This is a genomic window from Geomicrobium halophilum, assembly GCF_014207655.1.
In the GTDB taxonomy this organism is placed as follows: domain Bacteria; phylum Bacillota; class Bacilli; order Bacillales; family Marinococcaceae; genus Geomicrobium; species Geomicrobium halophilum.
Genome location: NZ_JACHHJ010000003.1, coordinates 1 through 115,343, shown reverse-complemented (window position 1 = coordinate 115,343; position 115,343 = coordinate 1). Strand labels below are relative to the sequence as shown.

122 protein-coding genes, 4 pseudogenes and 1 riboswitch (1 of these 127 running past the window's edge) are annotated in these 115,343 nt (G+C 43.1%); of the genes and pseudogenes, 97 read left to right on the top strand and 29 right to left on the bottom strand.

From position 1 onward, the window contains the following. The 4 genes in view from thiO to HNR44_RS11010 are tightly spaced (at most 2 nt apart) and all read left to right on the top strand, a layout consistent with a single transcriptional unit that may run on beyond the window. Positions 1-951: the 3' portion of a glycine oxidase ThiO gene (gene thiO / locus HNR44_RS11025; protein ID WP_184404326.1), read on the top strand. The gene continues 183 nt to the left of window position 1, outside the view; only the last 951 of its 1,134 coding nucleotides appear in the window; its start codon lies beyond the left edge, outside the window; it ends in the stop codon at positions 949-951. Next, the gene (gene thiS / locus HNR44_RS11020; RefSeq protein WP_184404325.1) at positions 932-1,135 is read left to right on the top strand and encodes a sulfur carrier protein ThiS; all 204 of its coding nucleotides are present in this window, start codon (positions 932-934) and stop codon (positions 1,133-1,135) included. The genes thiO and thiS overlap by 20 nt, the downstream gene beginning before the upstream one ends. Positions 1,136-1,137: 2 nt before the next feature. Continuing rightward, entirely contained in the window at positions 1,138-1,905 is a 768-nt protein-coding gene (locus HNR44_RS11015; RefSeq protein ID WP_184404324.1) for a thiazole synthase, read from the top strand. Beyond that, positions 1,898-2,932: a ThiF family adenylyltransferase gene (locus HNR44_RS11010; protein ID WP_184404323.1), complete on the top strand. Its 1,035-nt coding sequence runs from the start codon at positions 1,898-1,900 to the stop codon at positions 2,930-2,932. Before HNR44_RS11015 ends, HNR44_RS11010 begins: the two co-directional genes overlap by 8 nt. A gap of 130 nt (positions 2,933-3,062) precedes the next feature. Here the strand turns inward: HNR44_RS11010 and HNR44_RS11005 are convergent, their stop codons facing one another. Together HNR44_RS11005 and HNR44_RS11000 are read right to left on the bottom strand one after the other, a co-directional pair. Beyond that, positions 3,063-3,221: a glycine zipper domain-containing protein gene (locus tag HNR44_RS11005; RefSeq protein WP_184404322.1), complete on the bottom strand. Its 159-nt coding sequence runs from the start codon at positions 3,219-3,221 to the stop codon at positions 3,063-3,065. 11 nt (positions 3,222-3,232) lie between these two features. Continuing rightward, the gene (locus HNR44_RS11000) at positions 3,233-3,532 is read right to left on the bottom strand and encodes a hypothetical protein (RefSeq protein ID WP_184404321.1); all 300 of its coding nucleotides are present in this window, start codon (positions 3,530-3,532) and stop codon (positions 3,233-3,235) included. A 279-nt stretch (positions 3,533-3,811) separates the two neighbouring features. On the opposite strand from HNR44_RS11000, the gene HNR44_RS10995 reads away from it, so the two are divergent. Then, a complete protein-coding gene (locus HNR44_RS10995; protein WP_343069470.1) occupies positions 3,812-4,729 on the top strand; it encodes an NAD(P)/FAD-dependent oxidoreductase in 918 nt (305 codons plus the stop codon). 35 nt (positions 4,730-4,764) lie between these two features. Here the strand turns inward: HNR44_RS10995 and HNR44_RS10990 are convergent, their stop codons facing one another. Next, positions 4,765-5,019 carry a helix-turn-helix domain-containing protein gene (locus tag HNR44_RS10990; RefSeq protein WP_184404320.1) on the bottom strand — a complete coding sequence of 85 codons (255 nt, stop codon included), beginning with the start codon at positions 5,017-5,019 and terminating at the stop codon, positions 4,765-4,767. Further along, entirely contained in the window at positions 5,020-5,634 is a 615-nt protein-coding gene (locus tag HNR44_RS10985; protein WP_184404319.1) for an RNA polymerase sigma factor, read from the bottom strand. A gap of 100 nt (positions 5,635-5,734) precedes the next feature. Between HNR44_RS10985 and HNR44_RS10980 the strand changes: the two genes are divergently transcribed. After that, positions 5,735-6,184 carry a hypothetical protein gene (locus HNR44_RS10980; RefSeq protein ID WP_184404318.1) on the top strand — a complete coding sequence of 150 codons (450 nt, stop codon included), beginning with the start codon at positions 5,735-5,737 and terminating at the stop codon, positions 6,182-6,184. A gap of 43 nt (positions 6,185-6,227) precedes the next feature. Here the strand turns inward: HNR44_RS10980 and HNR44_RS10975 are convergent, their stop codons facing one another. Both HNR44_RS10975 and HNR44_RS10970 read right to left on the bottom strand, forming a co-directional pair. Then, positions 6,228-6,569: a spore coat protein gene (locus HNR44_RS10975; RefSeq protein WP_184404317.1), complete on the bottom strand. Its 342-nt coding sequence runs from the start codon at positions 6,567-6,569 to the stop codon at positions 6,228-6,230. 11 nt (positions 6,570-6,580) lie between these two features. Further along, the gene (locus tag HNR44_RS10970; protein WP_184404682.1) at positions 6,581-6,826 is read right to left on the bottom strand and encodes a ferritin family protein; all 246 of its coding nucleotides are present in this window, start codon (positions 6,824-6,826) and stop codon (positions 6,581-6,583) included. A 244-nt stretch (positions 6,827-7,070) separates the two neighbouring features. Here HNR44_RS10970 and HNR44_RS10965 point away from each other — a divergent pair, with 244 nt between their 5' ends. The 3 genes from HNR44_RS10965 to HNR44_RS10955 are packed head-to-tail and all read left to right on the top strand — an operon-like array spanning position 7,071 to position 12,498. Continuing rightward, complete coding sequence (locus tag HNR44_RS10965; RefSeq protein WP_184404316.1) at positions 7,071-9,458, top strand: 3-hydroxyacyl-CoA dehydrogenase/enoyl-CoA hydratase family protein; 2,388 nt, start codon at positions 7,071-7,073, stop codon at positions 9,456-9,458. Between the two features lie 60 nt (positions 9,459-9,518). Next, positions 9,519-10,697, top strand: a complete 1,179-nt coding sequence (locus HNR44_RS10960) for an acetyl-CoA C-acetyltransferase (RefSeq protein WP_184404315.1) — start codon at positions 9,519-9,521, stop codon at positions 10,695-10,697. 16 nt (positions 10,698-10,713) lie between these two features. Further along, positions 10,714-12,498, top strand: coding sequence for an acyl-CoA dehydrogenase family protein (locus tag HNR44_RS10955; RefSeq protein WP_184404314.1), 1,785 nt, complete (start codon positions 10,714-10,716; stop codon positions 12,496-12,498). A 49-nt stretch (positions 12,499-12,547) separates the two neighbouring features. On the opposite strand, the gene HNR44_RS10950 is transcribed toward HNR44_RS10955, so the two are convergent. Both HNR44_RS10950 and HNR44_RS17675 read right to left on the bottom strand, forming a co-directional pair. After that, positions 12,548-13,246, bottom strand: coding sequence for a prenyltransferase (locus HNR44_RS10950; RefSeq protein WP_246407347.1), 699 nt, complete (start codon positions 13,244-13,246; stop codon positions 12,548-12,550). Continuing rightward, positions 13,221-13,463 (bottom strand): hypothetical protein, encoded by a 243-nt coding sequence (locus tag HNR44_RS17675; RefSeq protein ID WP_246407345.1) that lies wholly within the window; start codon positions 13,461-13,463, stop codon positions 13,221-13,223. Before HNR44_RS17675 ends, HNR44_RS10950 begins: the two co-directional genes overlap by 26 nt. 287 nt (positions 13,464-13,750) lie before the next feature. On the opposite strand from HNR44_RS17675, the gene HNR44_RS10945 reads away from it, so the two are divergent. From HNR44_RS10945 to sufB, 12 genes are all read left to right on the top strand, one after another. After that, the gene (locus tag HNR44_RS10945; RefSeq protein ID WP_184404313.1) at positions 13,751-14,107 is read left to right on the top strand and encodes a Spx/MgsR family RNA polymerase-binding regulatory protein; all 357 of its coding nucleotides are present in this window, start codon (positions 13,751-13,753) and stop codon (positions 14,105-14,107) included. A gap of 30 nt (positions 14,108-14,137) precedes the next feature. Beyond that, positions 14,138-14,521, top strand: coding sequence for a glycine cleavage system protein GcvH (gcvH, locus tag HNR44_RS10940; RefSeq protein ID WP_184404312.1), 384 nt, complete (start codon positions 14,138-14,140; stop codon positions 14,519-14,521). 447 nt (positions 14,522-14,968) lie between these two features. After that, a riboswitch (SAM riboswitch) is annotated at positions 14,969-15,077 on the top strand. Positions 15,078-15,190: 113 nt separating this feature from the next. After that, a complete protein-coding gene (locus HNR44_RS10935) occupies positions 15,191-16,213 on the top strand; it encodes a methionine ABC transporter ATP-binding protein (protein ID WP_184404311.1) in 1,023 nt (340 codons plus the stop codon). A gap of 19 nt (positions 16,214-16,232) precedes the next feature. Next, positions 16,233-16,862, top strand: a complete 630-nt coding sequence (locus HNR44_RS10930) for a methionine ABC transporter permease (protein ID WP_184404681.1) — start codon at positions 16,233-16,235, stop codon at positions 16,860-16,862. 12 nt (positions 16,863-16,874) lie between these two features. Beyond that, a complete protein-coding gene (locus tag HNR44_RS10925) occupies positions 16,875-17,771 on the top strand; it encodes a MetQ/NlpA family ABC transporter substrate-binding protein (protein WP_184404310.1) in 897 nt (298 codons plus the stop codon). Between the two features lie 454 nt (positions 17,772-18,225). Continuing rightward, the gene (locus HNR44_RS10920; RefSeq protein WP_184404309.1) at positions 18,226-19,758 is read left to right on the top strand and encodes a BCCT family transporter; all 1,533 of its coding nucleotides are present in this window, start codon (positions 18,226-18,228) and stop codon (positions 19,756-19,758) included. Between the two features lie 180 nt (positions 19,759-19,938). Beyond that, positions 19,939-20,304 carry a carboxymuconolactone decarboxylase family protein gene (locus tag HNR44_RS10915; protein WP_184404308.1) on the top strand — a complete coding sequence of 122 codons (366 nt, stop codon included), beginning with the start codon at positions 19,939-19,941 and terminating at the stop codon, positions 20,302-20,304. Between the two features lie 330 nt (positions 20,305-20,634). Next, positions 20,635-21,426 (top strand): Fe-S cluster assembly ATPase SufC, encoded by a 792-nt coding sequence (gene sufC, locus HNR44_RS10910; protein ID WP_184404307.1) that lies wholly within the window; start codon positions 20,635-20,637, stop codon positions 21,424-21,426. A gap of 20 nt (positions 21,427-21,446) precedes the next feature. Next, positions 21,447-22,754 (top strand): Fe-S cluster assembly protein SufD, encoded by a 1,308-nt coding sequence (sufD, locus tag HNR44_RS10905; RefSeq protein ID WP_184404306.1) that lies wholly within the window; start codon positions 21,447-21,449, stop codon positions 22,752-22,754. Then, a complete protein-coding gene (locus HNR44_RS10900) occupies positions 22,754-23,989 on the top strand; it encodes a cysteine desulfurase (protein WP_184404305.1) in 1,236 nt (411 codons plus the stop codon). The genes sufD and HNR44_RS10900 overlap by 1 nt, the downstream gene beginning before the upstream one ends. Then, positions 23,973-24,419 (top strand): Fe-S cluster assembly sulfur transfer protein SufU, encoded by a 447-nt coding sequence (gene sufU, locus HNR44_RS10895; RefSeq protein ID WP_184404304.1) that lies wholly within the window; start codon positions 23,973-23,975, stop codon positions 24,417-24,419. Before HNR44_RS10900 ends, sufU begins: the two co-directional genes overlap by 17 nt. 58 nt (positions 24,420-24,477) lie before the next feature. After that, complete coding sequence (gene sufB / locus HNR44_RS10890; RefSeq protein ID WP_184404303.1) at positions 24,478-25,875, top strand: Fe-S cluster assembly protein SufB; 1,398 nt, start codon at positions 24,478-24,480, stop codon at positions 25,873-25,875. Between the two features lie 47 nt (positions 25,876-25,922). On the opposite strand, the gene HNR44_RS17670 is transcribed toward sufB, so the two are convergent. Together HNR44_RS17670 and HNR44_RS17665 are read right to left on the bottom strand one after the other, a co-directional pair. After that, the gene (locus tag HNR44_RS17670; RefSeq protein ID WP_246407343.1) at positions 25,923-26,465 is read right to left on the bottom strand and encodes a site-specific integrase; all 543 of its coding nucleotides are present in this window, start codon (positions 26,463-26,465) and stop codon (positions 25,923-25,925) included. Further along, positions 26,458-27,093, bottom strand: coding sequence for a tyrosine-type recombinase/integrase (locus HNR44_RS17665; protein WP_246407340.1), 636 nt, complete (start codon positions 27,091-27,093; stop codon positions 26,458-26,460). The genes HNR44_RS17670 and HNR44_RS17665 overlap by 8 nt, the downstream gene beginning before the upstream one ends. A 27-nt stretch (positions 27,094-27,120) precedes the next feature. On the opposite strand from HNR44_RS17665, the gene HNR44_RS10880 reads away from it, so the two are divergent. After that, positions 27,121-27,357, top strand: coding sequence for a M23 family metallopeptidase (locus tag HNR44_RS10880; protein ID WP_184404302.1), 237 nt, complete (start codon positions 27,121-27,123; stop codon positions 27,355-27,357). A gap of 268 nt (positions 27,358-27,625) precedes the next feature. On the opposite strand, the gene HNR44_RS10875 is transcribed toward HNR44_RS10880, so the two are convergent. After that, a complete protein-coding gene (locus HNR44_RS10875; RefSeq protein WP_184404301.1) occupies positions 27,626-27,967 on the bottom strand; it encodes a YolD-like family protein in 342 nt (113 codons plus the stop codon). A gap of 613 nt (positions 27,968-28,580) precedes the next feature. Here HNR44_RS10875 and HNR44_RS10870 point away from each other — a divergent pair. The 29 genes and pseudogenes from HNR44_RS10870 (at position 28,581) to HNR44_RS10740 (ending at position 54,757) form a co-directional block, all read left to right on the top strand. Further along, positions 28,581-29,594, top strand: a complete 1,014-nt coding sequence (locus tag HNR44_RS10870; RefSeq protein ID WP_184404300.1) for a DUF3231 family protein — start codon at positions 28,581-28,583, stop codon at positions 29,592-29,594. Between the two features lie 5 nt (positions 29,595-29,599). Then, the gene (locus HNR44_RS17955) at positions 29,600-29,839 is read left to right on the top strand and encodes a hypothetical protein (RefSeq protein ID WP_343069469.1); all 240 of its coding nucleotides are present in this window, start codon (positions 29,600-29,602) and stop codon (positions 29,837-29,839) included. 504 nt (positions 29,840-30,343) lie between these two features. Next, positions 30,344-30,566: pseudogene (locus HNR44_RS10860) on the top strand (transposase); the annotation flags it as partial. A 250-nt stretch (positions 30,567-30,816) separates the two neighbouring features. Further along, positions 30,817-32,148 carry a DUF2254 domain-containing protein gene (locus HNR44_RS10855; protein ID WP_184404299.1) on the top strand — a complete coding sequence of 444 codons (1,332 nt, stop codon included), beginning with the start codon at positions 30,817-30,819 and terminating at the stop codon, positions 32,146-32,148. Positions 32,149-32,855: 707 nt separating this feature from the next. Beyond that, entirely contained in the window at positions 32,856-33,533 is a 678-nt protein-coding gene (locus tag HNR44_RS10850) for an NAD-binding protein (RefSeq protein ID WP_184404298.1), read from the top strand. 11 nt (positions 33,534-33,544) lie between these two features. Continuing rightward, entirely contained in the window at positions 33,545-34,885 is a 1,341-nt protein-coding gene (locus HNR44_RS10845) for a TrkH family potassium uptake protein (protein ID WP_184404297.1), read from the top strand. A 283-nt stretch (positions 34,886-35,168) separates the two neighbouring features. Continuing rightward, entirely contained in the window at positions 35,169-35,408 is a 240-nt protein-coding gene (locus HNR44_RS10840) for a hypothetical protein (RefSeq protein WP_184404296.1), read from the top strand. 1,728 nt (positions 35,409-37,136) lie between these two features. Continuing rightward, on the top strand, positions 37,137-37,358 hold the full coding sequence (locus tag HNR44_RS10835) for a hypothetical protein (protein ID WP_184404295.1): 222 nt from the start codon (positions 37,137-37,139) through the stop codon (positions 37,356-37,358). 98 nt (positions 37,359-37,456) lie between these two features. Continuing rightward, positions 37,457-38,905 (top strand): alanine/glycine:cation symporter family protein, encoded by a 1,449-nt coding sequence (locus HNR44_RS10830; protein WP_184404294.1) that lies wholly within the window; start codon positions 37,457-37,459, stop codon positions 38,903-38,905. An 8-nt stretch (positions 38,906-38,913) separates the two neighbouring features. Then, positions 38,914-39,087, top strand: a pseudogene (locus HNR44_RS18160) (group II intron reverse transcriptase/maturase); the annotation flags it as partial. A 137-nt stretch (positions 39,088-39,224) separates the two neighbouring features. Next, the gene (locus tag HNR44_RS10825) at positions 39,225-39,584 is read left to right on the top strand and encodes a transposase (RefSeq protein ID WP_184404293.1); all 360 of its coding nucleotides are present in this window, start codon (positions 39,225-39,227) and stop codon (positions 39,582-39,584) included. Positions 39,585-39,812: 228 nt separating this feature from the next. Further along, entirely contained in the window at positions 39,813-39,968 is a 156-nt protein-coding gene (locus HNR44_RS18095) for a hypothetical protein (protein ID WP_425489454.1), read from the top strand. A gap of 269 nt (positions 39,969-40,237) precedes the next feature. Then, a complete protein-coding gene (locus tag HNR44_RS10820; RefSeq protein WP_184404292.1) occupies positions 40,238-40,774 on the top strand; it encodes a GNAT family N-acetyltransferase in 537 nt (178 codons plus the stop codon). A gap of 56 nt (positions 40,775-40,830) precedes the next feature. After that, a pseudogene (locus tag HNR44_RS10815) lies at positions 40,831-41,333 on the top strand (tyrosine-type recombinase/integrase); the annotation flags it as partial. Positions 41,334-41,354: 21 nt separating this feature from the next. Further along, the gene (locus tag HNR44_RS10810) at positions 41,355-42,374 is read left to right on the top strand and encodes a hypothetical protein (RefSeq protein ID WP_184404291.1); all 1,020 of its coding nucleotides are present in this window, start codon (positions 41,355-41,357) and stop codon (positions 42,372-42,374) included. Positions 42,375-42,435: 61 nt separating this feature from the next. Beyond that, positions 42,436-42,576: a hypothetical protein gene (locus HNR44_RS10805; protein WP_184404290.1), complete on the top strand. Its 141-nt coding sequence runs from the start codon at positions 42,436-42,438 to the stop codon at positions 42,574-42,576. Positions 42,577-42,633: 57 nt separating this feature from the next. Continuing rightward, entirely contained in the window at positions 42,634-43,233 is a 600-nt protein-coding gene (locus HNR44_RS10800) for a DJ-1/PfpI family protein (RefSeq protein ID WP_184404289.1), read from the top strand. A 1,481-nt stretch (positions 43,234-44,714) separates the two neighbouring features. Further along, entirely contained in the window at positions 44,715-45,410 is a 696-nt protein-coding gene (locus HNR44_RS10795; RefSeq protein WP_184404288.1) for a Type 1 glutamine amidotransferase-like domain-containing protein, read from the top strand. 670 nt (positions 45,411-46,080) lie between these two features. Next, positions 46,081-46,380: a DNA-binding protein gene (locus HNR44_RS10790; protein WP_184404287.1), complete on the top strand. Its 300-nt coding sequence runs from the start codon at positions 46,081-46,083 to the stop codon at positions 46,378-46,380. Positions 46,381-46,573: 193 nt separating this feature from the next. After that, entirely contained in the window at positions 46,574-46,765 is a 192-nt protein-coding gene (locus HNR44_RS10785; protein ID WP_184404286.1) for a hypothetical protein, read from the top strand. A gap of 120 nt (positions 46,766-46,885) precedes the next feature. After that, complete coding sequence (locus tag HNR44_RS10780; protein WP_184404285.1) at positions 46,886-47,053, top strand: hypothetical protein; 168 nt, start codon at positions 46,886-46,888, stop codon at positions 47,051-47,053. A gap of 153 nt (positions 47,054-47,206) precedes the next feature. After that, entirely contained in the window at positions 47,207-47,428 is a 222-nt protein-coding gene (locus HNR44_RS10775; RefSeq protein WP_246407337.1) for a GrpB family protein, read from the top strand. Positions 47,429-47,722: 294 nt separating this feature from the next. After that, on the top strand, positions 47,723-48,586 hold the full coding sequence (locus tag HNR44_RS10770) for a DUF72 domain-containing protein (RefSeq protein ID WP_184404284.1): 864 nt from the start codon (positions 47,723-47,725) through the stop codon (positions 48,584-48,586). Between the two features lie 9 nt (positions 48,587-48,595). Further along, on the top strand, positions 48,596-50,005 hold the full coding sequence (locus HNR44_RS10765; protein ID WP_184404283.1) for a bifunctional metallophosphatase/5'-nucleotidase: 1,410 nt from the start codon (positions 48,596-48,598) through the stop codon (positions 50,003-50,005). A 114-nt stretch (positions 50,006-50,119) separates the two neighbouring features. Further along, complete coding sequence (locus HNR44_RS10760; protein ID WP_184404282.1) at positions 50,120-50,425, top strand: YunC family protein; 306 nt, start codon at positions 50,120-50,122, stop codon at positions 50,423-50,425. A 62-nt stretch (positions 50,426-50,487) separates the two neighbouring features. After that, complete coding sequence (locus HNR44_RS10755) at positions 50,488-51,444, top strand: thymidylate synthase (protein ID WP_184404281.1); 957 nt, start codon at positions 50,488-50,490, stop codon at positions 51,442-51,444. Positions 51,445-51,457: 13 nt separating this feature from the next. Continuing rightward, positions 51,458-51,946 carry a dihydrofolate reductase gene (locus tag HNR44_RS10750; protein ID WP_221434285.1) on the top strand — a complete coding sequence of 163 codons (489 nt, stop codon included), beginning with the start codon at positions 51,458-51,460 and terminating at the stop codon, positions 51,944-51,946. A 169-nt stretch (positions 51,947-52,115) separates the two neighbouring features. Beyond that, positions 52,116-52,973: a sporulation protein YunB gene (gene yunB, locus HNR44_RS10745; RefSeq protein ID WP_246407334.1), complete on the top strand. Its 858-nt coding sequence runs from the start codon at positions 52,116-52,118 to the stop codon at positions 52,971-52,973. 428 nt (positions 52,974-53,401) lie between these two features. Continuing rightward, positions 53,402-54,757 carry a sodium-dependent transporter gene (locus HNR44_RS10740; protein ID WP_184404280.1) on the top strand — a complete coding sequence of 452 codons (1,356 nt, stop codon included), beginning with the start codon at positions 53,402-53,404 and terminating at the stop codon, positions 54,755-54,757. Between the two features lie 50 nt (positions 54,758-54,807). On the opposite strand, the gene HNR44_RS10735 is transcribed toward HNR44_RS10740, so the two are convergent. Further along, the gene (locus HNR44_RS10735) at positions 54,808-55,800 is read right to left on the bottom strand and encodes a M23 family metallopeptidase (RefSeq protein ID WP_184404279.1); all 993 of its coding nucleotides are present in this window, start codon (positions 55,798-55,800) and stop codon (positions 54,808-54,810) included. Between the two features lie 156 nt (positions 55,801-55,956). On the opposite strand from HNR44_RS10735, the gene lipA reads away from it, so the two are divergent. The 5 genes from lipA (at position 55,957) to HNR44_RS10710 (ending at position 59,921) form a co-directional block, all read left to right on the top strand. Next, a complete protein-coding gene (lipA, locus tag HNR44_RS10730; protein ID WP_184404278.1) occupies positions 55,957-56,868 on the top strand; it encodes a lipoyl synthase in 912 nt (303 codons plus the stop codon). 87 nt (positions 56,869-56,955) lie between these two features. Continuing rightward, on the top strand, positions 56,956-57,228 hold the full coding sequence (locus HNR44_RS10725) for a YutD family protein (RefSeq protein WP_184404277.1): 273 nt from the start codon (positions 56,956-56,958) through the stop codon (positions 57,226-57,228). A 263-nt stretch (positions 57,229-57,491) separates the two neighbouring features. Beyond that, positions 57,492-58,547: a tetraprenyl-beta-curcumene synthase family protein gene (locus HNR44_RS10720; protein WP_184404276.1), complete on the top strand. Its 1,056-nt coding sequence runs from the start codon at positions 57,492-57,494 to the stop codon at positions 58,545-58,547. Positions 58,548-58,687: 140 nt separating this feature from the next. Continuing rightward, positions 58,688-59,137 carry a DUF86 domain-containing protein gene (locus tag HNR44_RS10715; RefSeq protein ID WP_184404275.1) on the top strand — a complete coding sequence of 150 codons (450 nt, stop codon included), beginning with the start codon at positions 58,688-58,690 and terminating at the stop codon, positions 59,135-59,137. A 4-nt stretch (positions 59,138-59,141) separates the two neighbouring features. After that, positions 59,142-59,921 (top strand): TIGR01457 family HAD-type hydrolase, encoded by a 780-nt coding sequence (locus tag HNR44_RS10710; RefSeq protein ID WP_184404274.1) that lies wholly within the window; start codon positions 59,142-59,144, stop codon positions 59,919-59,921. A 2-nt stretch (positions 59,922-59,923) separates the two neighbouring features. Here HNR44_RS10710 and HNR44_RS10705 read toward each other — a convergent pair whose 3' ends face one another. Next, positions 59,924-60,412, bottom strand: coding sequence for a phosphatidylglycerophosphatase A family protein (locus tag HNR44_RS10705; protein WP_184404273.1), 489 nt, complete (start codon positions 60,410-60,412; stop codon positions 59,924-59,926). A 176-nt stretch (positions 60,413-60,588) separates the two neighbouring features. Between HNR44_RS10705 and yutH the strand changes: the two genes are divergently transcribed. The 4 genes from yutH to thrB all read left to right on the top strand — a co-directional run bounded on the left by yutH (position 60,589) and on the right by thrB (position 65,010). After that, the gene (gene yutH, locus HNR44_RS10700; RefSeq protein WP_184404272.1) at positions 60,589-61,599 is read left to right on the top strand and encodes a spore coat putative kinase YutH; all 1,011 of its coding nucleotides are present in this window, start codon (positions 60,589-60,591) and stop codon (positions 61,597-61,599) included. A gap of 127 nt (positions 61,600-61,726) precedes the next feature. Beyond that, entirely contained in the window at positions 61,727-63,064 is a 1,338-nt protein-coding gene (locus HNR44_RS10695; RefSeq protein WP_184404271.1) for a homoserine dehydrogenase, read from the top strand. Then, the gene (thrC, locus tag HNR44_RS10690; protein ID WP_184404270.1) at positions 63,030-64,100 is read left to right on the top strand and encodes a threonine synthase; all 1,071 of its coding nucleotides are present in this window, start codon (positions 63,030-63,032) and stop codon (positions 64,098-64,100) included. Before HNR44_RS10695 ends, thrC begins: the two co-directional genes overlap by 35 nt. Beyond that, entirely contained in the window at positions 64,093-65,010 is a 918-nt protein-coding gene (thrB, locus tag HNR44_RS10685; protein WP_184404269.1) for a homoserine kinase, read from the top strand. Before thrC ends, thrB begins: the two co-directional genes overlap by 8 nt. Before the next feature lie 62 nt (positions 65,011-65,072). On the opposite strand, the gene putP is transcribed toward thrB, so the two are convergent. Both putP and HNR44_RS10675 read right to left on the bottom strand, forming a co-directional pair. Beyond that, on the bottom strand, positions 65,073-66,584 hold the full coding sequence (gene putP / locus HNR44_RS10680; RefSeq protein ID WP_184404678.1) for a sodium/proline symporter PutP: 1,512 nt from the start codon (positions 66,582-66,584) through the stop codon (positions 65,073-65,075). A 398-nt stretch (positions 66,585-66,982) separates the two neighbouring features. Next, positions 66,983-67,222, bottom strand: a complete 240-nt coding sequence (locus tag HNR44_RS10675; protein WP_184404268.1) for a NifU family protein — start codon at positions 67,220-67,222, stop codon at positions 66,983-66,985. A 137-nt stretch (positions 67,223-67,359) separates the two neighbouring features. On the opposite strand from HNR44_RS10675, the gene HNR44_RS10670 reads away from it, so the two are divergent. Further along, positions 67,360-67,668: a DUF1462 family protein gene (locus HNR44_RS10670; protein WP_184404267.1), complete on the top strand. Its 309-nt coding sequence runs from the start codon at positions 67,360-67,362 to the stop codon at positions 67,666-67,668. A gap of 101 nt (positions 67,669-67,769) precedes the next feature. Here HNR44_RS10670 and HNR44_RS10665 read toward each other — a convergent pair whose 3' ends face one another. Continuing rightward, positions 67,770-68,846, bottom strand: coding sequence for an NAD(P)/FAD-dependent oxidoreductase (locus HNR44_RS10665; protein ID WP_184404265.1), 1,077 nt, complete (start codon positions 68,844-68,846; stop codon positions 67,770-67,772). A 410-nt stretch (positions 68,847-69,256) separates the two neighbouring features. Here HNR44_RS10665 and HNR44_RS10660 point away from each other — a divergent pair, with 410 nt between their 5' ends. The 9 genes from HNR44_RS10660 (at position 69,257) to HNR44_RS10620 (ending at position 78,239) form a co-directional block, all read left to right on the top strand. Further along, positions 69,257-69,493, top strand: coding sequence for a YuzB family protein (locus HNR44_RS10660; protein ID WP_184404264.1), 237 nt, complete (start codon positions 69,257-69,259; stop codon positions 69,491-69,493). A 205-nt stretch (positions 69,494-69,698) separates the two neighbouring features. Next, entirely contained in the window at positions 69,699-69,938 is a 240-nt protein-coding gene (locus HNR44_RS10655) for a hypothetical protein (protein ID WP_184404263.1), read from the top strand. 12 nt (positions 69,939-69,950) lie between these two features. Then, the gene (dapF, locus tag HNR44_RS10650; protein WP_184404261.1) at positions 69,951-70,805 is read left to right on the top strand and encodes a diaminopimelate epimerase; all 855 of its coding nucleotides are present in this window, start codon (positions 69,951-69,953) and stop codon (positions 70,803-70,805) included. 226 nt (positions 70,806-71,031) lie between these two features. Beyond that, positions 71,032-72,231 carry an acyl-CoA dehydrogenase family protein gene (locus HNR44_RS10645; RefSeq protein WP_184404260.1) on the top strand — a complete coding sequence of 400 codons (1,200 nt, stop codon included), beginning with the start codon at positions 71,032-71,034 and terminating at the stop codon, positions 72,229-72,231. A gap of 24 nt (positions 72,232-72,255) precedes the next feature. Then, on the top strand, positions 72,256-73,443 hold the full coding sequence (locus HNR44_RS10640) for a CaiB/BaiF CoA transferase family protein (RefSeq protein WP_184404258.1): 1,188 nt from the start codon (positions 72,256-72,258) through the stop codon (positions 73,441-73,443). An 84-nt stretch (positions 73,444-73,527) separates the two neighbouring features. Further along, a complete protein-coding gene (locus tag HNR44_RS10635) occupies positions 73,528-75,018 on the top strand; it encodes a leucyl aminopeptidase (RefSeq protein WP_184404256.1) in 1,491 nt (496 codons plus the stop codon). A 22-nt stretch (positions 75,019-75,040) separates the two neighbouring features. Further along, a complete protein-coding gene (locus HNR44_RS10630; RefSeq protein WP_184404254.1) occupies positions 75,041-75,367 on the top strand; it encodes a DUF3870 domain-containing protein in 327 nt (108 codons plus the stop codon). A 20-nt stretch (positions 75,368-75,387) separates the two neighbouring features. Next, positions 75,388-77,046, top strand: a complete 1,659-nt coding sequence (locus HNR44_RS10625; protein ID WP_184404253.1) for a thiamine pyrophosphate-dependent enzyme — start codon at positions 75,388-75,390, stop codon at positions 77,044-77,046. A gap of 41 nt (positions 77,047-77,087) precedes the next feature. After that, a complete protein-coding gene (locus tag HNR44_RS10620; RefSeq protein ID WP_184404251.1) occupies positions 77,088-78,239 on the top strand; it encodes a saccharopine dehydrogenase family protein in 1,152 nt (383 codons plus the stop codon). Positions 78,240-78,304: 65 nt separating this feature from the next. Here the strand turns inward: HNR44_RS10620 and HNR44_RS10615 are convergent, their stop codons facing one another. Continuing rightward, complete coding sequence (locus HNR44_RS10615) at positions 78,305-78,859, bottom strand: hypothetical protein (protein ID WP_184404249.1); 555 nt, start codon at positions 78,857-78,859, stop codon at positions 78,305-78,307. Between the two features lie 178 nt (positions 78,860-79,037). Between HNR44_RS10615 and HNR44_RS10610 the strand changes: the two genes are divergently transcribed. After that, positions 79,038-80,093 (top strand): tartrate dehydrogenase, encoded by a 1,056-nt coding sequence (locus tag HNR44_RS10610; RefSeq protein WP_184404247.1) that lies wholly within the window; start codon positions 79,038-79,040, stop codon positions 80,091-80,093. Positions 80,094-80,121: 28 nt separating this feature from the next. Here the strand turns inward: HNR44_RS10610 and HNR44_RS10605 are convergent, their stop codons facing one another. Both HNR44_RS10605 and mqnE read right to left on the bottom strand, forming a co-directional pair. Beyond that, positions 80,122-81,720, bottom strand: coding sequence for an ABC-F family ATP-binding cassette domain-containing protein (locus tag HNR44_RS10605; protein ID WP_184404245.1), 1,599 nt, complete (start codon positions 81,718-81,720; stop codon positions 80,122-80,124). A gap of 158 nt (positions 81,721-81,878) precedes the next feature. Next, positions 81,879-82,973 (bottom strand): aminofutalosine synthase MqnE, encoded by a 1,095-nt coding sequence (gene mqnE / locus HNR44_RS10600; protein ID WP_184404244.1) that lies wholly within the window; start codon positions 82,971-82,973, stop codon positions 81,879-81,881. A 266-nt stretch (positions 82,974-83,239) separates the two neighbouring features. On the opposite strand from mqnE, the gene HNR44_RS10595 reads away from it, so the two are divergent. Together HNR44_RS10595 and HNR44_RS10590 are read left to right on the top strand one after the other, a co-directional pair. After that, the gene (locus tag HNR44_RS10595; protein WP_184404242.1) at positions 83,240-83,404 is read left to right on the top strand and encodes a Spo0E family sporulation regulatory protein-aspartic acid phosphatase; all 165 of its coding nucleotides are present in this window, start codon (positions 83,240-83,242) and stop codon (positions 83,402-83,404) included. Positions 83,405-83,491: 87 nt separating this feature from the next. After that, positions 83,492-83,845: a HesB/IscA family protein gene (locus HNR44_RS10590; protein ID WP_184404240.1), complete on the top strand. Its 354-nt coding sequence runs from the start codon at positions 83,492-83,494 to the stop codon at positions 83,843-83,845. Between the two features lie 70 nt (positions 83,846-83,915). Here HNR44_RS10590 and HNR44_RS10585 read toward each other — a convergent pair whose 3' ends face one another. Then, positions 83,916-84,908 (bottom strand): FAD-dependent oxidoreductase, encoded by a 993-nt coding sequence (locus HNR44_RS10585; RefSeq protein ID WP_184404238.1) that lies wholly within the window; start codon positions 84,906-84,908, stop codon positions 83,916-83,918. Positions 84,909-85,330: 422 nt separating this feature from the next. Between HNR44_RS10585 and HNR44_RS10580 the strand changes: the two genes are divergently transcribed. Continuing rightward, positions 85,331-86,545: an NAD(P)/FAD-dependent oxidoreductase gene (locus HNR44_RS10580; protein WP_184404236.1), complete on the top strand. Its 1,215-nt coding sequence runs from the start codon at positions 85,331-85,333 to the stop codon at positions 86,543-86,545. A 182-nt stretch (positions 86,546-86,727) separates the two neighbouring features. Continuing rightward, complete coding sequence (locus HNR44_RS10575) at positions 86,728-87,054, top strand: YuiB family protein (RefSeq protein ID WP_184404235.1); 327 nt, start codon at positions 86,728-86,730, stop codon at positions 87,052-87,054. A gap of 504 nt (positions 87,055-87,558) precedes the next feature. Here HNR44_RS10575 and HNR44_RS10570 read toward each other — a convergent pair. The 3 genes from HNR44_RS10570 to HNR44_RS10560 all read right to left on the bottom strand — a co-directional run bounded on the left by HNR44_RS10570 (position 87,559) and on the right by HNR44_RS10560 (position 90,543). Then, positions 87,559-88,047, bottom strand: a complete 489-nt coding sequence (locus tag HNR44_RS10570; protein ID WP_184404234.1) for a divergent PAP2 family protein — start codon at positions 88,045-88,047, stop codon at positions 87,559-87,561. A 116-nt stretch (positions 88,048-88,163) separates the two neighbouring features. Continuing rightward, entirely contained in the window at positions 88,164-88,751 is a 588-nt protein-coding gene (locus HNR44_RS10565) for a biotin transporter BioY (protein WP_184404233.1), read from the bottom strand. Between the two features lie 523 nt (positions 88,752-89,274). Next, a complete protein-coding gene (locus HNR44_RS10560; RefSeq protein WP_221434284.1) occupies positions 89,275-90,543 on the bottom strand; it encodes an MFS transporter in 1,269 nt (422 codons plus the stop codon). Positions 90,544-90,735: 192 nt separating this feature from the next. Between HNR44_RS10560 and HNR44_RS10555 the strand changes: the two genes are divergently transcribed. The 3 genes from HNR44_RS10555 (at position 90,736) to HNR44_RS10545 (ending at position 92,967) form a co-directional block, all read left to right on the top strand. After that, positions 90,736-91,473, top strand: coding sequence for a glycerophosphodiester phosphodiesterase (locus HNR44_RS10555; protein WP_184404232.1), 738 nt, complete (start codon positions 90,736-90,738; stop codon positions 91,471-91,473). Between the two features lie 72 nt (positions 91,474-91,545). Beyond that, positions 91,546-92,019, top strand: a complete 474-nt coding sequence (locus HNR44_RS10550) for an S-ribosylhomocysteine lyase (protein ID WP_184404231.1) — start codon at positions 91,546-91,548, stop codon at positions 92,017-92,019. A 552-nt stretch (positions 92,020-92,571) separates the two neighbouring features. Continuing rightward, positions 92,572-92,967 carry an acyl-CoA thioesterase gene (locus tag HNR44_RS10545; RefSeq protein ID WP_184404229.1) on the top strand — a complete coding sequence of 132 codons (396 nt, stop codon included), beginning with the start codon at positions 92,572-92,574 and terminating at the stop codon, positions 92,965-92,967. Here HNR44_RS10545 and HNR44_RS10540 read toward each other — a convergent pair. Next, the gene (locus HNR44_RS10540) at positions 92,949-93,566 is read right to left on the bottom strand and encodes a cysteine hydrolase family protein (protein WP_184404227.1); all 618 of its coding nucleotides are present in this window, start codon (positions 93,564-93,566) and stop codon (positions 92,949-92,951) included. The genes HNR44_RS10545 and HNR44_RS10540 overlap by 19 nt on opposite strands. A 158-nt stretch (positions 93,567-93,724) precedes the next feature. On the opposite strand from HNR44_RS10540, the gene HNR44_RS10535 reads away from it, so the two are divergent. Both HNR44_RS10535 and HNR44_RS10530 read left to right on the top strand, forming a co-directional pair. After that, positions 93,725-94,222, top strand: a complete 498-nt coding sequence (locus HNR44_RS10535; protein WP_343069465.1) for an Lrp/AsnC family transcriptional regulator — start codon at positions 93,725-93,727, stop codon at positions 94,220-94,222. Then, the gene (locus HNR44_RS10530; protein ID WP_184404225.1) at positions 94,219-95,409 is read left to right on the top strand and encodes an aminotransferase; all 1,191 of its coding nucleotides are present in this window, start codon (positions 94,219-94,221) and stop codon (positions 95,407-95,409) included. Before HNR44_RS10535 ends, HNR44_RS10530 begins: the two co-directional genes overlap by 4 nt. A 133-nt stretch (positions 95,410-95,542) precedes the next feature. Here the strand turns inward: HNR44_RS10530 and HNR44_RS10525 are convergent, their stop codons facing one another. Next, positions 95,543-96,883, bottom strand: coding sequence for a sodium-dependent transporter (locus HNR44_RS10525; protein ID WP_184404223.1), 1,341 nt, complete (start codon positions 96,881-96,883; stop codon positions 95,543-95,545). A 410-nt stretch (positions 96,884-97,293) separates the two neighbouring features. On the opposite strand from HNR44_RS10525, the gene yugI reads away from it, so the two are divergent. Beyond that, positions 97,294-97,722 carry a S1 domain-containing post-transcriptional regulator GSP13 gene (yugI, locus tag HNR44_RS10520; protein ID WP_184404221.1) on the top strand — a complete coding sequence of 143 codons (429 nt, stop codon included), beginning with the start codon at positions 97,294-97,296 and terminating at the stop codon, positions 97,720-97,722. A 211-nt stretch (positions 97,723-97,933) separates the two neighbouring features. Here yugI and HNR44_RS10515 read toward each other — a convergent pair whose 3' ends face one another. Further along, positions 97,934-98,140: a DUF378 domain-containing protein gene (locus tag HNR44_RS10515; protein WP_184404219.1), complete on the bottom strand. Its 207-nt coding sequence runs from the start codon at positions 98,138-98,140 to the stop codon at positions 97,934-97,936. Between the two features lie 93 nt (positions 98,141-98,233). Between HNR44_RS10515 and HNR44_RS10510 the strand changes: the two genes are divergently transcribed. From HNR44_RS10510 to HNR44_RS10500, 3 genes are all read left to right on the top strand, one after another. Then, a complete protein-coding gene (locus HNR44_RS10510; RefSeq protein WP_184404217.1) occupies positions 98,234-99,586 on the top strand; it encodes a glucose-6-phosphate isomerase in 1,353 nt (450 codons plus the stop codon). Positions 99,587-99,678: 92 nt separating this feature from the next. Further along, positions 99,679-100,077 (top strand): YugN family protein, encoded by a 399-nt coding sequence (locus tag HNR44_RS10505; RefSeq protein ID WP_184404215.1) that lies wholly within the window; start codon positions 99,679-99,681, stop codon positions 100,075-100,077. A gap of 48 nt (positions 100,078-100,125) precedes the next feature. Beyond that, the gene (locus HNR44_RS10500) at positions 100,126-100,281 is read left to right on the top strand and encodes a hypothetical protein (RefSeq protein WP_184404213.1); all 156 of its coding nucleotides are present in this window, start codon (positions 100,126-100,128) and stop codon (positions 100,279-100,281) included. Positions 100,282-100,294: 13 nt separating this feature from the next. Here the strand turns inward: HNR44_RS10500 and HNR44_RS10495 are convergent, their stop codons facing one another. The 3 genes from HNR44_RS10495 to HNR44_RS10485 form a co-directional block, all read right to left on the bottom strand. Next, positions 100,295-101,101 carry a M15 family metallopeptidase gene (locus tag HNR44_RS10495; RefSeq protein ID WP_281381410.1) on the bottom strand — a complete coding sequence of 269 codons (807 nt, stop codon included), beginning with the start codon at positions 101,099-101,101 and terminating at the stop codon, positions 100,295-100,297. A 63-nt stretch (positions 101,102-101,164) separates the two neighbouring features. Beyond that, positions 101,165-101,578, bottom strand: coding sequence for a disulfide oxidoreductase (locus tag HNR44_RS10490; RefSeq protein WP_184404211.1), 414 nt, complete (start codon positions 101,576-101,578; stop codon positions 101,165-101,167). Beyond that, a complete protein-coding gene (locus tag HNR44_RS10485) occupies positions 101,575-102,261 on the bottom strand; it encodes a DsbA family protein (protein ID WP_184404209.1) in 687 nt (228 codons plus the stop codon). The genes HNR44_RS10490 and HNR44_RS10485 overlap by 4 nt, the downstream gene beginning before the upstream one ends. Positions 102,262-102,544: 283 nt before the next feature. Between HNR44_RS10485 and HNR44_RS10480 the strand changes: the two genes are divergently transcribed. From HNR44_RS10480 to HNR44_RS10420, 13 genes and pseudogenes are all read left to right on the top strand, one after another. Continuing rightward, entirely contained in the window at positions 102,545-104,032 is a 1,488-nt protein-coding gene (locus HNR44_RS10480; protein WP_184404207.1) for a catalase, read from the top strand. Positions 104,033-104,184: 152 nt separating this feature from the next. Further along, a complete protein-coding gene (locus HNR44_RS10475) occupies positions 104,185-105,417 on the top strand; it encodes an acyl-CoA dehydrogenase (protein ID WP_184404205.1) in 1,233 nt (410 codons plus the stop codon). Positions 105,418-105,429: 12 nt separating this feature from the next. Further along, complete coding sequence (locus tag HNR44_RS10470) at positions 105,430-106,206, top strand: SDR family oxidoreductase (RefSeq protein WP_184404203.1); 777 nt, start codon at positions 105,430-105,432, stop codon at positions 106,204-106,206. Between the two features lie 63 nt (positions 106,207-106,269). Next, positions 106,270-107,883: a long-chain-fatty-acid--CoA ligase gene (locus tag HNR44_RS10465; RefSeq protein WP_184404201.1), complete on the top strand. Its 1,614-nt coding sequence runs from the start codon at positions 106,270-106,272 to the stop codon at positions 107,881-107,883. A gap of 59 nt (positions 107,884-107,942) precedes the next feature. Beyond that, a complete protein-coding gene (locus tag HNR44_RS10460) occupies positions 107,943-108,524 on the top strand; it encodes a TetR/AcrR family transcriptional regulator (protein WP_184404199.1) in 582 nt (193 codons plus the stop codon). Between the two features lie 31 nt (positions 108,525-108,555). Then, positions 108,556-108,705 (top strand): annotated as a pseudogene (locus tag HNR44_RS10455) (3-hydroxyacyl-CoA dehydrogenase family protein); the annotation flags it as partial. Positions 108,706-108,718: 13 nt separating this feature from the next. Beyond that, the gene (locus HNR44_RS10450) at positions 108,719-109,498 is read left to right on the top strand and encodes an enoyl-CoA hydratase (protein ID WP_184404197.1); all 780 of its coding nucleotides are present in this window, start codon (positions 108,719-108,721) and stop codon (positions 109,496-109,498) included. Positions 109,499-109,508: 10 nt separating this feature from the next. Next, positions 109,509-110,561 (top strand): phosphotransferase family protein, encoded by a 1,053-nt coding sequence (locus tag HNR44_RS10445; RefSeq protein WP_184404195.1) that lies wholly within the window; start codon positions 109,509-109,511, stop codon positions 110,559-110,561. 485 nt (positions 110,562-111,046) lie between these two features. Then, positions 111,047-111,805, top strand: coding sequence for an SDR family NAD(P)-dependent oxidoreductase (locus HNR44_RS10440; RefSeq protein ID WP_184404193.1), 759 nt, complete (start codon positions 111,047-111,049; stop codon positions 111,803-111,805). Between the two features lie 19 nt (positions 111,806-111,824). Beyond that, positions 111,825-112,604 carry an enoyl-CoA hydratase/isomerase family protein gene (locus tag HNR44_RS10435; RefSeq protein WP_184404191.1) on the top strand — a complete coding sequence of 260 codons (780 nt, stop codon included), beginning with the start codon at positions 111,825-111,827 and terminating at the stop codon, positions 112,602-112,604. Positions 112,605-112,614: 10 nt separating this feature from the next. Beyond that, positions 112,615-113,595, top strand: a complete 981-nt coding sequence (locus HNR44_RS10430; protein WP_184404189.1) for a quinone oxidoreductase family protein — start codon at positions 112,615-112,617, stop codon at positions 113,593-113,595. Between the two features lie 231 nt (positions 113,596-113,826). Next, on the top strand, positions 113,827-114,291 hold the full coding sequence (locus HNR44_RS10425) for an acyl-CoA thioesterase (protein ID WP_246407331.1): 465 nt from the start codon (positions 113,827-113,829) through the stop codon (positions 114,289-114,291). A gap of 117 nt (positions 114,292-114,408) precedes the next feature. Beyond that, positions 114,409-115,343, top strand: a 935-nt coding sequence (locus tag HNR44_RS10420) for a NupC/NupG family nucleoside CNT transporter (protein ID WP_184404187.1), incomplete at its 3' end; no start/stop codon positions are given.

The following is a 115,343-nucleotide window of genomic DNA, read 5'->3' as shown; positions in this document are numbered from 1 at the left end:
ACCCCTCTGTATCCCCTCGCGAACGAGAGTCGTCGGTTATATGAACATTTGGAACATGAACTGATGGAACGAACAGGGACGTCGCTGGGAAGAACTGTCTCAGGTGCGATCAAGCCTGCATTTTCATCCGAAGAATGGAAAAAATTAGAGAAAATTGAGGAGTGGCAAGCGGCAGCAGGAGAATCTGTGCAACGACTAACGGCGTCAGAATTATACGATGAGCTGCCAAGGCTTACAGCTGGGGCAAAAGGCGCTCTTTATTTTCAGGAAGAAGCTCATGTTGAACCTGCGCAAACGGCACATGCGTTTCAACAAGCAGCAGTACTTCAAGGTGCCGAGCTTAAAACGCATACGGAAGTTACGTCTTTGTATCGGGAGGCCGGAAGTTGCAGAGGGGTACTGACTGCCGACGGTACTTGCTTTTACGGGGAACAAGTGGTTCTTGCTACTGGCCCCGATCCATTAACGTCTTCTGTTCATATGGACGTTCTACCGATTGAAGGTATGAAAGGGGAAGCAGTTCGCGTACAAGGTAAACGCCCGCTTGTTACGAAAACGTTATACCATCAACATTTCTACTTTGTGCCCAAACCGAATGGTGAAACGCTGATCGGCGCCACCTCGAAAGCTTCTCGTGAACGAACGACGACGGTGGAGGGGATCGGCGAGGTGTTACACCGTGCAGAACAATTGGTCCCAGAAGTTGCAGAAGCAGAGATTACCAAAATGTGGGCGGGGGTTCGTCCGCAAACGAATGATGACCTTCCTTTAATCGGCCCACATCCGGCCATTCCAGGGTGTTGGCTCTGCTGCGGGCATGGACGCAATGGCATATTACTTGCACCAGCCTCTGGAAAGGAGTTGGTGACAGCTATCATCACTAGAAATACAAGTGCATTAACAGCATTTGATCCCGGGAGGGGGAGTAAAGTTGAATATCACAGTCAATGAAGAACCGATAGACGTTCCTTCGGATGTAAAAACGATTGAAGATTTTCGTAAACATTTTAATTTAATTGAGAAAAAGGCCATGATCGAGCACAATAAAGTCGCGCTGCGACCGGATGAATACACTGATACAGAACTTAATGAAGGCGATCAAATCATCGTTGTCCGATTTGTAGGAGGAGGATAAGAATGTTAAAAATAGCCAATCAAACGTTTCAATCCCGCTTATTATTAGGAACGGGAACTTTTCCAAGTGTAGAAATTCAGCGGGAAGCCGTTAAGGCGTCGGAAACCGACATTTTGACGTTTGCGGTTTCGCAGATGAATGTCGATAATGACGACGATGACCTTGTCTCGCAGCTTAATCCTGATTCTTTTTCCCTGCTTCCGAATACTGCCGGAGCCAAAACGGCAGAGGAAGCAGTACGGATTGCGAAACTCGCTCGTGCATCAGGATTAAGTGACATGGTCAAGGTGGAGGTGATCGGTGATGACCAAACCCTTCTTCCCGATGCAGTGGAAACCGTCCGCGCGACTGAAATGCTCCTCGAGGACGATTTTATTGCCCTACCATATATCGCCGATGACCCCGTGCTGGCGAGAAAGCTTGAAGAAATGGGTGCTCATGCCGTCATGCCAGGAGCAGCTCCGATCGGGACTGGACGTGGCATCCTGAACCCCCTTCACTTATCATACATTGTGGAGCAGGCCAATGTGCCTGTAATTGTAGACGCCGGAATTGGTGCACCGTCCCATGCAGCCTTGGCCATGGAGATGGGCGCGGATGCCGTTTTATTAAATCGCGCTGTTTCTCAAGCGAATGACCCGGTAAAAATGGCAGAAGCAATGAAACTGGCGATTCGGGCAGGACGTTTAAGTTATGAAGCTGGCCGCATCCCGGAGAAACGCTTTGCAAAAGCGAGCAGCCCCCAGGATGGGATCCCCTTCCATGGTTAATCGTTATGATCGCCAAACCCGTTTTCATCCGATTGGAATAAAAGGTCAGGAACGGCTTCGCTCCGCGCATGTGCTGCTCGTCGGTTGCGGAGCGCTAGGGACGCCTATGGCCGACACGCTTGTGCGGGCAGGTGTAGGGAAATTGACAATTATTGATCGTGATTACGTCGAGCGCCATAACTTGCAGCGACAACAACTTTTTACAGAAGAAGATGCCGAGCAGAAAGTGTCCAAAGCTAGGGCCGCTGCTCGTCAGCTGGAGAAAGTAAATAAGGACGTAGAATTGGATGTCTACGTCCGAGATTTCCAGGCGGAAGATGCCAAAAATTTTGTTCCTGGAGTCGATCTACTCCTGGATGGTACAGATAATTTTGAAGTCCGTTTGTTATTGAACGATGCTGCTTACCGGTACGGCATTCCTTGGATTTACGGAGGCGTAATCGGCAGTTACGGCTTATCCCTTACTTTTACGCTGGGGGAAGGGCCTTGCTTGCGCTGTTTGAGCCCGTACTTATCTCTCGATGAGACGTGTGATACAGACGGCGTCATTGCGCCTGCTTCCCAAATGGTTGCAGCCATGCAAAGTGCTGAAGCGTTAAAAATTTTAAGTGGCAGCCAGTCGCATGTCTCTCATCATTTGCGTTCTTTTGACCTATGGGAAAATGAGACAACGTCAGTCGATGTCATGCGTCTTAAATCTGATGAGTGCCCAACATGTGGTGTAACTCCTTCTTACCCAGCACTGCAGACGAAGGATGAGCAGGGGAAGCAAATACGTGTATTATGCGGCGGCGATACCGTACACGTTCGTCCGCGAGAAAGGCAAGAAGTTCAATTGGACAAGTTGCAAAGCGTGCAAGATCCAAGTCTTTCTTTCTTTCGCTTGCATGAAGATGCAGCCACCTTCGATTATGATGGCTGCCGTATTGTGCTATTTAAAGACGGTCGAGCGCTTTTACATGGAACCGATCAATCGGAACATGCAGAGAAGGTTTATGAACAGGTATTAGCGTTAATTCCATCATAAAAAAGAAGATACGATATAAAGGCGGACGCATATCATTATTGTCGACAATGCGTTCGTCTTTCGTTTTAGCTTGCAGGGCTCATTTACCCATGATAAATGCGTTTTCCGTTCAAGTTTAATCCACTGAAAATTATCGGTCTTTCCCTGCCTTTTCTGATATAACAAGGCCGAGTACGGCTCCAACGGTAGCGCCAATACCAATGCCTAATGCCAGGTGACCTATGATTATACCGACGATTAAGCCTGCACCGGCGCCAATATTCAGCCAAACTACCCCGCTTTTACTCATCCCAAAACTCCTTACTCCTTACGCTTCTCTATTTCCTGTGTAACAATCATCGCTAGTTCGTTATTCCCGAATAGTGATAAGACACCAAGCAACGTTTGATCTTCAACCTCACCTGCTTCTTCTTTGGGTACGGTTAACTCTAATGTCTTCTCGAGTTCAGCGTTCATGGCCTGGTCAGGATACGCGCGTTTGTAAAGTTCATGTGGATCTAAATCTTGGTTGACGCACCATTGGGCAAAAACGAGGATCATCATATTCTCATCTTGCTGGTATTGGTCAATCACTTGTTTTTCAATATCTTCGTGGCCCATCTGGAGATTGCTCCCTTCCGTTGCTATGTCTCTATTTATTGTAACATGCATAAAGACGTCCGTTTGGCTAATCTGATTGCTGTGAGCTTCTTCGGATGCGGGGATAGCTTTAGTTCGAAGGGTTTTGGAGAGAGCGTCTTCCCTATGATGAGCCCAATCCGCAAGGCTCTTTTTGCAAAACCGTTGTGCTGAGGGTTATTAAATCCGAGTATTTTTATCAAATGGAAGGGTAGAACAGAAGACCTCGAAGCAAGCTAATGGCATGTGGAGGTGTTTGATGTGCAAGCAGATGTCATGATTGTCGGCGGAGGGATCGCGGGTTTACAGGCCGCGATTCAGCTGGGGCGTTACGACCGAAAAGTGATGGTCATTGATGAGGGAGGTGGGCGTTCTACATTATGCCAGCGATACCGCAACTTGCTCGGCTGGCCGGAAGGTGTCAGCGGGAAGGATTTACGAGAAATAGGAAGGCAGCAGGCAAAAACCTATAATGTCCATTTTATCGATAAAAAAGTCATTCAGATCGTTAAAGAAGCGGTAGGGTTTAAGGCACAAACGATGGACGGGGAAACCTATCAAGGAAATAAGCTTCTCCTTGCTACTGGTGTCACCGATGCTAACCCTTTTCCGGAGCTAGAACCTTGCTTTGGGATGAGCGTCTATATTTGTCCTGATTGTGATGGTTACGAAGTAAAAGAGAAGAACACACTCATATTAGGTTCTGGGAGTGCAGGTGCCCGTATGGCCCTTGAATTGGCCCACTGGACCGACCAGCTGACGTATGTTAATCACGGGGATCAACAAATGACGAGTGATGAAAAAAAGAAACTTGAGAACGCACACATTCGTTATTATGAGGGAGAAGTTGAACGTGTCAACGTAGAAGGAGACCAATTTATCGGGGTTTCAATCGTCGAGGGCAAAGTGCTGCGTGCAGAAAAAGCTTTTATCGCATTTGCCGGAAATGTTGTTCATTCGGAATTAGGAAAACAAATCGGGGTGGAGCGTTTGGAAAATCATCATGTTCTCTCCCATTATCGGACCAAAATGACAAACATAGAAGATGTTTGGGCGGCTGGAGATATTGGTGTTCACCCCGAACAAGTAGCTATTGCTATGGGCGAAGGCACACAAGCCGCTGTCTGGATACAGAAGTCACTTTTAAAAGATGAGGTTCATAAAGTCCAGGAAAAATAACTGTCCTTATACACATAGGTATAAACGAGCCGCTATCAACGCGGCTCATTTGCATGCAGGTGGTCTTTGAATTCTTCAAATGTAGGAACGTTTCTGGTATCAAAAGAGAGTGTAAGCTCGATTACTTTCAGCATGAGTTCCTGTCTGAGGTCATCACGTTCCTGCGGTGTTGTTTGTAATAGACATTTTCTTACCTTAGGTTCAAATTTTTCTGCTAACAAAGCTAATTTTTGCCGATCCCCGGCTTGAGCTTCTTTTATATAGTCTTGGACATCAGCTACTTCTACCATTTAATCTCCCTCCTTTTCTAACATTGAACGCAAACGTTTAAGGGCGTGTAAGTGTGTTCGCGAAACAGCTTGTTGACTAATGTTTAACAAACGAGCAATTTCACTGTTTTTCCTTCCGTTGCCGTAATGTTCAATGATGATCGTTCGTTGTCGTGAAGTTAATCGCAGTAATGCTTTTGTCAAGGTAATGTCAGAACTCCAACTGCTTAGATCGTTCGTTTCGGCAACGAACTCCAGGTTTACCTTTTCGTCATTTCGGCTCAGAGAAAATTCATCAAGTAACGGGTTTCCAGTTGTGCCATCTTCCCAGGGTTTATCCAATAAAATCTGCTTTTGATCAAGGTTTCGGCGTTTTCGGTCATAATTGATGGAGGTCCAGTGTAAAGTTTTAGACAAATACTGCGTGAACTGGACATTTGCATAATGACTTTTGAAAGCTTCGTTCAAATCTTCAATGGTTTGCAGGCTGGGAGAACAAATGGCATGTACAAAAATCCGATAGTAATGGGGATCTTTAAGAAAACCTTGAAAAATACGGTGTTCAAGTATTTGCGGGTGATCGTCTAAGAAAGCCTGCATACATGAACACTCATCTTTTAGTTGTTCAATCATCATCAGTATCCTCCCCTCTGTACCTCAGAAAGAAAAATCCAGGTAGGCATCATCAACATAATTCGAACATTTGTTCTTATATTTTAAATGTAACAAAGAGGAAATGCAACCTGATGGTTTCCACAAAAAACTATTGACACTTCTTGAAATATATGATTTAATAGTAAAAATAACACTTTGGATAGCGCGGGCGGATAAGATATTCCTTTATTTATCGATTATTAAAAAGATAATAAATAAATATGCGAAAAGTCATGTATCATTTGTGAAATCACATCTTGAATCATGGAAGGAAAGGGATGCTCATAGGCTATATATAGACAGATTGGAAGGTGAAAAAATGAATAGTACACGGATGTTTTGGATTTTGAGCACATTGGTTGTCTCAATATTCTTTTTGTTTTACGGGATTATAACATCGACTGAAATTACAGGTATGATTGCGCAGGTACTCGGATTTTGTGGAATTGTTTTTAGTTGTTTATATAGTTTACTGATTAATCATCGCGGACGAACAAAAAAATATAGTGAAGAAGAAAAACTTCAATCTTAAATAAGAAAAAGGTCCCTAATAAAGAAAGGGGCCTTTTTCTTATTTAATGCGTCATGTTTCCAGATGGCATTTGGTTTTGCATACCAGCATTTTGTTGGTAACTTTGCTGAAGGGTTTGCACGGGTGCAGGTTCCAGCGTGTACCAGCCTTTTTGAAACATGGTGTTGAATAACTCACGTAAGCATTGATGGGACTCATTGCAGACCATTGAAATATCTTGGTACAAGCTATTATGACTAGCCTCGTTCATGGCTGTCCCATAAGACGTTGTCATGTATTTTTCGGTAGACAATAGATCGGTGATAAAATCTTTATCATTCATTTCTTTTGTTTCAGGTACAGTGGTTTTCGGGTTTTGAATGTTTTGGCTTTGAATAACGCTCATCTCCTAATCATTTAATGCTGTTGTTGCAGATGGGAAAGAAATGTTTGAAAATGTCTTTCGTGCATTTGTGCTACACGTTCACAAGCCTGCTTTATATCGTTGTCCGTACACTGTGCAGCGTAGAAATTGGCTTTTTTAGCAGCTGTTAAATTCCAATTCAACATATCGGTAAGATACAGTTGATCTTTTGTTGAAATCACCGGAGGCGGCTCTTTCATTATTCCCTTTTCTCCGGTTTGACCGGGTTGTTGTTGCATATCCAAACTCCATTCCTCCTTTGAATTTTTTTTATCCCGTTTTTTAGAATGACCGAGTTTCTCGTAAAGTATGTATGACACAATTTTTAGAAATGAAGTGTTGCCAAGTTGCGGATAATCTTATATAGTAGAGGGAGACAGTATTTTCGCATTATTGTAACGAAATAAAGTATGTAGAAAAATGCTTTATCGTTTTATTGCGATCTTATAATGAATGAACGTTCATTCAAAAAGGAGGCCAACGATGAAAAAGGATATTCAACGGGCAGCGGTACTCGGTTCAGGAGTGATGGGATCAGGGATTGCTGCTCATCTTGCAAACATAGGGATTCCCGTACTGCTCCTTGATATTGTTCCGAATGAATTAACCGATGAAGAAAAAGCAAAAGGACTGACATTAGACGATCGTGCGGTTCGTAATCGGCTAGCCGCAAACAATAAAAAACAGCTTTTTAAACAAAATCCAGCCCCGCTGGCTTCGAAGAAGAACGCCCGCGAAATTGAGGTTGGGAATTTGGAAGATGACATTGAACGTTTGGCGGAGGTTGATTGGATCATCGAAGTTGTCGTTGAGAAATTAGAAGTGAAACAGAAATTATTTGAAAAAGTTGAACAGTATCACAAGCCTGGAACGATTGTATCATCGAACACATCAGGGATATCGGTCAATGCGATGGTTGAAGGAAGAGGTGATGAATTCCGGCGTCATTTTATGGGCACACACTTTTTTAACCCACCCCGCTATCTTCACCTTTTAGAAATCATTCCGACGGAGGATACAGACGAGGAAGTCTTGTCAAACATGAAAGCGTTTGCTGAGGATGTTCTCGGAAAAGGTGTCGTTGAGGCAAAAGATACCCCGAACTTTATCGGCAACCGAATAGGTACTTATGGACTTCTTGTTAGTGTACAGAAGATGAAAGAACAAGGATTAACGATTACTGAAGTAGACTCCATTACAGGCACACTCATTGGTCGTCCAAAGAGCGCCACTTTCCGAACGTTGGATGTTGTGGGGCTGGACACTTTCCTGCATGTAGCGCGTAATGTTTACGATCAAGTTGAAGGGAAAGAAAAAGAGATTTTCGACCCTCCTCAGTTTTTAAAAGATATGGGTGAGAAAGGCTGGGTCGGCAGCAAGGCTGGGCAAGGTTTCTATCTGAAAAAAGGAAAAGGGGATCAAAAACAAATCCTTGAATTAAACCCGGAAACGTTTGAGTATCAGCAAGGCCAGTCATTAAAAGCCCCATCTGTTCAAGCGGCAGGTCAAGCTAAGGGGAAAGCGGCGAAGATTCAGGCACTGGCTTACGCGGATGACAAAGCAGGAACTTTCATCTGGGAAACGTTGAAAGCGACCCTTCTGTATTCAGCAAAGAAAAGCGATGAAATTGCCAATGACATTGCCGCGATTGATAATGCGATGAAATGGGGATTTGGCTGGGAGCTTGGTCCATTTGAAGTTTGGGATGCCCTTGGAGTCGAACGTTCCGTCAAACGAATGGAAGCAGAAGGTGAAGACGTCCCGGCGTGGGTGAAGGATATGCTCGAAAGCGGCCATGAAACTTTCTATACAGAAACGGGAGCCTTTTATCATCGGGGTTCATATCAAAAACCTGATGCTAATATAAAAGAAATTAACGTTCCTGATCTTTTGAAAGGGGATAATGTCATTAAGAAAAACGCTGGCGCAGCGTTAACGGATCTTGGTGATGGTGTAGCGGCACTTACATTTACATCACCCAATAATTCCATTGGCATTGATGTCATTCAGATGGTTTCGAGCGCGATTGATGAGGTTGAGGAGAATTATAAAGGGCTTGTCATCGCAAATAAAGGGAAAAATTTCTGTGTCGGTGCGAACCTAATGATGATGCTCATGGAAGCCCAGGACGATGCGTTTGACGAAATCGACATGGTTATTCGTCGATTTCAAGGAATGACATCACGTATTCGTTACAGCAAAAAGCCTATTGTCACAGCGCCATTTCAAATGACTCTCGGGGGAGGAGCAGAAATCTGTTTACCTTCCGCAAGCATTCAAGCATCGGCAGAGACCTACATGGGACTCGTAGAAACGGGCGTTGGACTTGTGCCGGGTGGCGGCGGTAATAAAGAGTTGTATATTCGTGAGCTTGAAAAAATGCCGGAGGATGTAGATGTAGATTTACAGCCGTTAGCCAATAGCGTGTTTGAAAAAATCGCGATGGCAAAAGTGGGGACCTCCGCACAAGAATCCAAAGAGAATGGGTTTATGAGTGATCGCGACGATATTATAGCCAACAGCAAGCATATTGTTTGGAATGCCAAACAAAAAGTGCAAGAGCTCCATGAAAAAGGCTATCAACCCCCCATTCGTAAACCGATTCCCGTCGTTGGAGAAACCGGTTATGCGACGATGCTTCTTGGTGCCAAATCTCTGCGTGTCGGAGAACAAATTAGCGATCATGATTTGAAAATCGCAGGCAAGATCGCCTTCTTACTGGCAGGGGGGCGTGTACCGAAAGGAACGGAAGTCGACGAAGATTACTTGCTCGACCTTGAACGGGAAGCGTTTCTAAGCTTGATTGCAGAGCCAAAAACGCAAATGCGTATGCAACACATGCTTAAAAACGGTAAGCCTCTGCGTAACTAAGGATGATGACACCGAATGAATATGTATTTTATAAGATTTCATGACTAGGAGGGGAAGCTGTTGAAAGAAGCGGTCATTGTATCGGGAGCAAGGACGCCCGTTGGAAAAGCAAAAAAGGGGACGCTTGCGAATATGCGCCCGGATGATTATGCAGCGACGACGATCAAGGAAACGTTAAAACGTGCGGGGGATTACGATGCTTCTGACATTGATGATGTTGTCATCGGGTGTGCCATGCCGGAAGCAGAACAAGGGATGAATATGGCGCGCAATATCTCTGCCCTGGCGGAATTGCCTTACAACGTCCCCGCAGCGACGATTAACCGTTATTGCGCTTCAGGTTTGCAAAGCATTGGCTATGTGGCTGAACGTATTATGCTCGGTCATTCGAAAGCAGCAATTGCCGGCGGTGCAGAATCGATGAGCTTGATTCCAATGGGCGGCCATGTCATTGCCCCTAACGCGAAACTTGTGGAAGATGCACCAGAGTATTACATGCAGATGGGACATACGGCTGAGCAAGTGGCCCGTGAGTTCGAAGTTAGCCGTGAAGACCAGGATGCCTTTGCTGCAGAGAGTCATAAACGGGCAGCTGCGGCCATTGAAGCTGGGCGCTTTGAAGATGAAATCGTACCTGTAGAAGTAACGCAACGAACGGTTGATAAAAATAATAAACTTCAAGAGAAAAAGGTTCGTTTTTCCCAGGATGAAGGGGTGCGTCCAGATACGTCAGTCGAGAAATTAAGCACGTTACGTCCGGCCTTTAACCCGCGGGGAAGTGTCACAGCAGGAAATGCATCACAGACGAGTGATGGTGCTGCATCCGTGCTTGTCATGGACAGGGAGAAGGCGGAAGTAGAGGGATTACAGCCGCTCGCGAAATTCCGCGGAATGGCAGTTGCAGGTGTACGTCCTGAAGTAATGGGCATTGGCCCGGTAGAAGCGATTCCGAAAGTGCTTGATATTGTCGGTCTCAGTAAAGAGGATATTGGGCTCTTTGAATTAAATGAAGCTTTTGCTTCGCAGTCCTTGCAAGTTATTCGTTCGTTAGAGCTTGATCAAGACAAGGTGAATGTGAACGGAGGCGCGATTGCGCTTGGGCACCCGCTAGGCTGCACAGGTACGAAGCTCACGCTTTCATTGATTCATGAGATGAAACGAAGAAATGAGCAGTTCGGGATCGTCACCATGTGCATTGGCGGAGGCATGGGAGCTGCAGGAGTATTTGAATTACTATAAAAAAGGGGAGATCACAATGGCAGAAACAATGAAAACGAGCATTAAAGGCGGCGGATTTTTACTAGAGGAAGTTGAAGCTTCAGATGTTTTTACACCGGAAGAATTCACAGAAGAGCATCGTATGATTGCAAAAACGACAGAGGACTTCGTTCACGGCGAAGTTGTTCCGGTGATTGATCGTATAGAGAATCACGAGTTTGATGTCTCTCGTGAGCTTTTGACAAAAGCAGGGGAGCTCGGTTTGCTTGGTTCTGATATCCCAGAGAAATATGAAGGGTTGAGCCTTGATAAAATCAGTTCCACTCTCATCACTGAGAAGTTCTCCCCAGCTGGAGGTTTTTCCTTAAGTCACGGTGCCCATGTTGGTATTGGTACATTACCAATTGTATTTTTCGGAAATGAAGAGCAAAAGAAAAAGTATCTTCCTGATCTTGCCAGTGGGAGGAAGATCGCGGCTTATGCCTTGACAGAACCAAGTTCAGGCTCGGATGCCCTTGGTGCAAAAACGACAGCCGTATTAAACGACGAGGGTACTCATTACATTTTAAATGGGGAAAAACAGTGGATTACAAACTCTGCTTTTGCTGATGTGTTTGTTGTTTACGCACAAATCGATGGCGAGAAGTTCACAGCGTTCATTGTTGAACGTGAATACGACGGAGTTTCTACAGGGCCAGAAGAGAAGAAAATGGGGATTAAAGGGTCATCAACGCGTACACTTTTGCTTGAAGACGTAAAAGTACCGAAAGAACATGTCCTTGGAGAAATCGGCCGTGGGCATATTATCGCTTTTAACATCCTGAACATTGGCCGTTACAAACTTGGTGTGGGATGTCTCGGCGGCAGCAAGCGCGCGATCGAATTAGCCGCCAGCTATGCGACGGAACGAAAGCAGTTCAATACGCCAATTGCCCGTTTCACGACGATTCAAGAGAAGCTTGGTTCGATGGCTGCAAAAACGTATGCACTTGAAAGTTCCATTTATCGCACGGGCGGTTTGTTCGAGGAGCAGCTTGGCGGCTTAACCGAAGAGGAACAAGAAGATGGCTCCAAAATAGCAAAGGGGATTGCTGAATACGCGATCGAATGTTCATTGAATAAAGTGTATGGCTCAGAAACGCTTGACTTCTGTACAGATGAAGCTGTCCAAATCTATGGTGGTTACGGATTCATGGCTGAGTATGAAGTGGAGCGCGCATATCGTGACTCCCGCATCAATCGAATTTTTGAAGGAACCAATGAAATCAATCGCTTGCTTGTACCGGGTACGTTAATCCGTAAAACGATGAAGGGTGAGCTTCCTTTCCTCGATAAAGCCAATGGCCTGCAAGAAGAACTGATGTCATTCATGCCGGAAGAACCGGGCGACGAGCCGCTCGCGAAGGAAAAATATCTACTCGAGAATGCAAAGAAAATTTTCCTCATGGGTACTGGCAGTGCTATGCAGAAGTATGGAGAGAAGATCGAAGATGAGCAAGAGCTTCTCTTAAACACCGCGGATATTGTAAGCGAGATTTACAATATGGAAGCGGCTATAGCAAGAACGGAAAAAGCGATTGGGCAACATGGTGTAGAAAAAGAAGCGATGAAGCTTCTCCTCACTCAAGTGATCTGTGAAGAAGGATTGCAAAATATTGAAGCGGATGCAAAAGAATCTCTGATTCACATGGAGGAAGGGGATAACCTTCGTACGATGCTCTCCATGCTAAGAAAACTCACACGCCGCACTCCGGTCAATGTGATTGCTGCTAAACGAGATATCGCAGAAAGAATCATTGATAAGAAGAAATACGAAGTCTAAATCGAGAGTTGTGAACCCGTGCTGTAGATACGGCACGGGTTGTTGAAGGTTATATGAAAATCCCAAGCCAAATCGCTGTTACGACGGCAAGTAAGAGCAACATTTTTTCAATAGCGGATACTTGTTCATGGTCTTCGGTCTTCATTTTTGCCACGAGGAAAATGGCAACGCCCACGATAAAAAGAACACCTATTGCTGCCCACATTCGATCCATACCTAACCACAGGGTAGATAAGCCGATGAGTGAAAGATATAACAGGGCTGGAAAGCGAGCAATACCTAATTTTTCAGCTGACCAAACGACGCTGGTTTGTTTTTTAGGAGAGGCTTGTTGATCTGCCTTGATATCGGGGATATGATGAACCATCACCCATGCCATGCAAAAGAGTGCGTTAATCGTGGCGTTTTGCAGTGCCCATTCGGGAATATGACCAAGGGCAAGCCAGGCACCGGCTATGCCAAGGAAAAAAAGAGCAGGAAATAGGCTGAACCAATCCCCGGCAAATGGGCGGTAACTGAATTGTAAGGGCGAGAGTGAATAGGAAGCCGCTCCCCATACTCCTATGAGCAATAAAATGGAAATCCTAGGGAAACCAAACACTGCTAATAAGAAGGAAGCTATGATTAGTGTGATAACAAGCCATTTCCCCATTTTCCGCATCGTTTCAAAGGATATATGTCCTGTTTGAATGACACGGCTGCCCCCTGACAAGATTGCTGGGCTAATCAGTCCCTGATTGGTAATCAATGTAATCATTTAAGATATGAGTGAGTACTCCATGAATTAAAAAAGCTCCAACAATCAGAAGTAAAAAAAGAGGGAGCAAATCTTCAGCCGAGAAAGGGTAAAATATAACTAAAGGGAGCATGGTAGAAATAATGGTAGCAATACTAGAAGATACAACCGCTATAGAGCGTATCAAAAGCCAGCTTGCGTAAAAAGTGGATTGTAACTGGGTGATCATGTTATAAAATTCCCTTCTATGTATGTGTTCAAAAAGGAGGGTTTCTTTTTCGAGGATATGATTTTCATACGTGAGGAGCGAAGAAGCAAGACGACACAGAGATAGGAAAACGATTTTTCCCGGACTTTTTGAACAACCTCTTCTAAAAAGTTCATACATTGCCATTACCCATACGAGAATTTTTTGAAACAACAAATGATTCTTGATGATCGCGAGCACATATGGTCTGTAAATGTTAAAATGAGATCGTACGAATACCTATTGTGCAAAGGGGGGAGACATAGGCCGTGATTACCGTTTTTAGTTATCCGCCATGTGGAACGTGTCAAAAAGCAAAAAAATGGCTTGATGCCCATGAAGTTCCCTACGAAGAGCGTCATATTGTAAATGAACCACCAACAAAAGAGGAATTACAACGATTAAAAACGAATAGTGGATTAGAGTGGCGGAAATTCTTTAATACGAGCGGAAAAAAATACCGTGAACTAGGCCTGAAGGATAAGATTCCGGACGCCGATGAAGATACCATCATTGATTGGTTAACATCAGATGGTATGCTGATTAAACGTCCGATCGTAACCGATGGTCATAAAGTGACAGTTGGGTTCAAGGAGTCTGATTTCCTTGAGAACTGGCAAAAATAAGGATAATCTATACTTAGGAGGCAGATAAGCATGGCTTCACCAAAAGAGTTGAAATACTCCGAAGAACACGAATGGGTAAAAGAAGAAGGCGATAAGGTGCGAATTGGTATAACCACTTTTGCACAATCCGAACTCGGCGACATTGTTTTCGTTGAGCTTCCTGAAGTGGGGGATGAGCTCGAAGTTAATGAACCCTTTGGAAGTGTTGAATCTGTTAAAACAGTATCCGAACTTTACGCCCCGGTGAGCGGTAAAGTCGTAGAAGTTAATGAGGAACTTGACGATTCCCCGGAATTCGTCAATGAATCTCCATATGAAAAAGCATGGATGGTGGTCGTCGAGCCTTCGAATAGGGATGAACTCGACAATTTGATGTCCGCAGAAGAGTATGACAAATTGACTGATGAAGTTTAAAGGATGAGCTGCTCCCTAAGGGGCGGCTTTTATTATTCTGGCTTTATTCGGAAAAGGAATATGGCTAGCAGCGGGTAAATGATTGCAGGGATAAGTCCAACAAGTTTTGGCTGTTTATAGCGGCGTAAAAACGATCGTGATAAAGAGATTGTGAGTGTATAGAATATTATATTCACAAGGTTGTATAAGCTTTTATCCAGTTCATTTTCCTTGATGCAGTTTGGGGAATGATTGCGCTCTCCTTCAGCTTCTTGCGGGAACGGGTGCGATATGGAATTGTTTCCTTACAGTAATTGCAATGAAATCCAGCTATAAACCCACACCTCGACAATCTCTATGGTGATCATCTTTATAAACGATCAAACCTTTAGACGTAAATGCCGTGAAAACCCTGGTTGTTGACAGGACATATGGTGAGTGCTACAATACATTGCGTAAACTGAAAAATTCTTATCTGGAGAGGCGGAGGGACTGGCCCTGTGAAGCCCGGCAACCGGTAACAATGTTACAAAGGTGCCAATTCCTGCAAGGTGTTAAAAACCTTGATAGATGAGACAGAAGAATGTACTGGTTACCTTTCTGCTCATCGATAGCGAAAGGTTTATTTTTTGGTTAAACTTTAGTGAATAGGGAAGAATAATAGGTTTTAAAAGAAAGGGGGTTGTGTTGTTGATCCACCTCAGTAACGTCTCGAAAACTTTTCAATTAAAGGGTCAGTCGCTTGATGCGGTTAAAGATGTTGATCTTCATATTGAAAAGGGGGAAATATTCGGGGTCGTTGGATACAGCGGGGCAGGAAAAAGTACCCTTGTTCGCCTCCTGAATTTATTGGAAAAGCCTACGAACGGTACGGTAAAAATCGCAGACTATGAAATGCTAAAACTCTCGAACCGTGAGTTAAAACGTGCAAGACAGGAAATCAGCATGATTTTCCAACACTTCAATTTATTGTGGTCACGGACCGTTCGGGAAAACATAGCCTTCCCGCTTGAGATCGCTGGAGTTTCGAAAGCCGAGCGATACGAGAAAGTTGCGGAATTAGCTAAACTCGTAGGATTAGAAGGGCGCGAGGATTCTTACCCTTCACAATTAAGCGGCGGACAAAAACAGCGGGTCGGGATCGCCCGTGCCCTTGCAAACGAGCCGAAAGTTCTTTTATGTGATGAGGCTACGTCAGCACTTGATCCAAAAACAACCAACGCGATTCTAGACTTGCTGCATGATATCAATCAGAGACTTGGACTTACGATTGTTTTAATTACACATGAAATGAATGTTATCCAGAAAATCTGTTCACGTGTAGCAGTCATGGAAGACGGAAGTGTTGTTGAGCAGGGTAATGTGCTTGAGGTATTTAGACATCCTCAAGAAGAGATCACAAAATCATTCGTTAAGCAATTGACAGACCCGGAAGACTCCAACCAAGCCATTGAAGAGCAACTTGAACAAGAAAAGGGAACCGTTGTCCGACTCACATTCTTTGGTGATGATGCAGAAAAACCGGTGGTCTCTGAATTGATTCGTGCTTGTAATGTGACAGTAAATATTTTGCAGGGGAATATTGCGAACACACAAGATGGAAGCTACGGCTCTCTTTTCGTTTCGATTGAAGGAGATGCAGCACAACTGAACGAAGCGATTGAGTTCCTGCAAGATCACCAAGTGGAAGCAGAGGTGATCTCCCGTGCTTGAAAACGTTGATTGGGACAACATGTTGGGAGCTACCTGGGAAACGCTTTATATGAGCGGTGTTGCGATCTTTTTTACCTTTTTCTTTGGGATCGCTCTAGGACTTATTCTTTTCTTATCTTCTAAAGGCCAGCTTTGGGAAAACAAGGTAGTCAACAGCATTACCTCGGCGTTTGTGAATATTTTTCGTTCTGTCCCGTTCATTATATTAATTATCCTGTTGATTCCATTTACGACTGCGATTCTTGGCACTATGCTTGGCCCTAACGCAGCATTACCAGCACTTATAATAGGCTCATCCCCGTTTTATGCACGACTGGTGGAGATAGGCTTACGGGAAGTGGATAAAGGTGTGGTTGAAGCTGCCAGATCCATGGGGGCTAACCAAGGACATATTATTTTCAAAGTGTTGCTTCCTGAATCGATGCCGGCGCTCGTTTCTGGGATTACAGTTACAGGAATACTCCTTGTTAGCTTTACAGCGATGGCCGGTGTTATTGGCGCAGGGGGCTTAGGGGATCTCGCGTTTCGAGATGGCTTCCAAAGAAACAGTCCAGATGTAACCTTGGTGGCTACAGTCATTACATTGGTGATCGTCTTTATTCTCCAGGGAATAGGGGACGTTCTTACACGTAACATTGATAAAAGATAGGAGAGATATTCAATGAAAAAATTTACTAAGCTTATTGCCTTAGGAACTTTGACAACTGCACTCGTTGCTTGTGGTACTGACGATGGTGAGGATGTAAATGACGAAGGGGCAGCTGATGAGAATGGAGAAGAAGCTGCGGATGATGAAGAAGCCGCCGATGATGGAGAGCCTACTGAATTGGTAGTAGGGGCGACAAACGTTCCACACGCGGAAATTCTCGAAGAAGCAGAAGATCTTCTAGAAGAAGAAGGCATTGATCTACAAATTGAGACATTTAATGATTACATCTTGCCCAACCAAGCACTCAATGAAGGTGAATTAGACGCTAATTATTTCCAGCACATTCCGTTTTTAGAGGATCAAATGGAAGAATTTGACGAATATGACATTGTAGATGTTGGCGGCATTCATATTGAACCGATTGGAGTATATAGCCAAGATCACGATAGCCTGGATGAATTGCCGGAAGGAGCAACCATCCTTATGAGTGACTCCGTGGCGGATCATGGCCGAGTCTTGAACATGTTTGCCGATGAAGGATTGATTGAATTGGCCGAAGGAGCCGGGATTGAAGCGACCATTGAGGACATTGAAGATAATCCAAATGACTTCCAGTTAGAACCGCAGTATGAAGCAGCCATTTTACCGCAAGCCTATGAAAATAATGAAGGGGACGCGGTTTTGATTAATTCCAACTTTGCAATCGATCACGGCTTGAGTCCATTTGAAGATGCAATTGAATCAGAATCTGCAGATGAAGATAATCCGTATGTAAACGTGATTGCGGTAAACAGTGAAGATGAAGATGATGAAGACATCGCTACACTCGTGGAAGTTCTCCAATCTGATGAAATTCAAGACTTTATCGAAGAAGAATATGAGGGAGCAGTCGTCCCTGTAAATGAATAATTCAGGTGCAAGTGATTTGACCCCTTCTAAGGTGGTGATACCTTAGAAGGGGTTTTGCGTTATTTTACGTTCTGTGAAGAGTTTTCAATAACATTGCAACCTCCGCATAGACATGAATGTGCGAGAGGTTGCGGCATTTTATTTTAGAGAGTGTTCAAAAAGTCTGGGGAAGCTTCCTCGAAAAAGAAAATCACGTTTTCTTTGTGCGAAGGAATACTCATGAAGCAGCCAGTTGGCGCTTCGCTCCTCGGAAAAGAAGAAACCCACTTTTTTGTCGTTAGAAGTGAATGCTTTCGGGTGCAATCAGGATCTCGAGACGGGCTTCCTTGCACTCCAGAGCATAAGAAAATCTAGGCTCGCCATCTGGTGATAAGCTAATTTTTTCTAAAACTTCTCGGCTCTTTTTCCCCCTTTTTGAACACGTACTTTTTAGAGTTTTTTTAAGGAGAGTTGTATGAAAACAACGTTACGGAGCACGGATTGGCCTGTACTAATCATTAGTGGAGGCCTGCTCCTATTTTTTGTAGTAGCCGCGATGATCAGCGTAGAGTTTGTATCAGAGTACGTTGATCGTACATTTCGTTTAGCGATCGATTACTTTGGTGCATATTGGCAAGTATTACTCCTGCTCATGCTTGGGGTATCCTTTTATTTGGCAGTCTCAAAATATGGCAGCGTTCGGTTAGGCAACACGAACAAGATCGAGATGAGTATGTTTCGGTGGGTTTCGGTGATTTGTATTTCATTACTCGGCGCTGGAGGGGTATTCTGGGCAGCGGCCGAGCCGATGTATTATTTTCTCGAAGTGCCGCCTGTTCATAACGGTATTGAAGACGGATCAAGAGAAGCGATTATCCCTGCATTGGCCCAAAGTTATGTCAGTTGGGGGATGGCTGCTTGGGCTTCCCTTGGGACAACGGGTGCAATTGTCATGATGTATGCTGTTTATCACAAGGGGATGCCGATGAAGCCCCGATCGTTATTGTACCCGTTATTCGGGGAAAAAATTGCAAATCATAAATTCGGAACGTTCATTGATGCCTTTTGTATCATTTCTGTTGCGGCAGGGACCATTGGACCTATCGGTATATTAGGGCTGCAAGTCAGTTATGGGATGAATTCAATTTTTGGGACTGCGGATATATTCCCTGTTCAACTTGGAGTCATTGGTTTTTTGCTATTGATCGTAACCATTTCAGCATTAACCGGGATTCATAAAGGGATCCAATGGTTGAGTAAGTATAATATTATCATTGTTTTTGTGCTTGCCATCATTTTATTACTCTTTGGCCCTGGAGCTTTTATTATTGATAGTTTCGTGTCATCGTTTGGGTATCAATTGAATCATTATTTAACGTTGAACACCTATCGAGGCGATAACGATTGGCTTGGAGCCTGGATGTTGTTTTTCTTTGCCTGGTTTATTGGATTTTCACCAATGATGATCATGCTGATCGCTAGAATTTCTAAAGGTCGAACCATTCGGGAATTGATTGTTGCAGTCGCGGTGATTTCCCCCTTAGTGACGAATTTTTGGTTTACTGTTGTTGGCGGGTCAGGGATTTTTTATGAAATAAACAATGAAGGGGTCATTTCAGAGCCATTGCTAGAGGGAGGACTTCCGGCAGCGATCATCGCGGTTGCAGGGGAAATGCCACTCGGCGTCATGATGCCGGTTTTATTTCTTATACTTGCAACGTTATTTGTGGTCACTACCGCTGATTCGATGACGTATTCCATTTCCATGAGTATGACAGGGGAAGGGAATCCGCCCAAAATCATTCGCGTATTCTGGGCGTTTACAATGGCAGCTGTGGCAGCCATCCTTGTTTTCATCGGAGAAGGAAGTATAGATGCGCTGCAGTCATTTATTGTGGTGACGGCTGTACCGGTATCACTGTTGATATTGCCTTCTCTATGGCACGCCCCGAAAATCGCTAGGAAACTGGCGCGAGCACAAGGAATTATACGATTGCGAGAGGATTAAATTGAGGCGAGAGGGTGTTACCCTTTCGCTTAGTTCTTTTTGAAAATACCCTCCGATGCTGAAGAATCCGATCTGGGCGTTTTTCCTCCTGCTTGACCACGCGTATAAATCATGCATTTTCTCCATAAATACAGCCATACTACAGATGCAGGATAGTTGTTAGGAAAAGGAGATGAATGAATGTCTCAGAATGATGCTTTTATAGAAGAAGCTTTGCAAGAATACGAGGATGGTATGGGGTATTTCAGTGAACAATTACCAAAAGTGGCACGTAAGTATCATGCATTTACAGATGCATGTTTTGCACAGGGGGAAATCTCGAAGAAGAACAAGCAGCTGATTGCTCTTGGTATTAGCTTAAGTACGAATGAGGAATATTGTATTATTGATCATACGAAAGGCTGCTTGGATGAAGGGTGCAGTGAAGCGGAAATTATGGAAGCAGTTGCTGTAAGTGCTGCTTTTGGCGGGGGTGCAGCTTTAAGCCAGGCGGTAACGATCGTTCGTGATACCATTGAAACCTTTGATTCAGCTACATCATCCTAGGCCGTTTGTTGAAATTTTGTGCCCATTATAATCTTTAAATATACGTCTGACTCCCTTATGGTCAGGCGTTTCTTAATATATCGTTTCCATTTTTTTATTTTCAACGGATTATCGTTTGAAACATCGGATAAAAAAGTTCATAATGAGAAGAAGCTAAAAATTAAAAGTCCCTAATACCTGATATTGAGGGAGGCTTTAGAAAAGGATACAACGAGTGATAATACACCCCACTTGAATGAAGATTGAATTTGTTTTAAACTAATAATGATGATAGATTGAGAATTATTCGTAGCAATCTACGTTGACATAATCGTAAATGGAGGTTTTAGTATGGCTGGTTCAACGTTGAAAATTAAGGATCTGCACGTTGAAATTGAAGGCACCGAAATCATTAAAGGGTTTGACTTGGAAATTAACGGAGGCGAAATCCATGCCATCATGGGGCCAAACGGTACAGGTAAATCAACCCTTGCGTCTGCAATTATGGGCCATCCAAAATTTGAAATCACTCAAGGAAGTGTAGAGCTCGACGGTGAAGACGTCCTTGAAATGGAAGTGGACGAGCGAGCGCGTGCAGGTATGTTCCTCGCGATGCAATATCCAAGTGAAGTTACCGGCGTAACAACTTCCGACTTCTTGAGAACATCGATTAATGCCCGTCGTGAAGAAGGCGATGAAATCTCCTTGATGAAGTTTATCAAAAAGATGGATAGCCAAATGAATACGCTTGATATGGATGAAGCTTTCTCTACACGCTATTTAAACGAAGGCTTCTCTGGCGGTGAGAAGAAGCGTAATGAAATCCTGCAATTGCTTATGTTGGAACCAAAAATCGCGATTTTAGATGAAGTGGACTCCGGTCTTGATATCGACGCATTGAAAGTTGTATCCAAAGGGGTTAACAGCATGCGTTCCGATGACTTTGGCTGCTTAATTATTACACACTATCAGCGTTTGCTTAACTATATCGAGCCAGATTACGTACATGTAATCATGCAGGGGCGCATTGTTAAATCTGGAGATGCATCGCTTGCACAGCGTCTTGAAAACGAAGGCTACGACTGGATCAAAGAAGAACTAGGCATTGAAGATGAGCGCGTAGGGCAAAATCAAGAAGCGTAAGAGTCGGAGGTGAAAAGACAATGGCTGTTGAAACCAAATGGGTATTTGATCGTGAAACAGTAAAACAATGGTCTGAAAAAAGAGGCGAGCCATCCTGGCTTGTAGATAAAAGGTTAGCGGCACTTACAGAGGTAGGTAATCTGCCAATGCCGGACCCTGATAAAACGAGCTTGAAAAGGTGGAAGTTTACCACCTTTGAAAAGATCGAAGCGGAGGAACCGGAGAGTCAACGTTTTTCCGATCTTCCAAGCGAAGTGACTCGTCTTGCTGATGAGGAAAGTGAAATTCAAAATCTTATTGTTCAACGAGACGGGAAAACGGCATTCCATAAAGTTGATCAAGAACTTGAAGATAAAGGTGTTATTTTTACAGATATCGCAACTGCAGTCAGCGAGCATAGTGATCTTGTTCAGAAATACTTGATGAGCGATGCGGTTCAGACAAATGAAAACCAGCTAACAGCATTGCATACAGCCTTATTAAACGGTGGGGTTTTCATTTATGTACCGAAGAACGTTGAATTAAAGACACCGATTCAAACCATCTTCTGGCAGGATGATGTAAAGACCGGTCTCTTTAACCACGTATTAATGGTCACTGAAGCGAATAGCCGTCTCACCTATTTAGAAAACTATGTTTCCTTCACCGAAGAGGAAGCGAATCTTAACGTTGTTACTGAGGTATACGGCGGACAAGGTTCAGAAATTAAATATGGTGCGGTGGATAATCTCGAAAGCGGCGTAACGTCTTATGTTGTCCGGCGTGCTACTATGGCTAAGGATGCACGTATCGAATGGGCTCTTGGGCAAATGAACGAAGGTCATACGATTTCTGAAAATACCACTTACCTGATGGGTGATGGTTCATACGGAGATACAAAAACAGTTCATATCGGCCGAGGAATTCAAGTACAAAACTTCACAAGCGATGTTGTTGCTTATGGAAAACGAACCGAAGGATATATCCTGACCCACGGTGTCATGAAAGACAGTGCAACTTCCATTTTCAACGGAATCAATAAGATTGAAAAAGGCGGTACGAATTCCCATAGTGAACAGACAGGACGCGTTCTTATGTTGTCACCAAAAGCGCGCGGGGATGCCAATCCAATTCTTCTCATCGACGAGGATGAAGTAACAGCAGGTCACGCTGCATCCGTTGGTAAAATCGATCCTGTTCAAATGTTCTATATGAGAAGCCGCGGGCTTACCCAGGCGGAAGCTGAACGTTTAATCATCCATGGCTTCTTGGAACCTGTCGTCGGTGTATTGCCGATTGAAGCTGTTAAAACAAGGCTTTCTGAAGTAATCGAAAGGAAAGTTTATTAATGTTAGATGTGCGTAAAGTGCGTGAGCAGTTTCCGATTCTACACCAGGAAGTGAATGGTGCACCTCTCGTTTATCTGGATAACGCGGCAACATCACAGAAGCCGCTTCAAGTTACCGAAGCGCTTGAAGATTACTATCGTCGTTACAATTCAAACGTACATCGGGGCGTGCATACCCTAAGCAATGTGGCAACCGATGCTTATGAAGGTGCTCGTGATAAAGTACAATCCTTTATCAACGCCGGCAAAAGAGAAGAAATTGTATTTACGCGCGGCACGACAACAGCGATTAATACCGTTGCAGCCAGTTTTGGGCGTGCTAATGTACAGGAGGGCGATGAGATCGTCCTCACCCCGATGGAACATCACAGCAATTTAATTCCATGGCAACAGTTAGCGAAAGCTACTGGAGCGGTTCTCAAGTACATTCCACTGCAACCGGACGGCACGGTTTCTGTGGAATCCGCCCGTTCTACAATTAGCGAACGGACGAAGATTGTAACGATGGTGCATGTCTCTAACGTCTTTGGTACGATGAACCCAGTAAAGGAAGTCGCACAAATTGCTCATGAAAATGGCGCTGTAATGGTTGTGGATGGAGCGCAGAGTACTCCCCATAAGAAAGTGGATGTTCAAGATCTCAATTGCGATTTTTTTGCATTCTCTGCTCACAAAATGTGTGGACCCACTGGGATAGGCGTTTTGTATGGGAAGAAGCGCTTGCTGGAAGACATGGAACCCTTTGAATTCGGGGGAGAAATGATTGACGAGGTCGGCCTTTATGATGCAACATGGAAGGAAGTTCCCTATAAATTTGAAGGGGGAACTCCAATCATCGCTGGTGCCATTGGATTAAATGCAGCTATTGATTTCCTAAATGAAATTGGATTAGATGATATAAAAACGCATGAACAACAGTTGGCTAAGTATGCGATGGATGAATTGGCCAGCTATGATGATATTGAAGTATACGGTCCTCCGGCTGATGAACGGGCAGGTATTGTAACATTCAATATTCATGATGTTCACCCACATGATACAGCAACGGTTCTCGATACGAAAGGCGTAGCCATTCGTGCAGGTCATCATTGTGCACGGCCCCTTATGAACTGGCTGGATGTTGCTGCTACAGCAAGAGCTAGTTTCTATCTATACAACACAGAAGAAGATGTAGACGCGTTCGTAGATGCGCTCGTAACGACAAAGGAGTATTTCGGCGATGTCTATGCAGAATAATCTTGATGCCCTCTATCGTCAAGTGATTATGGATCATTATAAGAACCCGCGTAATCGCGGGGAGATTATGAACGACGCGTTAACCATCAATATGAACAATCCCTCTTGCGGAGATAAAATTCAACTTCACATGAAAGTGGATAATGGTGTTGTTAGCGATGCAAAATTCACTGGTGAAGGGTGTTCCATCAGCCTTTCATCTGCGTCCATGATGACAGAGGCAGTGAGGGGAAAAAGTGTGGAAGAAGCCCTTGAACTCTCTGGTATTTTCTCTGACATGGTTCAAGGTGAAGATTATGATGATGAGAAATATGAACTAGGCGATATTGAGGCGTTACAAGGAGTTACAAAGTTTCCTGCTCGGATCAAATGTGCAACATTGGCCTGGAAAGCGATGGAGAAAGGCTTAGATCCTGAAAATGTTGACTGAGGAACAATCGATCGAAGGGTGTTATTTTACCCTGAGATAATAAAAGGAGGTCATTCAATTGGCTAAAAAAATGCCTGAAATTGAGGAATATCAATATGGTTTCCATGATCGGGATGTATCGATATACCGTTCTGAACGTGGCCTGACCGAAGATGTCGTAAGGGAAATTTCAGAGATTAAAGAAGAACCCGAATGGATGCTTGAATATCGTCTGAAGTCCCTTGAGCAGTTTTATAAAAAACCGATGCCTCAATGGGGCGGCGATCTTTCAGAGCTTGATTTCGATGATATTACGTATTATGTAAAGCCATCCGAGCGTTCCGAGAAATCCTGGGATGAAGTGCCGGATGAGATTAAGAATACGTTCGATAAATTAGGGATTCCTGAAGCAGAGCAAAAGTATTTGGCTGGTGTATCTGCCCAATACGAATCTGAAGTTGTTTATCACAATATGCAAGAGGATCTTGAAGAACAAGGGATTATCTTTAAGGATACAGACACGGCCCTTAAAGAAAATGAGGATCTTTTCCGGAAACACTTCGGAACCGTTATTCCTCCAAGCGATAATAAATTCGCAGCGTTAAATTCTGCGGTATGGTCCGGTGGATCGTTCATTTATATGCCGAAGGGTGTTAAAGCGGACTCTCCGCTGCAAGCGTACTTCCGTATTAACTCTGAAAATATGGGGCAGTTTGAACGTACACTCATTATTGCAGACGAAGGAAGCTCTGTGCATTACGTTGAAGGTTGTACAGCTCCTGTTTATTCCACGAATTCTTTGCATAGTGCCATTGTTGAAATCATCGTTAAAAAAGACGCTTATTGCCGTTACACAACGATTCAAAACTGGGCACCGAACATTTATAACCTTGTTACAAAGCGTGCGACAGCTGATGAAAACGCGACAATGGAATGGGTCGACGGAAACATCGGTTCTAAGCTTACCATGAAATATCCGTCTATTCTTATGAAAGGCGAGGGTGCTCGCGGCAACGTTCTATCTATTGCAATTGCAGGGAAAAACCAGCATCAGGATGCAGGAGCAAAAGCCTATCACTTGGCACCGAACTGTTCATCAACACTCGTGTCCAAATCGATTTCTAAACACGGCGGCAAAGTATCCTACCGCGGTATTTCTCATTTTGGACGTAAATCTCAAGGGTCTAAATCCAAGATCGAGTGCGATACGCTGATCATGGACAACGACTCTACTTCTGATACCATTCCTTACAATGAGATCTTGAACGATGACATTACGCTTGAACACGAAGCAACGGTCTCCAAAGTTTCCGAAGAACAACTCTTCTACTTGATGAGCCGAGGCTTGAACGAAGAAGAAGCAACAGAAATGATCGTCATGGGATTCATTGAACCATTCACGAAAGAACTCCCAATGGAATACGCGGTTGAAATGAATCGTCTCATCCGCTTCGAGATGGAAGGAAGTATTGGATAACCCCATATAGAAGGGGTTGAGAAGCATTGAGGATGACGCTTGCCCGGTTATGAATCCTGAATATAATTTTCGTAAAGGGATAAGGCATCATCTTCAATCTTCTCAGTGACATGTAGATAAGTATCTGCCGTCACATTCATATTGGCGTGTCCGAGTCTTTCGGACACGTATTTTATTTGTACACCGGCTTCCAAGAGATGAACAGCGTGAGTGTGTCGCAATGCATGTGGTGATAAGACAGGTAGGTTCGCACGTTTACATACCTCCTTAAAATAGTCTCGTACTACATTTGTTCGTAGCCATCGGCCGTCATGTTGATAAAATATGAGGTTATCCTTAGATCTTCTGTAATTTTTGTGCAGATAGTGAATTTCTTCTCGGTTTGTTTGTTGTTGCTTTAAAAGCTTCATGGTGGTATTGTCAAGTTTAATGGTGCGATCACTTTGTTTTGATTTTGGTGTTGAGATGTAAGGGCTAGAGTTGAGAGGGTATACCAGTGTTTTATTAATAGTAAGACTTTTATTAGCCTCGTCTAAATCATTCCATCTGAGGGCAAGAGCCTCACCTATACGTATCCCAGTTCTAGCCATTAAACTTAGCCATTAAACTGAATAGCACGTAATATTGTATTGACTTGTTGTATTTAGCGTTTTTGACAGGTTCTTTAACCGCAGTTAAAAACGTAGCTAACTGTGTTTTAGAGAAATAAGGGATCTTGGAGGATTTTTGATTGTCTTTTGGTATTTTAATTTTTTGAATAGGATTTTCTCTAAAGATATTAAATTCAAATACAGCGTCTGTCAGAGCTGCGTTCATAATACTGTGTATTCTTTTTGCTGTGCCTTCACTATAGTGAACTCGTAATTCGTTGATCCATTGTTGATACTCAGTACGTGTGATGTCTTTAAGGCGATAATTCTTCCAACGGGGAAGAATATTTAGTCGGACATTTCTTTCTTGGAGTGAGTAAGTAATTGGTTTAACGTTTGGCTTTTTATAAGTTTCAAGCCATTCTTGAAAATAATGGTCAATTTTTTCATCACCATTCTCACTGAAACCAAAATGATTAATTTTAGATTCTGCTTCTGTGGCTGCAATTTGGGCTTCCTTTTTTGTTTTGAACCCACCTTTTGATGTTTCTTTCGTTTTTCCATTTCGGCGATCTACATAACTTATTCGATACTCCCATTTGTTCCCTCGTTTTCTGAAAAAAGCCAATAGACCAACTCCTCCTCACAAGAATATATGTTCCCTTTTTGGCAAAAAAATAAGATTCAGCATGGAAGTGATGAATTAAGTTCATATGGACATTTACATTCATTAGATGTAAATGAAGGTGATCAGGTAGAGCAGGGGGAGAAAATAGGTGAGTGTGGTACAACCGGAAGTTCAACAGGCCCGCACCTCCATTTAGAACATCATACGGAAACACAGGCGACAAATGATGCAAAGGAAGACCCTGCGGAAATTTTAGGATTATGAGGGGATAACTATGAAAATATGTTATGATGGATTTTGAAAAAAATGGTTCTTGCTTTGTTGGTTTTGGGGTTAGTCAGAAGAAAGTGAATATGAATATCATGGGCAAGCAGGGGAAGCAGCGGAACGATTTTTGGAGTCTTACTTTAATTATGAAGGTCAGCCAGTGCAGTATTGAAGATCATTCGTGCCTTTTATGTGCAAAAAGCTGTAAGAGAAGGAGAAGCGTATAAAGGCTTTTGGCATCAATAATTTTGACAAAGTTTTTTTATTAATTCAATACGATATTGACGATTTTATCAAATTTCAAATAGTGTATGTCGCCATCAACATCAATCAAATGAAACTGCTTCTGATCAACATTTACATATTTGCATGTTCCAACCACTTCATAAAAATGTCCATCATTCCAATACGTAAATTCAAGTGGTGAGCCGAACTCCATCGCTTCATTAATGGTCCGCTCAAATTCCTCCCATCTCTGTTCATCCAATTCAGGTTTATTTACTTCCTCCATGCTTTTCCGATATTTTAACCACATTTCACGATGTTCAGGTAAAATCATCCTCATGTATTCCCATCTTAGATTACTACCGGGCGTCATCTTATTCATTAGGAGATTCCCTACGGTAATTTTATTTGATCGTATCTAATCATTTTTACATCATCCTCCCACAGAATCTATGTTCTTGCTTCATTGTATACAAACATTTGTTTGTTATCAACGAACCAACTGAAAAAGGGCTATAAAAAATTGGAAGATGACTTTTTGCCACGGCGTGTTAAGCAATTACGTATGTTCATTTGTATCCGTGTATAAAATTGTTAGATGAATTATCACGCAAAGTATTTTCAGCAAAATCTTATGAAGATGCGGAAGAGATTATTGCTGAAATGGCAAAAATAAAAAACGAATGATTTGCTAATGTTTTTGTAGAATAACGGGAGCAAAATCCGTGTGAGATCAATTGTTATAGACCGCATCACCATAACTCCTGATACACCAATACTTAGAGAGTATTGGTGTTATTTTAGTTTTTATGTAATTTTGCGGAAGGCATGAGTAACTACCGATTTTAGTAACGATGATTATTATTTTCCGCGAAAAGGCGCTTATATTGAATAAGGTGGTGTCCTTCAAAATCAGACCAGATTGTTGAAAAAAATACATATTTTTTCGGGGGGGGGGGTAAAATACGGATAAATCGTATTTGGAGGGGTTTTATTTGGAAAGTCATAAATTGTTAACTTCCTCTGAGATGGGAAGTTTGTGGACTACTTATATGGTAAACAGTATGTTTAAGTGTTTCTATACTTACGGCCTTCAATTAGTTGCTGAGGACGAAGATATACCCCCGTTGGTTCAAGAAGCCTATGATCAGTCTGTTCAGAACATGGACACCATCCGAACGATTTTTGAAGGCGAAAACTTCCCGGTTCCTGTTGGGTTTACTGAACACGATGTGAATTCGAATGCTAAACCATTGTATGATGATACCTTTTTTCTGGATTACCTTAATAAAAATGGTAAGTTAGCAACCCCGCAATATGCTTCGTTTCATGCAACGGCTACACGTAAGGATGTCCGTGATTTTTTTGCCAAGTGTTTAACAGACAATTACCAGATGTATGATAAAACGACGGAATTGATGCTTACGAAAGGATTGTTGATCCGACCGCCGACGATTTCTATCCCTCGTCATGTGGATTTTGTGGATCGTCAAACATATAAAGGGAGTTTCTTAATATTTAATGATAAAAGACCGCTGAATGCGATTGAAATTTCTCATATATATACCAATTTAGAGACGAATCTCCTTGGTTTTATGGTGTGCGGTGGTTTCGGTCAAACCGCTGAATCCCAAAAGGTAAGAGATTTTATGTTAAAAGGAAAAGACATTGCTAAACAACACATTAAAACATTTTCAGATAAGTTATTGGAAAGTGACATTCAATCACCCATGACTTGGGACGCAGCTACTTTAGATTCTACGGAACCACCGTTTTCAGATAAGTTGATGATGTTTCTCATTAATTCATTAATCCAACAGAGTGTAGGCCGTTACGGAGTAGCCGCAGGAGCAAGCTTGCGGAATGATTTGCCTGCGATGTATACCAAACTTACGGCTGAAATTGCTAGTTATGCGAATGACGGCATGGATATCATGATTGACAATCAATGGATGGAAGAACCACCGAGAGCCGATGACCGTGATAAAATCATTAAACAAAAGAACTGATCAGAATGGAGAAAAAACTAGAAGCGATTTTATGGGGGATAACATTTCCGGGTTTTGCCCAATTGCTTCATCGTTCCTATGTCAAAGGAATCGCATTCATCGTCATTGAGATTCTCGTTAATGTCCAAGGAAATCTAAATACACTCATTGTCTTAAGTTTTCAAGGGTATACGCAGGAAGCTGTGCAACAAGCCGATTATTTATGGATCATGTTTTATCCATGCCTATATTTTTTTGGCATTTGAGATGCTTACAAAGAAGCAGGTGGCGATTGGCACGCTTATATGTTTTTGCCATTCGCCACGAGTGCATTTATTACCACTATTGCCGTTGCTTATTCAGCACAAAGCATCTTTGGGATTGTATTCGGACCGATCTGGCTTCCCATTCTTGCAACGATTCCGGGGTTTGCAATAGGATTCATTGTTCGAAGAATTCTCATGCATAAAAATTAGAATAACCCCGCAAACGAGGCGCGCTCGCCGATCGTTGAATAACAGTAAACAACTTTTTTTCCAAATAAAGATCTTTATTTTTATTGAACAATGATTCAGGGGAGTATGGCGGTAACATCGATGGATGCTCCCTTAAATACGAATGAGCGCTTTTGTGGAATAAGAAAGTGCCCTTTTTCATTGGGTGATAATTCTGAAATAAAACTTCTCGTTGTGCAAAAATACCCATAATGTCACCTCGTATTACTTTTGTTTAATCAACTTGTTACGATCAGCCGTTTGTGGTGGCACTTCTACACAACGCCCTCCCGGGATTCCAAAGCGTGGAAGGACATTTACAAGCGTCGCTCAGCAGTCGAACGTGTACTTAAAGGCATTCTTTCAACTCAATAATGTTCGTTATCGGACAGGAAAACGCGCCAAAATCCATTTTAATATCGTTATCCTTGTTTACAATGCGTCAAAATTGGCCGTAGATCGTATCAATACCCAGCTCAATCAATCACGAGTTGCTTAGATGATGCTTTAAAAAACATGTGTTTTTAAATTCTGCACGTCTTTGCTCTTTTAAAAAGAGCAATTATGAAATTGATTCATAAAACATGGATTTATGCTATTATGCATGACGGCTCGTGTGTCCATTCTTTTTTAATATCATAGCAAATCTCTCAAAAGTGAGTGATACTGAAGAAATTTCATAATGACTGTAAAGAAGCTGTGTGTTAACATACTTTTAGCATTTAAAGGGAGTGTTAGAGCGTTAGGTTATGAAACGAACGAAACTATGGATAATGATCCAGCAAAGTTTTTGGTTTTTACCCGTCATTTATGGAATCATAAGTATTGTATTGGCTATTGCATCGACTCAGATTGATTTTTCCTTTACCGAAGATGAATTAAAAACCATCGCTCCTGCTGTTCTTGTTCCTGACACTGATCTGGGAGTTGAATTATTAAGTACATTAACAACAGTCACTCTGACAATGACAACGATCACTTTTTCAACAATCATGGTTGTTTTGACGACGTTTTCAAGTCAATTTTCACCACGAACGTTGCAAAATTTCATTTCAGATCGAAAAACACAGCATATATTGGCGATTTTTATCGGTGGGTTTATCTATCATTTAGTCGCCTTCCTGCAATTGAGATCACCGGGCAATGAAAGCATACTCTTGACGCCTGTTCTTGCTGGTGTGATTGCAATTATTGGGGTAGCTGCATTTGTTTATTTTATCAATCATGTGGCTAAATTTATCCAAGTCAATAATTTAATTAATCGATTGACAAAAGAAGCGTTAACAACCATTGGGCGCCTAAATGATGATGTGCGCCGGTATCAAAAAGACCCGAGACAAAATGACTTCTCAAATATTAATTCCCAACAAGAAGAAGGTAAAATCACGGCAAAACACGCGGGATATATTAATTTAATTGATTTTTCTATGCTTATGAACTATATTGAGCAAGATAATATTACGGTTCGGATGAACGTTTATGTCGGCGATTTTGTCGTTACAGGAATGACGCTATTAACCTATTATCAAGCTCCTGATCATCCCATTACTAATACAGAAAAGTATAGAGCCTGTGTGAAAGTAGGGACGGAGCGGACAGGTGTTCAAGACATTGAGTTCTCTATTCAAAAGATAGTGGAAATTGCCTTAAGAGCTATTTCTCCATCTACCAACGATCCACATACGGCTATTAATTGTATTAACAGGATTGGAGAGATTTTCATAAAATTGGGGAACAAGGAATGGCTGCAACCTGAACTTTATGATAGTCAGCAACAACAACGTTTAACGATCAAACATCCTGATTTCTCGTATTATCTTTATAAGGCTTTTTTTCAGATTCGCCATTATGGGAATGAAGATGTGTCCGTGACAACGGCTATTCTTAACGTCCTTAAACTTATCGCGGCAAATACCCCATCCAATCTCCAAGAGACGATATGGAAATTTGCCATGTATGTCTACGAGGGACTAAATAAAGAAGTTCTTCTGTCACTGGACAAAAGTTATCTTAAATCTGAACTTTACCAAATAGCTGAAGTCACTAGCCATGATGTTCCGGAAAGTGTTACAGATGATTAATGCAGATCGAAAAATAGATACCTTTGGAAGAATAATTCAGGTGTGTGTATAGTAACAGTTCATAATGGATGATGTTTGGTTGGAAAATTGGTGTGCGACCCTTACTAAATCCGAATGATTAAAAATGAAATTACGAAATTGTCCGTTTCTATTTTTTATAATTTGTGTTCCTTAGGTGTTCCACGATGGGTGTAATAAATAGTAAATTAATAAAACTGGATATAATAAAAACACTAATTAAACAGGAAAAAACAATAAATGATGTGCTTTCGCAGCATTAAGGGCCTAGTGGGAATAAACTTCCGTGTAGGTTCAAGTCCCAACGATCGCACCAATATAAAGACTGACACACCAACCTTTCTGGAGGAGTGCGATTGTTGGTGACTGGAATTGAGATGTTACTTTTTAAAAGGTAACAAAAAAGTAACGAAAAAAGCATTTATTGATGAAATTAAACGAACTTACGTTCCTTATTACTGCGGAAAAATATATACTCACACAAGGGGAAAAGAACTTTGTGAATACATTTGAATATGGTTAAGATTAGGGCGGCATGATGTCCGCCTGAATCCCCTTGAAATAAGGGGTTTTAACCATTATCCTTTGCTATTAAGAGAGAAAACTAACATTTTGTGATAAAAATTGGTTTTCTTGGTTAGCCGCATTCTTTTGAGGGTCAGTACACATCTATTGCAAGGAGGATTGGTGTGAGAAATCAATTTGTTGTCATTGGTCTTGGAAGATTTGGGCAGAGTGTAACGGAAACGCTGGTTGAAAATGAAAATGATGTGTTAGCGATTGATAAAGATGAACAAATCATACAAGAGATCGCCCCGAAAGTCACACATGCAGTTCAAGTCGATGCGACGGACGAGACCGCATTAGAACAATTAGGTTTACATAAATTTTCCCATGCTATTGTTGGGATAGGCGAAAATTTACAGGCCAGTATTTTAACGACACTGATTCTAAAGGAATTAAATGTCGCTGAGATAACAGCAAAAGCAAAAGATGATTACCACGGGAAAGCGCTTAGTAAAATCGGGGCTGACAATATCGTTTTTCCGGAACGGGACATGGGAGATCGTCTGGGGAACTTGCTGAGTTCCAGTAATATGATTGATTACCTAGAACTCTCATCTGAGTATCATATGGCCGAAATCCGGGCACCGAAAGCGATGGATGGATGCACTCTCCAGAAATTAAAGATCAACAAGATATATGGGTGTATTGTGATGGCGATTAAAGATGAAGATGAAGAGGTGAATATATCCCCTCATATTGAAGATCAAATTCATCACGGTGATATTCTTACAATCATCGGGAAGCATAAGGATATCCGTCGCCTTCAAAAAGATTACCGGGAGAAAAGCAAGCAGAAGTAGGTGTTGGACTCATGGCCATGTTAAAAAAAACCCTTCATGTTAATCCTCCTCAATGGATTGTACTTGGTTTTGTTGTCCTAATTTTTATAGGGACGATTTTGTTGGCTCTCCCACAAGCTTCAGCTGATGGCGAGAGCGTTGGTTTTTTGGATGCTTTATTCATGGCCGTTTCAGCTGTATGCGTCACTGGCCTTGCTGTATTGGAATCTGGTACAGACTTTTCCATGTTTGGGCAAATAGTGATGATTATTCTCGTTCAACTTGGCGGCCTTGGTTTCATGATTTTCGGTGTGTCGGTTGCGGTTTTGGTAGGCAAGGTGATGGGATTGAAATACCGTTTGCTTCTTCAGTCTACGACAAACACGTTTTCGGCACGTGGGTTGATTCGGTTAGCCATGATCATGCTGGGCATGGCTTTGCTATTGGAAGCCATTGTTACTCTGATTCTCACGATTCACTGGAGTAGTGAACAGCCATGGACACAGGCGGCGTACTCTGCCTTCTTTCATTCAGTCATGGCCTTTAATAACGCAGGCTTCTCGCTTTATGCCAACAGTATGGAAGATTATATCGGCGATCCCGTTGTCAATCTTAGCTTGTCCGTGCTTTTTATTGTTGGCGGCCTAGGTTTTATGGTGTTGGTTGACTTATATCGGAAACGATCGTTACGAGAACTTTCCTTGCATTCTAAGCTTTCGCTTGTGACTTCCGGTGGGCTTTTGGTCGTAGGCTTCCTTTTTCTTCTCATCGTTGAACTTTTTAACCCGGCAACTGAAGGATTACTCATTTCTGAGCGATTATTATCAGCTTATTTTCAAAGTGCTACACCAAGGAGTGGAGGTTTCAACACGTTTGATATTGGGAGTATGCTTGTGGCTTCCCAATTTTTTATCATCGTGCTTATGTTTATTGGTGCTTCAACAGGCGGCACCGGCGGGGGTATTAAAACAAACACATTTGCCATCCTTGTGCTTGCAACGATCAATACGTTTAGGAGTGGCCAACAAGTGCATGCGTTTAATCGAAAAATTGCCATAGAAACGGTCATGCGGGCTCTAGCTGTTGTGGTCAGTTCGTTAGTTTGGATCGTGGGGACCACATTGTTATTGTCGATCACTGAGGACATTCATGATGTTCATTTTTTAACAGTATTATTTGAAGCCGTCTCGGCGTTCAGCACTACCGGGCTTTCTATGGGGTTAACAGAGGAACTGTCTCCGGCAGGCAAAATCATTACGATCATTACAATGTTCGTGGGGAGATTGGGGCCTTTGACGCTTGCGTATGCACTGACATATCAACAAAAACCAAGCAAAATCAGTTATCCTGAAGATAAAGTGCTTATCGGCTAAAAAGGGACTGATAAAAAGTCAAATATTTTTCAAATAAATTGGATTGACATTGTATGGTTTCTGTATTAGTCTACTGAATATACAACAAGGGATTGAACTTGAATTAAGGATATCGATTAAAAAATGAATACGTGTGTGTTAACTGGTGGAGTCTGCTCATTTGCGGGCTCTTTTTGTCTTTTTTGAACACAGTGGTTAAAAACGATGAAGATGAAGGGCAAAAAGAACGTGACGTATCATTGCAATTGAATACTTGGTTTTGATGAAGGAGAACAGCTAGAGGATGAAGTACTATGAATTTGTTTCCCCATTTTATGCATTGATTAAAGCACGAAATGAACGAAAAGCGAAATCTATATACAAAAAACAAGTCTGGGAAGGAGGAGGTGATCAATGGCGGGAGCGTTCACGAGACTATGCCATGATGAAATTTGCGATGTCTCATGATAGCAGAACCACAGAAGTTGGATTAATGCTTATGGAATTTATGGATGATAAAAATGACGTTTTGTTATCCGATTAAAATTATGGATGGTAGCATTCGTGTGTTTCCCAACATTTTTCAAGGGTAAGTTTTCGGGGGGATCTTATTAGAGTAATACGAAAGGTCATATTATGGTCAATGTTAATATGGGTAGTTGTTTTTCCAATTAGAATTACACTGATTTTACTGCTTGTTACTCAATAATCCATTATGATCATTATTATAGTATTCTTTTAAATTAAAATCTATGGCTGAAAAATAAGGACAAATATGGTTATGAAACTACGTAAATGGAAAATCACCTGCAACCAAAAAACATAGTGAAGCGATCAGGTACATAATCATTGCATCAAGTAATTGCTCCTCCAGACCTCGATATTAAACAAAGTTCATTCGATAACGAGAAGAACATGATCTTTGAGATAACGCCTATCGATCATATCTCTGGTTAGTCGCTCGGAACAGGTTAAACGCAACGGGACGCCATATAAACGCTGTATCCGCCATTTATCCATGGGTGTTTCCCACCTACTTGTTGCTCCCGGCGATTGCCCTGGAGTGCCAAGATTGCGGGGCTAAATTTAGGGGAATTACTGACAGGTGATAGCGTCGAAAAGAGCAATAAAAAATTCATTTTAATGATTCTTCTGCTAATGGGCGATTGTGGGTGTAAACTTTTCGTTTTAAAACCCGGACTTCCATTGTTTTTTTATCTTCCGACAAAAAGACAAAGATGCCATTTTCAAAATCAGTATAACTATATTTTAAGAAAATTCCTTTGTATTCGCTTGTTGATATAGATCAGGAGGATAATGAACATAATCCTTAACACAAGAATTGAATAACCCATTTGCTCCACTAAAATCGTTTCTTTTGCAATAAAATGATACACAATTGGAGAAAAAGCGATTGTATAATAAACAATTCATGGTTGACGTTTAGTTGGAAAATGGTTGTAACTCTTCATAAATTCGAATGATTAAAAATGAAATTACGAAATTGTCCGTTTCGATTTTTATAATTTGTGTTCCTTAGGTGTTCCACGGTGGGTGTAATAAATAGTAAATTAATAAAACTGGATATAATAAAAACACTAATTAAACAGGAAAAAACAATAAATGATGATGATGTGCTTTCGCAGCATTGAGGGCTTAGTGGGAATAAACTTCCGTGTAGGTTCAAGTCCCAACGATCGCACCAATATAAAGACTGACACACTAAACTTTCTGAAGGAGTGCGATTGTTGATGACAGGAATTGAGATGTTACTTTTTAAAAGGTAACAAAAAAGTAACGAAAAAAGCGTTTATTGATGAAATTAAACGAACCTACGTTCCTTATTACTGCGGAAAATATATATTCACACAAGGGAAAAGGACTTTGTAAACACAGGTGAATATGGTTAAGATAAGGGCAGCATGATGTAATTTCTTCTTCGAACTTTAATGCCCGTTTTTTGCCCGTTTTATTTTTAATTTCATTGAAATGATTTGCAAAAGAAATTGGAAAAACCCTTATATATCAAGGGTTTCGTGTGGTGAATGATTTTATTTGAAAGTCAAAATTAATTCGCTTCGAGATGGAAGGTTCGATTGGTTAAGTCTCGGACAGCTTTATATAAGGGCATTTCGTTGGCACATTCGTGCCGATTTCATGCCGATCTGAATTGCGATTAGTGTAGGAGGCGAACTTTATAAGTTCGTCTTCTTCTATTTTATGGCTCTACACTGGATTTGTATCATGCTCTGACGATATTGCAGCTAAGGAAATGCGGCTATTAGGCAACCCGGTTTCAAACGATCCAATAATCACAGCAGGTGAGTCTGGTGCCGTGCCGGCCGGACTATTATATGCAATGATGAAAAATGATCAGCATAAAGAGTTAAGAGACGCAGTAAACTTGGATGAAAATGCCCATGTTCTTATCATCAATACGGAAGGAGCGACAGATCCTGATAATTATAAAAAAGTAATGACAGGCAAGAAATGATGACGAAAAAGTCAACCAAAATAATATATTATTTTGGTTACTTAATTATCTGAAATGTGGCCCTTTATAGGAGTAAAGAAGAGCTAAGGAGGCATCATATGTTTGTTAATGAATTCGTATTAGAACTTCCCTTTCTTGAAAGTATTGTTGAAGGGGTAAACGATTTTATCTGGACATACATTTTGATCGGCCTGTTAATCATCGCGGGGCTATATTTTACGTTCCGATCTAATTTTTTGCAAATTCGAATGTTTCCGGAAATGATCCGCGTTATCACAGAAAAGAAGAGCGATAGCACCGGTGTTTCCGCGTTTCAGGCGTTTACGATAAGCGCTGCAGCACGTTTAGGAACGGGGAACATTACTGGTGTCGCCCTCGCGATCGCGGTCGGTGGCCCCGGCGCGGTTTTCTGGATGTGGGTAATCGCTGCAGTCGGGATGGCCACAGGATTTATCGAGAGTACCTTGGGACAACTCTATAAAGTTAAGGACGGTGACCGTTACCGTGGAGGCCCTGCATACTACATTGAAAAAGCATTGGGGAAACGATGGTTAAGCATCATATATGTCATATTGATCGTGCTAACATTCAGCATGATATTTAACGCGGTACAAGTGAATACGATCACTGATTCATTCGAAACCGCCTTTGGAATGGATCGCCTTATCCTCGCACTGATTTTAGCTGTCCTAACTTCTTTTATCATATTCGGTGGGGTTAAACGGCTTGTAAAAGTGACACAGTTCGTCGTCCCATTTATGGCTGTCGCTTATATGGCTGTCGCTCTTTATGTCGTTATCATTAATATTGATGCAGTGCCAACACTGCTTGCTCAAATTGTTAATGAAGCATTTGGCGTGTCTGAGATGCTAGGAGGAGGAATGGGCGCAGCGATTATGGAAGGAGCCCGCCGTGGGCTGTTCTCGAACGAAGCAGGGATGGGGAGCATCCCAAACGCTGCCGCAGCTGCAAACGTCTCCCATCCGGCCAAACAAGGATTATTACAATCCTTTGGTGTCTTTTTTGACACAATGATCGTTTGTACCTGTACGGCTTTGCTCATATTATTATCCAGCGATTATTTGCTTGCAGAAGAGCAAGGCGCAGCAATTACACAAGCGGCTATGAGTGAACATGTCGGCGGGTGGGCAACGGCTTTCGTCGCCATCGCTCTTTTGTTCTTTGCCTATAGCTCTGTCCTTGGTAACTATTACTTCGGGGAAACAAATATCGAATTTGTCCGTCCGAACAGTCATTGGCTAACCATTTATCGCATCGCATTCCTCATCCTCGGAATCGCGGGCGGCGTCGCTACCATCGAACTTGTCTGGACAATGGCTGATTTATTCATGGCCCTAATGGCTATTTTGCATATTTTTGTTATCTTGATTTTAACGAAAACAGCAGTAACTGTACTCAAGGACTATACCGATCAGCGAAAACAAGGAAAAGATCCGAAATTTAATGTAGAAAAATATCCGGAGATCAAAAACACCGAGTGCTGGGGAGAGGGAGAAGAGGATTCAAGTCCCGAGCGGAGAAAGTGAGTGTAGAGCCGAAACATGCCCAACGCTGCAAGGTAAATCTAAACTTCTCTCAAACGATCTGTAACTACACGACCACAGGTAGGAATAAAATTCATCAAAGCTTGCGGGCGATTAATAAACAGACGCTTACCCATGTAATGAGGCAATTTATTCCTAGGCGTTCCATTGAATATAACGATAATGTATACCACTGAATGAATTGGATTAGCTGGAACGTCGTATGTGATGAAGTCGACCGTCAGACTGTCTAACAATTTATATTTGGCAAGGAAATGGATGGTTTTTGTCGAATCTCTGTATTCAAAGGAGATGAGCGCATATGCCTTATACCGAAGGTGAAGATAGACATCAAATCATTTCTTGCCAAATACGTTGCTTTGTAGAAGAAGAAAATCCAGTCCGAGTCATCGATACTTATGTTGAGAGTTTGTCCCTGGAAGAATTGGGTTTTCACATGTATTCGAGCACCAAAGCAGGGCAAAAACCTTATCGCCGGGGAGATCTTCTCACGCTCTATCTTTACTGCTATATGAACGGCATCCGTTCCTCTCGCAAGATGGAAACCGAAACGAAAAGAAACATTGAACTGATGTGGCTAATTGGCAAGCTCCAACCAGACCACGGAATTTTATCTGTTTTTATGAAGAATAACCAAAAATCCATAAAAAAAGCTGTTTAAAGAATTCACCTTAATGTTAAAAGGTTTCGGGTTGGTCAATGGTCAACTTGTCGCGATTTACGGCACAAAATTAAAGGCGGATTGCTCTAAAAAAACACTTTAATGGCCAATATTGTCAGTAAGAGGCTAGAGCATATCGATGAAAAAATCGAATGTATTTACGTGACTTCATCGTTTTGGTACGAGACAAATAGAGCAGTGCCTATATGGAATTAGATTACTGCACATGTGTATGGGTATGTCGAACTTATCGAGAGAAAAGAATTAAAGGACTCATTAAGTGAACTTGTACTAAAGTATGAAGGTTCCGATAGCTCATATAAATTGGATGAAGTCGATCCTAAATATATTGAAGGCCAGACCAAGGGGGGTTGCAGGTTTTAAGATAAAGGTCGATAAAATAGAAGGTAAGGCAAAATTAGTCAAAACCACTCGAGGGGAACGACAAAAGTTGGTCATTCATGCGCTTGAGAAATCTGAACATGAAGACGAACAAAAGATTGCTTCAGACATGAAAAAGAACTTAGAGGCTGATGTCTAACATTGTTCAACTAATCAGGCGCCTTAATTGAATAAAAGTTGTACCAGAATAGAGCCATTTTTGGAGATCGCATGAAGTAAAAAGCACTATAAATTCAGGAAAGGAATCCATAATGAGTACAATTGAACTTAAAAATGGAAACAAGGCAATCATTCGCAGGGCGGTGGTAGAAGATGCAGAACAACTTCTAACCTTAAGTCAATCGATTATTGAAGAAGGGAATTATATGGTAACGAGTCCGGGAGAATTAAACATTACCGTTGATGAAGAGAAGCAATGGATTGGTGAACATATTGACAGCCCCGGCTTTGCAATATTTGTTGCAGAAATCGATACAAAGATTGTGGGATTTATAAATTTTCAAAACGGATCGAGAAAAAATATTGAGCATAGTGGGAGCTTTGGAATGTCAGTTGAGAAATATACACGGGAACTGGGAATTGGTCAGTCATTAATAAGGGTACTTCTTGAATGGGCTCAAAATAATTCATTGATTGAAAAAGTGGGGCTAAGTGTGTTTGCTGATAACCACCGTGCGATTCAGATATATAAAAAGTTTGGTTTTGAAGTAGAAGGCCGCAGGAAAAAAGAAATCAAAAAGTCAGATGGACAGTACATTGATGATATTTTGATGTATAGATTTGTTTAGGTTTTTTCACTAAACAAGGTGCTTTAATGGGAATAAAAGTTGTGCCAGAATCTAGGCCAGATCATCTTAGAGAAGGATGCCATACATAAATGGAAAATGCCTTGTTTGAATTTTTTTATTCGACCTGTCGCATCGGAGAAAATTTCAAATTAAATCGGGATGATATAAATTTCTCGGCTAATTCGGTCATTGTGCAAGGCAAAGGTGATAAGGAACGAAAGTTTATTTTAATATCAGATGTGGAATTTGGTTGAAAAGGTATGTGGATGCACGTGAAGATGATGAACCTCGCTTGTTTGTCACAGAGCGCCGACCCAAACGCCGAATGAGTATCGATTCCTTGAGGTACATTATCAAACGTATTTCGAATCGTGTCGGAATTAGGAAAAGCATTTATCCTCATCAATTGCGTCACAGTTATGCGACACACATGGTTGACAATGGTGCCCCTCTTGAAATGATTCAAAGCCTTCTTGGCCATGAAAAGAGTGAAAAAACAAGGATTTATGCTCATCTCAGTGGAAAATTAAGATACGATCTATATACCAAATACTTTTAAACATGGTAGGGGGAGGAATACATGATGAAAACATTTGCGAAGACAGCATCCACGATTTTTCTGAGTGTAGCAATGTTATCGGCTTGTGGGGATGGTGAAGAGGATACGATAGGTAATGAAGTTCCGGACACTGACAATGATACAAATGAAGTTGGTGACGGTACGGACGAGGAAGATGATGACGAAGAGGAAAACGAAGAAGTCTCAAGCGATACTAACATGAGTGAAGATGATTCAAGTAAAAACGAAGAAGCTCATCAGGATAATGATCAAGCAAACAATAACGAAGACTATACGGAAAGCAATGATACAAGTGAAGAAGGAGATAACATGGAAGAGGAAGTTATAGACACCCCTGAAACAGGTTATGACCCTGAAGAAGTGACCGGAACAGAGGAACCTGATCAGGATGGGAATGTCGTGTATCCAGGAGTGTTAGAAAATCTTGAGATGCCTTATATTTACGAAAACACCGTTGTGTATAACGGCACCATCAACCCTGAACAAAACATTAGATTTGAACTGCCTAATCAGCATCAAGACGATACAAGGTCCGTAGATCCATATGTTTCTGAAGAAGGAGACTTTTCCATATCGCTTGGTGTGCTAAAACTTGAAGCAGGCGACGAGCTCATTGTATACGTAATGGGCGGAATGCCTCATGAACAGCAATTTAGACTACCGATTCAGCCGGAAGAAGAAGGAAAAGAAGTGGTAGAAAGCAGTGCGGATACCAGTGATTTAGAAGCTAGTATTCAAGAAGAAACTTCAGTGTATGAAATGAACCCGGATCAATTCGACCCGGATGAAAATATGTATCAATATCATGTCGAAACTGTCGGAGATGCGGAAAGTGTTTATTTGGGATATGAGGGTGATAGTCAGTTGGAGCAGTTGAAGCACATTTCGGGTTCGACATATCAAATTTATTTTGCTGAAGAGCCTGATCAGACCGTTTATTTCTATATTGTGGCGTCTGGTGTGACCACAACCATAGAAGAGCAAATACCTGAGGAGAATGAATCTACAGACAGTGAATGAAATAGAGTCTGTGTCCACCTGGAGATTCAAGTTATAATTAGCAATTATTGGGAGGTTATCTATGGGGAAATTATTCAAAAGTTTTCATAAGGAATCAAGTTGGCCACCTGTTTTTCATCCGAAATCATCCGGGAAAGATGATGAAGCTGATCTTGGAAACAAAATTAATTTGGATTCATACCAACCAGAAATGACTGGCTGACCTTATAATACGAAGGGCCATTTTGTTGAAGACCCAACCCCTAAAGGAGGGTTTCACGTGAGTAATAATAAACGATGGAGAGTAGGAGTTTTTTTATTTGATGATGTAGAGGTTTTAGACTTCGCAGGTCCCTTTGAGGTTTTTTCTGTAACAACGTTAGAAAACGGTGAAAAACCTTTCGCCGTAGAAACAGTATCGGAAACAGGTAAAATGGTGATTGCTCGGAATGGTTTAAAAGTACAGCCAGATTATAGCATTGATAAAATGCCGCAATTTGATATTCTAATCATTCCTGGTGGTTTGGGAGCCAGAGAACGAGAAATACATAATGAAAACGTTATAAAGTGGATTGAAAACCAAAAGCAAAACGTTCAACTTATGGCCTCTGTATGTACAGGTTCCTTACTGTTAGCAAAAGCAGGTTTATTAAAAAACAGAAAATGTACAACTCACTGGGCGAGTCTTGAAAGGTTAGAAAAAGAATTTCCAGAAGTCAATGTAAAACAAAACGTCAAATTTGTAGATGACAAAGATATTATTACGTCTGGCGGAATTTCAGCAGGTATCAATATGTCTTTTCATATCGTCAAACGATTGTTAGGTGAAAAGGTAGCCCGGAAAACGGCTGAAAGAATGGAATATGATATCGTAGTTTAAACCATTAAACTCGGGCGCTGATGCGGGTGCGAAACGTTCCTGACTCAAATGAAATGTGGAGACACAATTTCGGTAAAAGTCAGGCATTCTAGATTTAAAACTGAAGGATTATGTTGAGGAGTGAATGGTGAAGTAACGCTCTGAAAGGCTCCCCCTGCGTCGAATAGCACGCTGTTTAGTAGGGAAGAGTGTGTTATAAGCTAGGCTAATAGGCGCGAGAATTTACCGTAACAGTCCGGTTGACGAAAGCCTACCCGATGGGGTGGTGTAGATCATGGCGCTTGGGTTGAACAGATATGGTGAGCATGCAATGTAAAATACAATAAGATACTGTATTGCTGACGAACTTCTGAATGTACGGGTCTAGACGCGCATGATACAGAAATGTATCAACTACCAAATGTAGGGTTAGCTGTGGATGACTAAGAATCTGTTATATGTGAAATTAGTGAAGAAAAATCAAAAGTGGTTAATCTGAAGAAAAATCATCAGAGTTTTTAGGCTTTCGCATTAAAGCCCATCGTAAAGAGACGAACAAGGGAATACGCTATGTCGCTCGTTCACACATGACCAAAAAGGCACTTGATAAGGCACAAACAAAGATAAAAAAAGCTGTAAAGAACATTCAGAAACACCAAACAGCTGAGAACGTTTGGCGATTCAATCTGGTTATCTTGAGCATACAGAATTACTATTCGGCAGCGTCACGGATAACGATAGACTTAAGTAAGCTGAACAATCGTCTTAATAAAGCACTCCATAATCGTTTAAATGAAATGAGAAAAGAGGCTACGTTTCAGGACTTCTCCAAATCCTTACAGAAACGGTATAAGGGATATGAATGCAAACTGTATAAAATAAAAGAAATAGTTCTTGCCCCGATACATGCCCAACGCTGTAAGGTAAATCTGAGTGAATCTGTTCACCCTCTCATTAATCTGAAAAACCGAGAGAAAATACAAGACCTTTTAAACCCTCTCAATTTAAACAGAAAGCAACTTAAAAAGGTCAATGATTTGCGAGAGCAATGTCTGAACGAAGCCATCTGACTCTACATTTCATCTTGCATACCCATAAAAATACTGAATGAATTGGATTAGTTGGCACGCCGTATGCGATGAAAGTCGCACGTGCGGTGTGAACAGGGGGAAAAGGGAGCGATAACTTCAAACCCTTACCTATCTGTATAATAAAGGTGTACCTGAATTGGGTGCGATCGTTATTGGCTTTTACAAATTTAAGGAGAATTTAAATTGCTTACAATGAATTCAATGAGAAACATCTTTCTTGTACTTATTATTCTTGAGTACTCAAGGATTTATATCGAGAAAAAAAGGAAATTTAGAACATGCGAAACGTTTTTTCGGCGCAGCAATAGCCGCGTTTCTAATTACATTAGTTCCAATAATTATGCGATTAATAACCTAGTTTAAAAAGATGCTTTTCATCAGCATAATTTTCATATTTGTGAGGTAGATTGTATGAAACAAATTATAGCTCTTGGAGGTGGCGGGTTTTCAATGGAACCTGAAAATCCAATATTGGACCAATATGTTCTAAGGCAGGCTTCCACGACAACTCCAAGTATATGTTTCTTGCCTACTGCAAGTGGAGATGCAGAAGGTTATATTTCAAGATTTTATAAATTTTTTAATCAGCAAGAATGCCGTCCTACCCATTTATCTTTATTTAACCCGCCAACAAGGGATTTAGATAGTTTTATTATGGAAAATGATATTATATATGTCGGTGGCGGAAATACAAAAAATTTGTTAGCACTTTGGAGAGATTGGGGTATAGATAAAATTCTAAAAAAAGCCTGGAAAGAAGGAAAGGTATTGGCAGGAATCAGCGCTGGTTCATTATGCTGGTTTGAGGAAGGAGTTACCGATTCTTTTGGTGATGGGTTAGATTCCCTTAAATGTCTCGGATTTCTTAAAGGTAGTCATTGCCCGCACTATGATGGAGAAAAGGAGCGAAGGCCAAATTATCATAAAATGGTGGGATCACGTGAAATCTCATCTGGAATTGCGGCCGATGATGGGGTTGGTATACATTATATAAACGATGAGATCTCCAATATAGTAACATCAAGAAAAAATGCCAAAGCTTATCGAGTTTTTATGGAAGGTAGGCTTGTAGAGGAAATAATGCCAGCTAAATATTTAGGCCCCTAGACTCCTGCCCTGCGCAAACGGACACTTATCTAATGAAAGAGCCCCACGATAAAGAAATCAAAGAAACGCAGGAGAAATATAAAAAAGTAGGCAGAGTTCGACCAAAGTTTAAGGACTTGAGTACAAGAGGCTGGCTAATTATTCTCTTACTAGTTCTGGTACTGTTCTGCTTATTTTTCTTGTGGATCTTTTGAATAGATCCGGATAAATGATTTGGTGTAAAAAAGAGTTTTGAACAAAAGAGCGCATTAATCGAATAACGGTTGCTAAAATGGCGACCGTTATGTATGATCTTACACAATCGAATTATTCGACCTCATTGCTTTTAGTCGGATTGATTCTGATGTTCGTATACCTAAAAAAATGGGTGAAGCTGACGAAAGAACAAAACAAGTAGAATCAAAAAGTCTAGTCATTATGTTATTCGTAATAATATTGTGCGACTTGATTTTCTCAAAAGAATATATGCGGCAAATATTCTTTTGCATTCATCGCTTCTAGCTGTTCGATATAAAAAGGATTTTTCTTAACTAAACAGAGGGATTTGAAATTTCATAATTGAGCGCGCTAATTGAACAAGTGCGTCCTTTTGGATAGGGCAATTATGTGGATTAAGTGAGTGCTTTAGGGTTATTATAGGGATATTAAAAAATGGAGGAATCTTTATAATATGGTAACTGAATCTTTATTCTTAGCTCTAGGATTTGCAGCAGCAGCGTTTTTCATAGGTGATGGACTAAAAAACTTTAAAAGTTCCAATGGCAATGATTTTAATTTTAAAGAAATGTTTAGTGAAACAACACCAGAATTGATAAAAGAAAACCAGCTACACTATTACATCGGTTTATCAAAGCAAGATGCAAGATCTCTAATTCAAGAATACCCAGATATACCACATATAACTATAAATGGACAGGTATATTACCCGAGCGCAAAATTGCGTGAATGGATAAAAAATATAGGAGAGTAAACTCTTTTTGCTATGCAAATTGAATACCATTAACGAGCGCTTTAATTAGAATAAAAGTTGTACCAGAATCGGCATCTATACCAATATTGTGGGTAGCAGCAATCATTCACGCAGTTTATATGCAAGAAAGGTAAATGCACAACCTTAGAATACAACCGGTTGACAGGGAGTAGATTACAGGAGGTTTTTATTTTTGCAAGATGAATATGATCCTCTTAGGCAAAATGCAAAAAAAGAATATAAAAAGAATTTAAGGAAACGCATGTCTATAATATTTTTTTCTATTTTAGCCATTGCGATTACAATTCAAGTCTTATCGTATATTTTTGGTTTTGATATACAGTGGTTATTTGATTTATTGGATCGTTTGAGTTTTGATACATAGGGTATTCCACCCAAGCTATCGCAATCGAGCGCTTAACTAACTTGAAAAAGGATAACGCTTGTCATACTCATAATAACCAATCAGGTAACTGCGGTTATTATAAAATAAAAGGAGGCGCTTATGAACGAGTTAAATTTTAATTCTGTTCTTAACCGATTGGTGGAGATATATGAGTCATTATCCATCGGAAAGCTTATTCTTATTACATTCCCTTCAGCGATGATTGTTACCTTTATTTACTTATTTACGAGAGATGTTTTGCAAATGATTTGGTTTACTTTATTTTAAGAAGGCAGGATCTTCCGTGAATCCATTATCGGGCGCTTTTGTGGAATAAAAGTTGTGTCAGAAGAAGCTGACTATTTTAAGTTTACAACAGTTGTGGCATTTTCAAATTTTAAGCAACAAAAAATAATAACGAGAACGAGGGGGGTGGATGAATTGCCATCGAGGCAGGATGATTCAAATTCAACACCAAAAAGTGATGAAGATCTTCAGAAGGCTACGGTTGGAGAACGTAAATCTCACAATGCGCCCATCACCCTCCATGAATATGATTCACGGTGGCCTGAGCTATTTGAAAGAGAGTCCTACCGGATACGCTCTGTACTTGGCAAAACGGCCTTGCAAGTGGAACATGAATGCCGATATCGGGAAAAATAGGAAATGAAAATGGAATGCGATACCTTGAATTAATCGTTATTAATGAAAAAGATAACGTACCTTGGCAATATCCACCAAGGAATGAATTGGTCTATGGTGAATAATTTTATTTGAAAGTCAAAATTAATCCGCTTCGAGTTTGAAGGTTCCACCGGTTAAGAAACGGTTCATGAATAGACCTCTCGTTTTAGGCGGGAGGTTTTTTTACCTAGGAATGGATTTTCACATCGCTCTTTGACCTTTCTCATGATAAAATTTTTATTGGAGAGGGGTGAGAGGGGTGATGGAAAGAAAATGATTCAAGTAGGACTTACAGGTTGGAGAGATCACCCTGACCTTTATCCTGGCGGTGTGCAACAAAACGATAAATTACAAATATATGGAAGCTTTTTTCCGACCGTTGAAATCGATAGTGCGTATTATGCCATTCTACCTCATAAGAATTATCAAAAGTGGGTCAATGAAACACCTGATCGTTTTCGGTTTGTTGTAAAAGCCTACAAAGGCATGACTGGGCAATCAAATGATAATCTCCCATTTGCAAGCTTGGACGAGATGTTTACGCTTTATCGTGAGTCAATTCAGCCGCTTATTGATTCTGGAAAGCTGGCGATGGTTCTTTGCCAATTCCCGCCCTGGTTTGATTGCCAAAAAGATCATATCGAGAAACTACGCTATTTCAAGAGGAAGCTGTATGATGTACCAGTAGCGATTGAATTTCGCCATCAGAGTTGGTTTACTTCTGAATATCGAGCACGTACCATTGATTTTTTAAACAGATTAGGATTCATTCATACTGTTTGCGATGAACCACAGGCAGGAGTTGGGTCGGTTCCCATTATCCCTGAAGTTACCTCTTCTAAAGCAGCGCTTATTCGTTTGCATGGACGAAATGTGCAAGGATGGCAGAAAGAAACTTCGGGAGAGGAATGGAGAGCGGTTCGTTATTTATACAATTATGGGGAAGATGAGCTAACCGAATGGGTACAGTATGCAGAGAAGTTGCAAAAAGCCTGTGAAGATGTTTACGTTATTTTTAATAATAATTCAGGAAGACATGCAGCTGCTAATGCGCAAACCTTTATGAGGCTTGCAGATCTTAATTATAAGGGGTTAGCACCGCAACAATTAAGCTTGTTTAACTGGGATGGATGGTGATGTCAATTCATGGCCGAAGAGCAATTATATATCTATCATACCAATGATTTGCATAGTCAGCTTAGGCAATGGCCGAAGATTGTTCATTATATGGAAAAACAGGAACAGCGCCACCATTCTCGCGGGGAACATGCACTGTTCTTTGATTTAGGCGATCACGCTGATCGAATACATCCCATTACGGAGGCAACACAAGGAAGGGGAAACATTGATTTACTGAACGCATCACCAGTACAATACGCAACGATTGGAAATAATGAAGGTATCACGTTTCCGAAGAAAAGTTTAGATCATCTTTATACACCTGCTAATTTTCATGTTCTGTTGAGCAATCTATATACCCAAGAGGGAAATCGCCCGGAATGGGCTCAGCCGACGTTAATCACATCGTTATCTTCACAAGGACCTGACATCGGCATGATAGGATTAACCGCGCCGTTTTATCCGTTTTATCACGAATTAGGCTGGGTTATTCGAGATCCATTCGAAGTTTTAGATGCAGAATTGCCTCGTTTACAGCAATCTGCTGATATTGTAATTATTCTTTCCCATTTGGGATTGTTTCTTGATGAGCAAATCGCAGCCTCGTATGATGTTGACCTCATACTTGGTTCCCACACGCACCATCGTTTGGACCCGGCCCCATTCGTCGATGGAACGATGATTACGCAAACGGGAAAACTGGGGACACATATTGGTGCAGTGACGATCACTTATGACTCAGAAAGTAAAAGAATGATTAAAGGTTCCGGGACACTTGTGTCGATGGAAGGGAATCTCCCTCACTCCGAACACACAGAGAAAAAAATGCAAAGTTTACAGCGAAAAGCAGATGATGCATTGGATGAAGTTATTGCCACTCGTGACGAACCACTTGCTATATCCTGGACCGAACCTTCATCGTTCTCGACGTTCCTTGTTCAGCAGTTAAGAGCGTGGTGCCAGGTTGACATTGCAATGGTTCATGCCGGACTTTTACTTGCATCGTTACGGCCAGGTACCATTACAAAAGGTCAATTACATCGGATTTGTCCTCATCCTGTGAATCCTTGCGTAGTCAAATTGAAAGGGTACCAATTGATTGAAGCGATCCACCATTCTTTTACCGAGAAAATGATCCATCTTCCTTTGAAAGGCCATGGTTTTCGCGGTTATAAGCTTGGCCGTATGGTGTTTGACGGATTGGATGTTGAAGTCGAAAAAACACCTGAAGGGACATATAGCGTGAATAAGATTACCTTCCAAGGTGAGGACATCGATGAAAATCAAGATTACAATGTGGCTACAGCAGATATGTTAACCTTTGGCTCGTTATATCCTGAAGTCGCGTCAAGTAAAGAGAAACATTATTATATGCCAGAGTTTATACGGGACGTGCTTGGCTGGGGCTTAAAAAAGGAAGAGCCGACGGTTAAATAAACATTTGTTTAATCGAGGTGGTCGTAGGTTTGATTAAACGTTTGATGAATTCGCCCGGACATTATAACCATCTCTTCATACAATAGGGTGAGACGTCTAGAAAGGGTGAATGACATGCTGGATATGTCCCCAGTTAATGTGGACGGTATGTGGTTTCAGGCTGTAACGATGAAACTCCCAAAAACAAATTTTATGGCCGTCACGAACGACATTGGTTATATTATGTGCGGGGCTTTGGATGTTGGATTACTCAATGAAAAATTAGCAGATCGAGGCATTGTGGCCGGTCGTGCTGTTGGTGTACGAACGGTAGACCAATTGCTTGAGGCACCGTTAGAATCGGTAACGCTTGCGGCTGAGTCCCGAGGGATTTACGCCGGAATGACTGGCCGTGAAGCTTTATTGAGAATGCAGGAATAAGAAAGAGTTGCTTACGCTTCTGTGCATGGCGCAGAAGCGTTGTCTAAAGGAGATGAAATAAAATGAGTTACAGCGAACAACAATACCTTGATCTCCTCTTGGATATTCTTAAAAATGGTGATCAAAAGTCAGACCGGACAGGCACTGGCACCCTCTCCACATTTGGAAGGCAGTTACGGTTTGATTTAAGTGAAGGGTTTCCCTTGTTAACGACGAAACGGGTTCCTTTTTCTTTAATTAAAAGTGAACTGTTGTGGTTTATCAAAGGGGACACTAATATCCGTTACTTATTACAACATCATAATAACATCTGGAATGAGTGGGCATTTGAACGCTATGTAAAAAGCAGTGATTATGAAGGGCCGGATATGCATGATTTTGGCCGCCGTTCTTTGCAGGATGAAGAGTTCCGCCAGGTGTATGAACAGGAAATGGAAACATTTAAGCAACGGATCCTTACCGATAATCATTTTGCGGCACAATACGGGGAACTAGGCAATATCTATGGGCGGCAATGGCGCGCATGGAAAACGTCCTGGGGTGAGACGATCGATCAATTAGGACAAGTCATTGATATGATCAAAAGAAACCCGAATTCAAGACGCCTCATCGTCTCCGCTTGGAATCCTGAAGATGTTCCGGCTATGGCTCTGCCCCCGTGTCATACATTGTTCCAGTTCTATGTCGCAGATGGAAAACTTTCCTGTCAGCTTTATCAACGGAGTGCAGACATGTTTTTGGGCGTTCCATTTAACATTGCCAGTTATGCACTGCTTACCCATCTCATCGCGCAAGAATGTGGACTTGGGGTGGGGGCATTTGTGCATACGTTAGGGGATGCCCATATCTATCAGAATCATGTTGAGCAATCACACAAACAATTGACCCGTGAAATGAGGGCGTTACCGAGTATTTCGATAACCCATCCGGAACGTTCGATCTTTGATTTAGACATGGACGATATTATATTAGAGGGTTATCAACCACACCCCGCTATTCGCGCCCCGATTGCTGTCTAAGGGAGGTAGTACATTGTTATCAATGATTGTTGCTCACGATCGAAACCGTGGAATTGGGAAAAATAATGCGATGCCGTGGCATTTGCCTGCAGACCTTGCTTTTTTGAAAAAAAACACCATCGGGAAGACGATTGTTATGGGGCGTCCCACTTTTGAAGCGATTGGGCGTCCTTTGCCGAGGCGTAGAAATATCATTTTAACTCATCGTGCAGATTTTAAGGCAGAGGGTGTTGAGGTGATGCATTCCCTTGAAGAGGTCATTGAAGCCAATGAACGGGAAGGTGAGGAATGGGTGATCTTCGGTGGAAGTGATGTGTATGAGCAGGCCTTCCCTTATGCTGATCGCCTCTATATTACTTATATTGATGAGTCATTTGAAGTTGATCGCTTTTTTCCACAGTATAATGTGGATGAATGGCAGTTGATGTGGAAAGAAAAGGGCAGTAAGGATGAAAAAAACCCCTATGATTACTGGTTTCAAATATATGAACGACGGAAATGAACAAACTTATTAACATATCCACAAGGTTCCAGTGAGAAGTTTCGCGAACCTTGTGGATTATTTTGTGTCACCTTATTAGGCTGCTCTCATCAAATCGTCAACGTTTGCTCTCAAAAAATACGGTTAACCCGTCCTTTTTTGCATATAAATCTAAAAGGGAGGGGTAGGAATGGCTTTGAAGCGAACTGCGATGGTGAGAAAACAGCGCCGGGGCGGCGGGCCGCTCCCTTTTCGCTATGTTTTACTCATTTCGATTGTTATTTTTATATTTTTAACCGCACAGGGGTTGTATTTTGTGGACCGTCATATTCGCCCACCCTTGATGACGATCGCTAAATTAGAGGCGCAGAGAATTTCTACGCATGCGATTAATCAAGCAGTATCGGGAGATTTAACGAATCAGGAGCATATGGATGACCTTGTGCTGATGGAGACGGATGCAGATGGTGAAATTTCCTCTTTAGCTTTTGATGCATCAGTGTACAATCATGTTCTTGAAGATGCGGTCGAGATTATTCACGACTATATGGAAGATGTTGAGGCTGGAATGACAGATGGGGAAATCCCTCCTGAGTTAGAACAGGAATTTGAAGATTCAGGTGTGGATAGTGCAGATGAAGGTTCTTTTTATAATATTCCCCTCGGGATGGCAACCAATAACGCACTTTTAGCCCAGCTCGGTCCGCAAGTACCGGTTACCTTTTCAGCTACCGGTCACGTAGAGGCTGATATGGAAGAACGTATAGAAAACGTAGGGATTAATAATACGTGGTTAAGGATTAGCTTGTTAATTGAAATGGACGTTCAAGTCGTTATTCCTTTTGGCACAGAGGTAGATACTGTAGAAACTTCTGTCCCCGTTGGCATGGTGTTTGTGCCGGGAGAAGTTCCTCAATATTATGGAGAAGGGGGCGGCATGCCGATTCCAGCCATTACTCCGAGTGGGGAAGAAGAGGGAGTGGAAATGCAGGATCCGGACGCTGGGGATATGACTCAAGAAGAATCGCCGAATACAGGGAGCAACTAGTGCAGAGTGCCTGAAATAAAAGGTCACCATTGGAAGTGGGCCTTCTTGTAGGTTCAATGAATGTGATTCAGCGATCGTGTATTAGATCACTATAAAGCCGGGAAGATAGCGGTGATATTTCTTTGAGACTTGTGTCTGCGTTCTATAAGTGCAGCAATTTTCGAAGGCTATTTTCCCGGACTTTTTGAACATCTTCTTTAATGACCATTAATCTAATCGAAACCCATTTTTGCGAGGGGGGTTGTATAGCGACAAGCTTGCCTTGAGTGCTCAAAGGTTGCCACTTTCGGATTACGCCTCCTTATGTCCTTCTTGATGAACACGTACGAAAAAAGGGAGGAAGGAATTAAATTTGTATACATATTTTTGACATTTCCTCATATTTTAATTATAATTTTATAAATATTCTTGTATGAGGGGGTCATTAGATGCAAGGTAGGGAACAGTGGGCAACGCGCCTAGGTTTTACTTTAGCTGCGGTAGGTTCAGCAGTTGGTTTAGGAAATATTTGGCGTTTTCCCTATATTACAGGTGAGTATGGAGGGGCTTCATTTTTAATTGTTTATCTTATCTGTGTTTTGATTATCGGTTTACCAACGATGATTGCGGAATTTTCTATTGGAAAACGGGGGCAGTTGGATGCTGTCGGATCTTTTGCCAAAACGGCTTCTTCTAAACCGTGGGTGATTGGTGGCTGGCTTGGTGTGATTACCTCGTTTCTTATCGTTTCCTTTTATGCTGTCATTACCGGTTGGGTTATGTATTACTTCTTTAGTTACTTGTTCGGAAATGTTCAACAAGTGGAGACCGGAGCAGTAGGTGACTTCTTCGGTGCATTTATCGGACACGAATTTCTTCCTGTCATTTGGCAGATTGTAGTCATGGTCATTATTGTAGGTATTCTGTATTTTGGTGTTCAAAAGGGAATTGAGTTAAGTAATAAAATTTTTATGCCATTGCTTGCGGTCATCCTTATTATTTTAGCGAGTTATGGACTTACATTGGATGGCGCTGCTGAAGGATTATCCTTCCTGTTTGTCCCTGATTGGAGTGCATTAGGAGATCCAGGTTTGTACTTAGCAGCTGTTGGTCAGGCATTCTTTACGCTATCTCTTGGTATGGGGATCATGGTTACATTTGGAGGTTATCTTTCACGGGAAACAGGAAGTCGTTTGCCGGGGACAGCGACAAGAATCGTGCTGCTAGATACTCTTTTTGCGATCTTTGTAGGGGTCGCTATATTTACAGCCGTGTTCACCATCGGCATGGAAGCGGACCAGGGACCAACCTTAATCTTCGTTGTTTTACCGGAAGTGTTTAATCAAATGGCTGCCGGAGGCACATTCTTTGCGATATTTTTCTTCTTCCTCGTCTTTATCGCCGGGTTATCGTCAGCGATTTCTTTAGCAGAAGTCAGTATATCCTTTGCGATTCGACAGTTTAACATGAACCGGAAGAAAGCTGCCATCATCGTCGGTGCTCTGATTACGTTGTTGGGTATTCCATCTGCATTAAGTCAAGGGGGGCCGCTCTCGGACTTCCTTATTGCAGGTCAACCTTTCCTTGACTTTGTCGATTTAATTACAGATAGTTACTTCCTTCCGATCGGAGGTTTAATCGTCGTCCTCTTTGTTGGATGGGGATGGAGAAGCAGAGTTGCATTCGAGGAGGCTGATTTTAAAAATCCGGTGATTGCAAAATTATGGCTTATCCTCATACGGTTTGTTGCCCCACTTATGATTATCATTATTTTACTAGCAAACTTCTTTGGTATTGAGGCATAAGTTATATGGAAACGGCGCCACACACGTAGTGTGATGCGCCGTTTTTTGCCTTAGCTATTTTCCCGTTCTTTTTTTTCCCAGGACTTAAGCGATGGGTATGGATCAAAAGACCATTCCGAGTAACCGTTATCCCGGTAGAGCCCGTAGTGTAAATGTGGGGGGAATTTCCCTTCCGTTCCGGGTTTTCCATATCCTGAGCTTCCTACTTTTCCGATTTCCATTCCAGGTTCAACAATCGCTCCTTCTTCAATGCCGTCCGCAAAGCTGCTTAGATGGGCAAAATAGTGATAGACATTGTCGGTGTCGCGAATCCCGATTCGCCAGCCGCCGTACGTATTCCAGCCTTGTAATTCTACAATACCGTATTTCGTCGCTCGTACAGGCGTACTATGGCCGGCAAAAATATCCGTTCCTTCATGGATCCTGCGTCCACCCCACCCCCGTGCAGCCCCCCATGTACTATTGTACGTGTAGTTGTAATTCAAGGGCACTGGAAAGGCCGAGTCATCTAAAGCGATGGTTCCATATTCTTTAAAAATTTTCGCATGCCCACTAATGATTCGAACAGCTTGATCACGTTGGTAACGATCCCAGAGTGCGATTCGGATGTTTTCATCATCATAGCCATATGAAGAAATCTGGCGTGCCACCGTATAAAGAACGTCCCGATCACTTTTTCGGTCCGCTATTCCGTCAGCATCTCCATCAAGGCCAACACCCCCGAAAATACTAATACGCTCAGAGTCATTATCTTCAAGATCTGGATTTAGTGCTCCTACCCAGTCTCGAGGCGAGTAGTAAATATCGATGAGGCCTTCATTTTCTTCTCGATCATTACGGGCCACGTTCAGGCCACGTTCATGGGCATCAATAGCAGCCAGCCAATACCATGGTACATGGGTTATTCCATCCATTTCCTTGTACAAAATCATGCGCTCAGCATCTTCGTTTTGATCGTTGTCATCCGCTGCCTCAATGTTGGGGGTGAAGGTAAATGTAAGCCCAATCACGAGTAAAACGATCGGGAGAGCTTTAACCTTCATAACACTTCTCCTCTCTGACATTAATCACCTTTACTTAATATGAGAATCATACACAGGAATATAAGTGCCAATCTTGTCATCTTCAGGGAATTTCCACCAATCGCTTGGAGTGAAGGACCCCATCGTGTTAAAGTAATGATAAAGGGATGTGATGATATGGCGAAAAAACAAGAACATATTCGCAAGCCTGATTGGTTGAAAATAAATTTAAATACAAATGAATCTTATCGCGGGCTCAAGAAAATGATGCGCGAGAAAAACCTACATACTGTTTGCGAAGAAGCGCGATGCCCAAATATTCATGAATGCTGGGCGGTGAGAAAAACCGCTACCTTTATGATTCTTGGAGATGTATGTACACGAGGTTGCCGGTTCTGCGCAGTGAAGACAGGGCTTCCAAATGAGCTTGATTGGGGAGAGCCGGAACGTGTCGCAGAATCTGTGGAGCAAATGGGTCTGAAACACGTCGTGATCACTGCCGTTGCAAGGGATGACCTTAAAGACGGGGGCTCAACCATCTATGCGGAGACCATCCGAGCTGTCCGCCGCCGTAATCCACTTACGACCATAGAAGTTTTGCCTTCGGATATGATGGGATTGCATGATAATTTGAAAACACTCATGGAGGCACGGCCGAACATTTTGAATCACAATATCGAAACGGTACGGCGTTTAACGAAAAAAGTACGTGCACGTGCAACCTATGATCGTTCTTTGGAGTTTCTCCGCTATTCCAAAGAGCTGCATCCGGATATCCCGACAAAGTCCAGCCTAATGATTGGTCTCGGGGAAACTCCTGAAGAGATCGAGGAAGTTATGGATGATTTGCGTGCATACGATGTGGATATCATGACGATCGGGCAATACTTGCAACCGACAAAAAAGCACCTAGACGTTCAGAAGTATTATACGCCTGATGAATTCGAAGCATTTAAGGAACTTGCGATGAAAAAAGGCTTTAGCCATTGCGAAGCGGGTCCGCTCGTGAGGTCTTCCTATCATGCTGATGAGCAAGTAAATAAAGCGCAGGTATGGAAAGAAGCTGCGAAGTACCAGACACCTGTGTAAAAGTCAGGAAGCAGGGGTTTGCAACTGTGGCTTTCCCTCTTGTGCCTGAACCAATCGGGGCTAGACCGTGGTGAAGAGGTGACGAGCATGGTTGAAATAGATAATCAGCAATTTGAGCTTGTCGAAGAGTCGAAATCCGGCTGGGATGAAGAGGCATTCATCGCTCGTTACAGTGAGATTCTCAATAAATACGACTATATTGTCGGAGACTGGGGCCATGAGCAGCTGCGGCTGCGGGGTTTTTATCATGATGGGCATAAAAAAGCTGCCATCGATTCCAAGGTAAGCACCATCTATGATTATTTATATGAATACTGTAATTTTGAATGCCCGTATTTTATTCTAAAAAAAGTGAAGTAACAAAACCATCAGAGACCCTGGTGGTTTTTTATGCAGGTAAGGCTTTCACCATAAAAGCTTGGCGAAAAGCCAAGTTTTCTAATATTCCCGTTAAATTTGTTCTCGTTAAAGAGCCGCAGGCTGAGGCGGCAGTTTTTCCAATTTTATTTTCTTGGGAACTATGGTCGGAATGAAGAAACCATTAAGGCAGGATTTTTTAGTTATGTATAGAAAGGAAGGGGACATACTATAAGAGAGATGAAACGTGCAAAGGAGAGTCTGCCTTGAAAGTTCCTACGAAACCATGGACACTGCTGTATAGAATTAACCGGGAAGTGCTCCCTCTGGCACATGAATATTTAGATGGATGGAGACAGAAAGCAGAAACGATTCCGAATGACGAACTGCGAGAACAGGCGCTGGCCAGTATAGAAAAGAAGGCTTTCCATTGTGAAGGCGGAGCGGTCTATGGCTTACTAGCGGGTGATGAAGGCAGGAAAGTGATTCGGTTTATTGTCGCTTATCAAACGATTAGTGATTATTTAGATAACCTCTGTGACCGAAGCACTTCCTTAGAGGAAAGAGATTTCCGGTCCCTTCATCAATCCATGCATCATGCCTTAACACCCGGAGAAAGAACTGAAAACTATTACAAGTACCGCGAAGATCAAGACGATGGCGGGTATTTGACGTCTCTGGTTAAGACGTGTCGAGAGGTTTTGGAAGAACTTCCGGGGTTTCTCGATGTACAAAAGGCGATGCAGCAATTGGCAGGCTATTATTGTGATTTACAGGTCTATAAACATATTGAAAAAGAAAAACGAGTGGAACGATTGGAAAACTGGTTTTCGATGCACAAGAATGACCTTCCTTCTATGACTTGGTATGAATTCTCTGCTTGTGCAGGTTCTACACTGGGTGTTTTTTGCCTTGCTGCTTATGCATCACACGATCGCATGCTTTCCAAAGAAGTCAATGACATTAAAAAAGGATATTTCCCTTGGGTACAAGGGCTGCATATTATGCTTGATTATTTTATTGACCAAGAAGAAGACCGGGAAGAGGACGATTTAAATTTTGTTTTTTACTATGAAAATGAAGAACAAATGGTTGAGCGCATTCGTTATGTAAAAGAAAAAGCAGACGAAAGCATTCGGAGCTTGCCGGATTGGAAATTTCACCAGCTGATTAATAAAGGTCTGATCGCAATGTATCTTTCCGATAAAAAAGTTCAGGAGGACAAGGAATTGAAAAGAACCGCTAAACGTTTTATAAGGTTCGGCGGCTTACCTACAGCCTTCTTCTACCTGAATAGTTGGATGTACCGGCAAACCTCTTAGCTTTGAAGTAAGTTAGCGAACCTCATCCTTTATTGTCATCGCATTCATGCATGTATGTGCGATGGCTTTTTCGAGTTTAATGAACATGAGAAATGACTTCTGGTATAATAGCTTGAAAGTATAAAGGAGGTGAACGGGGGATGTACTTTGTTGACCGTTCGTTAATCGAAAAAAGATTGGAGTACATGGAGCAATTATTGGGTCATTTTCAAGGGAATTTGGATTGGTCCGGGCCGCTTACGCAATTGGCATTGGAGCGAATCACTCAGAATTGGCTGGAAGCGATGATTGATGTCGGTAATCAAATGATTGATGGATTTATCATGCGTGATCCCGGAAGTTATAGTGATATTATTGATATTTTAGAAGATGAAAAAGTGATTACAAAATCAGGTGCAGAAGCGTTACAAGCAGTTCTTACATGGAGAAAGGTGTTGGTGAGGGATTATTTAAATATCGATCATGAGGCGATCGAAGCAACCTTACGTGACCAACAATTAGAAATGGCAGCATTTCCGGAAGCGGTTCGGGATTATCTTGAGAAAGAGCTTGGTCCTGTTTCGGCTTTCTTACCTAAAGAGGAAAGGTGATTAGATGCTTGCATCTTACCAAGGCTACTTAATTGATTTGGATGGCACGATTTATAGAGGAAAAAAAGTAATTGAGGAAAGCCGTAGTTTTATACGTGCCCTTTCTGAGAGGCAGATCCCTTATATGTTTTTAACGAATAATTCTTCACGAACGGCAGCAGAGGTAGCTGAGAATTTAAAGCGGATGGGCGTGGAGGCAACGGCCCGGCATGTGTATACGAGCAGCATGGGCATGGCTGCTTATGTACGTAAACATTGGAGGGGGCAGTCTGTGAGCGCCTATGTGATTGGTTCGCGCGGGTTAATCCAAGCGTTGGAGGAAATTGGTGTCCAATTTACGGATGAACATCCTGATGCCGTCATTGTTGGTATTGATCGAACATTTACGTATGAAAAACTGGCAAAAGCTCAAAAAGCACTGTGTAATGGCGCGATCTTGCTAGCGACAAACGGGGATGAAGCTCTTCCGACGGAGCAAGGATATATGCCAGGGAATGGATCTATTGTAGCCGCAATTGCAACAGCAAGCGCTACGAAGCCAACGTTTATTGGAAAACCTGAATCGTGGATCGTAGAGCAAGCGTTGGCGGCTTTGGGAACAGCGAAGTCCAATACTTTGCTGGTTGGTGACAATTATAATACGGACATTCTTGCAGGCATCCGCGCAGGACTTCCCACTTTGCATGTAGGAACTGGTGTTACGTCAAAACAAGAACTAGCCAAAAAAGAGGTTCAGCCGACTCATTCCGTTGTCCATCTACAACAAAAATTGCTTGGTGAATAGCCTTAGTCTTCGAGTCCCTCATTGGAGTGAGCAAGGCGGCTAGAGGCTGCGGCTGCAATGGCTCCTACAATATCATCGAGAAACGTATGGCATTTCCCCTCTGCATGTTCGTTGAGCTTAGCAATGATGCCTGGTTTTATTTTGTCTACATAACCAAAGTTTGTCATTCCTATGGAACCATAGACGTTAACGATGGCCAAAGCAATAATTTCATCGATCCCATACAAACCCTCATCTGCAGCGACAACTTCCTGCAAAGGTGAGCTCAGTTTTTCTTTCTCGGCAAGACGATCAAGCTCAATCCCGGTTAAGAGCGCATTTTGTACTTCGCGTTTACCTAGGACGCGCATCACGTTGAATTTGCATGTTGCATGGGTTAAGTTCTTAACATAAGGCGATTGCAATTCGTAGACGAGATCAACGAGATCATCTACGGTTACCCCTCGTTCTTCTAGCGTTTCAATGGCTTGATCGGTTGTTATTTTCTTCATTTTTTTCTCTCCTTCCAATCCTCTCTAGCATAAGCATATTCATTTTTTTTATGAAAGGAACTCATCGTTTCATTTTCATTCTTCCTTTCCTTTCCCTTCCCTTATCAGTGAGTGATTACACATGACTACATCGCTTGTCTTTCCCATACACATGTAGGAAGATGGGGGTGGCAACTATGTTTGAAAGAAATATTTATGATCAGTATGGGCTTTATTGTGATGAAAAGTTTCAGATTGGTTCCTATGAAGGTTTCCGCTCTAGGAATGATTATTATGTTCTTATGCCTTGTCCCCGTAAACAGGATAACATATGGGTGCAGCTGGATTGGTCAGAGCGTCTAAAAAGCACTGGGATCCAACAGTTTGCAGAACTCGTTTCAGGGATAGATGGCAAAGCGATTTCACGGGTCGATGGTGTGCAACAACTCCTTTTTCAGATGCCGGGGGCAGAAGAACGTACGGCTATGAGTGATGGAAAAACACTGGCGCTTATTCATGAATCCAGCAGGGGATGGGTGCCTAACCGTACGGATCTCCATTTACAAGGGCGGTGGCTTTCTCTTTGGGAGACACGTATTGACCAGCTGGAAAGCTTCCATGCAACGGTCGATCGTAGGCCAGAAAAAACAGCTTTCGATGAAAAATTTTTATATACATTTCCTTATTATTTGGGGCGTGCCGAAACAGCCATGCAATGGCTTGTTGAGGAAGGCCAGGAGCATCTTCTTGGGTCGTATGATGGATCCGTGAATCACATTCGTTTTACACCAGGGACTTGGCTGGTTGCAGATCAACATTGTACACAGGTGAAGAATCCATTAGCGTTTGTGTATGATCATCCTTCCCGGGATCTAGGGGAATGTCTACGATATTGTTATGAAAAAGACGACCCTTCTTCAGCAGCTGAATTTCTGGAGGATTATTCAGGCGGACAGCCGCTTCAAGAACAAACGTGGGCGTTAATTGGAGCTAGATTGCTCTTTCCCATCACCTATGTTGAATTAATGGAAGCACACTATCTAAATGAAAGAACAAAAGAAGCGGATATCAATGAGGGTGTATTACAATTTGAAGCCGAACTCGACCGGGAAGAGCGTTATATGAACTATGCTTCCCAATGTTTACTTGATGCATTTCCAGTAACGGCAAATGGGCATTGGTTTGCAAAAAGAATTTTTACGGGGTAAAAACATGTATTTTCATAATACCCCTTGTTATTTCTACGAGTAAGCTCTATAATGTCCGTAGGAAAAAGACAATTGTATACCTCTGATGAACATATGGCGGCGGTATAGGTAAAGGGGTGGGAGTAAAATGAGTAATAAAATTTCGATCGGAATATTAGGGTTAGGTACTGTTGGCAGCGGTATAATCCATATTTTAGAAAATCATAAAAAAGAATTGATCGCAAAAACGGGAGTTGCTGATGTGGAAATCCGTAAAGTGCTCGTACGTGATTTAGAAAAGAATCGCGATGGGAACTTGGATTCGGATATGTTGACATTAAATGCAGAAGATGTGCTCGAGGACCCTGAAATCGACCTCGTCATTGAAGTAATGGGTGGGATCGATGAAGCTAAGCAACATATGGAGAAAGCATTAAAGAATAAAAAGCATATTGTTACTGCCAATAAAGATCTCATCGCCCTGCATGGAGATGAGTTGTTAGAGATTGCAGCTGCCAATCATTGTGAGCTGCTTTATGAGGCAAGTGTGGCCGGAGGCATTCCGATCTTGCGATCCCTTACGGAAGGTTTGGCTTCAGACAGGATTACAAAAATGATGGGCATTGTCAATGGCACTACCAATTATATGCTCTCGAAAATGACGCGTGAAGGCCTGAATTACGAAGAAGCGTTGCAACAGGCGCAAGATCAAGGATTTGCTGAAAGTGACCCAACCGCTGATGTTGAAGGGTTGGATGCTGCTCGGAAAATGGTCATTTTAGCCCGTCTTGGCTTTTCAGCATCTGTCCAGTTAGATGACGTTTACTTAAGAGGGATGTCCACAGTAACTGCTGAGGATATTGCGTTTGGTCAACAATTGGGCTATACGTTGAAACTTATTGGACTTGCGTCAAGAAGTGATGAAGGTGTAGAGGTTTCTGTGGAACCTGTCTTTATCCCCGAAGAACATCCGCTATCCGCCGTTCATGACGAGTACAATGCGGTTTATGTATATGGAGAGGCTGTAGGAGAGACGATGTTCTATGGGCCGGGTGCAGGCGCACTTCCAACAGCTACAGCGGTCGTTTCAGATGTCGTAAGTGTCATCCGCCAGGTGCGTTTGGGGACGGGGAAAGCCCAAGTGGCTCCAACCATCAATGAAGAGACGGTTTTGAAAGAACCTGAGGACATTTATGCAAAATACTATGTCCGGGCTCATGTCCATGACGTTGCAGGGGCCTTCAAAAGACTGACATCTGTATTTACATCGAACAATGTAAGTTTTGAAAAGCTTATCCAGCAACCTCTGGATTCACAAGATTTAGCGGAAGTCGTGATGGTTACACATGAAACAAATCGCGCTATCTTTGAAAAGATTATGGATGATATGGCCGGCCTGGATGTTGTGAAAGCCATAAAAAGCCGCTATCGCGTAGAAGGAGGCGAATCCGATGTCCCCGAACAAAGGGATCTTGCATTTGTATAAAAATTATTTACCCATGACAACGGAGACGCCTATGCTCTCTCTTCAAGAAGGTGGCACCCCTCTCATTCATCTCCCGTCGTTATCGGAAGAATGGGGTGTAAACCTCTACGTCAAAACAGAAGGAGTTAACCCAACTGGTTCCTTTAAAGACCGGGGAATGGTGATGGCGGTTGCGAAAGCGAAGGAAGAAGGAAGTAAAGCAATTATTTGTGCCTCCACCGGCAATACCTCAGCGGCAGCAGCTGCTTATGGAACTCGTGCTGGCCTGCGTACGATCGTAGTGATTCCAGAGGGGAAAGTGGCGCTCGGAAAGCTTGCGCAAGCGAGCATGTATGGGGCAGAGGTCTTTGAGATTGAAGGCAATTTTGACGAAGCTCTCAAAATGGTACAAGACGTAAGTGAAAAGGAAGATGTCACACTTGTAAACTCGGTGAACCCTTACCGGATTGAAGGGCAGAAAACCGGAGCCTTTGAAATTTGTGATGTTTTAGGGGAAGCACCGGATATTCTGTGCATTCCAGTCGGAAATGCTGGTAATATTACGGCTTATGGAAAAGGGTTTAAAGAATACGATGCAGCACACGGCACAGGCCAACCGCGTTTGTTTGGGTTCGAAGCGGAAGGTTCAGCCGCAATTGTTCGAAATGAAATCATTCCTCAGCCGGATACGCTTGCCACAGCGATTCGGATTGGCAACCCAGCCAGTTGGCAGAACGCGTTAAATACTGTCGAACACGCTGGCGGTGGGTTTGATGCCGTCAGTGATGATGAAATCGTTGCTGCATATCGCGGTCTTGCTCAAGCGGAGGGAGTATTCGCAGAACCGGCATCATGTGCATCACTTGCGGGCTTACGGAAAAAAATCTCAGCTGGTGATATTGAAAAAGGAAGCACTGTTGTCTGTGTTCTTACAGGAAACGGCTTGAAGGATCCGGCGACAGCCCTTGATACAAACGAGATTTCACCCGTGCGAATTCCTAACGAAACAGCTTCTTTTCTTTCCCGCTTGCACAAGGAGGAGATGTCTCATGGGTGAAAAGTTAACGATCACCGTACCTGCAAGTTCAGCAAATCTCGGTCCAGGGTTTGATTCAATTGGGCTGGCGATCGACCGATATCTAACGTTAGAGGTCTATGAGGCAGACGCGTGGCAGTTTACATCCTCTTCGGAGCACTTGGAAGGTATCCCTACTGGAAAAGATAATATGGTGTACAAAGTCGCACGTGCATTAGCCGCGACGAAGAAAAAAGTTCTGCCCCCATGTCATGTCCACATGTCATCTGATATTCCACTGGCACGTGGACTTGGGAGCAGCGCTGCTGCCATTATCGCGGCGATCGAACTTGGAGATCAATTGGGGGATCTAGAGCTGACAAAAGAAGAAAAGTTACGCTTTGCCAGCGTAATCGAAGGCCACCCTGACAATGTAGGGGCATGCCTATACGGCGGGCTCACCGTAGGAATGCACACCGACTGTAAAACTCGGGTTGTCGCTCAACAAGTCCCAGAAGTTGATCTTGTATTGATGATTCCAAGTGACGAGTTGCTCACATCCAAGGCAAGACAGGTATTGCCGGAGCAGCTGAAATATCAGGACGCTGTTCAAGCGGGAGCATGCGGGAATGTACTCGTTGCCGCTCTAATGACACAGAATTGGCCTCTTGTAGGAGAAATGATGGGTGATGATCGCTATCACCATCCCTATCGAGGAGAACTTATCCCCGGACTTTCACACGCACTGCATGATGTTAAGGATTACGGCGTATATGGTGCTGCACTAAGCGGTGCAGGGCCGACGGTTCTATGTCTGGCTCCACTCGGCCGCGGAGAGGACATTTCTGCTTCGCTGCAGGCCGACTATCCGGATTATTATGTAGTCTCAGCAAAGCCCGCTATTGATGGCTCTTTGATTAGTTATGAGAACAAATCCGTGGCTTCTTTATAACGAACGTATAATAGCGGCATGAACATGAGAACCTGTTCGTGCCGCTATATTTTTTAAATGAATCAGCCTTCGTTTTTTATGATATACTTTTTACTTTTTTCATCGTAGGTGGCCTGATCAACAAAATCAAATTCTGCAAGAACCTCATCGGATGGACGTTTATTCAGAAGGCTGACGACAATAATGGCTAAGCTTCCCAACAAGAAGCCTGGAATGATTTCGTACAAGTCGAACAAACCACCTTCTAAGAATTGCCATGCAATGACCGTTAGGCCCCCTGTTGCAATCCCGGCGATTGCACCCCAAGCGGTCATTCGACGCCAGAAGACACTGAATAGCATTACAGGTCCAAATGCTGCACCAAACCCAGCCCAGGCGTATTCTACGAGTTCAAGAACGGTACTTTCAGGATCCATTGCGATGAGAGTAGCCAATAAGGCAATCAAAAGGACACCAAAACGGCCAACCCAAACGAGCTCTTTGGAAGACGCGCTTGGACGCAACCATCCTTTATAAAAGTCTTCGGCAAGTGCGCTGGAAGAAACGAGAAGCTGGGAGTCAATGGTACTCATAATCGCGGAAAGAATCGCCGCAAGTAAAATGCCGGCAATCCAAGGGTCAAACAACACTTGACTAAACAGAATAAAAACCAGCTCTTCATTCTCCAAAGGAGAGCCAGGGCCAATGCCTTGAAAATAGGCGATACCGAAAAACCCTACGAAAATAGCCCCAAACAAAGAAATGGTCATCCATGTTATACCGACAAGACGGGCTTTTGGAACTTCTTTCTCAGATCGTAACGCCATAAAACGCGTAATGATATGAGGCTGTCCAAAGTACCCTAGCCCCCATGCAAGCAATGAAACGATAGCGATACCGGATGTCCCGGTAAACACATCCAAATAGGCGGGGTCAATTTCGGCTACAGATGCAACGGATGCTTCCCACCCCCCCATCTGAGAAACTGCGACGATAGGTACAGCGATGAGCGCGATGAGCATTAAAACACCCTGAAAGAAATCGGTATAACTGACCGCAAGAAAACCACCTAAAAATGTATAGGAGATAATGGCAGTAGCACCGATCCATAAGGCGGTTTGGTATTCCCATCCAAATGAATTTGAGAACAGCAGAGCGCCTCCTACCAGTCCAGACGAGGTGTAAAAAGTAAAGAAAATTAAAATAAAAATAGCAGAAATCATACGTAATATTTTGCTGCGATCACGAAATCGGTTCTCTAAGTAATCGGGTAGCGTGATCGAATCCTTGGCAATTTCAGTATATCTCCGTAAACGCTTCGCAAGGATTTGCCAATTGAGGTAAGCCCCTATCGTAAGTCCAATTGGCAGCCATATTTCACTCATGCCGTTTAAATACATGACTCCGGGCAAAGCGATGATAATCCAACTACTCATATCTGAGGCGCCTGCACTTAACGCGGCAACCCAGCCGTTAAGCCTCCGCCCTCCGAGGACATAATCCGATAAATTTGTCGTTAAACGAAAGAAAATGATCCCGCAAATCGCGAGTCCTACTAAATAAACGAGAAATGTAATCAGAGTTGGAATTTCAATTCCCACGTGATTTCCTCCTTTCCAGCATCAAACTGATAAACGATAGAACAACGGTTAAGGACATAGGGATAACGAGCCAAAACCACGTGGTAAGTGGTAAACCTTCCATGTCTTACCTCCTTGTCTGAATGAGTCTAAAGGGTGTTCAAAAAGTCCGGAGAAATAGCTGTCTGCTTTTAAGAAATTGGCTAAAACCGTCGCCTTGCATGTGTAGGACAAGCTGGGATCTCGAAGCTACATTTTTTCTTTTGCACACGTCTTATGACAATTATAGAAGAAGATCGTTCCCGCTAGTACCATTTATGTAGTAAAAAGCTTAGAATTTTTGATAACAGGAATATTTCCTGAAAAAAACCCCGAGCATGGCCCGGGGATCATCATATGGTGTTTCCGCTCTATTAAAATACTTGCTCAATCTCCACGACTCCTGGCACTTCTTCGATGAGTGCCCGTTCTATACCTGCTTTTAATGTAATCGTTGATGACGGGCAAGTGCCGCATGCACCCATCAAACGTACTTTTACAATGCCATCCTCAATTCCAACCAATTCCACGTCGCCTCCGTCACGGAGAAGGAAAGGACGTAGCTTTTCAAGTACTTCTTGAACTTGACCGGTGATGTCTACTGCTTCTGTCATCGTAAACACTCCTTTCTTTAACACCCATTATAGTACCCTGACTGTTAAAAATCCATGATTCCGGTTTATCCTTTTGTTAAAGGTGGTGTCTAACTGGCTGATTCATTGTACAATAAGTATAGATAGGGGGCGTTTATATGTCAATCATGGTAACGATCTATGGGGCAGAAAAAAAATGCGCGAGCTGCGTAAATCTGCCATCAGCATGGGAAACAAAGGAATGGTTGGAAGCACTGCTACAACGAAAATATTCGGATCAAAATATTAAGTTTGAATATATCGATATTGAACATCCGAAAAAAGGGCATGAGCAATTTTCAAAAGAAATCATCGAAAATGATCGCTTTTATCCATTAGTTACAATTAATGGGAATATTGTTGCCGAAGGAAATCCGAAACTGAAAGTGATCTATGCCAAGCTAGATGAACTGACAGACAGTGCCTAAAAAAGAAAGCAGCTCACATTTTGATGAGCTGCTTTACGTTAGAACAGACATGGATGGCGAAGGTTGTATACTTCAGACTCCCATTTTTTAGCTGTGGAGTGTCAAACACCGGAATGATACTTGTACATCCATAAGACACCGCTTTTTAAGAGGCGAGCCACGCGGCCGGTCACGGCTGCTTTTTCACCCATCATTCCAAACCCTTTTTTCTTGCCAAGTGATCCCAACGTTCCTTTGAGTTTCATTTCTGGCATCGAACTTGGAAGCTCTTCGCCCTTCCATTGAGCTTTCAGTATACTTACAATTTGCTCACCCTGTTTTTCAGCAAGTTGAGCACTCGGAGCATAAGGGAGACTGGCACAATCCCCGACCACAAAAGCATCAGGATATCCCGGTATGTGGTGGTGTTTTGTTAGTATAATATGGTCTTTACGGTCCTTTTCAACGTTTAAATCACGAACCACTTGCACTGGTTGAACACCCGCTGTCCAAATCACTGCATCTGATGTAATGCGTTCATCGTGGTTGTAGAGGGCGCTTTCAGCAACACGGGTAATATCGGAGTTGCTAATGATTTCAACATCATGTTTCTCAAACCATGATGTTACATAATTACTTAATCGCCTTGGAAACATCGGTAAAATGGTCTCGCCACGGTCAAATAAACGAACCGTTAAATCATGACGGCTTTCGCGTAACTCTGCTGCAAGCTCCACCCCAGACAAGCCGGCGCCAACGACAGAAACGCTGGATCGGGGAGGAAGGTTGCTAATGGCTTCATATGTACGGCGAGTTTCTTCCATGCTTTGGATACTAAATGTATGTTCTGATGCTCCAGGTACACCGTGATATTTATCTTCTGCTCCGAGTCCAATAACGAGTTTGTCAAACTCGAGGGTTTCCCCTTTCGTATCATTGGACAGGGTTATTTTCTTGTTATCGAGATCGATGTTTTGTACATTCCCATACTGTCTGCGTACATGTTTAGGAAAAGGTACACGAATCTCATGATCGGATTCTGTCCCGGCTGCCAGTGCATAATATTCGGTTTTTAAACAGTGATATGGAAGTTTATCGACAAGGACGATTTCATAATCATGGGGAATATCTTTAGCAGATAGTTGTTGCATCACTTTCATTCCACCATAACCGCCGCCCAATATTACAAGTTTTCGCATACATGAGTACCCCTTCATTTAAAAATCGTGTTTTTCTTGAAGGCAAACTCCTTAGCCTCCTGATTTTATTAATGGATCGTTAAAGAGGATGTCCAAAAAGTCCGGGAAAAATAGCCGTCGAAATTCTGCATCAGCTTGCTTCTACCCTTTTTGAACACGCACTTCAATAGAAAGTTGTTAAGCTAATGAATCATGTTTGGTGAATGATTTGATAAAAACATAATGACACCTCTTAAATTATAACGATTATGCCGATCGATGACAACAATTGGGCTAAGGCAGAAGGAGGATTCATGGCCCTTTATTAAATCGAACTTGTTGACGAAAGACGTGAAAGACGCTACCATTAATTGATGCTGGCTATATGTAAAACAAGCCTGATGGGAGTTTCAACATGGAAGGTGAGATTAATGTTTCCTATTGTCGAGTTCTGTATGAGTAACTTGGCTAGCGGAACCCATCCTGTGCTGGAAGCATTAGAAAAGGATCCGAACCTTGAAGTCGTCGAGTATGGTTGTTTAGGATTTTGTACAAGTTGTGCCGAAAATTCTTACGCCCTCGTAGATGGTGAAGTTATCACCGGCGCAGATAACGATGAACTGCTCGCCAATATTTATTCCTTTCTTGAAGAAGAAGGTATGATATAGAAGAAGCACGCATGCATGGAGATCCCTTGCATGCGTTTTTTCACTCGTTATAAATGACTTCCAATTCATGGGATTCGCTATAAAATACAAAAAATAAACCTAACATTCATGATTCGAGTATTTCCCGGGAAATGAGACAAATGAAAATCCAATGATTGACGAATTCAGGTTTTTCGCTATACTGGCAAACAAGGAGGCGGTCATCATGGAATTAATCCCATTTGAGAACACCTGGCCATATGAGCGAGTCCAAGATGATATTTATTTTGATGAATGCCCGAATTGCAAAGCGGAAAATGTACTCACATATATGAAAGAAGAGCAACTTGATAATGCCTTTAATGGTGTGAAGACGAACCTTATTATGCCATGTTGTAATTATAACTTAACCATTTTAGACGCGGATGATGATTATTTCTGGACCACAGAACGTCTACGAAAGTGAGGGGCCATTGGAATGAATTTTACAAAGATGCATGGGCTTGGGAATAGTTATATTTATATAGATGGGTGTAATGAGCCAATACCTGATGAATCGGAACTTCCAACATTAGCAATTAGGGTCTCAAACCCTTATACAGGGATTGGGTCAGACGGATTGATTCTTATACTCCCTTCTGAGGTCGCCGATGTCCGAATGCGTGTGTTTAATAACGATGGCTCTGAAGCAAAAAATTGTGGAAATGGCCTGCGTTGTGTATCGAAATATGTCTATGAACATCAGTATGTAAAGAAAGAGAAATTTTCAATAGAAACGTTAGGTGGTGTGGTTGAAGCTGAAGTCCATCTCGCCGACGATCTTGAAAGTGTGTCCGAAGTAACCGTAGACATGGGGGCTCCTCAATTCGAACGTCAATATATACCGATGTTGGGAAGACCAGACGCAAAGGTCATTGATTCAAATGAAAACATTGAAGGCGTAGATTATACCTTAACAGCCGTATCGATGGGCAATCCCCATGCGGTATTATTTGTAGAAGATGTTGTGCAAGCGCCGGTTCACTCGCTGGGGCCGGTAATCGAGAAAGCTGGTTTATTTCCAGAAGGTACAAACGTTGAATTTATTGCTCCTCTCTCAACAAATGAAATTGATTTTGCCGTGTGGGAACGGGGCAGCGGGGTTACACAAGCTTGTGGAACCGGGGCTTGTGCGGCGGTTGTGGCAGCGATTTTAAATGGAAAGTCTTCCAAAGATGAGTCGGTGGTGGTCCATCTTCCGGGCGGTGATTTGACGATTAAATGGTCTTCAAAGGATAGCCATGTATGGATGAGGGGGCCTGCTGTAACCATTTGCGAAGGCGTTCTTTACTGATATTGCAGACAGCTATCTGGATTTTGAATGAATGTTTAGAATACTATTGACGGAAATCGCTTTCGTTGGTAATCTTAATACTACGATAAACTGTTAAGATCTTACCCCATCCAAAGCCAGGATGGCCCCTAAGATAAAAAGCCAGTTTACTTCTTAGGAGTAAACTGGCTTTTTTTAGGTAGTTTATTCTGAAATTATCGTAAATAACCGGGAGAGTGTTGCAATTATGAATTTCACATTAACAGAAGAGCAGCGGATGGTACAGAAAACAGTGCGTAACTTTGTGGACAACGAAATTATCCCTAATATTAGTGATTGGGACGCTCGGGGGCATTTTGAACATCGTATCTTAGATCAAATGGCCGAACTCGGGTTAATGGGAATTTGCATACCGGAAAAATATGGTGGAAGTGGGATGGATTACAATACTCTTGCCATCGTTTGTGAAGAGCTTGAGCGAGGAGATACGGCGTTTCGGACAGCGGCTTCTGTCCATACAGGTTTAAATAGTATGACGCTATTGCAATGGGGTTCTGAAGCGCAAAAAGAGAAGTACTTAAAACCCCTTGCTTCTGGTAAGAAGGTGGGAGCTTTCGGGTTGACCGAACCGAATGCAGGGTCAGACGTTGCCGCTATGAACAGCACTGCTAAACGGGACGGGGATGAATATATTCTAAATGGGTCAAAAACGTGGATCTCGTTATGCGATATTGCTGACTATTTTCTCGTTTTTGCCTACACTGGTGAAAAAGAAGGGAAACATAGCAGTATTTCCGCATTTATCATTGAGCGCGAGTGGGAAGGTTTCAGCTCCCAAGCGATCAAAGGTAAACTGGGCATACGTGCAGGAAATACGGGGGAAATTTTCTTTGACAATGTTCGGGTACCAGCTGAAAACATGCTCGGTGAAGAAGGGGAAGGCTTTAAGATCGCGATGTCTGCACTTGATAATGGGCGCTTTACCGTTGCGGCAGGTGCATGTGGCTTGATTATGGCAAGCCTTGAAGCTTCCGTGGCCTATTGTCATGAGCGCAAAACATTTGGGAAAGAAATTGGTAAGCATCAACTCGTCCAACAAATGATCGCGAATATGGAAGCAAGTCTACAAATGAGCCGCTTGCTCGTGTACAAAGCTGGTGAGCTTAAAAATGCTGGCGTCCGCAATACAAGGGAAACGTCGTTAGCAAAATGGCAAGCCTGTAATTTCGCTAACGAAGCCGCCAATGATGCTGTTCAGGTTCATGGTGCGTACGGGTATTCAAATGAATATCCTGTGGAGCGTTATTTACGAAATTCGAAAGCGCCGGTCATCTACGAAGGGACAAGAGAGATCCATACCGTTATGCAAGCTCAATACGCACTTGGGATGACAGAGGATAAACCTTTGAGAAAAATGTTGCCGGCATGGCCTTTTGAAACGGAATAATTTAGAGAGGGAGGACATCTTGAAATGGAAAATGCACTACAAAATATAAAAGTGCTTGACCTCTCACGTGTACTGGCAGGTCCGCTAGGTACAATGCTCCTTGCGGATATGGGAGCAGACGTTTTACGAATCGAACAACCAGGCGGAAGTGATGATATTCGCCACTGGTATCCCTTCGTTGAAGGGGAAAGTACGTATTATATGGCTGCCAACAGAAACAAGAGGTCGATGACCTTAAATTTGAAAACAGACAAAGGCCGGGCTCTTTTTGAAGAACTCGTGAAAAAGGCAGACATCGTCGTTGAAAACTTCAAAACAGGGACACTAGATCGACTTGGGCTTGGCTATCATCGTATGAAAAGCATTAAACCAGACATTATCCTCTGTTCGATTACCGGTTATGGGCAAACGGGTCCTATGAATCAACATCCCGGTTACGATCCTGTCATCCAAGCTGTTGGCGGATTAATGGATGTAACCGGTGAAGAGGACGGTGAAGCCACCCGGGTGGGAACTCCTGTTGTGGATATCATGACCTCTCACTATGTTGCCATCAGCATTTTGGGAGCATTGCGCGTGCGTGATCAGGAGAAGAAACCTCAGCATATTGATTTGTCCCTTTTAGATGTTCAGGTAAGTTCGCTTGCAAATATTGCAAGCAGTTATCTTTTAAAAAACCATATTTCAAAACGATCCGGAAACGCCCACGGCAATATTACGCCTTATGAAACGTTTCAGTGTGCCGATGATCCCATTATGATAGCGGCAGGAAATGATCGAATGTTTGCGCAAGTAACAGAAGTGCTTGGTCATCCGGAATGGGCGAAAGAGGCGCGCTTTACAACAAACCATGACCGTATTCGGCATCGTGAAGAGCTTCGGGGTTTGCTGCAATCGGTGTTTATACAAAAACCGGCTACGGAATGGGAAAAGCAGCTGTCTAATCATGGGGTACCGTGTGGAGCTGTAAATAACATTCAACAAGTATTTGAACATCCACAAGTTCAACACCGACAGATGGTGAAAACGAGTGAACATGAAACATTGGGGGAGGTTCCATCCGTTCGCAACCCCATTACGTCAAACGATAAAACCCTCCCTGTGGATAGCGCCCCACCATTACTTGGTGCAAATACGAAAGAAATATTGGAAGGAACTTTCGGTTTTAATGACGAAAGTATAAGGGTATTAAAGGAAGAAGGGGTCGTATAGAGAACCCTCTTTCGCTAGCTCTATTGATGAAAGCTCTGTTTTCATTAACTGTCCATAGAAAATAGCAGAACGGAGGAAAACCAAGTGTTTACAGTTGAAAAGAAATGGAACAAGAAAAACAGTGACGAGGTACTTGTTGCTGGTATTACAGCAGATGCAGACAACCTTCCTCCTGCATTGGAAAAAGGCGACAAAACATTGGTGGCAAACCTTGAAACGAAATGGGAAAATGGAGAAATCTCAACGAAGAATGGCAAAGTTACAACAATGACTTTTCTGGATGAAGGAAAGGGCCTACAAGAAATCATCTTCGTGGGGCTCGGTTTGAATGCTGAACGTACGCTTCCGATGTTGCAAGAAGCCTTTGGTGCTGCAATAAAAGCCGTAAACAAGCAAAAGCGAACAAAAATTGGTGTGCTGCTTGATTCATTTAGTAATGATTTATTTGATGATGCTGTAACTGCACGTACATTTTCTGATGCGGCTTTGACAGCTTCTTATCGATTTGATGCATATAAAACGGAAAAAGAAGAGCAAAAGGCGTATGATTTCACGTTATATGTGGAAAACGGTGAATCGAAAGCCCTTAAGGCAGGTATTCATCATGGATCTGCCAATGGACATGGAGTAAATTTCGCGAGAACCCTCGTTAATATTCCAGCTAATGATTTAACTCCTGTGGCATTGGCAGGTGAAGCGAAAGCGTTAGCGAACCAAAGTGATCAAATTACCGCCGAGATTCTTGACAATGACGAACTGGAATCACTTGGGATGCATGCGCTGCTTTCCGTAAACCGTGGTTCGGATCAACCGGCGCAAATGATCGTTCTCCGTTATCAAGGAGAAGATACGTGGGAAGACCCGCTTGCGCTTGTAGGTAAGGGAATCACGTATGATTCCGGCGGCTATTCCATAAAGCCAGGCCATGGTATGAAAACAATGAAATCAGATATGGGCGGAGCAGCTGCTATACTCGGTGCGATGCAAACGATTAGTGAGATACAGCCGAAGAAAAATGTGCTAGCCATTATCCCTGCTACGGAAAACCTGATTAACGGGTCAGCGATGAAGCCCGGGGATGTTCTTGGTTCATTTGATGGCCAGACGATTGAGGTAAACAATACCGATGCAGAAGGTCGATTAATCCTTGCGGATGGTGTTGCTTATGCAAGACACTTAGGGGCAAGTAAAATTGTTGATGTGGCAACGCTGACTGGAGCTTGTGTCGTCACTTTAGGAGATGTCATTACCGGTGCCGTTTCCAATAACGACGAATTCTATGAAAAACTTGAAAAAAGCGCGGATGCCACTGGAGAACTGATTTGGCGTCTTCCTACTCACCCCCGTTACGACGAAATGGTTCGTTCCAGTGATGTAGCCGATTTGAATAATTCCCCTGGACGTGAAGCAGGAACGATTACAGCGGGTCTTTTTATCCACGCATTTATCCACGATATACCATGGGTACATTTAGATGTTGCTGGTACGGCCTTTATAGAACGTGAGACTCCATTCGGGCCAAAGGGAGCTACAGGTGTCATGGTGCGCACACTAGCTGAGCTCGCCCAGCGCTAAATCAATAAAGGAGTGGAGATCCATGGCCCTTCAACATACTTGTTTTATTGCCGGTCATGCTAGGCTTCCTCAAGGGATGGCCGCAAAGAGCGTATTTGATTCACTTACAATCACCGCTGAAGTTGATCGAAAATATGGGGTGATTCTTGAAGCTTCGTGTACATTGGCGACTGATCATGGTCGCCAATATATCCATGATCTTTTAAAAGGTATAAGTTTAAAGGAAGGATCGGATGAAGCGGAAGGTCTTATTGAAATCCAATATAAAGGGAAAGCGACAAACGCGCTGATTGCTGCTGTCCGGGATTTGTATCGTCAATATGAAGCGATGCATGCGGACGGTGATTAAATAAAAGGGATGATCAACATATGAAAAAGCGCTTTCAAAAGAAGCTGACAGGGGGAGAAGGCATTGTAGAGTGCCTTCGTATTGAAGGTGTGGAGAGTGTGTTTAATGTTCCTGGAGAAAGTTTTCTGCCCGTTTTAGATGCCCTGGAGCATCAAGATTCCATTCACCTTATATCGAACCGCCATGAGGGCGGGGCTGGTTTTATGGCAGAAGGTTATGCGAAAGCAAGTGGTAAGCCAGGTGTGTTGATGGCTACTCGCGGGGTTGGGGCAGCAAATGCTTCGATTGCAATACATACGGCTTTTCAAGATTCAACGCCTCTCGTTGTGTTTCTTGGACAAGTAAAAAGAGAATTTCGTGGAAGGGAGGGGTTCCAGGAAGTCGACTTTGGGAATAACTTTGCTGAAGTTGCAAAATGGACGACTGAAATCAATGACGTTACACGTGTACCAGAATTGGTGCAGAAAGCATTTCGAGTTGCGCAAACGGGACGTCCGGGGCCTGTACTTGTTTCTTTGCCCGAAGATATGCTCTTTGATGAAGCACTGATGACGTTTGGCCCACCAGCCCATAAATCAAGGCCAGTACCCTCGTCCGAAGAAATCGATCAGTTTAGAAAATTGTTGCAACATGCCGAGCGCCCAATGGTGATCGCCGGAGGAGGTGTGACCTTGTCCGGTGCTGAAAAGGCTATAAGCCATTTTGTAGAGAAGTTTGGAATCCCTGTCATGGCCGGTTTTCGTAGACAAGACATCATTGATAATCATCATCCTGCTTATGTAGGACATATGGGGCTGGGTACACATCGCTCACTTGTTAAACTTTTTCAGGATGCGGATTTGGTTATTGCGCTTGGAACAAGGTTATCCGAGGCAACATCCCAAGATTACACGCTTCTATCACCGGAGCAAACGCTCATTCATGTAGATATTGACGCCGGCACACTCGGAAAAGTGTATGCTCCTGACCTTGGTATTGTCGCTGATTTGAACATGGCTCTAGAGGCGTTTACGAAGCTTCAATTTGAGTATACGTGGAAAGAGTGGCTCCAAACTTGTAAGCAATCATTTGATCGGTTAGTGGAAAGCTCGGGGGATGCTTCGATTTATAGCAGGGTGGTCCAAACCCTCTATGAAAAGTTGCCTGACCATACCCTGCTGACAAATGACGCCGGCAACTATGCTACGTGGGTAAATGCGTGTTTTCGTCTCAAAGATGCGAATACATTTATTGCACCGACGAATGGAGCAATGGGTTATGGTTTACCGGCAGCTATAGGTGCAAAAAAAGCGGCTCCCCATCGTCCAGTTGTTGCATTATGCGGCGATGGGGGATTAATGATGACCGTTCAGGAAATTGAAACATCCATTAGAGAAAATATACCGGTTATCTGCGTTGTATTTAACAATGAAATGTACGGAACCATCCGCATGCATCAAGAGATGCATTATCCAAAAAAAGTCATCGGAACTGATTTAGGAAAAACGAACTTTGTGGAAATGGCTAAAGCAATGGGAGCCAATGGCTTCTGCGTTCAGGATGGAGAAGGGTTTCAGGAAGCTTTGGAGTCAGCTCTTGAAGAGGAGCAAACAACTGTCATTGAAGTAAAGTGTGAGGAAGAACCCTATGTTGTGTATAATAGGACGATCGAAGACATGCGTCAGACCTTTCAATCATAACGTAGAAGAGTGAGTTGATCAGTTAAAGGGGGCTTTTCAAATTGAAGATTGCAGTTCTTGGTGCTGGCTTGATGGGAAAAGAAGCAGCGAGAGACCTCGTTCATAGTGGCGGTGTTAAAGTGGTTGCGCTTGCCGATATTAATCTAAAGCGTGTAGAGCGAATATGCACGCAACTGGATTCTCCGATTTTAACTGGCCATCAACTGGATGCAAGTGATTTTGACGAACTGGTTTCTTTTATTGGTGATTATGATGTTGTTATCAACGCACTCTTCTACTCCTTTAATGTAACGATTGCTGATGCTGCGATTGAAGCAGGTGTTCACTGCGTGGATCTAGGAGGGCATATTGGTCATGTGACAGATAAGGTGTTGGAACGGGGAAATGCTGCTAAGGCACAAGGAGTTACACTGATTCCTGACCTTGGTGTCGCCCCTGGTATGATTAATATTTTGGCGGGTTACGGAGTAAGTAAACTTGATCAGGTACAATCAATCAAATTATTCGTAGGAGGAATTCCCCTCCGCCCGGAGCCTCCGTTTGAATACAACCACGTGTTTTCGATGGAAGGAGTCTTTGATCATTATACCGATCCTGCTCTCATTATCCGTAATGGTGAAAAGCAGTCGATTGCTTCATTATCGGAAATCGAACGGGTTTATTTTGATCAGTTTGGTCCCCTTGAAGCTTTCCATACGTCTGGCGGAACGTCAACGCTCAGTCACTCTTATCCAAAGTTAAATACACTGGAATATAAAACCATTCGTTATCCTGGTCATGCGGAAAAATTTCAATTGCTCGTTGATCTGAATCTGACAAGAAATGATTATTCTTTGAATATTCATGGACAGCAGATAAGCCCCCGTGAGGTTTTGTTAAAAGTGCTTGACCCTATCGTTGACCTTAAAGACAAAGATGATGCTGTGCTTTTGCGCGTCATTGTCGCTGGTATAAGCGCCGGAAAATCTACGACGCATACGTATGAAATGGCAACGCTCAAGGATCGCCGTAACAATGTCACCGCTATGGCAAGATCTACAGCAAACACCATTTCTGTCGTTGCGCAAATGGTGGCAGCAGGGGAAATTACAAAAAGAGGGGTTTATCCACCCGAGCAAATTGTCCCTGGGGAGAGCTATATTAAAGCCATGGGGAAACGCGGTGTCCATATTACTGAAACGACCTCGCAGTAGAGCAAGATCTTCTTTAACAAGGAATTTATAAGCGGCGCATCTGCTGATGCGCCGCTTCGCTGTAACTAATAGGTTTGCTTAGAATTCATTTTTGCAATTAAGTAGACGTCACGTTCTGAATCATAGACAAAAGAAAATATTTCTTCAAAATGGGCTCTGTTTCCTGCACCATCTTCGACAGAAGATGTGTCCATGATTACCTCTACATAATCTTCCTTCACATCTATATCCAGGTGATCGATATCTCTATACATCAGCGAGTCTACTTCAAGCCAGTCACTGTAATCTTCATATTCCACTAAATGAGGACGGTAAAACTGGTTATAAATGTCCAAGGCAAGGTCTTTTGTGTAATAGGCGTGAAGATCTTCAACGATCTTTGCTCCGGTTGTCGAATCAACGTCTCCCCATCCTTTATCACTTAACAAGTGATGGGTCCAACTTTGTATCCCCTTGATTGTTTCGATGAGATCATCTTCATTATCGAATACATCGGCATGGATGGACTGTGGTTCTAGTACTGTCGTTGATGACTCTGCCTGTACGATATCTGATGGAAATGCCAATAAGGGAACAGTGATAGATAATAATACGACACCGGCGATCTTTAGCAGACTCATACGTTTAGTCTCCTCCTTTTGTATGGAGTGGATGTCCATTTTAATTGTATTTATTATGTAATCGTAAGGTGGGGTACTATTCTATATTCGTAAAAGTTACTATTTTTTGTAATGAACGCACCCAAATGAAAGGCAAAAGCTAGTACAATGGGGATTAGAGAGGAGAGTGAGTGGTGGGATGGATTCATTGAAAATTGCTGTACTTCCAGGTGATGGCGTTGGAGAAGATATCGTTCCAGATGTATTACCGGTACTTGATCGTCTTGCTGAAATACATGGTAGTGTGAAATTTGATTGGAGACGTTACGATTGGAATTGTCGTTATTACTTAGAACATGGAGAAATGATGCCTGCAGACGGATTAGATCAGCTTTCTGACCACGATGCGATTTTTTTAGGTGCAGTTGGGGATCCCGCTCGTGTACCTGACCATATTTCACTGTGGGGCTTGCTGATTAAAATTCGGCGAGAATTTGAACAAGTTCTTAATATACGTCCGGCCAAAAGCCTAAAAGGAATTCGTTCCCCATTGCAAGACGGAAATTCTTTCGATTTTGTCGTTGTGCGTGAAAATAGTGAAGGAGAATACAGTCAAATTGGCGGGCGGCTCGGAACAGGAGCGGATGAAATTGCCGTGCAAAACGCCGTCTTTACTCGTAAAGCTATAGAGCGGGCTGTACGATATGCTTATCAGTTGGCTGCCTCACGAGCAAAAAAGGTAACAGCAGCAACGAAGTCCAACGGTATCATTCATACCATGCCTTTTTGGGATGAAATAAGTCAACAGGTTGCCCAAGAAGATGAAAGCATTACCTTTGATCTTCAACATATCGATGCTTTAGCGGCAAATTTTATTACAAAGCCTCATACGTATGATGTCGTTGTTGCGAGCAATTTATTCGGAGATATTTTGACGGATATGGGAGCCGCGATGATGGGGAGTATAGGTGTGGCCCCGGCGGCGAATCTCAACGTGAATGGTAAATGGCCTTCAATGTTTGAACCGGTCCATGGTTCAGCGCCTGATATTGTCGGAAAGGGAATTGCAAACCCTATGGGTCAACTGTGGACAGCGAAGATGATGCTTGAACATCTTGGTTATGAAGATATGGGAGAACATCTTTTAGGAGCTATTGAAGCGGTACTGGCAGATGGGGTAAAAACACCAGATATAGGAGGAACAGCAACCACGGGTGAAGTGATTGCAGCGGTGAATGCGGAAATAGGTTCTTAAAAAAACCGAGGCGAATGCCCCGGTTTTTTTATTGACGAATTAAATTCATGTCTGAGAGATACTCTTCATAGGTTAGCTTTTTGTCGATCATTTTGTCTGGTGTAAATTCAATAATTCGATCTGCGATTGTTTCAATAAACTGATGGTCATGAGAAGAGAAGAGGATAGAGCCATTAAAATCGCTCAACGCATTATTGAGTGCTGTAATTGATTCAAGATCCAAGTGGTTTGTTGGCTCATCCAGAATGAGCACATTTGCACCGCTAAGCATTAATTTAGAAAGCATACAGCGAACTTTTTCGCCTCCGGAAAGGACCGGTGCTTTTTTCAAAGCTTCTTCACCGCTGAATAACATCCGCCCTAAGAAACTGCGAATATAAGTTTCATTCTCATCATCAGAATATTGACGTAACCAATCAACGAGATTTAAATTAACACCTTCAAAATAAGGAGAGTTATCTTTTGGGAAATAAGCCTGGCTTGTTGTTACTCCCCATTTGTAAGACCCTTCATCGGGCTCAAGTTCTCCAGCAAGAATTTGGAACAACGTGGTTTTCGCCACTTCCTGATCACCGACGAATGCGACTTTTTCGCCTGGTGTGAGCGTGAAGCTTACGTTATCCAGCACTTTATTGCCATCAATCGTTTTCGAAAGACCATCTACGGTTAGCAGGTCATTTCCGATTTCACGATCTGGCTTGAAAGCGATATACGGGGTGCGCCTTGATGATGGCTTAATGTCATCAAGCTCAATCTTTTCCAATGTTTTCTTTCTCGAGGTCGCTTGTTTAGACTTGGATTTATTTGCGCTAAATCGCTCGATAAACTCTTTTAATTCCTTGATCTGTTCTTCTTTTTTCTTGTTTTGTTCTTTCGCCATTTTTCGTGCGAGTTGACTGGATTCATACCAGAAGTCGTAGTTCCCGACAAAAAGTTCGATTTTGCCGTAGTCAATGTCTGCGATATGCGTACAGACGCTGTTTAGGAAATGGCGGTCGTGAGAAACAACGATGACCGTGTTCTCGAAGTTAATCAAAAACTCTTGCAGCCACTGAATGGCTTTAATGTCCAAGTTGTTGGTCGGCTCATCAAGAAGTAAAATGTCGGGGTTTCCAAATAATGCTTGTGCGAGTAATACTTTTACTTTCTGTCCCCCGGTAAGTTCGGACATTTTCTTATGATGCAAATCGTCAGTAATGCCAAGGCCATTCAGTAATGAGGCAGCTTCATTATCAGCTTCATAGCCGTTCATTTCTGCAAATTCACCTTCAAGTTCAGCGGCCTTCATTCCATCTTCATCGGAGAAATCTGGTTTCATATAAATCGCGTCTTTTTCTTGCATCACTTCATAGAGGCGAGTGTGTCCCATAATGACGGTTTCGAGTACTTCGTATTCTTCATAAGCAAAATGATCCTGTTTTAAAACCGCGATACGCTGGTTTTTGCCAACATGAACGTTTCCGGTTTGAGCATCAATTTCCCCAGAGAGGATTTTGAGGAATGTAGACTTTCCAGCACCGTTTGCACCGATTAACCCGTAACAATTCCCTGGATTAAATTGAATATTGACTTCGTCAAAGAGTTTCTTATCTCCGTAGCGTAAACCGATATTTTCGCAAGAAATCAAGTGTTATCGATCCTTTCTTTTATTAAAGTTCTATTTATTTTAAGCATTACTGTTATTATTGAATGGTCCACCTTTCATCATAACACGTTTGTTGCTCTGATACACCTCTCAGACATACAAAAAAACCCGGCACTTCAAAAAGTACCAAGGTTTATCTATCAGTACGTTTTTACTACGTTATAGAAAGTATCTCTTTCCACCGGCGTTTTGTTCGCGCCTTTGATTAAGTGGATAAGTTCTTTTCTAGTAATTCCTTGTGAGGTGAGGGCGCCGACGGAGTGAGAGATACGCTCTTCAACCAGTGTGCCGTGAATGTCGCTTGAACCAAAGGTGAGCGCCATTTGTGTTAATTGTGGACCGATGTTGATCCAATAAGCTTTGATGTGTGCGAAGTTATCGAGCATGAGCCTCGAGATGGCAATCGTGCGCATATCATCAAAGGAGGATGTACGTCGTTCCAGCCCCGCTTTCTTTTTGCGCGGCTGCATCGCGAGCGGAATGAAAACCATGAAACCGCCAGTGCGATCTTGAAGCTGGCGTACACGATCCATATGGATTAAACGCTCTTCGAATGTGTCAATGGAGCCGTAAAGCATCGTTGCATGTGTTTTTAAACCTAAATGATGAGCAGTTTCATGGGCTTCCAGCCATTCGTCGGTACTAGCTTTTTCCGGGCTCATTTTCTCTCGGTAACGTTCGGTAAGAATTTCTGCACCGCCACCAGGGAGTGTGTCAAGTCCTGCGTTTATCAGTTCTTCTAACACTTCTCGCATCGATAAACCTGCATGACGGGCGAAAAATTCAATTTCAGCGGCTGTATAAGCTTTGATAGAGGCGTTTGGATAGTGTTTTTTCAAAGTGCGGATTGTATTTAAATAATAATCGAACGGAACGTCTGTGTTATGCCCGCCTACGATGTGAAATTCCCGGATATTATCATTCCAGCGAGCGCTTACGTATTTCAGAAGCTCCTCTTCATCCATCGTGTAAGCCCCCTCTTCTCCGGGCTTACGTTTGAATCCGCAGAAAGCACAATTCGCTTCGCAAACATTCGTTGGATTAATGTACATATTTTCTATAAAATAAACGCTGTCCCCGTTTTTACGGTTGTTGACTTCATTTGCCATCTGTGCAACGGTGAGTAAGTCAGCTGAGTTATATAATGTCAAGCCATCGTCAACGCTCAAGCGCTCGCCGTTTTGTACTTTTTCACGGATCGCTTGAAGATTGGCATCTTCCAATAACGTTGCCATGTTAGCCCTCCTTTAAATATCCCCCGTCATATGTAATCATGATGTTTGTCATATGATCACCTATGATGTGGCCATTCTCTATTATACATCCGAGTCTGAATAAATAAAAGTAGAACATATACGCGAGAATATGTGAGATCTGCGGTCAATTTTCATAATATTTCAATGGGTAAGCCTTTGATTATCTGTGTAAAGTTAGGTAGAATATATAAAATAAAGAGATAATACGCGACAAATGCTTATACAGCAGCAGGGAGGAAGGAGTAATGAATTTTAAGGTTGTTTATGAAGGGGAAGAGGATCTGGAGCAGGTTCGGAGTAAGATGGTGGATGCGGCAAACGAATATGGAATGCAACATCCCCTTGTCATGTACTATAGCCGTCAAATAGATAAGATGCATACGGCTCAGTTAAAAAGCAGTTGTGGGTAGTAAAGTCATTCGACTTGCTAAAAAGTGGTCCGAGGCTTTATGCTAAAGACATATAGGTCATTGTTTACCCGAAAGGAGGCCATTCAGATGATCGAAATCACTGACGCGGCAATGGCTAGGATTGAGGCTATGAAGGAAGAGGAAGGCGATCCTTCTCTAAAGTTAAGAGTTGGAGTGAACGGCGGAGGATGTAGTGGCCTTTCATACGGACTTGGATTTGACGCCGAAACAAATGAAGACGACACAGTCATCGATAAAGAAGGATTGACTGTCCTTATAGATGATGAAAGTAAACCAATTGTTGATGGGCTTGTCATTGATTATAAAGAAAACATGATGGGGGGCGGGTTTACACTTGATAACCCAAACGCCATTTTATCTTGTGGCTGCGGCGCATCTTTTCGCACAGAGGCGAACGCCGGAACCCCGGAAAATTGCTAACTAGTAAAACGTCCGCACGCGTTTCATCGCGTGCGGACGTTTTACTTTCTTAACATAACAGGGGGATGGGTTAAAACATATGAGTGCTGTGACCTGGTTGGAGACGAGCGTTGGGATCCATATAAGCTTTTGCATTACTCACTGCTATGGTTGCTTCTCCAAACCCTGAAGCAATCAGCTTTACTTTTCCTTCGTATGAAGTGATATCGCCTGCTGCATAAATACCTGGAATATTGGTTTCCATGCGCGTATTCACTAATATGGAGTTTCGTGTAATATCGAGACCCCAAGTTTTAATAGGACCAAGCGAAGAGACGAAACCATAGTTAACAATGACGGCGTCCACATCGACTACTTTTTGCTCCGTCCCCTTCACTTCTTGAAGAACGACTTGCTCAATATTCTCACCTTCCCCGTGAAGCTCACTAATTTCGAAAGGCGTATAAAGGTTAACGGGGGCTGTTTGTAATTCAGCGACGCTGTGCTCATGTGCACGGAATTTCTCGCGGCGATGGGTAAGCGTAACGTTGGCGTTATCCGCAAGGGTAAGTGTCCAGTCGACGGCTGAATCTCCGCCTCCACAAATGAGCACATCTTTATTTTTAAAAGCGCCAAGATTATTGACGAAGTAATGGAGGTTTCCGCTTTCGTATTGAGTAGCTTCCTCGAGAGCCAGCCTTCTTGGCTGAAATGCTCCTACTCCTGCAGTAATAATGATCGTACGCGAATAGTGAATTTCCTTATCGGTTTCGATCTGAAAGGTGTCGTCGGCTAATTTATCTACGTTTTCCACCGATTGACCGAGAACAACCGTTTGCTCAAACATTTGCATTTGTTCAGTCAAATTGTCGACAAGCTCTTGTCCGCCAACTTTTGGAAATCCGGCCACGTCGTATATATATTTTTCGGGGTAGAGCGCAGCTAGCTGTCCACCAAGCTGAGGCATGCTTTCAATAATCTTTACCTTTGCCTGGCGCATCCCCCCGTAAAAAGCGGTAAACAACCCTGTCGGCCCTCCGCCGATGATCGTTATATCATATAGGTCAACGGATGTTTCATCCACGAATCAGCACCTCCAGAGATTATAGAGTTCATATATTATCGAAAGTATTATAACATTGTCGCTTCCATAAAGAAAATCATACACATTGGGATTACGTAATTTGGTAGCCACTTTGCCTATGTAGATCAAGTTTCAAACAACGGGAACCTCAATATATTTTAACCCCAGGAAACTAGAAACCGTTATGAAAGAAAAAAATGAAAAAACGATATAATGTTAAAATAAATGATATTATTCGACACTATTTCCAGAAATCTTATCACAAATTACATGATCATGCTTGAAATCGTGATTTAACAAAATTATAATTGATAAGTGGAAATGTGACTATTCTACGACATTAATTTTTTGTCTATGTACGTGAAAATAATCACATATCGATTTCAATTTAGGTGTAAAAAACGAAATGGATGTGAATTGAGATGGCTGCAAAACCGAAGATTCTCATTTTAGGTGCAGGGTATGGCGGGATGATGGCCGCCAGCCGCTTACAAAAGAAGCTGGGCACGGATCGCGCGCATATTACACTAGTGAGTAAGCATAGCTATCACTATTTAACCACCTGGCTGCATGAGGTAGGAGCAGGAACTCTTCATCACGATAATGCCCGTATGGAGATCCGTAAGGTGCTTAACCCCGGCAAAACAAATATCGTTCAAGATACGGTTACAGGTATTCACACAGAGGACAAGACAGTAACGCTCAAGAGTGGGGATGATCTTTCTTATGACTATCTAATCATCGGGCTTGGGGCAACAGCGGAAACATTTGGTGCCGAAGGGGTTTATGAACATACCTATCATGCCTGGACGTTAGACGGAGCTCGTGAAATGAAAGATCATATCGAATTTCAATTTGCCCAGTATCCACAGCAAAAAGAACATAAGGACAAAGATCTTACGTTCGTTGTTGCTGGGGGCGGCTTTACTGGGATTGAATTTATTGGAGAGTTGTCGGAGCGTCTCCCTGAGCTATGTGAGCATTATGACGTCCCCCGGGAGAAAGTGAAGATGTACGTGATTGAGGCAGCCCCTTCCGCTCTTCCTGGGTTTGACCCTGAGCTTGTGGAATATGGAATGAACTTACTCGAACAACGCGGGGTCGAATTTAAGGTCAATAAACCCATCAGTGAAGTGAAGGAAGGGCTTGTGATTTTAAAAGATGGGGAAGAGATCCCTGCGAGCACCATCGTTTGGGCGACTGGTGTTCGCGGTAATCCACTCATTGAGGAAGCGGGCTTTGAAGCTAACCGAGGCCGTGTCAAGGTCGATTCTGACTTACGTGCCCCTGGTCATGATGATGTCTTTATTATTGGAGACTGTTCATTGATCATTAATGAAGAAACGGAACGTCCTTACCCACCAACGGCGCAGATGGCTATTCAGCAAGGGACGGCAGCCGCTGACAATGTTACACACTTAGTTATGGGTGGCACTCCAGGACCATTTAAACCGGAAATCTTGGGGACATTAGCTTCTCTAGGCGGAAAAGAAGCGATGGGGACCGTCTCCCTTTTCGGTCACCGTAAACTCTATGGTCGTTCAGCTCTATTCATGAAACATATGAGTGATAACCGCTATTTTACGAAGCTAAATGGTATGGCTCTCGCGCTTACAAAAGGACGGAATCCACTCTAGGGGATGTAAAAAAGCTGTACATTTGGAAGGAAAAGCGCCTCTTCATTCTTGAGGCGTTTTTTTAGTGCTGCAGGCATGTTTAGTTACGCTAAAGGGCTGCTAATATCAATCGTTTCTCTTGCTTCTAAATTGACGCTTATTCATTCCTTTTGTACACTTGATTTAATACGGGGGTGAGTGGGATGGGGATAACAAGTCTTCCGCAATTAATCATTTCCATGATGTTATTTTTAATCCTTTTTTTCGGTATTGGATTTTTATTGAATATGGTGCTGCGTTCGACGTGGATGATGGCCGTGATTTATCCATTAATCGTCATATGGATTGTTAACACTGCTAGTTTTACAGAGTATTTTACATCACCTGCAACTTCGTTTTCTGCGATTGGACCGAGTTTTGCTTCCCTGCAATTTGCTGATTTAATGATTCTCTTTTCAGGGTTAGCTGGAGCGATTATTGCTGGGATTGCGATACGGATGTTGCGCGTACGGGGATATCGAATGTTTTAGAAAAACATCTGGATGATAAAAAACCGTGTGAAGCCGTGTGCCGCACGGTTTTTTATTGTAGCGTTTCGGGTATCGTCCGGCTAATCATTCAAACGTTGCCCTCAAAGTGCGGGAGTTTTCATATTTGTATAAAATTTTCCTGTGATGGGCATGCTTTCAGGAGTGAAAGAGGTGAAGGCATGTTAAATCCCCTCAAAGTTATAAAAAACATTGTCATGACCATGTTGTTCTTTGTGGCGTTATACGTAACATGGACGACATTAACTCAAGTCCCCGTGCATGAATTCGTAAGGTGATTCAGTTAGAGGTATGAAAAGAAGGAAAACAGATCTGGTTATAAGGCCCAGATCCGTTTATGAAGGCAATCATAATATTTATCCTATAAGTGCGAATTCAAAAATGAGGACACAAAGAGCCGAGTAGGTCGAAGAGGCGTAGCTACGTAAGCGATACCTCGCACGAATCAATACGACCGCTATTTTTCTCGGACTTTTTGAATAACCTCTATAAAATGACCGGTTCCAGAAGATTGTAGGCAACAATGGCTAGCGTAATACCGAGAAAGGCGCCAAAAAATACTTCAATCGGTTGGTGCCCGAGCAATTCTTTTAATTCTTGGCGTTTTTCGACTTCTTTCTTATGTTGCCAGCTTTTTGCTTCTTTGACGAGTTTATTAAAATCGTCCACGAGTTGATTGAGCACAGTAGCATGATAACCGGCATGTCTTCGAACTCCTGTGGCGTCGTACATGACAATGATGGCAAACATGGCCGCGATCGAGAACATACTACTGCCAAAACCATATTCAAGCCCGATCGTCGTAGCCAGTGCGGTCACCGCCGCTGAATGAGAGCTCGGCATTCCTCCTGTACTTGTCACGAGGGTAAAATCAACTTTTCTCGTAGCAATAAAGGCAATAGGAACCTTGACCAATTGGGCAAGGACGATTGCTGCAATCGCCATCCAAAGCGGATAATTATAGAATATCTCCATAGCTGCAATTACGTCCTTTTCAAAAAGTGTATCTATTATTATAACATAAGGACATATTGCACTCCATGTTTGAAAAGTAGGCATTCGCGAACACCATAAGTCATTGAATCATACGATCAGTGACTTACGGCCCCTTTCCCTATAAAGGGTCGTTTCACTGACTCGGGCAGCTTTTGGGCGATAACAGCTGCTGCTATGGTAAAGAAAATATCCTTGATCAAGAGAGGTAACATCCCTAACCATACAATACCGTACGTAAATTGATCGGGAGCATTAAAGCCCAGTACATAAGCAAAATAAACCCAATGGGTACCAATGAAATAGTTAAATGCAAGTCCAATAAAGCTAGCGATGATATAAGTGAAAAGCTGAGGGTTATGTGATTTTTCGATGATTTTCCCTACTACATAGGCGGCTACAATAAAAGAAAGGATAAAACCGAACGTTGGACGAACGAGCATAGCTGGTCCTGCGTGAAATTGTGCAAAAACAGGCGCTCCGAGCAAGCCAACGATTGTGTATACGACCATAGTGACCGCACCCCTACGGCTTCCGAGAACTGCACCGGCCAAAATCGCAATTAGCGGTTGAAACGTTAAGGGGATTCCGGCAAACACGAGAAATGGAAAAATAGCCGTAATGTTCGCGGCTACAGCCATCATAGCGACGAACATGGCAATAGTCATGATGTCTATCGATTTCATAGGCATAAACTCCTTTCAGATAAAAATATTGTAAGGATTTCCAAAATAAATGTCAACATATATTATGTGTAGGTTTACGATTGTTTGCAACTGTCCCGAAGGGGCAGAAGATTTTGAGTATGCGCCGTATTCCTGGGTCGAAGCGCTGAATTCTCCATTGCTTTCGCCGAATAACGAATGATTGCACTGGAATATAGGGCCCGCCTCCCGAAAAAGAGTGGAGAAGTGTTGAATGAACGATGCTTCGTTTCTGCATAGTGTAGCGCCCATCCCACATAGCGCTTTAGGAGGGTGTTCAAAAAGTCCGGGAAAAATAACCGTCGTATCTCTTCTTCGTCTTGCTCCTGTGCTCCTCATACTCCCTTTTCCTTCGGGAGAAGGGAGTGCTTTCGTGGTGTGAACAGGATGCTTGAAGCTACGTCTTCCCGATCTACTCATCTCTTTGTGTCTTCCTTTTTGAATACGTGCGTTAAATTAAAAATCCGTTGTAATGAAAAACCATTCCATTACAACGGATTTTTATTTAAGCAGTATGCTCTGAAGTTTTTCGTACGTTCACTGTATCTCGTTTTCGCTGCTTTGATGTGTACTTCAACATCAACTTCACGATCACAGCGGTAATAACCAAGAGAAGGCCGGAGATAATGAACACTGCTGGGATACCCAAGCTGCTGGCAATCATACCGCCGGAAACGGGGCCAATCACATTGCCTAGAAACCGGAAACTCTGATTGTACCCAAGTACCTCGCCCTGCATGGAAACAGGGCAGACTTGGCGTATATAGGCCGTTGTGCACGGAATCAATCCCCCGACCTGGATCCCGAATAAGAATCGAAGTAGGACTAGCTGCCAAAGTTCACCTACAAAGGCTTGCGGGATGAAAAATAAACCGGAGAGTACGAGCAAAAGCAGCATGATTTTTTCATGGCCAATACGGTCACCGATTTGCCCCCACTTACGTGTGGCAAGTAAATTCCCGAGCCCGGTCACCGAGAATGCCATTCCGGCAAGAAACGCCAGGTTTTCAGCAGAGGTGAGGTTGCCGACATAGAGGGCGAGAAGTGGCTGAACGCTAAAGTTCACGAGTTGCACGACAAGCGCTACAACCATTACCATAATCAACATCGGATGAGTCACAATATGGCGGATAACTTCTTTCCAATGATAGGAACGTTGCTCCTCATCTTTTTCTTCGAATATAACTTCTTTTACGCCGAAGATGACGAGCAATGTTGCCAACGAGAGGACAGTAGCAGTCAGGATAAATGTGAGTTCCATACCGACGGTATCTGCAATCAGCCCGCCAAATAATGGCCCAAGCAAGCCGCCAGAAACGGTTCCTGTTTGTAGGGTCCCTAACGTCTGGCCAGCGGTCTGTTTATCGTTTTGCGCGGAAATGAGCGCCATAGATGCAGGGATAAACCCTGTAGCAAGTCCCATGAACGCACGGAGGGCAAAGAGTGCAGCAACTGATTCTACGTACCCCATAAGAAGCACGGAAAACGCGATCCCGAACCCTGTTCCAATAAGAATTTTTTTACGACCGAAACGATCACCAATCCGCCCCCATAACGGGGACACGAGAAAGGCTACTAAAAAAGAAATACCAAAAACAAAACCAGCCCAACGTTGAACTTCCTGCGGAGAGTATTGACCAAACGATTCAATATACAATGACAAAAAAGGCAAAACCATGGTCATGCTTCCGGCAACGAGAAGATTTGCAAACCACATGATGACTAAGTTTCTTTTTTCAGGTTGAATAAAATCACCTTCGTTTTGATCTTGCATTGCCAAGTGTCTTTGTGAAATGGCGTCCATTTATTTCGTCTATCTAAATATATACCTTGACTCCATGTATAGTCAAACGTGGTAAAGCTGTGTTTATAGGCAAAAACAGAAAAGAATCCTTTTCAATAGCTAAAATGCTCTTAACGCTTTTCAATTACGAATGTATGCTTAAATAGAGGGAGGATGCGTATAATGAGCATTGTGATCGCCCACCGCGGAGTAACCGGTGTTAATATGGTGGAAAATACGGTGAAAGCTTTTGAAAGAGCTGTTGCGCTTGGAGCCAATTTTATCGAAACTGACGTTCGACTTACTTCAGACGGCTCACTCATTTGTTTTCATGATGGTAAGTGGGACGGCACGGCGGTAAAGAAAATGACTTATAGTTCCCTGCAGCGATATGCACGAAAAATTGGCTGGGAGCTGCCATTGCTCGAAGAAGTTTTACTCATTTGTAAAGGAAAGATACAAGTAGACATTGAATTAAAAGCGAAAGGGCTGGAGCAGCAGGTGATTGATAAAGTACGTAAAACCGGGATGAGTGAAAACGTATTAATAACATCTTTTTATGATACAGTCTTACGAAACATTAAAAATAAGGCCCCTGAAATCAAAACGGGTCTATTACTTGGCCGCAAACTGCTACAGCAACGTTTTCGTATCCATGCCTATGCTCAAGATCTCTATCCCGAATCAAGGTTGAAAAAAATACAAGCAGATGCTGTCTGCCCCCACTACTATCTGTTACATTTAGGATTTATAAAGAGAATGAAACGGCTTGATTTGCCTGTCTATGTATGGACAGTTAATGAAAAGCGGAGGATGAGAAAAGTTCTTGCCAAGGGTGCGAACGGCCTCATTACGGATCAAGTCTTGGAGGCCATGGAGGTCATAAAGGGCGAGAGTGAAAAAGAACAGCTCGGGAAATGAACAGGTTTTGTTTGATCGAGGTTTTACCCTTGTTGTATGATAGCATTATAAAGAAATACGGAGGGATTCAAGATGGTTGCTCGTGTTGAGAGCTTTGAGCTTGATCATACAATTGTCAAAGCGCCTTATGTTCGCCAGGCGGGTGTTCAAAAAATCGGCAGTGATGGAATTGTTCATAAGTTCGATATCCGATTTGCACAGCCGAATGTGACAAATATGAAACCGCCGGTCATCCATACACTCGAACATTTACTTGCCCTTAACATCCGAGAATATACGGAGGCTTATGATCATTTTGAAGTTATTGATCTTTCGCCAATGGGGTGCCAGACAGGATTCTATTTGATCGTAAATGGTCCCGCTCAGGTACCTGAGATCATCGATATTTTAGAAAAGACAGTCAAAGCTGGGTTGGAGTACGATTATGTCCCAGCGGCGACAGAAGAGCAATGTGGGCAAGCACGACTGCACGATTTGGAAGAAGCGAAAACTTGGATGAAGTATTGGTTAGAACAGGATAAGAAAAAATTAGAAGAAGTTTATTAAAGAGTGTGTACCCAAAAGCCGAGTATGTCGAGGAGACATAGCATCGGGCGTTATACATGTGCACGGTGGCTATACGTACCATCGGTGACACATTTCCACCCTTTCACACATTCAGCCACGGCCCAAAGGAACCATGAGAGTTACTAACCCATTCTCATGGTTCCTTTGGGCTTTATAAATGGAACATTATCCGTGGTGTTTCATCCCGCTATATGCCGCGCTTTGCGCCGAAAAAAGTTCCTCGAGCGCCGAATAAAATGTCCAACGCGCCGAATAAACGTTTGGCTGCGCCGAAAAACCCTTCGCGCACGCCGAATAAACAAACCCCCGCGCCGAATCCTGTTTCATTCTACCTGCTCCAACACGAAATCCAGTGATATTCTCTCCCTGAACAGCGTGGAATGAAAGCATGATGCTGCTCGGGGAACATATGAAGATGCAGAGATTGGTTTTTGTATAGTCTTTCTTGAACCAGACCTATCGTATTTTCTAAATTCAGGCAAAATGATAGGATGAATAAAGGATTATATAACCTCAGTGAAGGTGGTTCAGATGTTTACAACAAAAATTCACCCTCGTGTGTCAGAGACGGATGGGCTTGGCCACATTAATAATACAACGCTTCCCATCTGGTTTGAAGCGGGACGAGATGGGATTTTTAAAATATTCACCCCCGATCTATCCTTTAAACGTTGGCGCTGTGTCATCCTTAAAATGGAGGTGGAGTATCTCGCTCAGCTCTATTATGGGACGCCAGTGTACATAAAGACGTGGGTGGCGAAAATCGGTAATAAAAGCTTTGAATTGTATGAAGAGATCCATCAAAATAATCAGTGCTGTGCCAGAGGGAAGGCAGTCTATGTCAACTATGATGTTGAAACTTCAACCTCTCTCTCGATTCCTGACGAAGTGAGAGTAGAGCTTAATCGTCATACTGTATCCTCATAGTACGCCTTTGCCTCTGTAATGATATGGCGGAGATTTAAATCCGCGGCGGGTGCAATATTTGCATGGACGACTTTTTCCATCACCTGAAGGGCTTCCTGATTATCGCGCTTATTAATAGAGGCCGTGCAATCACGGGGCACGATGACTTTGTAGCCATGCATGTAGGCATCATTGGCGGTAAAATGAACACACATATTGCCGGCAACACCTGTAAGGATTAACGTACGCACGTTTAGGTAGCGCAGAAGTATGTCAAGAGGAGTGCTGAAAAACCCTGAAAACTGTGGTTTTAGTATAAAGTAATCTTCTTCTTCCGGTTTGAGTACGTGAGCAATATCCTGCCCGCGGACTTGTTCATACAGGCAGTCATCGACAATTTGACGAAAATCACTCTGCCAATGCCCGTAATTGTCGTTAACGTAGATGACCGGAATATGATAAGACCTTGACTGCTCCTTTAACCTTGCGATTTGGTTTGCGGTCGTGCGCATTTGTTCATATAATTTTTGCCCATCTTCAAATTCCAAAGGGTTGATCATATCAATAATGAGCAGTGCGACCGCTTGTTCCTTGTGGCGTTGGCTTACATGACCTTTCATTTTTAACCCAACTTTCCTTCGGAGTCCTTCACGATTTTTATTTTATCTAAATGACGGTATTCTATGATAAGATGATTACATTATAATTAAGAACATGAGAAGTGGGTTTGCACTAAGATAGAATAAACACTTAGGCACTTTCTACAGGGGGTTTAACAGTGACTAAAGATAAAGAAGTCGAGTTAATACGTATTCTTGAGCACAATGGACGTATTGAAAGTGACGTGCTTGCGAAAATGTTGGACGAAAGCGAGGAGGATGTAAAAAAAACGATCCAGAAGCTTGAAGATGATCATGTGATTTTAAGTTATGCGGCTGTCGTTGATTGGAGCAAGATTCAATCAGAAGAAAGCATCGCTGCCATGATCGACGTAAAAGTAACTCCGCAGCGTGATGTTGGTTTCGATGAAGTGGCGGCACGTATCCAGCGTTTCCCTGAAGTGAGCGCTCTATACTTGATGTCGGGGACGTATGACCTCTCTGTCGTCGTTGAAGGCCAGACGATGGCTGGTGTTGCAAGCTTCGTATCCAACAAACTGTCGACACTGGAGACTGTATTATCTACAACGACCCATTTTCGCATGAAAAAATACAAACATGACGGTGTGGTTTTTAATCAAGACGAAAAGGATCGCCGCATGGTGGTGTCGCCATGAGTCAGAGTCCGCTGCAAGTGAGTCGTAAAAAACGGCTTTCTCGAACCGCTTCAAGTATAGAGCCCTCCGGCATCCGCCGTTTCTTTGACCTTGCATCGACGATGGATGATTGTATTTCCCTCGGAGTTGGTGAACCTGATTTCGTTACACCCTGGAATGTCCGGGAAGCTTGCATGACCTCTTTAGAGCAAGGCTATACGTCATACACAGCAAATGCTGGTATGATTGAATTACGGTCGGCCATCGCCCGTTATATGCTTGACCGTTTCCAAGTCACCTATGATCCGGATCAAGAAGTGCTTGTGACGGTTGGGGCCAGCGAAGCCATTGACCTTGCCGTTCGGGCGACGATTGATCCGGGCGATGAAGTGCTGATCGCAACACCGTCGTTTGTTTCTTATCAACCGCTCGTTACCCTCGCAGGCGCAGAGCCTATCCCGGTAGTGACGGATGCTGATACTAAATTTAAAATCACGAAGGAGCGTTTGGAAGCAGCGATTACAGATCGCAGTCGTGCCATTATGCTTTCGTTCCCGAATAATCCTACAGGCGCCGTGATGAATCAAGAAGAGTTACAGGCAGTGGCAGACGTGGCAGAGGCCTACGACTTGCTCGTATTTTCAGATGAAATCTATGCTGAACTTAACTATGATGCTACCCATACAGCGTTCTCAGCGCTCGAGAAGATGCACGATCGTACCGTACTCATTTCCGGCTTTTCAAAAGCATTTGCGATGACTGGTTGGCGGCTTGGTTTCGTATGTGCTCCTGCCGATATTACGCAAGCAATGTTGAAAATACACCAATATTCACTGATGTGCGCTCCCACACAGGCACAGCATGGTGCACTTGAGGCTTTACAAAATGGGCAGGATACGGTGACGAAAATGGTGAGCAGTTATCGCGCTCGTCGTAATTATACTGTTCATGCTTTAAATGAGGCAGGCCTAACGTGTCATTTGCCAGGTGGGTCATTTTACGCGTTTCCATCCGTAGAAGCAACGGGGATGGACGATGAAACGTTTGCAGAGAAATTGCTGATCGAGGAAAAGGTTGCTGTTGTGCCTGGCTCGGTATTTGGTGAAGGCGGCGTCGGTCATGTCCGCTGTTCCTACGCCACTTCAATGGATGCACTGCAAACCGCGATGGGGCGTTTGGATACCTTCGTCAACAGGCATAAAAAATAAAGGTCTGTAGGAAGTGCCGGGGAAGCATTTTCAATAGATCTGCTCGTCGCTGAGCCATGAAGATCATATCATTTCATAATAAAAACTCCGTTGTCATGACACACCATCACAACGGAGTTTTTTATACTTATCATTATCCAGCTAACATGGAAATGAAGACAACGACAATCGCAATCGGCACGATATAGCGGATCGTAAATAACCACATTGAAAAGAATGAGTTCCCTCTGTTACTTCCCCGTAACAGCTCTTCTTGTAAGTCTGTTTTGCTCATCTTCCATGGCACGAACAGGGAAATTAACAATGCCCCGATCGGAAGTAAGATGTTGCTGACGAGAAAATCAAGTTGATTAAAGAAGATGTCGCCAAAGATATGCCAATCGGAAAGAAGGCCGAATGATAAGTTTGACGGGATCCCTAAAACGAAGATCAGTAACCCAACGGTCCATGTCATCTTCACACGTTTTTGCTCTTCTTTGCCGCGAATAAGCGGTGCGACTACGATTTCCACGAGTGAAAAAGCGGACGTGAGTGTTGCAAATAACATCAGAATCATAAAGAGCGTAAAGAATATCGAGCCAAATGTGATCTCTCCAAAAACTGCTGGTAAAATCGTAAAAATCAGCATAGGTCCTTCATCCGGTTCTAAATCAAACGCGAATACGCTAGGAAAGATCACAAGCCCAGCCATAAAGGCGATCAAGATGGTGAGATACACAACCGACCACGCAGAACGCGGCAGGTTTTCACTTTTCCCTAAATAGGAACTGTATGTGACCATAACAGAAACACCAAGACTAAGAGAAAAGAAAGCTTGGCCAAGGGCGGTTAAAAGTGTTTGTCCGCTAACAGCTGATAAATCCGGCTGTAAGAAGAAAACGACCCCTTCCCAAGCACCATCAAGGGTGAGAGAGCGTACGACAAGGACAGCGAAAAGTATAAACAGCGCCGGCATCATATATACCGTTGCTTTCTCGATACCTTTGCGGATGCCTCTCTGAACCACGAGGATCGTCATCACCATAAATGCGAGATGTGCTATCCCCACTTCCCAGGGATTCGCGGTAATCGTTTCGAACAACGCGGAATAGTCTCCACCTGGAGGGGAAGTAACCTGTCCGCTGAAACTTCGGACCAGATAAGCGATGATCCAACCGCCGACTACGCTGTAAAAGGATAAAAGCAGAAAGGCTGTAACCATCCCTAAAATCCCGATCCAATGCCAGTTTCCATTAGAAGCAACATTTTTGTAAGCACGAATCGCCCCCTCCTGCGTACGCCTCCCAAGCACAAATTCAGCGAGCAGCAAGGTAGACCCTAAGGTTAATAAAAGGATAAGGAAAATGAGAAAAAATGCACCGCCTCCTTCTGTGCCAGCCACATAAGGGAGACGCCAGACAGTCCCTAAGCCGATTGCCGACCCTGCGGCAGCAAGGATGAAACCAATACGTGACGTCCACTGATCTGATGCCATAGGTTGATGAAAGCCCCTTTCTAGCGATTGTTCAAAAAGTCCTAAAAAATAGGCGTCGTATCTCTTCGTCGTCTGCTTCCCTGCTCCTCACGTATGTTTTCCTCCGTGCAAGGGATCGCTTACGTAGGAACGAGATTGCGCTCCGCTCCTCTGAAAAGTGAATGCTTTCGTGGTGTAAGCAGGATGCTCGAAGCTACGTCTCCTTGACCTCCCGGATCTTTTTGTTGCCTTTTTGAACAAGCTCTTCTACTGTATAAATATATCCTTACATTATTTATTAAAGGGAATATTGTCAAGGTTATTCCTTTGATAATGGGAAATATGCTTCGATTCATCTTGAACTTTCCTTTGCCTAGAGGGTGAACATATGGTATGATTTAGGCGTTAATAAATGATTAGGGGATGTTTGAATGTCTGTAGCACAATACGAAGTTGGCAGCACTGTTGAAGGGAAGGTAACGGGTGTAAAGCCATTCGGGGCTTTCATTGCACTTGATGATAAAACCCAAGGACTTGTACACATTTCTGAGGTCGCTCATGGTTATGTGAAAGATATTCACGAAGTGCTTTCTGTTGGCGATGAAGTCAAGGTTAAAGTAAAATCCATTGACAGCGATTCGGGTAAAATTTCTTTGTCCATTCGTGCGACTCAATCAGCACCAGAAGGTGGAAGTGGAGATAAGCGAAGTTCTCGCAACAGCAGCGGCGGTGGACGTGGACAGAAGAGCCAAGGCGGGAATAAAAACCAAGGATTCAACACACTTGAAGATAAACTTAAAGATTGGTTAAAAGAATCCAATGAGATTCATGCTGATCTTAATAAGCGCGCCCGTAAATAATCAAGACTGCCAATTGATATAAATGAAACCCGGACAGCTAGGTAAGGGCGAGTCCGGGTTTTTTCTACATAGCGGGGAAACTTCCTCGAAAAGAACCACACTATTTCGTGTGCGAAGAATGACTAACGTCGTGACAAGCCCCCGTTCCACTACTTATCGGAAAAAAAGAAACGCAGACCCACAGCGGAATTTATTTTTGTGGTTCTAGGCTTTATTGCGGCTCTTCGTCAGCGGTGAAAAGTAGAGAGATACAATAGAGGCCGGAAAGGCCGATGATGGCGTAGATCACTCGCGAAAAGGCTACTGTCTGCCCTCCGAATATCGCCGCCACAACATCGAAGTTAAAGAATCCGATCATTCCCCAGTTAATGGCACCAATGATTGCAAAAATTAGAGCTGTACGTTGCAGTCCGCTCATTTTTTCACCTCCTTATGTACGCAGGCACCGATCCTTTGGTATATATAGGGTGAGAAAATAGGCTATTGGATATGCGTAGAGGAGGATATATAAATGAATACACCTGTATCGTTTAATACGAATTATGCACGTTTGTTTGTTGCTGACCATGAATGGTCTCAGCTACAGTCAGCGGTTTCTCGGGCACACCAACAATTACATGAAGGAAACGGGGCTGGGGCGGATTTTCTGGGCTGGGTGAACTTACCTTCAGATTATGATCGGGAAGAACTCAGCCGTTTAGAAAAAACCGCAGCACGTATTCGTGAAGATGCGGATGTTCTTCTTGTCATTGGTATCGGTGGTTCATCATTAGGATCGAAAGCAGCTATATCGGCGTTAACCCATTCCTTTCGCTCTTATTTAAACGAAGATGATAAAAATGGCCCTGAGGTCTTCTTTCTTGGCGAGCACCTTGGATCGGATTATACATCTGAGCTTTTTGAGGCTCTAAAAGGGAAGAGTGTCTATGCCAATGTAATTTCCAAATCAGGCACAACAACAGAGCCTGCAGTCGCATTTCGGATGGTTAAAGCATGGATGGAAGATGCTTATGGCCGGGAGGAAGCAGCTCATCGAATCATTGCTACGACGGATCGGGAAAAAGGGGCATTAAAATCACTGGCCAACGCAGAAGGTTATGAGACGTTTGTCGTTCCTGATAATGTAGGGGGACGTTATTCTGTACTTACACCTGTTGGATTATTACCCATTGCCGCAGCAGGCATTTCAATTTCGGACATGCTGGCGGGTGCAGATGACGCACGCAAAGCCTACACCAATGACCATTTAGATGATAATGAGGCTTATCAGTATGCGGCATTTCGCTATTTAATGTATCAAAAGGGAAAACAAATTGAATTATTATCCAGCTATGAACCAAAGCTTGCGAACTTTAGTGAATGGTGGAAGCAATTATTCGGGGAAAGTGAAGGCAAGGATGGAAAAGGGCTCTTTCCTGCCTCGGTCAAATTCACAACAGATCTTCATTCCATGGGTCAATATGTCCAGGAAGGTCGGCGTCACTTGTTTGAGACGGTCCTGCACGTCGGTAAGAGTACGAAAAACGTGCAGATTCCGAAGATGGAAGGTGATGAGGATGGGCTAAACTATCTGTCAGGAGAGAGTCTACATGCGGTCAACGAAAAAGCCTATCTTGGGACACTCCTTGCCCATACCGATGGAGATGTTCCGAACGTTGTCGTGGGGATTGAGAAGCTGGACGCTTATTCGTTCGGTGCACTTGTATATTTTTTCGAAAAAGCGTGTGCGATTAGTGGATACCTGCTTGGGGTAAATCCCTTTGATCAGCCGGGCGTGGAAAGTTATAAGCAAAATATGTTTGCTCTACTTGGGAAACCGGGTCATGAGTCGCGCCGAGAGGCATTGGAAAAGCGCCTCGATTGAATAACATGGGCCCACTGGTTAAAACTGCTATCTCTGAGTTGCATGATTTATAAAAATCGAGGGATGGTAACGGAAAAGGGGGCCAGGGTGCGATGTTAGAACTACAATCACAATTGACCGGTTTAGAAATGTCTGTGCAGGATTTAGAAAGAAAATTGGAGCCTCTTGGTTATGATATGGGAGGTGGATGGGAATATGACCATGGCTATATGGATTACAAAATCGCTGATGATAATGGTTATCAATTTTTACGTATTCCTTTTTCAGCTACGGTTGGAGAGATCGGGAATGGAAATGCTACGGTCGTTTTGGGGACGCCATTTTTATTATCTCATCGTTACGAAACGGGTATTGACCAAGGGGTTACGGCTTATAGTGCATTGTGGAATCAATTTTCTTCTCCGGAAGAAAAGGATGGTTATGTTGAACAGCAGTATATTCGGGAAGGTGTCATGCTCATTCGTGAATTGGAGCAAACACTACTAACCTAATGAAGACCGTGGGGTACACGGTCTTCATTCATGAAATGGGAGAGAGATATGCAGGCAATATGGTTTGGTTTTGCTATTTTTGTTGGATGGCTGATCATTGATTGGTCAAAAGAAAAGAAGTTTCGTTTAACACATATTGTAGAGTCACTGATTGCAGCCGTGATTGGGGCTGCCGGCTGGGCAGTGATTGATTGGTTATTTTAAGTTCAAGGAGTGTTTATATTTTTTCAGCATTCTCAAAGAATTCCTCAAGGGTTATTTCGTAATCATTGATCACTGCAGCTATTTCTTCACCAACATAACGGAGGTGCCAGGGTTCATACGAAATCCCTGTGATTTCCTCCGAATCTTCGGGGTAACGGATAATAAAACCATGTTCATGGGCATGATCCTCCACCCATTGCCCTTCCTCTGTATCAGCAAAGGCGGTATTTAGTTCAAAATTGTTGCTTTCGCTGGAAATATCCATGGCCAACCCTGTTTGATGTTCACTATTCCCGGGGGTGGCAATCGTTTCATTCGCTGTATCTTCGCCGCGCTCGGCAGCAGCATTACTAAAGATGGTATCCTGTCGTTCATACGAGCGGTATCCGGAAACGGCGAAAAGATCATACCCATCTTCTGAAGCAGCCGCGAATAACTCTTCTAATGCATCAGCAGCAGGCTCTCTTAAGTAACGTTTTTCCACATCTTCGTCAAAGGAGAAAGCAACGTCAGGAACAACAAGATCATCAGGCTCATATCCATCAGGCAGGGCATAATCATCATTGACGAGCACCTGGATATTGTTGGGGTTCTGAATCATTTCTACCCCTCCTACCGTTTCGATATCATTAAAATTCTCCGCTTCCAAAGCCCAAGAATCGGAATCATTTGTGGATGCCTCTTCTTCCTTTGCTTGCCTTTCTTCTTCCTCGATTGGCTCCTGAGAAACGGTTTCTTGTCGATCATTTTCAGTCGATTGACAACTGCTTAAGAGAATAAATGGATAACTGATAAAAAGAATCGTTCTTATATATCGCAAAGCATTTCCCTGCCTTTACTCTTAGAAGTCTCCTCGAATGACCCGGCTCTGTTTGCTCTCCTTTTAGTTACGATTTTTCCCAGTGAAACATAAGCACAGGGTAATGAGTACGAATGCTACAAGTGCTAAAAAAGGGATGGTGATAAAGCCCAGGAAATTAATGTATTCCGCGCTGCATGGCACGCCGGATGCACAAGCTGTAGCACCTCCGAAACCGGGGATTTTCTGTTCAGCATAATGTAGCGCGGCAATGAGGGCACCGATAATTGAAAATGGAAGAGCATAAATGCGAATGCTGAAATCAGATCGGAAGGTCGCGATCCCTAGAATCAGAACAAGCGGGTACATAGCCATTCGCTGATACCAGCACATTTCACAGGGAATAAACTCTTCAATTTCACTGAAATACAAACTGCCCACTGTGGCTATTAATGAGAGGAGCCAGGCAGTATAGAGAAAAAGGCTCTGCCGTTTCATGACTCGGCAGCCGCCAATTCCTCATCAATCACTTCCTGAATCTCGTCGTAGTCAAAAGGGTCGTCAATAAGTTGATCATTAACCATGATTGTAGGAGTGGCCTGAACATTGAATTCCTCAATGACAGAATGATCATGTTCAAGTTGTGAAAGTGCTTCTTCGTTAACAATCGCCGTTTCAAGTTCATCTTGATCGACAGCTGGTGCATGCTCTTCTGCTACGTCTAATAAGAGGTCAACGGTAACTTGTGACTCATGCTGCCCTGTTTGTTGAAAAAGGGCATGGTGGAAATTCCAGTATTGATCGGGCGCCTCTTCATAAACGGTCTGTGCGGCTAGTGATGCTTGCAAGGATTCTTCGCCAAAACCTATATAATTATAAAAAGAAAGGGAGGCCTCTCCATTGTCCACATAGTCATTGTAAAGCTGTGGTACGATTTCATGGTCCCAACTTAAACACGCTGGACATTTATAATCGCCGAATTCAACAATCGAAACAGGTGCGGCTTCGTCTCCTGCAGTTGGAACGTCCTCGATAGGAGGAGCATCTTCAAGCGTGGTTGTACTTCCCCCGCTGTTCACAACGAATAAGAGCGCCCCCATGACAATGACAAGTGCAAGTGTAATGAGAACAAGCACTTTCATTGGTGCTTTATTGGTAGTTTTTCTTTGTTTTTGTGCCAATTGCTTTTCACCTCTACACTTTGTTTGTTACTATCATAACACTACCACACTTTTAATGTGGAGTTCGATTATGACAATTTATATAGAAAAAGATAAGCATTAATCAGAACACGTCTTATAGGGTATCTACCTATATCCAGTTTATTTTTTGATTTTTCCCCCTATTCTTGCGAGAAAGTGTGTATTTGTAACTTCATACGAGCACTTCTCTTGTTAATTAAAATCATTATGATATAATAATAATTGTAAAATGTCTTCAAACATTACAGGGGGTGCATGATTCATGAGTGAGAATCAAAACAACGGGAAGAGAAAACTGACCACTGCTTTTGGCAATCCGGTACCTGATAATCAAAATGCACAGACCGCAGGCCCAAGAGGACCGATGCTTATGCAAGACTTTTGGTTTCTTGAGAAAATGGCCAACTTTGATCGAGAGGTTATTCCTGAGCGGCGGATGCATGCGAAAGGCTCTGCTGCATATGGTACGTTTACCGTAACGCATGACATTACACAATACACAAAAGCTAGTATTTTTTCAGAGATTGGTAAACAAACGGATATGTTCCTTCGATTCTCTACCGTTGCTGGTGAGCGCGGCGCCGCAGATGCTGAGCGGGATATTCGTGGATTTGCGATGAAATTTTATACTGATGAAGGCAACTGGGATCTTGTTGGAAACAACACGCCTGTATTCTTCTTTAGAGATCCAATGAAATTTCCGGATCTCAACCATGCTGTAAAGCGTGACCCGCGTACGAATATGCGTAGTGCACATAATAAATGGGATTTCTGGAGCTCCTTGCCTGAAGCCCTGCATCAGGTAACTATTGTTATGAGTGAGCGCGGAATTCCTAAGACGTACCGTCACATGCATGGATTTGGAAGCCATACTTATAGCATGATTAATGATAAGAATGAGCGTGTATGGGTTAAATTCCATTTCAAGAGTCAACAAGGCATTGAAAACCTTACTGACCAGGAAGCGGAAGACGTTGCTGGTGAAGACCGCGAAAGTCATCAAAAAGATTTACTTGAAAGTATCGACAATGGTGACTATCCGAAATGGAAAATGTACATTCAGGTTATGACGGAAGAAGAAGCGAAAAATATGCGTTACAATCCGTTTGACCTTACGAAAGTATGGTATAAAGGCGACTTCCCACTGATTCCAGTTGGAGAATTTGTGCTCAATCGTAATCCTGAAAACTATTTTGCAGAGGTGGAACAAGCGGCATTTGCTCCTACCAATATTGTGCCAGGTATTAGTTTTTCTCCTGACAAAATGCTTCAGGGAAGATTATTCTCTTATGGGGATGCCCAACGATACCGCCTAGGTGTTAACCATCATCAAATTCCAGTAAATGCGTCTAAATGTCCTGTTCACAGCTTTCATCGCGATGGAGCCATGAGAGTTGACGGGAACTATGGATCTAAACTTCACTATGAGCCGAATAGCTATGGTGAGTGGCAAGAACAGCCAGAACACAAGGAACCAGAGTTGGAGATTAACGGCGATGCCTACGCTCATAATTTTAGAGAAGATGATGATCTATACTATGAACAGCCAGGCCGTCTATTCAATTTAATGAACGACGAGCAAAAAGAGCGCCTGTTTGCGAATACAGCTCGTGACATTGGGCCAGCACCGGAACACATCCAACTTAGGCACATTAATAACTGCTATAGAGCTGATCCAGCCTATGGTGAAGGGGTAGCGAAAGCCCTAGATATTCCTGTGAGTAAAATTGATACGAGTGTAGTTAAATAAAGTGTCCACAGAAAGAGGCAGCAATAAGGCTGCCTCTTTGTCTATTTTCTAGAGGATTTGTAAAAAATATTTATTTATTGAATATTTCTAACCTTGTATTATACAATTGACATACCGACCGGTTAGCACCCAAAAAGGAGTTGGAAGTAAAGATGGAATTTGCTTATTCCGAAAAGGTTCAACAATTGCAGGCGCAGCTTCATCGATTTATGGAAGAGCATATCTACCCCAATGAAAAGCTTTACGAAGAACAATTGAACGAACAAGGGTCCCGTTGGAGCGGAGTTCCTCCGATTATGGAAGAGTTGAAAGCGAAAGCGAAGGAAGAAGGACTGTGGAATTTATTTTTACCAGATAGTCATTATGGAGCAGGATTAACGAATGTTGAGTACGCACCGCTTTGTGAGATTATGGGACGCTCGTTGATTGCCCCCGAAGTGTTTAATTGCAGTGCACCGGATACCGGCAATATGGAAGTGCTCGTTCGGTACGGGACAGAAGAGCAGAAGGAACAATGGTTAAAACCGCTGCTTGAAGGTGAAATCCGTTCATGTTTTTCGATGACAGAACCAGATGTAGCCTCTTCAGACGCGACGAACATACAAGCCAGAATTGAGCGTGATGGTGATGAATACTTGATTAATGGCCATAAATGGTGGTCTTCTGGCGCAGGGGATCCGCGTTGTGAAGTCGCTATTGTCATGGGGAAGACAGACCCTGATGCTCATCGTCATGAACAACAAGCGATGATTCTTGTCCCACTGAATACACCAGGAGTGAAGATTGAACGGATGCTTCCTGTGTTTGGATACGATCATGCTCCCCATGGTCATGCGGAAATTACGTTCGAAAATGTACGAGTGCCAAAAGAGAACATGCTTCTGGGTGAAGGGAAAGGGTTTACAATCGCACAAGGTCGTTTAGGTCCAGGACGTATTCACCATTGCATGCGCTTGATTGGTGCCGCAGAACGTGCGCTTGAAGAAATGTGTAAGCGCGTACAAACCCGTGAAACCTTTGGAAAACTGGTCGCTCGACAAGGGGTTGTTGGTGAGTGGATTGCTGATTCACGGATCGATATTGATCAGGCACGTCTGCTTACCATGAAGGCAGCTTATATGATGGATACCGTCGGGAATAAGGAAGCCAAATCGGAAATTGCCATGATCAAGGTGGTGGCTCCATCTATGGCGCTTCGGGTGATCGATCGGGCTATCCAAGCGTTTGGCGGGGCAGGTGTTGCCAATGATTTTCCATTGGCTGCCCAATGGGCCAATGCACGAACCTTGCGGCTAGCTGATGGGCCAGATGAGGTGCATCGGGCACAAATCGCAAAATTGGAGTTGAGAAAGCACCAAGAATCAGAGAATTCTGTTATGAAATAAGGAGGCATCAACATGGGTGTATTGGATCTATTTGATATTAAAGGAAAGACAGCGATTGTCACAGGCGGCGGGAGAGGACTTGGCGCACAAATTGCGGAAACCTATGCTGAAGTTGGAGCAAATATTGTACTTTGTTCACGTAAAATCGAAGGCTGTGAAGAAGTTACAAAACAACTAGAAGAAAAATACGGCGTGGAGACACTGGCATTGAAATGTAACATTACCGACCCCGGAGACGTTAATAACGTTATCGAAAACACCCGGGAGACGTTTGGTTCGATCGATATTCTCGTCAATAACAGTGGGGCGACGTGGGGGGCACCTGCGGCCGAAATTCCACTGGAAGCTTGGGAAAAAGTGATTAACGTCAACATTACCGGTACCTTTCTCATGAGTCAGGCCGTTGGGAAAGTCATGATTGAACAGGGTGGAGGTCGGATCGTTAATATTGCCTCCGTTGCAGCTCTCAAAAGCTCGATGCCGGAAGTGATGGACACGATTCCTTATAATACCAGTAAAGGGGCTGTGGTCAGCTTCACTAAAGATCTGGCTGTGAAATGGGGACGCTATAATATTAACGTCAACGCCATTGCTCCTGGCTTTTTTCCAACCAAAATGTCGAAAGTTGTGATGGAAGAAGGCGGTGATGCGATTCTTTCCCAAACACCGCTCGGCCGTTTTGGCGGGGATGAAGACTTGAAGGGAGCAGCACTTTTCCTCGCATCAAAAGCGTCTAATTATGTAACTGGTGATGTCGTTGTCGTTGATGGAGGATCACATTTATTATAGTGCGTGTTCAAGACGGTTATTTTTTCCGGACTTTTTAAACATGTTCTTATAGGAGGGGTTCAGATGTCGGCTGAAAAAACGTGGCTTCAGCATTACCCAGATTTTCTTTCTGAAAATGTAGACATCCCAGATCATACCCTTAATGAAATGTTAGAACAAAGTGTTGAGACATATCCAAAAAATGACGCGATTTCCTTTTACGGAGCGAAAATCACGTATCAAGAACTGTTAGCAAGAGTGAATCGTTTTGCCTCAAGCCTGCAATCTTCAGGGGTGAAAAAGGGGGATCGGGTGGCGATTATGCTCCCCAATTGTCCCCATTATGTGATCGCCTACTATGGAATTCTAAAAGCAGGAGCCATCGTGACGCAAATCAATCCCATGAGTGTGGAAGGAGAAATGAAATACTTTTTAAATAATTCAGGAGCAGAAACGATCATTACTTTGGATCGTTTCTATGAACATGTGAAAAACATCAAAGAGAAAACACCTTTGCGATCCACCGTCGTTGTTCGTTTTGAGAACCAGTATCCTTCCATTCCGGACCCTACATTTGAGACATTTCTTGAGCGAGGGATGGATACCCCTGATCCAGTTTTGATTGAATCTGAAGATGTAGCAGTGCTCCAATACACAGGTGGTACTACTGGACGCTCCAAAGGAGCAATGCTTACCCATCGGAACTTAGTTGCAAATGTCATCCAAACGGAACAATTTTTTCAAAATGAATTCGAATATGGAAAAGATAAGGCGTTAGTGGTTATTCCACTCTTTCATGTGATGGGAATGACATCTTGCATGAATCTCACGCTTCATACAGGCGGGGAAATGGTTATCCTCCCGCGGTTTGATCTCGAAGAAGTGATGACAACAATTAAGGACGAACGGCCGACGACATTTCCTGCTGTGCCGACGATTTATGTAGCGCTTAACAGTCATCCGCGGGCATCAGAGTATGACCTTAGCAGCATCAATATCTGTAATAGCGGTAGTGCTCCTATGCCGGTGGAATTGATGCGTTCGTTTGAAAATAAAACGGGTTCGAAGATTTTAGAAGGATATGGCCTATCTGAATCCTCTCCAACGACCCATTGCAACCCGCCATTTGCAGGGATAAAACCTGGAAGCGTTGGGATTGGCCTGCCGGGCACGGACTATAAAATCGTCGACCTGGGTACAGGGATTACAGAAATGCCTGCCGGGGAAGTTGGAGAAGTGATTATTCGCGGGCCACAAGTGATGAAAGGGTATTGGGAGATGCCTGAGGAAACGGCACACACACTACGTGATGGCTGGCTCTATACGGGTGATATCGGTCGAATGGATGAGGACGGTTACCTCTATATTGTGGACCGCAAGAAAGATATGATCATCGCCAGCGGGCAAAATGTTTATCCTCGTGATGTTGAAGAAGTATTGTATGAACACCCTTCCATTCAAGAAGCCGTAGCGATTGGTATTCCGGACGCTTACCGTGGGGAAAACGTGAAAGCGATCCTCGTTTTGAAAGAGGGAGAACGCGTTCAAGAAGAAGCAATCATTGAATATTGTCGTGCGCACATGGCGGCTTATAAAGTACCACGTGTGATTGAGTTTCGTAACGAGCTTCCTAAAACGAATGTGGGTAAGATTTTACGTAAAGCATTGCGAGATGAAGTAAATAGCAATGAAAGGTGAAACGGTTACCTCGTGTTATCATGAAAACCTCAACAATCGAAGAATGCGAGGGACAAGTGATGAGACAAACAATTAAAAAAGAAAGCATCCGTTTATTCGGGGAAAATGGTTTCAAAGAAACATCGATCCAGGACATTGTTCAAGCTTTACACGTAACGAAAGGCACCTTCTATTACTATTTTTCTAGTAAGGAAGAGCTTCTAACTGAGATTCACTTTGAGTTCATTGATAATCTCGTAGAGCAAATTGATGAGATCGCGAGTCATACAACGAAAAAAAATCATCAAAAACTCGTGGATGTCGTGCGTTTAATGGTTATAAACATTAAATCAGAACGTTCCAGCGGGAATATCCTTTTTCGAGAAATGCGCCACTTGGGAGAAAATAGCTATACAGAGATTGCCCGTAAACGTTACGAGGTGCGGGAACGAGTAGAAGGCATCATTGAAGAAGGAATCAGGGATGGAGAATTTCGAGCGAATTTAAATTCTTCCATTGTGAGTCTCGGGATTCTTGGTATCGTTAATTGGAGCTATCAATGGTTAAACCCAGAGGGGAAGTTCAGCCCTGAGGAAGTGGCCAATATTTTCGTTGATATGATTTTACATGGGGTTCTTTTACAGGAGGAGGACAATCGATGAAGACCACCGATATAGAAAAAGTATCCGTCATGGCATCGATGTTGGTTATTATGTGAGTGAACAACGTTACAAGGAAACCGGAGATCCTGCAGACAAACCGTCTCCTGTGATCGAAGAGAAAGTGAAGCAGGGTCATTTAGCCCGAAAAACGGGGAAAGGTTGGTACGAATACACAACGTAAGGGGGGCACTGGTATGCTTGAATATGTAACTGTCGATACCAAAGACCATATCGCTGTCGTAACCATTCATAATCCGCCGCTTAACGTCCTTAGCTCAGCGGTATTCACAGAACTGGATGAAACGTTTCAAAGGCTTGAAAATGACGCGGACACCCTGGCGATTCTCATTACCGGAAAGGGAGAAAAAGCGTTCGTGGCAGGCGCTGATATTAAGGAGTTTCCTAACCTTGCGAATTCTCCGAACATGAAAGATGCAGTGATGCGTACACACAGAGTGATGAACCGGTTGGAGAGTATCCCCAAACCAACGATTGCAGTTTTAAATGGCCTGACCCTAGGAGGTGGTTGTGAACTTGCACTTGCATGTGATCTGCGCATCGCAGAACAACATGCGCAAGTGGGTTTACCTGAAGTTAAGCTTGGCTTGTTTCCAGGCGGGGGAGGGACCCAGCGTTTGCCACGACTGGTGGGGACAGCAAAGGCGAAAGAGTTAATGTATACCGGCGAGTCCATTCGTGCAGAGGAAGCGAAAGGGGTAGGTCTCGTTAATCACGTCGTACCTTCTGGGGAAGGTCTTAAAGAAGCAAGTAAACTTGCAAATAAAATGACAGCGCATTCATTAGCTGCCATTTCCCGAATCAAGCGTGCTGTTGATGAAGGAACAGAGCGATCCCTTGAAGATGGCATTGATCATGAAGCCCATTTATTTGTCGATGTATTCCAAACGGAAGATATGAGAGAAGGCGTGCAAGCCTTTATTGAAAAACGAAAGCCAAATTACGTCCATCGTTAGGAGGTCAGCTATGGAGGTTATACCGGTACGTAAAGGCGAAGAGCTGGACAAACAAAGACTGCATGATTTTTTAAAACAAAATCTTTCTGATCTACCGGAGGGGGAGTTGGAACTCCATCAGTTTTCCAGTGGGCATTCCAACTTAACTTATCAATTGAATATTGACTCCTGGGAAGTTGTTTTGCGTCGACCGCCGCTTGGACCTGTTGCTCCAAAGGCTCATGATATGGGGCGGGAATATCGATTTTTAAAAGAAATTCATCCATTTTTCAACGTAGCACCGAAGCCATTGCTGTTTTCAGAGGATAAAACGATCGTGGGTGCGCCTTTTTGGGTCATGGAGCGTAAGCGCGGCCAGGTCATTGACACCGAATATCCCGAAGGAATCCAGGTGACAGAAGAATTAAATCGAGGCATCTCCGAAACGATGGTTGATCATCTCGTTGACCTGCACGCGATTGATTATACGAAAACCGGCCTGACGGAGATGACCAAGCCGGAAGGTTTTATGGAGAGACAGGTGAACGGTTGGATTTCTCGTTATCAACGGGCGAAAACGGATGACTTTAAAGAAGCAGAGCTGTTAATGAATTGGCTCTCCGAACATTTGCCTCCCCAACGCTACACTTCAGTGATCCATTATGATTATAAGTTAAATAATGCCATGTTTAATCATAACCTCTCGAAAATGACGGGCCTCTTTGATTGGGAAATGGCGACGGTTGGTGATCCGCTCGCGGATCTTGGGGCAGCGATGAGCTATTGGCTTGAAGCTGATGACCCGGAAGAGTTGAAGCGCGGCTTGGGTAGAGAGCCAGTCACGATAAGACCTGGTTTTTTTACTCGTGACGAGTTCATTGAACGTTATAGTCAGAAAAGCGGGCGTGATGTAACTCACATCCATTATTATTTGACGTTTGCCTATTTCAAGCTCGCGGTGATTCTTCAGCAAATCTATTATCGCTATAAAAAAGGGCAGACCGAAGATGAGCGTTTTGCCCGTTTTGGTCAAAGTGTTCAGGCTCTCTTGCAAACGGGCTGGGACACAGCGTTAAAGAGGTGAGGAAGTGTTCCAGCGTTTTGTGACGGGTTAGTATCGATGTTTACGAGTCTCTGTAAATCTCTGGTGAACAAGTTGGACAATAATGGGGTGAAACGATGCCAAAGACAGATATTTATGAAAATGGTGGGCGCTTTTTAACCAAGCCATTACAATAAGAACATTTATTTACACATGAAGCGTTCACTGACGAACACAAGATGACCGGAAGCACGGCTGAGCCATTTGTTGAAAAGGAAGTATTTATAATATAAACCTTTGAACCTTCCGTATAAAAAAACTGCCATCTTCCTCACGGAACGTTATCTTGAAGGAGCTCTTGCATGAACGTACAGATGGGAGCGAGTAGGAAAATATGGATGCACTATTTTCGGCCGCATGTCAGAAATATCGCTCGAAATCATCAGCATTTCAACGAAATCGTGAAATCGCAGAAGCACAATATCAAGTTGGATCATTCGTTTTCGTTAAGGAGAGGAGCTTTCCAGATGAGGTTTAAAGATCAAATCGCTTTAATTACAGGCGCAGGAAGCGGTATTGGCAAAGAGACAGCTGCCCGCCTCACTGCCGAAGGGGCAAAGGTAATTTTAGTGGGGCGCACCGAAGAAAAACTTCAACGCGTAGCTGCTGAAGTTCCTGGGTCGGTTATTTATCCAGCTGATGTCACCGTAAAAGAAGACACCGAAAAACTCGCGGCTTTTGTCGAGAGGGAATTTGAAACATTGGATATATTGATTAATGGTGCCGGGGGCTCGAGACACTCTTCTGTTATGGATACTACGGAAGAAGATTGGGACGCCATGCAGGATGTTAATCTAAAAAGCGTATTTCTTGCTTCAAAGGCACTTGGGGCTGTGATGGTCCAGCAGGTTGAAAAGGAATTCGAGAAAAAACCGAGAGCGATTGTCAACGTGACCTCCCTTTCCGGCCATCAAGCGGGTGCTCATATCCCCCATTATAGCTCAGCAAAGGCAGGGGCCATTAATTTTACGAAAGCACTAGCCTTAGAACTTGCCCCTTACGGTATTCGAGTCAATTCGGTATCTCCAGGTTTCGTTGAGACCCCTCTTACTGAGGGCGCTTTAACCAATGAAAAATTTTCAAAAGCGATTGAGCGAAACACAGCACTGAAACGAGTGGGTCAGGCTGAAGAGATTGCAAACGTGGTTGCCTTTGTCGCTTCCTCTGAAGCTTCTTATATGGTCGGTTCTGATGTCCTTGTGGATGGTGGTTGGCTTATTAAATAAAGGAAAGGGTGAGAAGAGTATGAGTGTAGAAGATTTACAAACGAATCTGGAGCAATCAGTACTTACGCTGACACTCCACCGGCCCGATCAATTGAATGCCTTTAGCGGCGAAATGATCGAAGAATTGACAAAATCAGTAAAAGAAGCGGAGACAAATGAAGACGTTCGTGTCATTGTAATCACAGGTGCTGGACGTTCGTTCAGTGCTGGTGGGGATGTAAAGACAATGGGAGAAAGCGAGCCACAAGACATTTACGCCCATATTGGTCGATTGAACGATTGTATTTCTGCAATCAAGAACTCACCCAAGCCCGTAATTGCAGCCGTTCATGGTTTTGCCGCAGGTGCAGGATTCAACTTGGCACTTGCTTGTGATCTCATTGTAGCTGCAGAAGATAGTAAATTTGCGCTCAGCTTTTCAAAAGTGGGCTTAATTTCAGATGGCGGGGGTTCGTATTTCTTACCGAGATTAATCGGCCCCCATCTTGCCAAACAATTTTTCTTTAGCGGTCAATCGATCCCTGCGAAACGATTGTATGAGCTCGGTGTCGTTAATGAACTATATCCAGCGAACGAACTGCAAGATAAAACGATGGCAATGGCTGTAGATCTCGCTAATGGCCCGAGTGTTGCCTACGGTATGATGAAAAAGCTCGTTGATCATGCCATGACGGCTTCATTAGATGAAATCTTGGAGCAAGAGCGAATCACACAGACGATGATGGTGACGACTGAAGATCATAAAGAAGGTGTGGCTGCATTTAAGGAAAAAAGAGCCCCGCAATTTAAAGGAAAATAAGGAGGATCATATGAAGGCCATTCAATTTTCAGAGTACGGTGGGCCGGAAGTCCTGCAGAACGTCGAGATGGAACAGCCGAAGCCAGAGGGAAGAGAAGTGCTAATCGAAGTGTATCGCAGTGGAGTGAACTATGCGGATACTGCGAGACGAAAAGGCCGTTATGTGGTTCCAACGCCGCTACCCTTTATCCCGGGGGCAGAAGTTGCAGGTGTTGTTACTGAAGTTGGCGAGAAGGTGACGAAGGTCGAACCTGGCACTCGTGTGGTTACATTGACCCACTCGGGTGGATACGCCGAGTATGTCAAGGCTGATGAGCGGGGGTTAATTCCGATTGGGGAGAGCTTGGACTTTTCGACCGCGGTTGCCCTGCCTTTGCAAGGACTTAGCGCTTATCACGTGCTTACAACGATGGGACGTTTAGAAGAAGGAGAGACCGTGCTTGTCCATGCTGCCGCTGGTGGTGTCGGGAGTATTGCCGTTCAACTTGCGAAGCTTCAGGGCGCAGGTAATGTGATTGCAACGGCCAGTACGGAAGAGAAATTAGCATATGCCAGGGAGCTCGGTGCGGATGTTGGCATCAATTACACGAAGGAAGGATGGGAAAAAGAGGTAGAAGAAGCGACAAACGGCCAAGGAGTTGACGTCGCTATGGAGATGGTTGGAGGAGATGTCTTTAAGAAAACGCTCCAGCTTCTCGGCAGATTCGGACGATTAGTGATTTTTGGTTCGGCTAGCGGGGAAGAAAGCAGGCTTAACGCCGGGCGGCTCATGGAAAAAAATCAATCTGTCATCGGCTTCTTTTTACCACAGATTATGAGAAAACCGGAACTTATGCAATCGAGTTTAGAGGCGTTGTTTACGCATTTACGAGCCGGGGAGTTAAAGTTGCAGATTGGCGAGACATTTCCACTTGAGGAGGCAGCCCATGTTCACGAATTAATGGAAGGTCGAAAAACAAAAGGAAAAATCATTCTGGATGTGAAATCTTAATTTTGAAACGGGGCGTTTTTTGTGAACAACACAAGCATTATGACGCGTGGCCAAGTCTTGTGACGAAATCATTACATGTGCCGAAGACGGAGTAAAAATGGAGTAAGCTTCCCCGGCGGCTAAGCCTATACGATATATGGGCTTAGTCTTTTTTATTCCCAATTTGACGATCTTGATCAAAAGTTGTAGGTTAAAGGAGGTACTATCGTAAGTAGAAAAGGGGCGGGAAGATTGAGTGATCAAAAAGAACAGAGACCGATGGGTAATTCCCATACGTTGCAAACACACCTCGTAAGTCCATCCGATACGAATCACTTAAAGACCATTTTTGGCGGCAATATTCTCGCATATATTGATGAAGCAGCTGCGATCACTGCCATGCGCCATTCGGGAGAGATTGTCGTAACGGCTTCTGTTGATAGCGTTGATTTTTACGCATCTGTAAAGTCTGGACAAATCGTAAATGTAGAATCTTGGGTGGCCTCGACGGGGCGTACATCCATGTTGATCTATGTCCATGTAAGTGTTGAAAACCCTGCAACTGGAGAGGCAAAAACGACGACAACTTCTTTTGTTACAATGGTTGCTATTGATGAGGAGGGGGCACCGACGGAAGTCCCCGGCGTATATGCAGAAACGAAGGGTGAGGAGGAAATCCTGGAGATCGGCCGTGGTCGTAAGGATATGAAAGGTTGAATGAGACAGGCATTGCTGGTTATACCTTAACAGAGGAGGGGTGATCAGTCCCAAAGATAAGGGACGCCATTGTTTTTTTGAAAAATTTAGAAATACCAAATTCAGGAGGTGTATTGCATGGAGTTATTGGGGAATATCGCGTGGGGACTCATTGCTATCGTGGTATTGATGGGTTTGGCGTTCTTGCTCTCGGTGGATCGGAAGAATATTAACTTGAAAACGGTTCTAGGGGCATTGGCGATTCAGATTGCGATCGGTTTACTGTTCCTTGGCTGGGGTGTCGGGGAAGAAGTGCTGGCGTTTATGAGTAATTTTGTTACGGGTGTTTTAGGCGCTGCAGAAGCCGGGATTAATTTCTTATTCGGTGAAGATTTAATGGCCATGAATGATGGGACGACATTTGCGATCCATGTGTTACCCGTTATTGTATTCTTTGCGGCGCTCATGGGGATTCTTTTTTATATCGGATTCATGCCTTGGCTGATTAAAATCTTAGGTGGATTTATATCAAAAGTGTTAGGGACAAGCAAGTCAGAGTCCATTGCCGCGACGGCCAATATTTTCGTAGGGATTAGCGAGTCACCGCTGACGGTGAAACCGTATTTGAGCCGCATGACCCTTTCCGAGTTATTTACCGTGATGACGGTGGGCTTGGGGACGGTAGCCGGTTCTGTCCTTGGGGGTCTTGCAGCGATGGGGGTACCGGTGGATTATTTGATTGTGGCCAGTTTCATGGCAGCACCGGCAGGGCTCGTCATGGCCAAGATCGTCGTTCCGGAAACGGAAGTCAGTGAAACGACGGATGATATTAAGATCGAAAAAGATCAAGATACGAGAAATATCGTGGATGCGGCTGCTAAAGGGACGACCGATGGTTTACGTTTAGCCTTAAACGTCGGGGCGATGGTGCTTGCCTTCGTTTCTCTCGTCCAGTTGATTGACGTTGGTTTAGGGGTCATTAGCCCAGATTTGACCGTCGCTGCAATCTTCGGTTTTGTTTTTTCTCCCCTCGCCTTTCTGATTGGCGTTCCTTGGGATCAGGCGATGTTAGT

What these genes read in the sequence shown, in the direction of transcription:
- HNR44_RS11015 (WP_184404324.1), top strand. Translation starts at nt 1,138, where the DNA reads ATGTTAAAAATAGCCAATCAAACGTTTCAATCCCGCTTATTATTAGGA.
- HNR44_RS11010 (WP_184404323.1), top strand. Translation starts at nt 1,898, where the DNA reads ATGGTTAATCGTTATGATCGCCAAACCCGTTTTCATCCGATTGGAATA.
- HNR44_RS11005 (WP_184404322.1), bottom strand. Translation starts at nt 3,221, where the DNA reads ATGAGTAAAAGCGGGGTAGTTTGGCTGAATATTGGCGCCGGTGCAGGC.
- HNR44_RS11000 (WP_184404321.1), bottom strand. Translation starts at nt 3,532, where the DNA reads ATGGGCCACGAAGATATTGAAAAACAAGTGATTGACCAATACCAGCAA.
- HNR44_RS10990 (WP_184404320.1), bottom strand. Translation starts at nt 5,019, where the DNA reads ATGGTAGAAGTAGCTGATGTCCAAGACTATATAAAAGAAGCTCAAGCC.
- HNR44_RS10985 (WP_184404319.1), bottom strand. Translation starts at nt 5,634, where the DNA reads ATGATGATTGAACAACTAAAAGATGAGTGTTCATGTATGCAGGCTTTC.
- HNR44_RS10980 (WP_184404318.1), top strand. Translation starts at nt 5,735, where the DNA reads ATGCAACCTGATGGTTTCCACAAAAAACTATTGACACTTCTTGAAATA.
- HNR44_RS10975 (WP_184404317.1), bottom strand. Translation starts at nt 6,569, where the DNA reads ATGAGCGTTATTCAAAGCCAAAACATTCAAAACCCGAAAACCACTGTA.
- HNR44_RS10970 (WP_184404682.1), bottom strand. Translation starts at nt 6,826, where the DNA reads ATGCAACAACAACCCGGTCAAACCGGAGAAAAGGGAATAATGAAAGAG.
- HNR44_RS10965 (WP_184404316.1), top strand. Translation starts at nt 7,071, where the DNA reads ATGAAAAAGGATATTCAACGGGCAGCGGTACTCGGTTCAGGAGTGATG.
- HNR44_RS10955 (WP_184404314.1), top strand. Translation starts at nt 10,714, where the DNA reads ATGGCAGAAACAATGAAAACGAGCATTAAAGGCGGCGGATTTTTACTA.
- HNR44_RS17675 (WP_246407345.1), bottom strand. Translation starts at nt 13,463, where the DNA reads ATGATCACCCAGTTACAATCCACTTTTTACGCAAGCTGGCTTTTGATA.
- gcvH (WP_184404312.1), top strand. Translation starts at nt 14,138, where the DNA reads ATGGCTTCACCAAAAGAGTTGAAATACTCCGAAGAACACGAATGGGTA.
- HNR44_RS10930 (WP_184404681.1), top strand. Translation starts at nt 16,233, where the DNA reads ATGTTGGGAGCTACCTGGGAAACGCTTTATATGAGCGGTGTTGCGATC.
- HNR44_RS10925 (WP_184404310.1), top strand. Translation starts at nt 16,875, where the DNA reads ATGAAAAAATTTACTAAGCTTATTGCCTTAGGAACTTTGACAACTGCA.
- HNR44_RS10920 (WP_184404309.1), top strand. Translation starts at nt 18,226, where the DNA reads ATGAAAACAACGTTACGGAGCACGGATTGGCCTGTACTAATCATTAGT.
- HNR44_RS10915 (WP_184404308.1), top strand. Translation starts at nt 19,939, where the DNA reads ATGTCTCAGAATGATGCTTTTATAGAAGAAGCTTTGCAAGAATACGAG.
- sufC (WP_184404307.1), top strand. Translation starts at nt 20,635, where the DNA reads ATGGCTGGTTCAACGTTGAAAATTAAGGATCTGCACGTTGAAATTGAA.
- sufD (WP_184404306.1), top strand. Translation starts at nt 21,447, where the DNA reads ATGGCTGTTGAAACCAAATGGGTATTTGATCGTGAAACAGTAAAACAA.
- HNR44_RS10900 (WP_184404305.1), top strand. Translation starts at nt 22,754, where the DNA reads ATGTTAGATGTGCGTAAAGTGCGTGAGCAGTTTCCGATTCTACACCAG.
- sufU (WP_184404304.1), top strand. Translation starts at nt 23,973, where the DNA reads ATGTCTATGCAGAATAATCTTGATGCCCTCTATCGTCAAGTGATTATG.
- HNR44_RS17670 (WP_246407343.1), bottom strand. Translation starts at nt 26,465, where the DNA reads ATGGCTAGAACTGGGATACGTATAGGTGAGGCTCTTGCCCTCAGATGG.
- HNR44_RS10880 (WP_184404302.1), top strand. Translation starts at nt 27,121, where the DNA reads ATGTTCCCTTTTTGGCAAAAAAATAAGATTCAGCATGGAAGTGATGAA.
- HNR44_RS10875 (WP_184404301.1), bottom strand. Translation starts at nt 27,967, where the DNA reads ATGAATAAGATGACGCCCGGTAGTAATCTAAGATGGGAATACATGAGG.
- HNR44_RS17955 (WP_343069469.1), top strand. Translation starts at nt 29,600, where the DNA reads ATGGAGAAAAAACTAGAAGCGATTTTATGGGGGATAACATTTCCGGGT.
- HNR44_RS10855 (WP_184404299.1), top strand. Translation starts at nt 30,817, where the DNA reads ATGAAACGAACGAAACTATGGATAATGATCCAGCAAAGTTTTTGGTTT.
- HNR44_RS10845 (WP_184404297.1), top strand. Translation starts at nt 33,545, where the DNA reads ATGGCCATGTTAAAAAAAACCCTTCATGTTAATCCTCCTCAATGGATT.
- HNR44_RS10840 (WP_184404296.1), top strand. Translation starts at nt 35,169, where the DNA reads ATGAAGTACTATGAATTTGTTTCCCCATTTTATGCATTGATTAAAGCA.
- HNR44_RS10835 (WP_184404295.1), top strand. Translation starts at nt 37,137, where the DNA reads ATGCGGCTATTAGGCAACCCGGTTTCAAACGATCCAATAATCACAGCA.
- HNR44_RS10830 (WP_184404294.1), top strand. Translation starts at nt 37,457, where the DNA reads ATGTTTGTTAATGAATTCGTATTAGAACTTCCCTTTCTTGAAAGTATT.
- HNR44_RS10825 (WP_184404293.1), top strand. Translation starts at nt 39,225, where the DNA reads ATGCCTTATACCGAAGGTGAAGATAGACATCAAATCATTTCTTGCCAA.
- HNR44_RS10820 (WP_184404292.1), top strand. Translation starts at nt 40,238, where the DNA reads ATGAGTACAATTGAACTTAAAAATGGAAACAAGGCAATCATTCGCAGG.
- HNR44_RS10810 (WP_184404291.1), top strand. Translation starts at nt 41,355, where the DNA reads ATGATGAAAACATTTGCGAAGACAGCATCCACGATTTTTCTGAGTGTA.
- HNR44_RS10805 (WP_184404290.1), top strand. Translation starts at nt 42,436, where the DNA reads ATGGGGAAATTATTCAAAAGTTTTCATAAGGAATCAAGTTGGCCACCT.
- HNR44_RS10795 (WP_184404288.1), top strand. Translation starts at nt 44,715, where the DNA reads ATGAAACAAATTATAGCTCTTGGAGGTGGCGGGTTTTCAATGGAACCT.
- HNR44_RS10790 (WP_184404287.1), top strand. Translation starts at nt 46,081, where the DNA reads ATGGTAACTGAATCTTTATTCTTAGCTCTAGGATTTGCAGCAGCAGCG.
- HNR44_RS10780 (WP_184404285.1), top strand. Translation starts at nt 46,886, where the DNA reads ATGAACGAGTTAAATTTTAATTCTGTTCTTAACCGATTGGTGGAGATA.
- HNR44_RS10770 (WP_184404284.1), top strand. Translation starts at nt 47,723, where the DNA reads ATGATTCAAGTAGGACTTACAGGTTGGAGAGATCACCCTGACCTTTAT.
- HNR44_RS10765 (WP_184404283.1), top strand. Translation starts at nt 48,596, where the DNA reads ATGGCCGAAGAGCAATTATATATCTATCATACCAATGATTTGCATAGT.
- HNR44_RS10760 (WP_184404282.1), top strand. Translation starts at nt 50,120, where the DNA reads ATGCTGGATATGTCCCCAGTTAATGTGGACGGTATGTGGTTTCAGGCT.
- HNR44_RS10755 (WP_184404281.1), top strand. Translation starts at nt 50,488, where the DNA reads ATGAGTTACAGCGAACAACAATACCTTGATCTCCTCTTGGATATTCTT.
- yunB (WP_246407334.1), top strand. Translation starts at nt 52,116, where the DNA reads ATGGCTTTGAAGCGAACTGCGATGGTGAGAAAACAGCGCCGGGGCGGC.
- HNR44_RS10740 (WP_184404280.1), top strand. Translation starts at nt 53,402, where the DNA reads ATGCAAGGTAGGGAACAGTGGGCAACGCGCCTAGGTTTTACTTTAGCT.
- HNR44_RS10735 (WP_184404279.1), bottom strand. Translation starts at nt 55,800, where the DNA reads ATGAAGGTTAAAGCTCTCCCGATCGTTTTACTCGTGATTGGGCTTACA.
- lipA (WP_184404278.1), top strand. Translation starts at nt 55,957, where the DNA reads ATGGCGAAAAAACAAGAACATATTCGCAAGCCTGATTGGTTGAAAATA.
- HNR44_RS10725 (WP_184404277.1), top strand. Translation starts at nt 56,956, where the DNA reads ATGGTTGAAATAGATAATCAGCAATTTGAGCTTGTCGAAGAGTCGAAA.
- HNR44_RS10715 (WP_184404275.1), top strand. Translation starts at nt 58,688, where the DNA reads ATGTACTTTGTTGACCGTTCGTTAATCGAAAAAAGATTGGAGTACATG.
- HNR44_RS10710 (WP_184404274.1), top strand. Translation starts at nt 59,142, where the DNA reads ATGCTTGCATCTTACCAAGGCTACTTAATTGATTTGGATGGCACGATT.
- HNR44_RS10705 (WP_184404273.1), bottom strand. Translation starts at nt 60,412, where the DNA reads ATGAAGAAAATAACAACCGATCAAGCCATTGAAACGCTAGAAGAACGA.
- yutH (WP_184404272.1), top strand. Translation starts at nt 60,589, where the DNA reads ATGTTTGAAAGAAATATTTATGATCAGTATGGGCTTTATTGTGATGAA.
- HNR44_RS10695 (WP_184404271.1), top strand. Translation starts at nt 61,727, where the DNA reads ATGAGTAATAAAATTTCGATCGGAATATTAGGGTTAGGTACTGTTGGC.
- thrC (WP_184404270.1), top strand. Translation starts at nt 63,030, where the DNA reads ATGTCCCCGAACAAAGGGATCTTGCATTTGTATAAAAATTATTTACCC.
- thrB (WP_184404269.1), top strand. Translation starts at nt 64,093, where the DNA reads ATGGGTGAAAAGTTAACGATCACCGTACCTGCAAGTTCAGCAAATCTC.
- HNR44_RS10675 (WP_184404268.1), bottom strand. Translation starts at nt 67,222, where the DNA reads ATGACAGAAGCAGTAGACATCACCGGTCAAGTTCAAGAAGTACTTGAA.
- HNR44_RS10670 (WP_184404267.1), top strand. Translation starts at nt 67,360, where the DNA reads ATGTCAATCATGGTAACGATCTATGGGGCAGAAAAAAAATGCGCGAGC.
- HNR44_RS10665 (WP_184404265.1), bottom strand. Translation starts at nt 68,846, where the DNA reads ATGCGAAAACTTGTAATATTGGGCGGCGGTTATGGTGGAATGAAAGTG.
- HNR44_RS10660 (WP_184404264.1), top strand. Translation starts at nt 69,257, where the DNA reads ATGTTTCCTATTGTCGAGTTCTGTATGAGTAACTTGGCTAGCGGAACC.
- HNR44_RS10655 (WP_184404263.1), top strand. Translation starts at nt 69,699, where the DNA reads ATGGAATTAATCCCATTTGAGAACACCTGGCCATATGAGCGAGTCCAA.
- dapF (WP_184404261.1), top strand. Translation starts at nt 69,951, where the DNA reads ATGAATTTTACAAAGATGCATGGGCTTGGGAATAGTTATATTTATATA.
- HNR44_RS10645 (WP_184404260.1), top strand. Translation starts at nt 71,032, where the DNA reads ATGAATTTCACATTAACAGAAGAGCAGCGGATGGTACAGAAAACAGTG.
- HNR44_RS10640 (WP_184404258.1), top strand. Translation starts at nt 72,256, where the DNA reads ATGGAAAATGCACTACAAAATATAAAAGTGCTTGACCTCTCACGTGTA.
- HNR44_RS10630 (WP_184404254.1), top strand. Translation starts at nt 75,041, where the DNA reads ATGGCCCTTCAACATACTTGTTTTATTGCCGGTCATGCTAGGCTTCCT.
- HNR44_RS10625 (WP_184404253.1), top strand. Translation starts at nt 75,388, where the DNA reads ATGAAAAAGCGCTTTCAAAAGAAGCTGACAGGGGGAGAAGGCATTGTA.
- HNR44_RS10615 (WP_184404249.1), bottom strand. Translation starts at nt 78,859, where the DNA reads ATGAGTCTGCTAAAGATCGCCGGTGTCGTATTATTATCTATCACTGTT.
- HNR44_RS10610 (WP_184404247.1), top strand. Translation starts at nt 79,038, where the DNA reads ATGGATTCATTGAAAATTGCTGTACTTCCAGGTGATGGCGTTGGAGAA.
- mqnE (WP_184404244.1), bottom strand. Translation starts at nt 82,973, where the DNA reads ATGGCAACGTTATTGGAAGATGCCAATCTTCAAGCGATCCGTGAAAAA.
- HNR44_RS10595 (WP_184404242.1), top strand. Translation starts at nt 83,240, where the DNA reads ATGAATTTTAAGGTTGTTTATGAAGGGGAAGAGGATCTGGAGCAGGTT.
- HNR44_RS10590 (WP_184404240.1), top strand. Translation starts at nt 83,492, where the DNA reads ATGATCGAAATCACTGACGCGGCAATGGCTAGGATTGAGGCTATGAAG.
- HNR44_RS10580 (WP_184404236.1), top strand. Translation starts at nt 85,331, where the DNA reads ATGGCTGCAAAACCGAAGATTCTCATTTTAGGTGCAGGGTATGGCGGG.
- HNR44_RS10575 (WP_184404235.1), top strand. Translation starts at nt 86,728, where the DNA reads ATGGGGATAACAAGTCTTCCGCAATTAATCATTTCCATGATGTTATTT.
- HNR44_RS10570 (WP_184404234.1), bottom strand. Translation starts at nt 88,047, where the DNA reads ATGGAGATATTCTATAATTATCCGCTTTGGATGGCGATTGCAGCAATC.
- HNR44_RS10565 (WP_184404233.1), bottom strand. Translation starts at nt 88,751, where the DNA reads ATGAAATCGATAGACATCATGACTATTGCCATGTTCGTCGCTATGATG.
- HNR44_RS10560 (WP_221434284.1), bottom strand. Translation starts at nt 90,543, where the DNA reads ATGCAAGATCAAAACGAAGGTGATTTTATTCAACCTGAAAAAAGAAAC.
- HNR44_RS10555 (WP_184404232.1), top strand. Translation starts at nt 90,736, where the DNA reads ATGAGCATTGTGATCGCCCACCGCGGAGTAACCGGTGTTAATATGGTG.
- HNR44_RS10550 (WP_184404231.1), top strand. Translation starts at nt 91,546, where the DNA reads ATGGTTGCTCGTGTTGAGAGCTTTGAGCTTGATCATACAATTGTCAAA.
- HNR44_RS10545 (WP_184404229.1), top strand. Translation starts at nt 92,572, where the DNA reads ATGTTTACAACAAAAATTCACCCTCGTGTGTCAGAGACGGATGGGCTT.
- HNR44_RS10540 (WP_184404227.1), bottom strand. Translation starts at nt 93,566, where the DNA reads ATGAAAGGTCATGTAAGCCAACGCCACAAGGAACAAGCGGTCGCACTG.
- HNR44_RS10530 (WP_184404225.1), top strand. Translation starts at nt 94,219, where the DNA reads ATGAGTCAGAGTCCGCTGCAAGTGAGTCGTAAAAAACGGCTTTCTCGA.
- HNR44_RS10525 (WP_184404223.1), bottom strand. Translation starts at nt 96,883, where the DNA reads ATGGCATCAGATCAGTGGACGTCACGTATTGGTTTCATCCTTGCTGCC.
- yugI (WP_184404221.1), top strand. Translation starts at nt 97,294, where the DNA reads ATGTCTGTAGCACAATACGAAGTTGGCAGCACTGTTGAAGGGAAGGTA.
- HNR44_RS10515 (WP_184404219.1), bottom strand. Translation starts at nt 98,140, where the DNA reads ATGAGCGGACTGCAACGTACAGCTCTAATTTTTGCAATCATTGGTGCC.
- HNR44_RS10510 (WP_184404217.1), top strand. Translation starts at nt 98,234, where the DNA reads ATGAATACACCTGTATCGTTTAATACGAATTATGCACGTTTGTTTGTT.
- HNR44_RS10505 (WP_184404215.1), top strand. Translation starts at nt 99,679, where the DNA reads ATGTTAGAACTACAATCACAATTGACCGGTTTAGAAATGTCTGTGCAG.
- HNR44_RS10500 (WP_184404213.1), top strand. Translation starts at nt 100,126, where the DNA reads ATGCAGGCAATATGGTTTGGTTTTGCTATTTTTGTTGGATGGCTGATC.
- HNR44_RS10490 (WP_184404211.1), bottom strand. Translation starts at nt 101,578, where the DNA reads ATGAAACGGCAGAGCCTTTTTCTCTATACTGCCTGGCTCCTCTCATTA.
- HNR44_RS10480 (WP_184404207.1), top strand. Translation starts at nt 102,545, where the DNA reads ATGAGTGAGAATCAAAACAACGGGAAGAGAAAACTGACCACTGCTTTT.
- HNR44_RS10475 (WP_184404205.1), top strand. Translation starts at nt 104,185, where the DNA reads ATGGAATTTGCTTATTCCGAAAAGGTTCAACAATTGCAGGCGCAGCTT.
- HNR44_RS10470 (WP_184404203.1), top strand. Translation starts at nt 105,430, where the DNA reads ATGGGTGTATTGGATCTATTTGATATTAAAGGAAAGACAGCGATTGTC.
- HNR44_RS10465 (WP_184404201.1), top strand. Translation starts at nt 106,270, where the DNA reads ATGTCGGCTGAAAAAACGTGGCTTCAGCATTACCCAGATTTTCTTTCT.
- HNR44_RS10460 (WP_184404199.1), top strand. Translation starts at nt 107,943, where the DNA reads ATGAGACAAACAATTAAAAAAGAAAGCATCCGTTTATTCGGGGAAAAT.
- HNR44_RS10450 (WP_184404197.1), top strand. Translation starts at nt 108,719, where the DNA reads ATGCTTGAATATGTAACTGTCGATACCAAAGACCATATCGCTGTCGTA.
- HNR44_RS10445 (WP_184404195.1), top strand. Translation starts at nt 109,509, where the DNA reads ATGGAGGTTATACCGGTACGTAAAGGCGAAGAGCTGGACAAACAAAGA.
- HNR44_RS10440 (WP_184404193.1), top strand. Translation starts at nt 111,047, where the DNA reads ATGAGGTTTAAAGATCAAATCGCTTTAATTACAGGCGCAGGAAGCGGT.
- HNR44_RS10435 (WP_184404191.1), top strand. Translation starts at nt 111,825, where the DNA reads ATGAGTGTAGAAGATTTACAAACGAATCTGGAGCAATCAGTACTTACG.
- HNR44_RS10430 (WP_184404189.1), top strand. Translation starts at nt 112,615, where the DNA reads ATGAAGGCCATTCAATTTTCAGAGTACGGTGGGCCGGAAGTCCTGCAG.